Here is a 111,501-nt window from a genome sequence, read left to right on the forward strand (position 1 = left end):
CAGTTCCATGATGTGGAAGGCCTGGGGCGCGGAGGCGCGCAGGTCCATCCGGCAGGATTCGCCGGAGTTCCGCATAGCCAACACCATGGATGCCAGCACTCGCACGAGGAATGAACAAGCATGCAGCTTGAAGTATTCAACAGCGTGGACCGTGCGGACGCCATCGACGTCCTCCGCCCATGCCTCGATATCCAGCGTTGGGTGGAGCAGGTCGCAGATGCGCGCCCCTTCAGCGGCTTGGACTCCTTGCTAGATTTCGCCCGGGAAACCGCAGAGCCCTTCACCTCGGACGAAGTGGCCGCTGCAATGGCCCATCACCCCCGGATCGGCGAACGGCCCAATGCCCAGACCACGGAAGCCGCGATGTCCCGCTCCGAACAGGCGGGCGTCGACCCCGGCGATGACGGCGTCGTCACCGCTTTGGCCGAAGGCAACCGTGAGTACGAGTCCAAGTTTGGCCGCGTCTTCCTGATTCGCGCCGCGGGCCGGACAGCCAAGGAAATCCTGGCCTCCCTCCAAGAGCGCCTGAACCACACCGCTGAAGAAGAAGACGTCATCGTGGCGGGCCAGTTGCGCGAAATCGCGTTGCTGCGCCTTGCCGGCGTGATCAGCGAAGCCAGCGCAAGCACCGAAGGAGTGTCCAGCAAATGAGCGTTTCCCAGATAACCACCCACATCCTGGACACCGGTTCCGGGCGGCCGGCGGCCGGCGTCGCCGTCGTTCTCTCCGTGCGCGACGGAGACAACTGGAGGCACGTCGCTACCGGCACCACCGACGAGGACGGCCGGATCAAGGACCTGGGTCCTGAAAGGGTCGACGGCGGCAGCTACCGCCTGAACTTCGCAACAGGTCCGTATTACAAGGCACAGGGCGTGGACACCTTTTTCCCGGAAGTGGACTTGAGCTTCACCGTGTCCGACGCCGGCGAGCACTACCACGTACCGCTCCTGCTCAGCCCCTTCGCGTTCTCGACGTATCGGGGAAGCTAACGCGTCGATTGCTCCCCACCGGCTCCCAACCTTCGCAAGTCCCCACCGGCTCCCAACCTTCGCAAGCTCAGGCCGGGGCCCTCGCCGGCGTGGGCCCACAGGTCGGGGCCCTCGCCGGCGTGGGCCCACCCAAGGTCAGGAACCGGCGGGGCAATCGACACGGAGCAATCGATGGATACTAGTCGATCGGGGTGACGTAGGCTCCCGAGATGCCGCCGTCAACCATGAAGGTCGACGCGGTAATGAACGAGGCGTCGTCGCTTGCCAGGAAGGCCACCGCAGCGGCCAGTTCTTCGGGCTCGGCGAAACGCCCCAAGGGCACGTGGACCAGGCGGCGCGCTGCCCGCTCCGGATCGGAGGCGAAGAGTTCCTTCAGCAGCGGAGTGTTGACCGGTCCGGGGCACAATGCGTTGATCCGCACACCCTTGCGCGCGAATTCGACGCCCAGCTCGCGGGTCATTGCCAGCACGCCGCCCTTGGAAGCGCTGTAGGAGATCTGCGAAGTTGCCGCGCCCATCACGGCCACGAAGGACGCGGTGTTGATGATCGAGCCCTTGCCCTGTTCCAACATGTACGGCAGCGCGTATTTGCAGCAGTAATAGACGCTCGTCAGGTTTACCTCCTGGACCCGGCGCCAGGCATCGATTCCGGTGTCCAGGATGGATGCGTCGTCCGGCGGCGAGATGCCGGCGTTGTTGAAGGCGATATCCACGCTGCCGTAGTGGCTCTTGGCGGCGGCGAAGAGGTCGATGACTTCCTGCTCATCCGTGACGTTGACCTTCACGAAGATGCCATCGACGGCGGCCGCGGCCGCTTCTCCAGCTGCCGGATCGATATCGGCGATGACCACGTTGGCACCCTCCGAGGCGAAACGCTTTGCCGTGGCCAGGCCGATCCCGCTGGCGCCTCCGGTGATGACGGCTGTGCGGTCCTTGAGTCGGTTTGAAATGAATTCGGTCATGGTGATCTCTCCTTGAATGATGGGGTCCGAAGTTTGGTGGGTTCAGTGCGCGATGAAGACGTTCTTTACTTCGCTGAAGGAATCGAGCGCGTCAGGACCCAGCTCGCGGCCCAGGCCCGATTGCTTGAAGCCGCCGAACGGCGTCGAATACCGGACTGAGGAGTGCGAGTTCACCGAGAGGTTTCCGGCATCCACTCCGCGGGCCACGCGCAGGGCCCGGCCAATGTCCTGGGTCCAAATGGATCCGGAGAGGCCGTATTCGGTGTCGTTGGCAATCCGGACGGCGTCCGCCTCGTCGTTGAAGGGAACGACGACGACGACTGGTCCGAAGATCTCCTCACGCACCGCCGGGTCGTCAAAGGAGTCGGGGGCCAGGACAGTGGGCGGGAACCAGAAACCCGGCCCTTCGGGCACCTCGCCCTGGAAGGCTATGGGCGCTCCCGAGGGCACAAAGCCCGCGACGGTTTCCCTTTGCCGGGCGGAAATCAACGGCCCCATGACGGTACTTTCGTCAGCCGGGTCGCCGACTTTGACAGCCCGAACAGCGGGCTCCAAAAGCTCAAGAAAAGCATCGTAGGCGGACTTTTCCACCAGGATCCGGGACCTTGCACAGCAGTCCTGGCCGGCATTGTCGAACGCACCACCGGGCGCTGCGGCGGCGGCGGCCTGAAGGTCGGCGTCGGCGAACACAATGTTCGCGCTCTTGCCACCCAACTCGAGCGTCACCCGCTTCACTTGATCGGCACAACCGGCCATGATCTGCTTGCCAACCCCGGTAGACCCGGTAAAGACGACCTTCCGCACCGCGGGGTGGGTCACGAAGCGCGCCCCCACCACGGAGCCCTTCCCCGGGATGATGGTCAGCACGCCGTCGGGCAGGCCGGCCTCGCGCGCGAGCTCACCCAGCCTCATCGCCGTCAGGGGCGTAAGTTCCGCAGGCTTGAGTACCACCGTGTTGCCTGCCGCGAGCGCCGGAGCGAAGCCCCACGCCGCAATCGGCATGGGAAAGTTCCACGGCACAATAATGCCGACGACGCCCAACGGCTCGTGGAAGGTCACATCGAGGCCTCCGGCAACGGGGATCTGCCGCCCGAAGTGCCGTTCAGGAGCCGCCGAGTAGTAACTGATGACGTCGCGCGCATTGCCCGCTTCCCAGCGGGCGTTGCCGACCGTGTGTCCCGAATTGCGGACTTCCAGTCGTGCGAGGTTTTCCAGATCGGCGTCGACGGCGGCCGCGAACCGGCGCAAGAGCAGTGCCCGGTCCGACGGCGACACCTTCCGCCAGGTCTCAAAGGCGCCAGCCGCGCGGGCAATCAGTGCGTCGGTCTCGGCCAGGGATGCCAGTTCAACGGTTTGAAGGAATTCCTCGGTGGCCGGATTGATGATGTCAAAAGTTGTGGCGCTCACGCCCAGCTCGTTTCTGTCGGTTTGAATTCCGTGGATGGGTCGAGGCGCTCAGCGTAAAGTTCGCCGTCCCGGTACCTTCTGGCGGCCTCGATGAATCCTTGAAAGAGGCGCACGTCGGAACGATTTTGTTCAGGGTGGAATTGAACGCCCAACGCCCAGCTTCCTTGGGTCGACTCGACGGCCTCGATCGTGCCGTCCGCCGCGTACGCCGTGACGCACAGGCCTTCGGCAACCCGGTCGAGAATCTGGTGGTGATAAACAGGCGCCGATGCCCGCTCGCCCAGGTGTTCGGCGATAATGCTCCCCGGCCGGGTACCGAACTGGACTTCGCCATAAACCCCAGAAGCGGGTTGGTAGTTGGCGTCGGGAAGCACATCCGGCACGTGCTGGATAAGGTTTCCGCCCAAGGCCACGTTCAGGATTTGCGCGCCGCGGCAGATGGCAAACAGAGGAACCCCCTTCTCCAGTGCGGCCAGCGTCAAGGCGATGTCGTGCTCGTCCCGTGCGGGCTGGCTGCGGGTGCTTGGGTGAGGCTCGGCGTCGTAATTTCCGGGGTCGACGTCGGATCCGCCCACCACAATCAGGCCATCGACGAGGTCAAGCACCGAGGTATCCGTGCCGATAGGCGGCAGAAGAAGAGGGGTGCCGCCGGCCGCCACGACGGCTTCCAAATATGCCGCCGGCAGCACCGCTGCCCGCGCATCCCAAACCCCCCATTTCGCGTCTTGCAGATAGGTGGTCAGGGCGATCCGAGGCCGTGGGCTCGAACCTGGATCTGGGGCAGGCGTCTGATTCCGAGTCATTTCCGCTACAGCCTTTCAAACCCGCGGCGTAGCTCCCAGTCCGTGATGGCGGACTCAAAAGCTGCCAGTTCGACGTCGGCGTAGTTGACGTAGTGCCGCACTACTTCCTCACCGAAGACTTCCTTGGCGATCACGGAGTTGGCGAACAGATCCCGCGCTTCCCGCATCGTCGTCGGCACGGTGGGAGCTCCAGAGGTGTAGGCGTTGCCCATCGTTGCGGCCTCGAGTTCGAGTTCGTTTTCGATTCCGTAGAGCCCGCCGGCCAGCATGGCCGACAATGCCAAGTACGGGTTGACGTCGCCACCCGGCAGCCTGTTTTCCAGCCGCGCGCTTTGACCATGCCCCACGAGGCGCACCGAGCAGGTGCGGTTGTCGAGGCCCCAGGCGACCGCGGTCGGGGCGAAAGAGCCTTTGACGAACCGCTTGTAGGAGTTGATGTTGGGAGCGTAAAAGAGCGTGAATTCCCGCATCGTGGCCAGCACACCGGCGATGAAATGATCGTAGGTTTTGGTGCGGGCGCCTGTGGCCTTGTCCCAGAAGACCAGCTCATCGTCGAGTCCGCGCAGGGACAGGTGGATGTGGCAGGAATTGCCCTCGCGCTCGTTGGGCTTGGCCATGAAGGTAATGGATTGGCCCATGTCATGGGCGATGTCCTTGGCCGCGGTCTTGTAGACGGAATGGTTGTCCGCCGTGGTGACCACTTCGTCGTACTTGAACGCGATCTCGTGTTGGCCGAAGTTGCACTCACCCTTGGCGGATTCCACGGTCATGCCCGCTGAGTACATCTCGTTCCGGATCCTCCGAAGCAGGGGCTCCACGCGGCCGGATCCCAGGAGCGAGTAGTCCACGTTGTATTGGTTGGCAGGAGTGAGGTGCTTATAGTCCAGGTCCCATGCCTGCTCGTATGAGTCGTTGTAGACCACAAACTCAAGCTCGGTTCCGGCAAGTGCCTTCCAACCGCGCTCGGCCGCCTTGGCCGTCTGGCGCTTGAGCATGGCGCGGGGTGAAACGGAGACCGGAGTGCCGTCGGTCATGGACAGATCGCACTGGATCAGCGCACTCCCCTCGCGGTAGGGAAGGACCCGGATGGTGTCCAGATCCAAGTCGAAGAGCATGTCTCCATAACCCTTTTCCCACGAGGAAATGTCATAGCCATCCACGGTGTTCATTTCCGTGTCAACGGCGAGGAGGTAGTTGCAGCCTTCCGTGCCGTGCTCGAGGACGGAATCAAGGAAGAATTGCGCGTGAAGGAGCTTGCCCTGCAACCTGCCCTGCATGTCGGTGAAGCCGAGAATCACGGTGTCGATGGCGCCCTCGCCAATCTGTGCCTTGAGTTGCTCAACGGTGAGCATACGGTCATTGCGAGGGTGAACTGTGTTATCCACGGAGTTCGAAATGTCGTTCATGGTGCTGCTCATTTCAGTAGTCCCTTGAGTAGTGCGGCAGTGGACTCGCAGTGCAATTCCATGACGCTTCGGGCCGCTGCAGGCTCGCCGTCGAGGATGGCCTGCACTATCAATCGATGTTCTTGGTTTGAATGTTCGATATTCCGCTGCAGAAAGGGGATTTCCGCCAGGAATTCGTGGATCTTTGTCTGGATGGTGGTACTGGCTTTGTTGAGTTCGGACGAGCCCGCAACAGCGGAGAACGCCAAGTGAAGGCGGGCGTCCGCTTGCCTGTATTCCACCGGTGAACCCGCGTTTTCGACCTCGGCCAACGAGTCAGTCAGAAGCCGGCGCTGATCCTCGCTCAGTCGCATCGAGGCCGCCCGCTGGCAGGCCCCGGGTTCAATCACCGAGCGGAAGATGAGGATGTCGCTGATTTCCTCCTGCCGGTCCTTGTTGCCGAGCCGCTCAGGCGGCCGCGCGTTGCCGACCGGTTCCACGATGGTTCCGCCGCCCCTCCCCCGGACGGTCGTGACGAAACCGGCCGCGCGCAGTGCGCTGATCGCTTCCCGCAACGTCGCCCGGGAGACCTGCATACGCTCGGCCAAGTCGCGCTCGGGCGGGAGTCGCTCGCCGGTTTTGAAGATCCCCAACTGAATTGCCGATCCCAAGTGCTCGACGCACGACTCGAAGGCCATGTGTCCACGCGCGGGGAGCAAGACCGTCTCCAGTAGGGGGGATTCAATCGGTTCAACGAGGAACATGGCGACCTTCCTGGCTGGGAGGCCGCCGGCGAAGAACCGCCGGCGGCCCATGGTTGTGCTAGTTGAGCAGCTTATCCGCGTCGATCGTCAGATGCTCCTGTTCGGCACTCGTCATGAACGTCCGGCGCCCCGTGGTGTACCAAAGCACGGTGGCGAGAAGGAAGACGACCACGACGGCGATAGGCGCGTAGTTGAAGGTGTCGATGGTGATGTCTGCGACGGGAGGAAGGACGAAGAGGATCACGATGACGGCGACCCACACAATCGCTATCCAGTTGATGACGGGACTCCATTTCCCGAGGTGCCACGGGCCCGGCACGAAGTTCTTGTTGAGCCTGCGGAGCAACACCGGGGTGATATACGCGATGTAGAGGCCAATGACGGCGACGCTCGTCACGGCAAAATACGCGGTTGTGTTGAACAGGGCGGGTGAGGCGAGCACAATCGCGCAGCCAACGCAGAGCCAGATGGAATTTGTGGGGGTGCCGCTCCGGGCGTTGACTTTGGCCCAGATGCGGGAGCCCGGCAGTGCATTGTCGCGGGAGAAAGCGTACGTCATGCGCGAGTTGGCGGTCACGGACGCCATACCGCAGAAGAACTGTGCGCCCACCACGATAGCGAGCAGGAATTTCGCTACGCCAGGATTACCGAGGGCATCCAGGAAAATCTGTGCCGGGGGCAACCCGGTTGCCGTGGCGCCAAGTGTGGTCAGGCCCTCCTCTGAGCCGTCCGGGATCGCCGCGACGAGTGAGTAGAGCAGAATCCAGCCACCAATGATGGAGATGACCACGCTCATGACAATCCCCTTCGGGGCCGCGATGGCTGCGTTCTTGGTCTCTTCGGCAACGTGGGCCGAAGCATCGTAGCCGGTGTAGGTGTACTGCGACATGAGCAGGCCCATAAGGAAGACGTACGGTCCGAAGGTGAAGCCGGTTTCGTTGTGCCACGCCGTCATCGTCCAGTCGAAGGACTGGTGGCTCGTGGGCATGATCCACAGGGCCGCCACGATGATCGCGACGCCCACAATGTGCCACCAGGCGGAGACATTGGACAGGAAACTGACAATCTTGACGCCGAAACTGTTGAGCAGGGCGTGGATGATCATCAGGACGACGAACAGTGCGAACGTACCGCCCGCGGTGGGCTCGACGCCGAAAGTCAGCGCCGCGAAAGCCATCATTGTCGTCGCGCAGCCAAAGTCGATTGCCGCGGTGACGGCCACCTCACCAAGGAAGTTGAACCAGCCGACATACCAGGCCCAGGCCCGCTTATTGCGTTTGGCGAGCCTGCCGGCCCAGAAATAGAGCCCACCGGCTGTCGGGTAGCGCGAACAAACCTCGGCCATTGAAAGAGCCACGCACAGGACCAAGAGGCCAACGATCGGCCAACCCACGTTGATGGCAGCCGGGCCGCCGGACTTGAGCGCAATGCTGAAGGAGGTAATGCAGCCAGCCAAGATCGAAATGATGGAAAACGAGACTGCGAAGTTGGAGAAGCCGGACATGCCGCGATGTAGCTCTTGCTTGTAGCCAAGCTCGGCGAGGGCCGCAGCATCTGCGTCTTGCACAGCCTGCACCTTCGCTGCCGTAGAACGATCACTCATGATTATTCTCTTTCTAAACGGAAGGGGGGAACGGGCCGACACCGCTCGCATCGATAGTGACCCACTTCACATCAATCTGTCAATGGTCTGACTTCAGACCACAAACCAACCTCCTCGAAACGGTAGGCTGGAAGGCATGGTTTCTGAGGACTCGAACGCCGACGGCACGTCACAAAGCGGCACGTCAAACAACAGCACGGCACACAACGCCGCGGCCCACAACGGAGCACCCGAACGCCGCGGGATCACGGTCCGCCGTGCGCCGAAGTTCGTTCCCTTCATGGGACTGGGCGCGGTGCTCGGCATCGTCGTTGCCGCGTTCGTTGCCTACGGGATCCCAGGCGACGAGAGTTTCGACACCGGGGCGGTCTTCGGGTTCTTCCTGGTGTCCTTTGCCGCTGGCGGCGTGCTCCTGGGTGCCATCGCGGCCCTCGTCCTCGACCAGGTCAGCGTGCGGCGCTCCCGGCGTGCCGTCGTCGAGTCCGTACCCGGCCCCACAGAGGACGACGCCGAGGCATAGGATCCCGGTCACAATGTCGCGTGAGGGAAAGTACCACGCCAACATCATGCGACAATTGACCAGTGGCACGTGGCGACGGAAAACTTTCTCATGATCTTCTCCCCGACGAAAAAGGACCTCAGGACGCTTGTGGCGTCTTCGGGGTCTGGGCGCCGGGCGAAGAAGTAGCAAAACTCACCTATTACGGGCTGTATGCGTTGCAGCACCGCGGACAAGAATCGGCTGGTATTGCTACCAGTGACGGCAAGCGCATCAATGTCTACAAGGACATGGGCCTCGTGTCCCAGGTCTTCGACGAGACAACCCTGAACACCCTCACCGGGCACCTTGCCGTCGGCCACTGCCGCTACTCCACCACCGGAGCAAGCCACTGGGCAAACGCACAGCCCACCCTGGGCGCAACAGCCACCGGCACCGTTGCCCTCGCGCACAACGGCAACCTGACCAACACTGCTGAGCTCCGGGAAATGATCCTCGAGCTCAACGGTGGCCAGTTGACCGGAGAAATGAAGCAGGGCAACACCTCGGACACCGCACTGGTCACCGCGCTCCTTGAGGGCGAAGAGGGCAAGACCCTCGAACAGACCGCTCTTGAGCTGCTTCCCAAGATCCGAGGCGGCTTTTGCTTCGTGTTCATGGACGAAGGCACCCTGTACGCGGCCCGCGATACCTTCGGCATCCGTCCCCTGTGCCTTGGCCGCCTCGAGCGCGGCTGGGTTGTCGCCTCGGAGCAGTCCGCCCTGGCAACCGTCGGTGCGAGCTTCATCCGCGAGATCGAGCCCGGCGAGTTCATCGCCATTGACGAGAACGGCGTCCGTTCCCAGCGTTTCGCGGAAGCGACGCCGGCCGGTTGCGTTTTCGAATACGTCTACCTTGCGCGCCCCGACGCTTCGATTGCCGGACGCTCGGTGTACGAATCCCGCGTGGAAATGGGCCGCCAGTTGGCCCGCGAAAACACCCAGGTAGCGGACATCGTCATCCCCGTTCCGGAATCCGGAACTCCGGCCGCGGTGGGCTACGCCGAGGAATCCGGCATCCCGTTCGCGCACGGCTTCGTCAAGAACTCCTACGTGGGACGCACGTTCATCCAGCCCTCGCAGACCCTGCGCCAGCTCGGCATCCGGCTCAAGCTCAACGCCCTCGAATCCGTGATCCGCGGCAAGCGGGTGGTGGTGGTCGATGACTCGATCGTCCGCGGCAACACCCAGCGCGCCATCGTCCGGATGCTCCGCGAGGCCGGTGCCGCAGCCGTCCACATCAAGATCTCCTCCCCGCCCGTCCAGTGGCCCTGCTTCTACGGCATCGACTTCGCGTCCCGCGCTGAACTGATCGCCAACGGTGCCACCATCGAAGAAATCTCCCAGGCCATCGGAGCGGATTCGCTGGCCTACATTTCCGAAGACGGCATGATCGGCGCCACCCAGCAGCCGCGCGAACGCCTCTGCACCGCCTGCTTCACCGGCCAGTACCCCATCGCGCTTCCGGGTTCGGACAAACTGGGCAAGAACCTCCTGGAGCGCACCGACCTCGGCGGGCTGCCGACGTCGGGCATCTCCGCCGAAGCCGCGACCGCGGACTCGGACGACCCGGCCAACAAGCCCGGCGCCACGGGCTGCGATCCCGGACCCGACGCCGAGTTTGAGAACCTGCTGACCGACGCCGATAAGAAAGAGTCTGTATGACCTCCGCATCCTCCGCCGCTGAGAACACAACCGGAATCACCTACGCGTCTGCCGGCGTCGACGTCGAAGCGGGCGACCGCGCCGTCGAACTCATGAAGGACGCCGTCAAGGCGACCCACAACAGCTCCGTGCTCGGCGGCGTCGGCGGTTTCGCCGGCCTGTACGACGTCTCCAAGCTGCTCACGTACAAGAGGCCCCTGCTGGCCACGTCCACGGACGGCGTCGGCACCAAGGTCGCCATTGCCCAGGCCATGGACATCCACGACACGATCGGCTTCGACCTGGTCGGCATGGTGGTGGACGACATCGTCGTAGTCGGCGCCGAGCCGCTCTTCATGACCGACTACATCGCGTGCGGCAAGGTTGTCCCCGAGCGCATCGCGGACATCGTCCGCGGCATCGCGGCCGCTTGTTCCGTTGCCGGCACTGCCTTGGTGGGTGGCGAAACCGCTGAGCACCCGGGCCTGCTGGGTGAGCACGAGTATGACGTCGCCGGTGCAGCTACCGGTGTTGTCGAAGCCGACGCCCTGCTTGGCCCGGACCGCGTCCGCGCCGGCGACGTCGTGATCGGCATGGCCTCTTCCGGCCTGCACTCCAACGGCTACTCCCTGGTTCGCCGCGTGATCAACCACGCCGGCTGGGCCCTGGACCGTCAGGTCTCCGAACTCGGCCGCACCCTGGGCGAAGAACTGCTGGAGCCCACCCGGGTCTACGCCGCCGACTGCCTGGACCTCGCCCGCGCGTTCCCGGTCAGCGGCCTGGGTACTGCGCCCGGCGCCGTCCACGGCTTCAGCCACGTCACCGGCGGCGGCCTCGCGGCCAACCTGGCCCGCGTCCTGCCGCAGGGCCTCGTGGCCACGGTTGACCGCGCCACATGGGAACTGCCGGCCATCTTCAAGCTTGTCTCCGAGCTCGGCAATGTTCCGCTGGCCGACCTCGAGCGCACGCTCAACCTCGGCGTCGGCATGGTGGCCATCGTGTCCCCCGAAATCGCCGATGCCGCCGTGGCCCGCCTCAACGAGCGCGGCCTCCCGTCGTGGGTCATGGGTACTGTGGCTGCGGACTCCGACTCGATCATCAAGAGCGGCCCGGACTACGTCCAGGGTGCCAAGGGTGTCGACGGCGGCGCCGTCCGCCTCGTGAACGCTTACGCCTAAGAGTCCTTAACGCAAAAGAGTGCCCACCCGCTTGCCGATCCGGCAGTTGGGTGGGCACTCGATTTGTTTAGGCGCTTTCGCCCGCCATCACGCTGAAGGCTGCTCCGGCGGGATCGCCGAGGACTGCCATGCGGCCGACGCCGGGGACGTCGAAGGCAGGCGCGAACACCTGGGCTCCGAGTTCCACGGCCTTCGCCACGGATTCATTGACGTCGGCGACATTGAAGTAGGTCATCCAGAACGGCGGCATACCCTCCATGGGCTGCTTCATGGCGCCGGCCACGGACTTCCCGTCCACCACGAACTGGGTGTATTCCTGCAGATCGCCGGCCGCGGCCGTCTCGCTGGAGCATCCCGTTACGGACTCGTAGAAGGCCACGGCCTTGGAGACGTCGTTTGTCTGCAGCTCGCTCCAGACCACGGTGCCCGGCTCATTGACCAGCCCGGCGCCGTGGTGGCTCCCGGCTTCCCAGAAACCAATCTGCGCACCCGTCGGATCGGCGGCGAAGAACATCCGGCCGCTCCCGTTGGGGACGCTGTCCGGCGGGAAGAGGATGTTGCCGCCGGCCGCCGTCGCGCGCTCAGCGGCTTCGTCGACCGAATCGACGGCGAGGTAGTTGGCCCAGTAGGACGGTGCACCGGCCGCAGCCATGTCCGGCATCTGCTGCATCATGCCCGCTACGTAGCGGTCCTGCAGCTTGGCCATGTAGTAAGTGCCGCCGTTGCCGGCATCCATCGCGTCCAATTCCCAGCCGAACAGTTCGCCATAGAAGGCCTTGGAAGCCTCGATGTCCGACGACGACAGGTCCACCCAACACGGAGTTCCCTGCTTGTAGCTATCAACCTGCGGCATTGCTATCCCTTCGTTGAGTAGCCGGCTTACGCCAGCGGATACCACGTTCAAAGTAGTACGGGGGTCCGACACTGACAACAGCCGGCGCGGACGGACCCCGTCAGGGACGCTCTATGCGTGAACAGTCCGGCCCGTGAAAGCGACCAGGCGCTCCAGGCTGGATGACGTCTCGGCGACTTCCTGGGCCGGGGCGAAGCTGCCGCTTGCGCGGACCTGCTCGCTGATGGTGTTCTGCGCGAGGACCTCGACGTAGTCAGTGAGCTCATCCGCAACCGACACCTCGAGGCCCAGGGCTTTGGAGAAGTCCCAAGCGTGGACCAGGAACTCGAGGTTGAGGATGGAGGCGACCATCGTGGCCGGTAGCTCCGCGAAGCCCATGTCGATGGTGCCTTCGAGGCCGCGGCGGTAGAAAGCTTCCAGCGTGGGCTGGGCGAGGTCGGCGATGCGCACCTCAGGCGACTTTCCGGCGTCGTCGGCCACTTCGGCGCCCAAGGCCTTGGCGATGCCGCCAATGGATCCGGCAAGGTGGTCAAGCAACTGCGAGACGTTGAAGTCGGCGCACGGAGTCTGGGTCTGCGTGTCGGCTTCGGTGACGTGCGCCAGAACGCGCTGCACGATGGCAAGCGTGGCGTCCGCAGAGGTGAGTTCGTTGAGATCGGCGGGGGCAGCGGCCCATTCGTCGGCACCGGCGTCGCCCGTGGAGGCCTCGGCGAGGAGACGGTCGAGGTAGTGGTTCCAGCCCTCGGAGTGGGCGGCGACGGCTTCCGGCGTCGGAAGGCCTTCGTGCACGAAGCGCACTGTGGTCCCGCCGTCGGCCGGCTCAAGGGTGATGGCGACGGTGGAGACGTTGTCCGCCGGGGCCTCCGGCTGCTCCCAGGCCCACGTGAAGACCACGCGCTTGCCCGGTTCGATTTCGGTGAAGGTTCCGGCCGCGTGGTGGCCCGGAGTGACGGTCCAGCGGTACTCGCCCCCGACCTTCAGGTCGACGCGTGCGGCAACGGTCTGCCAGCGGCGGAGGCGTGCAGGCTGCGTGATGAGTTCGAACGCCTGGTCCACGTTGAGGGGAAGAAGAACGGTCTTGTCGTAAATCATGGTGATTCCTCTGTTGTTTGAAGTCGGTCGGTGGTGAAGTTTTGTGCGTCAGCGAGGAGCATGTCCAGCTCAGCGGTCCAGAACTGCTCAAAAAGCATCCGCAGTTCCCTCATGCCGGCATTGTCCAAGCGGTAGAAGCGGTTGCGTCCTTCTTTGCGGGCAGCAACGAGGCCTACCTGCTCCAGCAACAACAAGTGCTGCGAGATGGCGGATCTGCTCACCGTGAATTCGGCTGCCAACTCCGTCACGGTGCGCTCACCCGCCGCAAGCATGTGCAACAGACGCCGCCTGTTCGGCTCCGCGGCAACTTCCAGTGGGTCGAGCATGGTTAATACGTTAGCCGTCACTAACGCATTCTGTCAACAACTTTCGAGAGCGCACTATCAACACCTACAGAACTGCCGACAAAAACGCCTTGGTCCGCTCATGCCGCGGGTTGCCAATCTCTCGACCCTCATCGATTGCTCCGTAACTGTCGTTTTCGAGCCTCAAAACGCCTGTTATGGAGCAATCGATCGTAAAAAGGAAACGAAAAAGGCCCGTAGCGCGCGCCAATCATGGCGCGCCCTACGGGCTCGATCGTTTTAGGAGGCATCTGGGGATGCCAAATCGCTTCGTGTACGACGGCGGTACGCAACTCGATGCCGAAAGGCACCTGTTTGTTGCTACAGCTATCCGATACGGCGGGTGTCTACCTCGTCGTCATCGTCTTCCAAGTCCTGTGCGTACTTGTCCTCGTAAGCCGAGTAATCCGGCTCCGGCGGATCGTCCGCGAATCGGCTCGTCGCACGACTTGATGGCCCAGTCAGCTCGCGCTGAAGGGCCGAATAGTCAGTGTTCGGGGAATAGTACTTGATGTCCCGAGCCTGCTTGGTAGCTTTTGCCTTTTGACGGCCGCGCCCCATGGCGTGACCCCCTTTTGTACTTGGACCGGAGGTGGTCACCTTGGCGATCGGTGAGGCCCCGGAATGTTTGGTCAATTTGTCGTATGTCTAGATTACATGCTTTCCGGAGCAACTGCTTGCCACGACCCCGCGAAAGCGGCGTCACACTTCCACAAGGCAGCATCACCGTCCGTCGGCATGAAAAACTTGGGTAGAGTCGCCCTATTATCGGGCCGCACGCAGGAAAGGCAGCAAACTCAGACATGGGCCAGGACAACACGATCCCGGGCAACAACGGTACAGGCGACAACGAGTCGCCGGTAGACCCTGGTTCAGGGACCCTGCGGACTGCCTTGGACGCCATAACGCGGTATCGGCTCATCATTGGCGGCATTGTGCTGGCTGTATTGATCCTCATCGGGGTAGTGATCTGGATCCTCGTTGGGGCCTTGGCCAACCGTCCGGTGGCCGCTTCCACCCCGGTCCCGGCCACGTCCACCAGCCGCGGCCCCCTTCCGGCCGACGTCGAGGCAAAGGACTACCAGCTGGGCGATTGCTTCGCCGATTTCGACTCCAACGCCACCAAGTCCAAAGTGGTGGACTGCACCACCGACCACTCTGCCCAGCTGGGCGCCATCTTCCGGTACAAGGCTGATGACACCTTCCCTGGTGCCACTGCCTTGCGCGACAAAGGCCGCGAAATCTGCCGTGATCTGATGCTCAACGAGGCCTCCACGAAGTACGCGCTCCTGCAGCAGAACGTGTACCCGAGCGCCACGAGCTGGGACAACGGCGACCGCCGCGTGGACTGCTTCATCGTGGTGAACTCGGGAAACACGCTCAAGGAATCGGTGCTGCAAAAGTAGCTACTCCTTCCGCCTCACCGTCAGGCCACTACCCGCCGGAGCCCCGCCGTCGGGACCCGTCAAAGCTTCGAGCCCCTCGATCGTGAGTTCGTCGACGTCGGCCGCCGTATCCACCAGCACCGTGTCGCCGTCCGCGATCTCTCCGGCGAGGATCTCCTTGGCCAAGCGGTCGCCGATCTCGCGTTGGACCAGCCGTCGCAACGGACGGGCGCCGTACGCCGGATCGTAACCGGACATCGCGAGCCAGGCACGGGCGCCGTCGCTGACCTCAAGGGTGAGTCGGCGGTCGTGCAGCCGCTTGGTCAGCTCGTCCACATGCAGCTCGACGATCCTGGCAAGTTCGTCCACGCTAAGCGGATCGAACAGGACAATCTCGTCGAGTCGGTTGAGGAACTCCGGCTTGAAGGACGCGTTGACCACTGCCATGACCGCATTTCGCTTCGCCGTGGCGTCCAGGGTCGGATCCACCAGGAACTGGCTGCCCGAGTTGGAGGTCAGCACCAGGATGGTGTTCCGGAAGTCCACGGTGCGGCCCTGCCCGTCGGTGAGGCGACCGTCGTCGAGCACTTGCAGGAGGATGTCGAACACTTCCGGGTGGGCCTTCTCCACCTCGTCGAGCAGGATCACGGAGTACGGGCGGCGGCGGACCGCTTCAGTCAGCTGACCGCCTTCCTCGTAGCCCACATATCCGGGAGGGGCACCGACCAGCCGGGCCACGGAGTGCTTCTCCCCGTACTCGGACATGTCGATCCGCACCATGGCGCGTTCGTCGTCGAAGAGGAAGTCAGCGAGCGCCTTGGCGAGCTCGGTTTTGCCGACGCCGGTGGGGCCCAGGAAGAGGAACGAGCCCGTGGGGCGGTTCGGGTCGCTGATGCCCGCGCGGGCCCGGCGGACGGCATCGGATACCGCGGCCACGGCCTTGATCTGGCCGATCAGCCGCTTTCCGAGCTCCTCTTCCATGTGCAACAGCTTCTGGGATTCTCCCTGCAGCATGCGGCCGGCGGGGATTCCGGTCCAGGCAGAAATGACCTCGGCGATATCGTCCGCCGTGACTTCCTCTGCGACCATCAGGGCGGGCTTCGCTTCACCGCGCGCTTCCCGGGCGGACTCTTCCTCGGCTGCCGCACTGAGCTCACGCTCCAATGCGGGCAGTTCGCCGTAGAGAATGCGCGAGGCAGCTTCAAGGTCGCCTTCGCGCTGGTTCTTTTCGGCGGCCGAACGCAGTTCGTCGATTTTCGCCTTGAGGTCGCCGACACGGTTGAGCCCGGCCTTCTCGGCTTCCCAACGGGCGTTCAGCGCCGACAGGGCTTCTTGCTTGTCCGCCTTGTCCGCGCGGAGGGCTGCGAGGCGTTCCACCGAGGCGGCGTCAGTCTCCCGTTCGAGGGCCAACTCCTCCATGGTGAGGCGGTCCACGGCCCGGCGGAGCTGGTCGATTTCCTCGGGAGCCGAGTCGATTTCCATACGCAGACGGGACGCGGCCTCGTCCACGAGGTCGATCGCCTTGTCCGGCAACTGACGGCCCGAGATGTAGCGGTTGGAGAGCGTGGCCGCGGCCACGAGGGCGGAGTCTGCGATCGCCACCTTGTGGTGGGCCTCGTAACGCTCTTTGAGGCCGCGCAGGATGCCGATGGTGTCCTCCACGCTTGGCTCGCCCACGTAGACCTGCTGGAAGCGGCGTTCCAGTGCAGGGTCCTTCTCGACATTCTCGCGGTACTCGTCCAGTGTGGTGGCGCCGATGAGACGCAACTCGCCGCGGGCCAGCATGGGCTTGAGCATATTGCCTGCGTCCATGGCGCTATCACCGCTGGCGCCGGCGCCCACCACAGTGTGGATTTCGTCGATGAACGTGACGATCTGCCCGTTGGAGTTCTTGATCTCTTCCAGCACGGCCTTGAGCCGTTCCTCGAATTCACCGCGGTACTTCGCGCCGGCCACCATGGATGCGAGGTCCAGGGCGATGAGGGTCTTGCCCCGCAGGCTTTCCGGGACGTCGCCAGCCACCATGCGTTGGGCGAGGCCTTCGACGACGGCGGTCTTGCCGACGCCGGGTTCCCCGATGAGCACTGGGTTGTTCTTGGTGCGGCGACTGAGGACCTGGACGACCCGCCGGATTTCACTGTCCCGACCGATCACGGGATCCAGCTTGCCGGAGCGCGCGACCGCCGTGAGGTCCGTGCCGTACTTCTCGAGCGCCTGGAAGGTGTTTTCCGGGTCCTGCGAGGTGACTTTCCGATCGCCGCGGACACCCGGCAGGGCGGCGAGGAGCGCTTCGTGGGAGGCGCCGGCGTCGCGCAGTAGCTTCCCTACGGCGTCGCTTCCGGCGGAGAGCCCCAAAAGGAGGTGCTCAGTGGACACGAAGGAGTCACCGAGTTTTTCCGCCTCGTTCTGGGCGGCCTGGATGGCCTGCATCGAAGGACGGGAAAGCTGCGCTTGCTGTACGGAACTGCCCGACGACGACGGCAGGGCCTTGATGGCCGAACTCGCCTGCACGCTCACGGCATCCGGGTCCGCTCCAGTGGCGCGCAAAAGCGCCACGGCGACGCCCTCGCGCTGGTCCATGAGTGCCTTGAGCAGATGGGCCGGCTCAAGTTGCGGGTTTCCGGCGGTGGAGGCGTTCATGGCCGCCGCGGAAAGAGCCTCCTGGCTCTTGGTGGTGAATTTGACGTCCATGGAAGAGCTCCTCTCGGGAAGACGACTGTTTCTCAAAGTTGAGTCTACTATGCTCAACTTTGACGAATCATCCCTGCGCTCCATGTTTGCCGACGGCGAAACTGCTGTCCATAGCCTTTCGGCACCCACTCCCGGCAAAGCGCCGTACGATATGCACATGGCACCCTTCACAGTCACTCGCAATGCGCTGATCCCCGCCGCGCCCGCCGACATCTTCCCCTTCGTCAACAACTTCCACGAGTGGACCAAATGGTCTCCGTGGGAAGCCGTTGACCCCAAGCTGAGCCGCAGCTACTCGGGCAACGAATCCGGCGTCGGAGCCAAGTATGCCTGGAGCGGCAACAACAAGGCCGGCAGCGGCACCATGGAAATCGTGGGCTCGGACGAGCCCGGCAAGATCGACATCCGCCTCGAATTCACCAAGCCCATGAAGGCAGTCAACCCCACGGAATTCACGTTCGTGCCCGAAGGGGACGGCACCCGCGTCACCTGGACAATGTCCGGTGAGAACAAGGGCCTCGGCAAAATCTTCGCTTTGTTCATGAACATGGACAAGATGGTGGGCGGCGACTTCGAAAAGGGCCTGACCGCACTTTCAGCGGTAGCCACCCGGAAAAACCCGTAGTTTCCTGGCTCGGGCCATGGCCGTCTACGTCGATCCGCCGCTGTGGCCCGCGCACGGGACTGTGTTTTCCCACCTCGTCTCGGACACGTCGCTCGACGAACTGCACGCCTTCGCCGAGGCCGCGGGGATTCCCGATCGCGCCTTCGACGGCGACCACTACGACGTCCCGGAACGCCGCTACCAGGATCTCCTGTCCGCAGGTGCCATCCCCGTGGAGGCCCGTATTTTGGTGCGCAAACTCATCGCGAGCGGCTTGCGCATCCCCGCCCGCCAACGCAGCAAAGCCCTCACCGTGCCCTTGCTGGAGCGCTGGAATTCGACGCTTCCGGGACATGAGGAGCTGGGTTTCGAGCTGCTCGAACGCTGGGGCGAGGACCATCGGAAGTACCACAGCCGTACGCATTTGCTGGCGGTCCTGGAAGCCTTGGATCTCCTCAGCGAACCCGCGCAGCCGGCACAATCAGTATCGTTGGCCGCTTGGTTCCACGATGCCGTTTACGAAGGAATCGCCGGGCAGGATGAAGAGCAATCGGCCCGGCTTGCGGAGGATCGACTGGCCCTTGCCGGACTTCCCGCGCCCGTGATCGACGACGTTGCCCGGCTGGTCAGGCTGACCTCCACCCACAGCCCCGGACCGGGAGACCATTTCGGCGCCCTCTTGTGCGACGCCGATCTGTCCATCCTCGGCGCGGAACCCACGGCTTACGCCCGCTACCTGGCTGCTGTCCGCGAGGACTACGCCCACGTCGGCGATGCAGACTTCGCGGCGGGCCGCACCGCCGTCGTCCGCCAATTACTCGCTTTGGATCCGCTCTTCCACAGCGAACGCGCGAAGACCCTGTGGCTTGATGCCGCACGCCGCAACCTGGAGGCCGAACTGTCATGACCATGGCGGGGACGGTGCCCCGGCAGCTTCCGTTCACGGTGAGGTTTGAATGGGGGCTCGACGGCGCCCGTGCGGTAGCGTCCGGAGCGGACCTTGCCGTCGTGGTTGACGTCCTCTCCTTCACCACCTGCGTCAGCGTCGCCGTCGACCGGGGTGCCATCGTGTTCCCCTACCCGTGGAAGGACATCGGGGCCGAGGATTTCGCAGCCCATCACGAGGCCCAACTGGCTGGTCCGCGGGGTGGAGGCGGACTGAGCCTCTCGCCGTCGAGCTTGCGGGACGCACGGACGCTAAACCGCGTGGTACTGCCTTCGCCCAACGGCTCCTCCATCGCGCACGAGCTCGCCCGGGAAGTCCCGCTTATCGCGGCCGTGTCATTGCGTAATGCAGCCGCCACCGCGGATTGGGTGGCGGCCGAACTCCCCGCGGATGCAGTGGTGGCGGTGATCGCAGCCGGCGAGCTATGGCCCGGCGGTTCACTCAGGCCCGCAGTGGAGGATCAGATCGGGGCCGGCGCCTTCATTGCCGGGCTCGCTGCCGCAGGGTGGGGCGGCTTCACCCCGGAAGACGGCAAGGAAGGTTTCGCGCCGGAGGCTGATGCCGCGATGGCCGTGTTCAACGCTGCCGAACCCCGGCTCCATGACGTTCTGCGAGACTGCTCCAGCGGCCGTGAGTTGATCGGTGCAGGGTACGCAGACGACGTCGAGATCGCCGCCGAACTTGACGCGGGGACCACCGTGGCCCTCTTGACGGACGGCGCGTTCCAGCGTCCCTGAGTGCGCTTCGGTTCGGTTTCCTTTGAGGGCTTGCACTTCCACTACTTAGCGCTACTATGTACTGGTAGCTAGTAACACTGAGTAGTGAAGGGAGGTGTCCAGTGGGCAAGCAGATGACGGAGATGCTCAAAGGGACCCTGGAAGGCATCGTTCTCGCCCTCCTGACCGGGAATCCCGCGTACGGGTACGAAATCACGACGCTGCTCCGGGGGCTGGGCTTCACCGAGATCGCCGAGGGCACCGTGTATGCACTGCTCGTCAGGATCGAGCAAAAGGGCCTTGTCGATGTCGAGAAGCGGCCGTCCGAGAAGGGGCCGCCGCGCAAGGTCTATTCGCTCAACGAGCAGGGCGAGAAGGAACTGGACGAATTCTGGAATACGTGGAGTTTCCTGTCCGAGCGACTGGAACAGCTCCGAAAGGGAGGAAAGTGAACATGGCCACAGGGTGGATCGAGCAGCTCACGGGATCGCTCGAACAGAAGAAGCAATACCGGCAAAACAAGGCACGCGTGGAGCAGCTTCCCGCGGACTATCGCACGGCGGCGACCGCGCTGGAACGGTACCTGATGTACTTCGGGGCCATCACCAAGGGCGAGATCCTGCTGCGGATGCTCGGCGATCTCACCGAGCTGTTCGAGCAGAGCGCCGCGGACGGAACGCCGATCCGCTCGATCGTCGGTGACGACCCAGTGGAATTCGCCGAAACGTTCATGCGCAACTACACGGTAGGTCAGTGGATCAACAAGGAGCGCGAACGCCTGGTCAGGGCAATCGACGCCGCTGCCGGAGACGATGGGAAGGAGAGGCAACCATGACCGGTGCATCCGCTATCCGTGAACCCGCGATCCGCGTGCAGGGCATGGAAAAGTCCTACAAGGAGTTGCACGTGCTGCGCGGTGTGGACTTCGACGTGGCACCGGGCACCATCTTCGCCCTTCTCGGCTCCAACGGAGCAGGAAAGACCACGATGGTGAAAATCATGTCCACGCTGCTGCGTCCGGACGCCGGCACGGCCACCGTGAATGGTTTCGACGTCGCGACCCAAGCACTGCGGGTTCGGGAATCCATCAGCCTCACCGGACAATTCGCGGCAGTCGATGAAATACTCTCCGGCCGGGAGAACCTGGTGCTGGTTGCCAAGTTGCGCCACCTCAAGGACCCCGGCCAGGCGGCGGATGATCTCCTCGCGCGCTTCAACCTGTCCGATGCGGCATCCCGGAAGGTGTCCGCGTATTCAGGAGGCATGCGCCGTCGCCTTGACATCGCCATGAGCCTCATCGGGCAGCCCGAGGTGATCTTCCTCGATGAGCCCACCGCCGGCCTCGACCCCGAAGCACGCATCGAGGTGTGGCAGGTAGTCCAGGAGCTCGCCAATCAGGGCACTACCGTTCTGCTCACAACGCAGTACCTCGACGAGGCCGAACAACTCGCGGACCGGATCGCCATCCTTCATCAGGGGCGCATCATCGCGAACGGCACTCTCGCCGAACTCAAGCAACTCCTCCCGCCGGCGAAGGTCGAATACGTCGAAAAGCAGCCCACCCTGGAGGATATCTTCCTCGCACTTGTGGGCAACGAGGGCAAGGTCGCGTCAAGTAAGGACCAGTCATGACCACACACTTCTTCGGAGACACGGCCGTCTTGCTGGGCCGGTCCATGCGTCACATCTTCCGCAGCGCGGACACCATCATCACCACCGCGATCACCCCGATCGCCCTCATGCTGCTGTTCGTCTACGTGTTCGGCGGCGCCATCAACACAGGCACGGAGAATTACGTCAACTACCTGCTGCCGGGAATCATGCTGATCGCGATAGGGTCGGGAATCGCATACACCGCCGTTCGCTTGTTCTACGACATGCAGAGCGGGATTTTCGAGCGGTTCCACTCCATGCCGATCGCACGATCGTCCGTGCTGTGGGCGCATGTGCTGACTTCCCTCGTCGCCAACGGGCTCTCGCTCGTGATCATCGTGGTGGTGGCCCTCCTCATGGGATTCCGCACATCGGCAAGCCTGCTGGCATGGCTCGCCATCATCGGGATCCTGGGGCTGTTCACCCTGGCACTCACCTGGCTCGCAATCATCGCGGGCCTGACGGCGAAGTCGGTGGACGGTGCCGGCGGGTTCTCCTACCCGCTGATCTTCCTGCCGTTCATCAGCTCGGCTTTCGTCCCCACGGCCACCATGCCGGGTCCCGTGCGCGCCTTCGCAGAGAACCAGCCGGTCACTTCGATCGTCAACACGATCCAGGACCTGTTTGAACAACGGCCGATCGGCAGCGACATATGGGTCGCTCTCGCATGGTGCCTCGGGATCCTCGTTCTCGCCTACTTCTACGCCGCGGCGGCCTACCGGCGCAGGACCAGCTAAGCACCCAAGGCGCCATCTCGTATCATGGAGGTGTGACCTCCTACCTCCAGAGCAATGGTGCCGCACTCCCCCAAGCCCGTCCCGACGTCGAGCACGTCCTGGCGGTGCGTGGCGCGGGAGGCTACCGGCAGTACCGCATCCCCGCGCTGGCTGTCTCCACGGCGGGAACAGTGCTCGCCGCCTATGACGGCCGGCCGAACCTCGACGACCTGCCCAATCCGATCGATCTCCTGCTCCGGCGTAGCGCGGACAATGGCCGCAGCTGGGAGGAACAGCGGGTGGTCCGCACCGGCCCGGGGCTCAATGGCTACGGCGATCCGAGCCTCCTGGTGGACGCCGTGACCGGGCGGATTTTCATGTTCCACGCTGCGGGGACGCATGCCGGTTTCTTCGAGGCGGTAGGCGGCCTGGAACCGGATGACGACGTGCAGCACTGCGACGTCAGCTTTTCCGACGACGACGGTGTCACCTGGCGGCATCGGCGGCTCACCGATCAGCTCAAACTGGGCAGCGTTGCGGGCGCTCGCGACCGCGGCATCACCGGCATCTTCGCCGCTGCCGGGCAGGGAATCCAGATGCACACCGGTCCGTTCGCAGGACGCCTGGTACAGCAATTCGTCGTGCTCGTGGACGGTGAAATCAAGGCGGCTTCCGCGTACAGCGATGACCACGGCGAGAAGTGGACGCTCGGTTCGCTGATCGGAAAGGGCCCTGACGGGGTTGGCCCCAACGAGAACAAGGTGGCGTGCCTCGACGACGGCCGCCTCCTCCTGCACTCGCGCGCCACTCCCCGGCGGGTGGCAGCAGTCTCCAATGACGGCGGAGAGACGTGGAGCCAACTGGAACCCGTGGAAGACCTCCCCGACCCAAGCGACAACGGCTCCCTGGTCCGCTTCGACGGCCTGCCAAGCGTGATTTCCTTGGCCACCCCGGCCACGAACAGCTGGCTGATCGCGAGCAATAACCAGGACACGTCCCTGCGGCGCAACACGGTTCTCAGCCTGTCCACGGACAACGGGGCCAGCTGGCCCGCCAAGCTGGTCTTATGCGCGGGCAGCTCGGGATACTCGACGGCGGCGCGACTTCCGGATGGCAACATCGGCGTCCTCTACGAGCGGCAGGGATACCGCGAAATCGTCTTCGTTTCCGTGCCGGTGGAGCAACTGACGAACCAGCTTTTGGCCTCGGCCGGATCGGGTAAGCCTGAAACCCGGCCCGACCACGTCGAGTTTCAGATGGAACTGCGCTCCATCACGCCCGGCCGGCCCGCTGTGTGGCAGAACGCCGGCGAATTCCATGTCATCTCCCCGGACCACGACGGCGAGTGGGACGTGCAGACCTGGAAGGAAGTGGGCCAAGGCTACTCCGCGGAGCAGGCACAGATCCTCGGCACCCGCGAGGCCCAGGACCTCAACTACGGGCCCGTCATTCCTGGCTACAAAGCCGGGGACATCCTCGCCTTCACCGGACGCGCGCGCAACCAGGGCACCCGGCTTGCGACCGGCGTCGTACTCCTGGGACCGCACGCCAATCCGGAGGACTTCCCGCCCGTGGATCTCGCACCGGGCGCGGAAGCGCTGTACTTCACGCCGGTGTATACCGTCACCCAGGAGGACCTGGCGCGGGACTCGCTTGAGCTGGCTTTCGCGGTGGCGTACGACGGCGGCGCACGGGCCGTGGAGCGCAGCTTCAGTTTCGATCTGCGCACGGGAGCCGTGACGGCTGGCCCCGTCCGGTAACCGTTCCGGCTAGAAGATTTGGCGGATGTTGGTCTTCGCGAGGTCGATGAGCTGGTCGCCGCGGCCCGAGAGAACCGTCCGGATTGCGTAAAGCGTGAAGCCCTTGACCTGTTCGGCGCTGATTGCCGGCGGAATGGACAGTTCCTGCCGGGCCGTGCGGACGTCGATGAGGGCCGGGCCGTCGTGGGCGAAGGCTTCAGCCAGTCCCGCCTTCAACCCGGAGGAGTTGTCCACCCGGACACCGCGGATGCCCAGCGATTCTGCCAGTTTGGCGAAGTCCGGATTCTCGAGCTCCGTGCCGAAATTGACGAATCCCGCGGCCTTCATTTCAAGCTCCACGAAGTTCAGCGAGGAGTTGTTGAAGACCACCACTTTGACCGGGAGTTTGTTCTGCACCAAGGTGATCAGCTCGCCGAGCAGCATGGTCAGGCCACCGTCGCCGGCCAGTGCCACCACTTGGCGACCGGGGTACGCGGCGGCCGCGCCGATCCCGTGCGACAGCGCATTGGCCATGGTTCCGTGGTTGAACGAGCCGAGCAGCCGCCGTCGGCCGTTCATGCCCAGGTACCGGGCCGCCCACACGGTGGGAGACCCGACGTCGCACGTGAAAACCGCATCCGGTGCCGCCAACTCGTCCACTAGCCTTCCCACGAACTGCGGATGGATGGGCTGGCCGTCCTTTGCAGGAGAGGCGAGGTCGTCGAGTTTGGCGCGGGACTTGGCGTAGTGCTTGAGCGAAGTACTCAAGTGTGTTCGTTTCCCCTTGCGCTCGATCAACGGCAGCAGCGAAGCCGCGGTGTCCTTGACCGTGCCCACAAGGCCAAGATCGATCTTGGCCCGCCTGCCAAGCTGTTCACCCCGGATATCCACCTGGACGATCTTGGCGTTCTCCGGGTAGAACTGCTGGTACGGGAAATCGGTGCCCAGCATGAGCAAGGCCTCGCAGCTCTCCATCGCGCGATAGCCGGAACTGAACCCCAAAAGGCCCGTCATGCCGACGTCGAACGGGTTGTCGTATTCGATGTGCTCCTTGCCGCGCATTGCGTGGACGATCGGCGCGCCCAGCGCGTCCGCCAAGGCCATGACCTCGGGGTGCGCACCCGCAGTGCCAGCGCCGGCCAGGATGGTGACTTTGCCGGCAGCGTTGAGAATGTCCGCTGCCTCGGCGAGTTCCCGCGGGTTGGGCCGGATTTCCGGCCGGGCGGCGCGAATCACCGCTGTGCGGTCGCTTTGCGACTCCGCGAGGGCGACGTCGCCGGGAATCACGACGACGGCGACGCCTCGCTTCTCGACCGCCGTCCGCATGGCGATCTCCAGGACCCTGGGCATCTGGGAAGGATGGGCGACGTGCTCGACGTAAACGCTGCACTCCCGGAACAACTCCTGCGGATGAGTCTCCTGGAAGTACTGGCTGCCGATCTCTTCGCTGGGAATGTGGGCGGCGATGGCCAACACGGGAACCCTGGACTTGTTGGCGTCGTAGAGACCGTTGATCAGGTGCAGGTTGCCAGGGCCACAGGATCCGGCGCACACCGCGAGTTCATCAGTGAGAGCGGCCTCGGCTGCGGCCGCCAACGCCGCGGCTTCCTCGTGCCGGACATGGACCCAGCGGATGCTTTCTTCCTCCCTCAGGGCGTCCGTGAATCCGTTCAGCGAATCTCCCGGAATCCCGTAGACGCGCTGGACGTTGTTGGCTTTGAGGGTGGCGACGATGTTCTTGGCGACGGTGTTCCTGGCGGCGGACATGGACTGTTCCTTTCGAGGGGAGGCAGTGCAGACACGGCCTACGCTACTCCGGAACAGTCCATGGCGCCTGATGCCGGCGTCGGGAGGGCTAGTGGTAGGTGCTGACGAACGGGCGGTTGCTAGGCACGATCTGCTTGCCCAGCGGCATGAGCGATACCGGTATGAGCTTCAGGTTGGCGATGGCCAGCGGGATCCCGACGATGGTGATGGCCATGGCGAAGGCCGTGACCACGTGGCCGATCGCGATCCAAATGCCCGCAACCAGCAACCAAATGACGTTGCCGATGAGCGGGAAGACTCCCCCGCCTCCGGGCTTGTCCACCACCATGCGACCAAACGGCCACAGGGTGTACGAGGCAATCCGGAACGACGCGATGCCCCACGGGATGGTGACGATCAACAAGCAGCAGACAATTCCGGCCATGAAATAACCCAAGGCCAGGACGAAGCCGCCGAAGACGAGCCAGATGATGTTGAGCAGCGTTTTCATATCTCCCATTGTCCCCTGCGGAACGCGGCCTGGGCCTAGGGGTTCGCCCTGAAATCTCCCTGATTTACGGTTTTCCTGTATCCAGGACCGCTGACAAATCGAACTTCACGGGTTCCTCAAGCTGCTCATAGGTGCACGACTCCGGATCCCTGTCCGGCCGCCACCGCACGAACTGCGTGGTATGCCTGAACCGCTCCCCTTCCATATGGTCGTAAGCCACTTCAACAACGAGTTCGGGCCGCAGGGGCGTGAACGACAGATCCTTCCCCGCGCTCCAGCGGCTGCCTTCGGCGTTCCGGGGTGTCCGGCTGCCTTCCTCCTGCTCGGCCCGCGCCCAGGGATGCCCATCGAACCCAGTCACGAGGGGCTGGAGTTCGTCGAACAGTTCCTTGCGTCTGTTCATCGAGAAGGATCCCACAACGCCCACGTTGGAAAGCCGGCCGCCGTCGTCATAGAGCCCCAACAATAGCGAACCAATAAGGCCGTCACCGGTCTTATGAACCCGGTAGCCGGCCACAACGCAGTCGGCGGTCCGCTGGTGTTTGACCTTGAACATCACGCGCTTGTCCGGTTGGTAGGTACCATCCAGCGGCTTGGCGAGCAGGCCGTCCAGGCCTGCGCCCTCGAACTGGTTGAACCACTGCTCTGCCGTTCCCTTGTCCCGGGTTGCCGCGGTGAGATGGATGGGAGCGGCGGCGCCTGCAAGTGCTTGTTCAAGCGCTGCCCGCCGTTCGACGAAGGGCCGTCCCGTGAAGTCCTCATCGCCAAGGGCGAGCAGGTCGAAAGCCACGAATTTCGCCGGCGTCTGCTCGGACAACAGCTTGACCCTGCTGGCCGCCGGATGGATGCGTTGCTGGAGGGCTTCAAAGTCCAAGCGGTCACCGGAGCTGCCGACCAGGATGATTTCGCCGTCGAGGACGCAGCGTTCCGGCAGGTTTGCCTTAAACGCCTCGATGAGCTCCGGGAAGTACCGGTTCATGGGCTTCTCGTTGCGACTACCGATTTCGACGTCGTCGCCGTCACGAAACACGACGGAGCGGAAACCATCCCATTTAGGCTCGTAGCTCATGGCGCCGTCCGGGATGGTGCCAACCGCCTTGGCAAGCATGGGTGCGACAGGGGGCATGACTGGCAGCTGCATGAAGCCATTCTTGCCGCGGTACCGGAACCGCGCTACCTGTTCATTCGCTTAAGTGGATAAAGGACTACTTGCAGTTGGCGCTCAGCCAAGTGGTTACGGGAGCCATCGCCTTTTCGAACTTGCCGCTCGAGTAGACGGTCTGGTCTTTCAAGCCTGCAATCGCAGTGTCCTTCAGATTGGTGAAATCAGCCTTGAGCGCGTCCGGGACGCGATCCGCCGTGGCGGCGAGCTCTGCCTTGTATTGCTCCAGCTCGGCGGTCTTTCCCTGCGCCGCAGACATTGGCAGCAACGAAGCTCCCGTCGCTTCTTTAGAGATGGTGGAGCACATTTCGGCTGCCGAGGCGAAGCCCCCGAATGGCCCCGATGAAGGAGTTGGGCTTGCGCTTGCGGAAGCGGAGTCGCCAGCAGAAGAGGGCGACGGCGTGCCCGCCGCGGAGCCCCCTCCCTGCGTGGCGCAGCCGGTCAGCGCCAATGCGGCGAAGAGGGCGACTGTCAGGTATCGGTAAGGGCTGTTGAGACGTTTCGGAAGGATTTTCAAAGGTCGCATTCTGCTTGATCGTCTGTGTCCGGAACCGTTCGGTCTCCAGAGCAATGGCATTCTGTCCCCGCCGTGGAGTGTAGCCCGAACGGGCCCGGACCTTCCAAGTTGACTTCGGGCCCCTTTTAGACCACTCCCTCTTCGCGCACCAGCAAGGTGTCCAGTTTGGTGAACGAGGTGCCCCATCCTTCGCGGGTCATGTCCACCCATTCGTCCGAGTCGAAGGGACCCTGTGTGAGATGGAGCCGCGTGCGGCCGCCGTCCAGTACCTCGAACTCAAGGCGCATTTCCAGCAAAAGTGGGATCCCGGCGTCGGGCTCTGCTTTCTGGGTGGCGACCAGCAGGGCGGGCGGATCGTAGGCGGTGATGACGGCGTCGATGGGTGATTCCTTGGCGACGCCGTCCTCCTCCCATGTCATGACGAGCTGCCAGACTCCGCCCACCCGGGGGTCGACGACAATCCGGTCACGCGGCGAGTCCACGCCCACCGGCCCGAACCAGGCGGCGAGCTGCTCGGGGTCCACGAAGGCCTGGAAGACGAGCTCGCGTGGAGCATCGAATTCGCGGGTCATGGTGAGGATGTGCTGTTCCGTGTTCATTGCTTAGCTCCTGGATCCTTTGAATCGTGCTGAATCTTGCGTAGGTGGGCGTCGAGGCGGATAAAGCTGGCATCCCAGAAACGCCTGTATTTGTCCATCCATTCGGTGGCTTCGCGCAGTGGTTCCGCTTCCAGCTTGGAAGACCTCCATTGCGCATTCCGGCTCCGGCTGATCAGCCCTGCGTTTTCCAGGACCTTGAGATGCCGCGAGACGGCGGGAAGGCTGATGTCGAACGGTTCGGCAAGCTCGTTCACGGTGGCCTCACCCTCCGAAAGCCGGGCCAGAATGGCCCTACGGGTGGGGTCGGCAAGAGCCGAGAAGATGAGACTGAGCCGGTCTGCTGACATCGCTGGCGCCTCCGTATTTTACTGCTCGGCTAATTAACCGATACGTTAAATATGCGATGCCAGACGGCGCCTGTCAAGGGGTTTCTCCTGCGACGCTCGCTCACTTTTGAGGGCAAAACCGCGGGCGCTCGCTCACATCATCTGAGCGAGCGTTCGGGGAAAGGGCGTTATAGGTGAGCGAGCGTCTGAGTCGGGACGTCAGGCTTTTGCGGCTTGGACGAAGGCGCGCACGAGGTCGAGGTCCTTCACCCCACGCGAGGACTCCACGCCGCTGGACACGTCGACACCCCAGGCCTCGGCTTCGAGCGCAGCGGCTCCAACATTGGACGGGGTCAATCCGCCGGCCAACAACCAGTGGCGCCCACCTAGGCCCAGTTTCCGGACCGATGAATAGTCCCATGCCTCACCCGAACCCGGCACGGCAGCGTCGATCAGGAGAAGTTCTTCGCCCCACTCCTCGAACTCGTCCGGAGCGGCACCCATGGTGACGGCCCGGATAAGCCGCATGCCGGCGTCGTGCACGGTCTTGACGTCTTCCAGGGAGCGGTTTCCGTGTAGCTGGACCCATTCGAGACCGGCTTCACGGGCGATTGCGACGGCGTCGGCGGCTGCCTCGTGACGGAAGACGCCGACGGCGGCAATACCTTCCGGGACATGGGCCAGCAAGTCTTTGGCACGGTCGGGCGATACCTCGCGCGGACTCTTCGTCAGCACGAAACCGACGGCGTCTGCGCCGGACTCGACGGCGGCCTGCACGGATTCGGGCGTGCTCAAACCGCACACTTTGACGAACATTCCGCGCCTCCAACCGTTTCCCTCTCTACGACGTTAGCAAGGGCCTCCCGGATTGTTGAACCGTGCCAAGATTGCACCGATGTTACGCGGGCGTTCAATTGGCCAAAGGCCGGCTCGGGCTAGGCTGGAGCGCATGGAGATCATCCGCTTTGCCGAGCTCAAACCCGAACCATGGCGCAACGGAGGCGGGGTGACCCGCGAACTCGCCAGCCATCCGAAGGCGGCGTCGGCGCAAGACGGAGCGTGGGACTGGCGGGTCAGCATCGCCGACGTCGGATCGGCCGGCGATTTCTCGACGTTTCCGGGCATGGAGCGAGTGATCACCGTGATCGACGGCGAACTGCTGCTGCTCACCGTGGATGGCGAAGAACACCCGCTGGAAAAGTACCGGCCGTTCCGGTTTTCCGGCGAGGCGGCTTCGGCCAGCGCACTCCCCACCGGCGACATCCGTGACCTCAACGTGATCGCCCGGGCCGGCGAGTTCAAAGGCTACACGTCCATCATCGAGCTCTCCAAGAAGCGCGCACACCCCGTGTTCGAAGGCCAGTTGGCAGTCCTTTTGGAGGGCAAGGCTTCGGTCAGTCCCGGCGCGGAAACGGCGGGAGCGGCGGAGCTGGCGGAAACGGTACCCGCGGACGGCCCGGACAGCTCGAACAGCTCGGATGGGGAGGCTGGGGAGGCTGCCGCGCCAACCGCCGAACCCGTCGAACTCGCCCGCTACGACGCGGTAGTGGGTTCCGACACCCGCAGCCCGGAAATCCTGGGCCGTGGCTTCATCGCCGTCATCTCCATCGACCGCGTGGAGCATGCGCACTCCTAGGTCCCAGCACTGAACATAATGCCAACATGCGCATTCGCTGAGCCACACGTTGGACATGTCCCTCGTGGTGTCCGCACTCTGCCCACCCGCTGACCCCAGCACTGGACATGTCCCTTGGTTAAGCCCGCGGCAGCGCATGTCCCTGGTGAGGTCCGCCACCAAAGCTGGCCACCCGCCGTCGGGATTTGCTAGCCTCGAAGGAAGGCCCGCAGAGGACCTCCGGACGACGGTTCAGTACCCGGCACGCGACAAGACTGGCCAAAGGATCTGTCATGTCGTGGTTAATCCTCATTCTGTCCGGCGCGCTCGAGGCCGTCTGGGCCGCAGCCCTCTATCGTTCCCAAGGCTTCCGCAAACCGGCCCCCTCCGCCATCTTCCTGGTGACCGTCATCGCGAGCACCGCAGGGCTGGCCTTCGCGATGCAATCCATTCCCACCGGGACCGCGTATGCGGTGTGGGTCGGAGTCGGCGTCGTCCTCACGGCCGCTTACGCGATGATCACCAAAGTCGAGCGCCCGACGGCGGCCCGGCTGCTGCTGCTCGCCGGCATCGGTGCGTGCGTGGTCGGCTTGAAGGTGGTGGCGTAGCCATGAACGCCAAGTTGGCATGGGCCGTTCTGCTGGCCTCCGCCGTGCTCGAAGCTGTGTGGGCGACGGCCCTTGGACTGTCCGACGGCTTCAGCCAAGCCCTCCCCACCGTGGTCTTCGCCGTCACTGCAAGCCTCAGCATGATCGGGCTCGGCGTCGCTGTGAAACGGATTCCCTTGGGCACGGCCTACGCCGTCTGGGTCGGGATCGGCGCTGCGCTGACGGTCGGCTGGGCGATGGCAACCGGCGTCGAACCGGCCAGCCCGCTCAAGCTGCTGTTCATCGCGGGAATCGTCGGTTGCGCGGCCGGGTTGAAGGCCCTTCCCCCGGAGAGGCGTGAAGAAGTGACGGAGCCGGCCCAATCGTAAGCGCGGAATACTCCCCAACTCCACGGAGTTGCCAGCAATGAGACAAACCCTCGGCGAAGGAGAACTACCATGAGCCCGGAAACCACGAACGTACAGCTCGGCGATGGCTTGACCGTGAGCCCCCTCGGCTTCGGCGGGATGGCGCTGACCCCCGTGTATGGCGAGGTGGATCCCGCCGAATCCCTCCGGACGCTGCATCACGCCGTGGATGCCGGCATCAGCTTCATTGACACCGCGGATATTTACGGCGCGGGCGACAACGAGGAACTGATCGCGAAGCTCCTGAAGGATCGCCGCGACGAGGTCCGGTTGGCCACCAAGTTCGGAATCGTCGGCAACCCGCGCGATGGTTACACCGATGTCCGGGGAGATACCGCGTACGTGGCCCAGGCGGCGGAAGCTAGCCTCCGCCGCCTGGGCACCGACGTCATCGACCTCTACTACATGCACCGCCGCGACCTCCGCGTTCCGATTGTGGAAACCGTGGAGGCCATGGCAGAGCTTGTCCGGGCAGGCAAAGTCCGGCACCTTGGGCTGTCTGAAGTGACAGCCGAGGAGCTGAGGGAAGCCAACGCCGTGCACCCGATAGCCGCCGTGCAGAGCGAGTGGTCCATCTGGAGCCGGGACGTTGAACGCAACGTCGTCCCGACTGCGGCAGAGCTGGGTGTGGGCTTCGTGCCCTATTCGCCGCTTGGCCGGGGCTTCCTCACGGGAACCGTCAGCGCCGATCAACTCGGCGAGAGCGATTTCCGGCACCGCATCCCCCGATTTGCCGACGGCGCACTCGACGCCAACCAAGAGGTTGTTGCCGCCGTGCGTGCCGTGGCCGCCGAGCTGTCCGAAACCACCGGCCGGGATGCAACCCCCGCCCAGGTGGCCTTGGCCTGGCTTTTCGCCCAGGGCCGCCGCCTCCAGCTCAGTGTGGTCCCCATCCCCGGAACGCGCAAAGCGCACCGGATCGATGAGAACCTGGGCGCCCTGTCGCTCGAGTTGAGCGCCGCCCAACTCGACGTGCTCGACGGCGCCGCGGACGCCGTCGTCGGCTCACGGTCCGCGGATCCCACCTGGGTTTCGCAGGGCCGCGAATAAGCGGTGAGCCGCAGGCGGCTTCCGTAGAGTGGACGAATGGACTCACTCATTCATTCACTGCGTGACATCACCATCCGGCGAATCTCGGTCAGCGAGATGAACAACAACGTGTACCTGCTCACCGCCAAGGCAAGCGGAGCACAACTCCTGATCGACGCCGCGGACGACCTTCCGGCCATCCAGGCAATGCTGGCCGAGTCCGCCGGGGACACCACCGCCACGCCGAAACTGGCCCTGATCGCCACGACGCACCAGCATTGGGACCACGTCCGCGCGCTTCCCGGGTTGGTGGAAGCTACGGGCGCGAAGACCTCGGCCGGAGTGGACGACGCCGACGCGCTGCCCGTGCCCGTTGACGTGCCGTTGCACCATGGCGATGTGGGAAACTTCGACGGTTTCGACATCACCGCGGTGCACTTGCGCGGCCACACTCCCGGTTCGATCGCCTACGTATACCTGGACCCGGAAGGGCCCGCGCACATTTTCAGCGGCGACTCGTTGTTCCCCGGAGGCGTCGGCAACACCCAGAACGACGCCGCCCGCTTCACGTCGCTGTTAAACGACGTGACGGAACGGCTGTTCGAGGCCTACCCGGACGACACCGTGGTGCATCCGGGCCATGGAGATCCGACCACGCTCGGCGCGGAGCGGCCACACCTTGCGGAATGGCGTGAGCGCGGCTGGTAATCCCTAGGGACATGCTCATTCTTCGAGCCTAGGAGTGGACATATCAGGAATATGTCCACTCCTTGCTGCCAAGGTTGAGCATGTCCGGTGGAGTAACTAGGCCACAAGTGGCTTAGCGGCCGCGGCGCTCGTTCGACGCCGGAGCCGAGGCACGGCGCGGGCCGCTGCGGGCCGGACGGCCCGAACCCGAGTTGCCTGAGCCCGAGCCGTAGGAGCCACCGGAGTTGCCGCCCGTGTTCGAGGACCATACGGACTTGTTGCCGCTGGTACGCGTGGAAGTAGCGGATTCCGTGCGCGGAGCCGACGCCGAGCGGTTGCCGCCAGCTGCACGCTGACCGGTTGCCGGACGTCCGCTGCGACCACCCTGGCCCTGTGCGCCTGGAACGTCATTGCGGTGAGTGGAAGCAGCGTTGCCGCGTCCACGCGAGCTGCGGGCGACGTCGTCGTTCGCTGCCGCGCGGCGATCGGCGCGGTTGATGTCGGTGCGCACGGGCTCGGCCGCAACCTTGCCACGGCCACCGCGACCACCACGGCCACCCGCAGTGGGTGCAGCCTGGGTGGTGCGGCGGTTGCGCTTGCGCTGGGCGTTGGCACCGGTGGAGGTACCGCCGCCCGACTGCTGGGTCTTCGCCGCAAGCAATGCCGCACGGGTGCGCGGGTCAACCTTGTCGGCAACCTGGCCCACCAGCTCGGCAATCAACGGGGAGTTGGCCGTCACACGCTCGAACGAGACGTCGACGCCGGCAGCCTTCATGAGCTTCTTGACGTCGGACTGCTGCTCGGGAAGCGTCAGCGTGACCACGGTGCCGTCGGAACCTGCGCGGGCCGTACGGCCTGAGCGGTGCAAGTAAGCCTTGTGCTCTGTGGGCGGGTCGACGTGGATGACGAGTTCGACGTCGTCGACGTGCACGCCGCGGGCAGCGACGTCGGTTGCCACCAGGACCCGGACCTCGCCGCTGGCAAACTCGGCGAGGTTGCGGTCACGGGCATTCTGCGACAGGTTGCCGTGGAGATCGACGGCGGGGATGCCGCAATCGGTCAGGGTCTTGGCCAGCTTGCGTGCGTGGTGCTTGGTCCGCATGAAGAGGAGGCGGCGTCCGGCACCGGAGGCCAACTCCACGATCAGCTGCTTCTTGACGGTCTGGTCGTTGACCACCAGGACGTGGTGCTCCATGGTGGTGACGGCGGCCTGGGGGTCGTCCACCGAGTGGGTCAGCGGGTTGGACAGGTAACGGTTGACCAGTTTGTCAACACCGTTATCCAACGTCGCGGAGAAGAGCAGTCGCTGACCCTGGGTAGGAGTCATGTCCATGAGCTTCTTGACCACGGGGAGGAAGCCGAGGTCGGCCATGTGGTCGGCTTCGTCCAGGACGGTGATCTCGACAGCTTCGAGAGTCAGGATGCGCTGGCGGATGAGGTCCTCGAGGCGGCCCGGGCAGGCGATGACAATGTCGACGCCGGCGCGCAGCGCCTTTTCCTGGCGGGCCTGGGAGATGCCGCCATAGATGACCGTGGTGTTCAGGCCCATGGCCTTGGCCAGCGGCTCGATGGTGGCGTTGATCTGGGTGGCCAGTTCGCGGGTCGGTGCGAGGACCAGACCCATCGGGCGGCCGGGCTTGCGGAAGTGCTTGGCTTCGCGCTCGGCGAGACGTGCCACAAGCGGGATAGCGAAAGCGATGGTCTTACCGGAGCCGGTGCGGCCGCGGCCCAGGACGTCGCGGCCTGCGAGCGTATCCGGGAGGGTCTTGACCTGGATGGGGAAAGCTTCTTCGATGCCATCCGCAGCGAGGGACTCGGCGATGGCCTTGGGCGTGCCAAGGGCAGCAAAAGTAGTCATGTGTTTCAAGGGTCTTTCTGGCGGTGTCCAACGGACATCGTCCCCCGACGCCGGTTGGGCCAAGGGTTCGCCGAGGAAAAAGTCAGTGATCGACCGGTAGGCAATAAGCCGTGGCCGGGACCAGAGAAAACGCGTTCATCGACGCAGGATGTGCCTCTCACATGAAAAAAGCCCACTTCCCAAGTTTGGAACCAAGCCAAATTCGGGGACTAAGCGGGCATCACTGCACATCAAGTAAACCCATTCTAGCATCCGCGGGCCGCTGGCCTTTCCACAGGGCGGGTTCACGCGGGCGCTTTCCCCCAACTGACTCGCAGTTGTTGTCGTTTTGACGGTTCATAACGACAACAACTGCGAGCTAGTTGGGCGCTGGACAGGCGTTGCCTCGCGGGGGCACCTCGGGGCAGGCTTGAGCCATGACGCACCAGCACGACGGCGGAGCCCACCTTCACGACGAACCTGACCACGACGGCGGAGCCCACCTTCACGACGAACCTGACCACGACGCCGGAGCCCACCTTCACGACGAACCTGACCACGACGCCGACCCGGCGCAGTTCTGGGACGAGGTGTATCGGGAAAAGCCAAAGAGGTGGAGCGGGAATCCCAATCCGCAGCTGATCGCCGAAGCCAAGGAACTGGTTCCCGGCACCGCCCTGGATCTTGGCTGCGGGGAAGGCGCGGACGCCATCTGGCTCGCCCAGCACGGCTGGAGGGTGACCGCGGTGGACGTTTCCGCCGTCGCGCTTGAACGGGCAGAAGCCCATGCCACCGACGTCGGGCTACAGGACCGGATCGCGTGGCTGCAAAGGGAGTTCGGCCCGTGGCACCCCGACGAAGGCTTCGACCTCGTCTCCTCCCAATTCCTTCATTCTCCGCTTGTTCCGTGGCGCGATTCGCTCGCCTCGGCCGCGGCCGCCGTGGCTCCCGGCGGCGCTTTGCTCGTGGTCGGGCATCACCCGGATGGCTTGACTCCTTGGAGCGGACACAAGGATATGAAGGACAAGTTCTTCACTCCCGAGGACTTGGTCGAGGCACTCACGAGCGGCCCCGGATCGTGGCGGATCAATGTTGCCGATTCCCGGGAACGCGCCGTGACGAGTCCCGAGGGCCAACACGCCACCACGATCGACAGCGTGCTCCGGGCCACCCGGACCTCCTAGGCCGGCACGTCCTAGGCCCGCACGTCCTGGGCCCGCACGTCGTCCGCCTCGGCGGCGCGGTGCGGCTCGGCGTCGCCCGCACGTCCCGCACCAGAAGGCCGCCGGGCCGCAACCCGCGGCGCAATGATGAGTCCGACGACGGCGATCACCGACGTCAGCGCGAACACCCCCGCGAAGGAGGCCGCCGTCGTCGTCAGCGCACTGAAGACGAGACCCGTCACGGCGAGCGAGAGAGCTCCGCCAAGGGAATCGGAGATGGACATTGCCGAACTGTTGAAGCCTTGGTCCTCCGGTTTGGAAAGGGCCAGGGTCATGACGCTCAGCCGCGGGTACATCAGGCCCATCCCGGCGCCCGCGAACAGCCAGCCCGCAATCGCCACCGCGGCGGGCCACGAAAACACCGTGGTCACGAGGACAATGACCACCGAACCGAGCACTAGCGCCGACCCAATCCTGACCGCTGGGGCATTGCCAAGCCGGGAACCCATCCGCCCCTGTACGGCGGACGCCGCCGCCCAGGCAATCGCCGATCCCGTCAACGCAAGTCCGGCGAATGCCGGGGTGAACGAGTACCGCTCCGTGAGGAGGTAGGGCACGTAAACCTCGGTACCGAAGAACGCGGCAGAAGCGACTCCGCGCATGAGGATGACGCTCGGCAGTCCGCGGTGCGCGCCGAGCGTGCCGCGCGGAACCAGCGGCCGTACTGCCAGCATTGCGACGACCAGCGCGACGCCGGCAATCACCCAACCGACGCCAGGCACCTGGCCGGAGAGGTTCAGGCCGAGAACCGCAAGGGCTGCGAGCGCGGCCCACCCCATGCGGCCGAAGGCCCAGGGAACGCCGGCGCCTTGGGGCTTTGCCTCGCCGGCGCCCGCCTTCGGGGAGCCTGTGTCCCGCGCGTCCGGTGAGGAACGCATGCCCCGCATCGCGGGGAGGATCATTGCCAAGGCCGGAATCACGAGGCCCACGACGCCGAGGAAAACCCAGTGCCAGCTGCTCAACTGGGCAACCACGCCGGCGGCGAAGGGACCGATCATCGACGGAACGACCCATGCCGCCGAGAACGCGGCAAAGACTTGGGCATGTAATCTCGCGGGGTACACCCGGGCGATCACCACATACAGCGCCACGGTCATTGCGCCGCCGCCGAGGCCTTGGACCAGCCTGCCGGCCACGAGAATCGGCATGGAAACCGCAGTACCGGCGATGAGGAGCCCCGCCGCGAACAGCGCCACGGAGGCGTACAGGGGGGCGGATGGACCACGCCTGTCGGCCCAGTTCCCTGCGGCCACCATCCCGATCACGCCAGTGGCGAGCGGCCCGGCGAACGCCAAAGCATAGAGTCCGGCACCGTCGAGCTCGCGGCTCACCAACGGCATGATGGTGGTGACGGCCATGGACTCGAAAGCTGCAAGGAAGACCAACGCGCAGGCACCCGCGGTCGCCAGGAGATAGGGGCGTTGCAGTATGCCTGCTGTTGCGTCGTGGCTTGTCATCCTCCCAGCCTAGAAGGCCAAACGAGCTTGGGGCCACCCGTAAAATCCATTCAAGTGATTAACGTTCACCTGAAATTAACTCTCGGCAAACACTGAACTAAATAGCCAACTATCGGTTGTTCCCGTAATCATTCCGTGATGCACTGCTTGGCGTGAACTTCACAAGACGCAACTTCCTGTCAGTTGCCGGATCTGCCACGGCCGCGACGCTTATCAGCGGCGCCTCCGCGGGGACCGCGCCTGCCGTAACCGCCCTCCCCCAACCCGGCACCTCGGGCATAGACCACATCATTGTGGTGATGATGGAAAACCGCTCCTTCGACCACTTCCTTGGGTGGATGCCTGGCGCGGACGGAAAGCAGGCCGGGCTGACGTTCGTTGACCGCTACGGGATCCCCCACACAACACACCACCTGACGGACTACCAGGGCTGCGGGCATCCCGACCCTGATCATTCCTATGAGGGCGGCCGGATCCAGTACAACAACGGCAAGAACGATGGCTGGCTGCGGGCAGGCGAGAATGATGAATTCGCCGTCGGATACTACGATTCAAGCGACCTCGACTTTTGGCGCCAAGCTGGTCCCGACTGGACTGTCTGCGACCGTTATTTCGCAGCCACCCTGGCCGAAACGTATCCGAACCGCTTCTATCAGCACTCGGCGGCGACCGACAGGCTCCATAACTCGACCGTCACCAGCACCATGCCCACGATTTGGGACCGCTTGGCAGCGGCCGGGGTGCAGGGAAAGTACTACTACGGCGACATTCCCTTCACCGCCCTATGGGGAACCAAGTACCTCGGAATCTCCAGGCCCTACGCTGAGTTCCTCAGCGATTGCAGTTCCGGCAAACTCCCCTCGGTGTCCTTCGTGGATCCCCGCTTCACGGATGAGTCCAGCGGAACCTCCGGCGATGACCACCCGCACGCCGACATCCGCTCGGGCGAGCTGTTCTTAGCGGAGGTCTACAACGCCGTGACCAAGAGCCCGAACTGGGCGAACACCATGCTGGTGGTCAACTACGACGAGTGGGGCGGGTTCTACGACCACGTGCCACCCGAAACAGCACCGGACAGCAATCCAGACACCGCCCGGCGCGGTTTCCGCGTACCGTCCATGGTCATTTCTCCGCGCGCCCGAAGGCAATACGTGGCACACAATACCTACGACCACACCTCAATCTTGAAGGCCATCGAGTGGCGCTGGGGGCTTCAACCGCTGACGCCGCGGGACAACGCCGCCCGCAACATCGCCGAAGTGCTCGATTTCCAATCAGCGCCCAATCTGGCCGCACCGACGTACCTCGTGCCGCCCTATGTCGCCGGACCGGCATGCTCCCCGGTCGGACCGCCGGCGGAAGAAGAGTGGGCCGGCTTGAAACAGAAAGCACTCGCGGACGGATGGATCCTGCCATGACCTTCAAAACCTTCGCCATTTCCAGGATGCGGCTCGGATTAGCAGCGCTGATGGTCGTCCTGCTCGGCGCCTCCTGCATCGCCTTCGGATTGCAGCAGACGGAAGCACAAGCCAGCGAACCCCAGACCGTCCAGAGCACCGGATATCTTCCGGGAGCCAAGCATGTGTTCGTGATCAATCTCGAAAACAAGGGCTACGACGCCACATGGGGACCGGGTTCGGCGGCACCGTATCTTTCCACGACGCTGCGCAACCAGGGCGTCCTGCTGAACCAGTACTTCGGCACGGCACACAACTCGCAGCCGAACTACGTCGCCCAGATCTCCGGTCAAGGCCCCAACCCTCAGATGCAGGCCGATTGCCAGACGTACTCTCCGTTCGCCAAGACGGGAACGGCAGCTCCGGGCCAGGCCGTTGGGGACGGCTGTGTCTTCCCCGCCGATGTGCCCACGGTGGCCGGCCAATTGACCGCAGCAGGGAAGACCTGGAAGGGCTACATGGAGGACATGGGCACGCCGTGCCGCCACCCGGCCCTCGGCGCACCGGATGACACCCAGAAGGCAAAGGTCGGGGACCAGTATGCAGCCCGCCACAACCCCTTTGTCTACTTCGCGGGGATCACGGGATCACCGGACTGTGCGAAGAACGATGTGGACCTCGGAGCCCTGAAGACCGATCTTGCTTCGGTCTCCACCACGCCCAACCTGTCCATGATCACGCCGAACCTTTGCCACGACGGGCACGATTCCCCTTGCGTTGACGGACAGCCCGGCGGTCTGAGCAGCGCGGATGCATGGCTGAAGCAGTACGTTCCGCTGATCACCTCGTCGCCCGCGTTCCGCCAGGACGGTGTTTTGGTGATCACCTTCGACGAATCCGACAGCCCCCAGTCGGATGCCTCGGCGTGCTGCGGCGAAGGTCCTGGACCCAATTCCCCGCTTCCCGGGATCGTTGGACAGGGCGGCGGCCGGGTCGGCGCTTTGGTCATCTCCCCCTTCACCAAGGGCGGCACGTGGTCTACCACGCCCTACAACCACTACAGCCTGCTTGCCAGCATTGAAGACACCTTCGGCCTCCCGTACCTCGGATACGCAGGCGCTCCGGGACTGAACCGCTTCGGACTCGACGTCTACAACGCCGGCCTCTAGGCCGGGCCCGCTGCCGCGGTCGGCACGACGGCGGCGGTCGGTACGACGGCGGCGGTCGGTACGACGGCGCCGGTCGCCGTCGAGTCGGGGTTCAGCATCCAGCCGACCCGCTTCGCCGTGCTGAGCATGACGACACTTTCGACGAGTTCGATCCCGGGAATGCGCTGCTGGATGGCGAGTTCCATCTCCATGACCTCGGCCAGCGAGCGCAGCCACATGATGATCACAAAGTTGGTGCTCCCTGTGGTGGAGGCCGTGAACCTGACGTTCCTGACGGCCCGCAGTTCGGCGGCCGCGGCCTCGTGCTGGCCTGCTGGGACATTCGCGAACCACTGGCACGTCATGGGGTAGCCGGAGAATTGTTGGGCGATTTCGCAGCGGAAGGACAGCATCCGGCTCGCGAGCACGCGTCCGAGCTGCCGCTGCACCGTAGCAGGGTGCCGGCCCAGGGCGCGTGCGATTTCCGCTGCGGACGCCCGCCCGTCCCGGGCCAGGAAGGGAAAGAGTGCCATATGGCTCTCCGGCAATGGGGTGACCTGCGCGTAAGCGGCGGACGGATTGAGCGCTTCCGGCCCGGCGAGGGCGCGCAGCGCCTGCTGCTCCGCCCGGCTGAGGACGTTGAGCCGCCACGCGTAGCCGCTTGTGTGGATGCGGGTGCAGAGCGAGGTCCGGTACTTGGTGAGTCCCCGGATTTCCTTGAGCTGGGGCAATAGCCGGCTGCTGAACTCACTCAGGTCTTGGGTGATCACGGTGAGCATGAGGTCACGATTGCTGGCCGCCTCCTCAACCGTGATGATCTCCGGAATCGCTGCGAGCGCGGCCGTGACCTCGGGCCTGAGGTGCATTTCGCAGTCCACGTCCAACAGGGCGAGGCAGGCATGTTTGGGGTCGCCCATGAGGTGCGCAGTGGTCCAGGCGGCTCCGGACTCGCGCAGGCGGTCCCAGCGAGAGGCCAACGTGGTGGCGTGAACGTCCAGGACCTGGGCGGCGTCGGACCAACTGATCCGTGGCGAGATCTGGAGGGCGTTGATCAGCCGAAGATCCTCTTCGCTGAGTTCCATCAGCGATCCTCTCCTAGGTGATGCATGATTCCTGTTAATTCTGGCATGGTCCTGAATTTTTTCATGGCTTTTGAAGATTGTGAGGCGAGTCACTTCACAATGGCTATGGATACCTACCAATCGTTCAGGAAACAGGAGAACAAATGTCGATCGCTTCGGACGCCAAAGAGATGCAAGGAGAAATCGCCCGGTTCCGTCACGAGCTCCACCAGGAACCGGAAATCGGCCTGGACCTCCCGCGCACCCAGGAAAAGGTGCTCAAGGCCCTCGACGGACTCCCGTACGAAATCACCCTTGGCGAGAGCACGACGTCGGTCACCGCGGTCTTGCGCGGCGGCGCGCCCGGTGCGCTTGGCGCGGAACCAGCCCGGAAGCCGGCTGTGTTGCTCCGCGCCGACATGGACGGCCTTCCCGTCCAGGAGCGCACCGGCGTCGAGTTCTCCTCGAAGATCGACGGCGCCATGCACGCCTGCGGCCACGACCTCCACACCTCCATGCTCGCCGGAGCTGCAACCCTGCTGGCCGAGCGACGCGATCAGCTAGCAGGCGACGTGGTGCTGATGTTCCAGCCGGGCGAAGAAGGCTTCGACGGCGCGGGCCACATGATCCGCGAAGGCGTCCTGGACGCCGCAGGCCGCCGTGTTGACGCGGCGTACGGCATGCATGTCTTCTCCTCCCTGGAGCCGTATGGCCAGTTCTGCACCAAGCCGGGCGTGATGATGAGCGCCTCCGACGGGCTCTTCGTCACGGTCCTCGGTGCCGGCGGTCACGGCTCGGCGCCGCATGCGGCCAAGGACCCCGTCACTGCGGCCGCGGAAATGGTGACAGCGCTGCAGGTCATGATCACGCGGCAGTTCAACATGTTCGATCCCGTAGTCCTGACCGTGGGCGTACTGCAGGCAGGTACCAAGCGCAACGTCATCCCCGAATCCGCGCGTTTCGAAGCCACCATCCGCACGTTCTCCGAAGCCTCCCGCGACCGGATGATGACCGCGATTCCCCAGCTCCTCAAGGGCATTGCCTTGGCGCACGGCCTGGAGGTGGACGTCGACTACCGCGGCGAATACCCCATGACCGTCACTGACGAGGACGAAACCCACACCGCCGAGAACGTCATCTCGGACATGTTCGGCGATTCCCGGCTCTCACGCTGGGCCACCCCGATCAGTGGCTCGGAAGATTTCTCCAGGGTCCTGGCCGAAGTTCCGGGAACCTTCGTGGGCCTCAGCGCCGTACCGCGGGGCGTGGACCACACCACCTCACCGTTCAACCACTCCCCGTACGCCACCTTCGACGACGGCGTACTGTCCGACGGCGCGGCGCTCTACGCAGAGCTCGCGGTTTCCCGCATCGCCATCCTTGCCGCCGGCAACTAACCACCACCCCAAACCTTGGAGCACGACATGACCGCTACCGTAGGCTCTTCAGCCACAGTCCAGGTCCACAAGTCCCATCTGCGAACCCTCATCGGCACCGGCATCGGCAACGCCGTCGAATGGTACGACTGGGCCATCTACGCCACGTTCTCGCCTTTCATTGCCAGCGCGCTCTTCAGCAGTGCCGACCCCACCTCCGCGGTCCTCTCCACACTGGCGATCTTCGCCGTCGGATTCGTGGCCCGGCCGTTCGGCGGCTTCGTCTTCGGCTGGATCGGCGACAGGATCGGCCGCAAGACGTCCATGACGTTCGCCGTCGGCCTCGCAGCCCTCGGCAGCCTGCTGATCGGTATCGCCCCGACATTCCAGGCTGTCGGGGCTTTTGCCTCCGTCATGCTCCTGGTGGCCCGCCTCATCCAGGGCCTCGCCCACGGTGGCGAGCTGCCGTCGTCGCAGACGTACCTGTCCGAAATGGCCCCCAAGGAAAAGCGCGGCTTCTGGGCAACCCTCATCTACACCTCCGGCACCGCCGGCATCCTCGCCGGAACTTTGCTGGGCGCCATCCTGACCGGGGTGCTGAGCAAGGCCGACATGAACGCCTGGGGCTGGCGCGTCCCCTTCCTGGTGGGCGGCGCCCTAGGCATCTACGCCCTGGTCATGCGGGCCAAGATGAAGGAGACCGAGGCGTTCGAAGCCGAAGCTCCGAAAGAAAAGCGTGAGCCGATGTGGCCGCAGATCGTCAAGTACCGCAAGCAGGCCCTACAGGTGATCGGGCTGACCGTCGGCCTCACCGTTGTCTACTACATCTGGGGCGTCGTGGCGCCGAGCTACGCGGCCAGCAGCCTCAAGATGGACCGCGGCGCGGCCCTGTGGGCCGGGGTCATCGGCAACATCGCTTTCATTGCGTCGCTGCCGTTCTGGGGCAAGCTGTCCGACCGGATCGGCCGCAAGCCGGTGCTGATCGTGAGTTCCGCCGGCGCGGCGTTGCTGCACTTCCCCATGACGTGGCTCCTGAAGGATTCCCCGTGGCAGCTGGCCGTTTCGATGTCCGTGATGCTGTTCTTCATTGCCGGCAGCGCCTCGATTGTCCCTGCCGTGTACGCCGAGCTCTTCCCGACCAAGATCCGCACCGTGGGCGTCGGCGTCCCGTATTCGATCTGCGTTGCGGTCTTCGGCGGCACGGCTCCGTACCTGCAGACCTGGCTCGGCAGCATCGGCCAGGCCAACATGTTCAACGTCTACGCCGTGATCCTGCTGGCCATCGGAATCGGGTTCGCCTTCATGATCCCGGAAACCAAGGGCAAGGACCTGACACACTAACTCCCCCGTTCGGACCCAACTGGCTCGCATTTGTTGTCGTTTTGAGCCCTCATAACGACAACAACTGCGAGTCAGTTGGGCTAGCCGACGTAACGGTTCCGGCCGGCGCGGAAGCCGAAGAGCGCCGCCAAGGATCCCACCACGAGGAACAGGATGCCGGCGGCCGTGAAGCCACCAGTCACCTGGTGCAGCTGGCCCACCATGAGGGTTCCCGTGGAACCCAAGCCATAGCCGACGCCCTGCATCATGCCGGAAAGGTGCGCAGCGGTGTGGGAATCGCGGGTACGCAGCATGATCATGGTCAACGCGACGGCCGTGAGGCTCCCCTGGCCCAGGCCCAACAGCCCGGTCCACACCCAAATCAAACTCGTGGGGCCGAAAATACTCAAGGCGAAGCCGCCGCCGGTCATGAGCGCCACTACGGTGTTGATGACGCGCTGGTCTTTGAAACGTGCCGCGAGCCCGGGAGCGATGAACGAACCAAGCATCTGCAGCACAATCGACACGGACACGATCAAACCGGCCGTCCCGCCGTCGATCCCGCGATCGCGCAGAATCGGCGCCAACCAGGCGAACACGCTGAAGGACATCATCGCCTGCAACGCCATGAAGGTGGTGACCTGCCAGGCGACGGCGGAACGCCAGACCTTCGCGCCGCCGTCGGCCGCGTTGTGCCGGACGGGATGCTGGCGGATCGCGAGGGGCAGGAACAGCAAGAGTACGACGGCGGCGGGCAGCGCCCAGAACCACAGCGCCGAGGTCCAGTGCCCGGCCGCGACAAAGACGGGATAGGTGAATCCGGCGCCAAGCGCGGCAGACGCGCAAATCGCCGTCGTATACAGCCCGCCCATGAGCCCGAGCCGATGCGGGAAGTCGCGCTTGACCACGCCAGGCAGCAGCACGTTGCACAGCGCGATCGCGGCGCCGCACGCCGCGGTGCCGGCGAGGAGGGCCGGTAAGTGCCCGGCGCCGGCGAGGTCCACAGGACGGAGCAGCAGCCCGGCTGTCAGCACTGCCATCGCGCCGAGCAATACTCTCTCGGCACCGAACCGGCGGGCCAGGATCGGCGCCATCGGGGCGAAGACACCCAGCAACGTCACGGGCACAGTGGTGAGGACAACCACTGCCCAGCCCGGCAGCCCGGCGTCGGCGGTGACTTCCGGAAGGACTGCCGAAAAACTCGAAAAAACCGTCCGCAGATTCAGGCCTATCAGCACCAGGCAGATCCCCAGGAAGACGAGTCCGCCGCGTGTCTTGATCTGCGTGGGCTCGGCGGCGGGAAGCTCGTCGATCTCGGCGTCGACGAGGATCTCGGGGACGCCGGGGTGCGGCTCGGTGTTCTTTGGGGCGCTTGAAGCGGGGGTCACCAACCCATTCTGGCAGTCACGCTCATACGCGGCGTCCATGACGGGAGCGTATGCAGGTTCCGCGGCGGGGCTTTGACCGTGCAACGGTATTCTGGAGGAGATGAGTGAAACCCCAGAATCCCCCGAAACACCGCAGTCTTCGCGCCCCGTGACCCCAGGCAGCCAGGCCTCCTTCGGCACGTATGGCGGCCGGCCGGTGAGTTTCGTGCGCCGCGGGACGCGCCTTCAGGGTCGGCGCCAGGCCGCCTGGGAAGAGCACTCGGACCGCTGGGCCATCCAGGTTCCGCGGCATGTCGCCAACACTTCCGTACACCCGGACTACGTGTTCGACGCCGAAGCAGAGTTTGGGCGCAAGGCACCGCTGATCGTCGAAATCGGTTCGGGACTCGGCGACGCCGTATGCCACGCGGCGGAGGAGAACCCGGACAAGGACTTCCTCGCCGTGGAGGTCTACACCCCGGGCCTGGCCAACACGATGATCAAGATCAACAGCCGCGGACTCCGCAACGTCCGTGTCGTGGAAGCCAACGCCCCCGAGGTCCTGGCCACCATGCTCCCCGCGGGTTCTGTCAGCGAGCTCTGGGTCTTCTTCCCGGACCCGTGGCACAAATCCCGGCACCATAAACGCCGCCTTATCCAGCCCGCGTTCGCCGAACTCGCTGCGCGGTCCCTCGAGAAGGGTGGCCTGTGGCGCATCGCCACCGACTGGTCCAACTACGCCATCCACGTCCGCGAGGTCCTCGCCGGCTCCACCGAGTTTGAGAACGTGCACGACGGCGAGCGGACCGGCGCTGACAGCCCCCTCACCCAAGTGTGGGAATCGGGAGTCGAATCGATGGTGGGCGGGGCGCCCGTCAAGGAAGGCCGCGCCCCGGTCAGCACCGAGCACACCGGCCCCAACGAGGGAGTGGACCACGTGGGCGGATGGGCTCCGCGCTTCGATGGCCGCATCCGCACCAGCTTCGAAAACAAGGCCCACGAGGCCGGACGCATGATCTTCGACCTTAGCTATCGCAGGATCTAGCTTCACGATCGCGCCTAGGTTCTTTGCGCACCGCACAGGCACCGGATACCATGTGAGACGTGTCACCGAAAGGCGGCATGTGCTTATGATCTGCGGCGGGAGAGCCCTGCCGGTACATTTTCAGCAGGCGCCGTAGGAGCAAATCCTCCCCAGGAATCTCTCAGGCCCATGTACCGCCGCGGCAAGGCAACTCTGGAAAGCAGTCCGGGCTACCGGGCTCACCGACGGTGCAAGCGTCCAGCCACGAGGCGGGACGCGGAAACTCTCAGGTCCAATACAGAGCGGGGAGGAACCGAATCATCGTGGTGCGTCCGCGCCACCTGAATTATGGAGTTCCTCATGACCCTGGCACCTGAAGGCCGTAAGCTGCTGCGCGTTGAACAGCGCAACAAAGCCGTCCCGGTCGAACGCAAGCCCGAGTGGATCAAGGCCAAGGTCCAGATGGGCCCGGAATTCGTGGGCCTGAAGAACCTCGTGAAAAAAGAAGGCCTGCACACCGTCTGCGAGGAAGCCGGCTGCCCGAACATCTTCGAGTGCTGGGAAGACAAGGAAGCGACCTTCCTGATCGGCGGCTCCGAATGCACCCGCCGCTGCGACTTCTGCCAGATCGACACCGGCAAGCCCTCCCCCGTGGACATGTTCGAACCCACCAAGGTCGCCCGCTCCGTCCAAGCCATGCAGCTCCGCTACGCCACCGTCACCGGCGTCGCCCGCGACGACCTCGAAGACGAAGGCGTCTGGCTCTACGCCGAAACCGTCCGCAAGATCCACGAACTGAACCCCGGCACCGGCGTCGAACTGCTCATCCCCGACTTCTCCGGCAAACCCGAACACATCCAAGCGATCTGCGACTCGAACCCGGAGGTCTTCGCTCACAACGTCGAAACCGTGCCCCGGATCTTCAAGCGCATCCGCCCCGCGTTCCGCTACGACCGCTCCCTGGACGTCATCACCCAGGGCCGGGCCGCCGGCATGGTCACCAAATCCAACCTGATCCTGGGCATGGGCGAAACCCGGGAAGAGATCTCCGAAGCCCTGACCGACCTGCACGCCGCCGGCTGTGACCTGATCACCATCACCCAGTACCTGCGCCCCTCCGAACGGCACCTGCCCGTGGACCGCTGGGTCAAACCCCAGGAATTCGTCGAGCTCGCCACCGAAGCCGAGGAAATCGGCTTCCTCGGCGTCATGTCCGGGCCCCTGGTCCGCTCCTCCTACCGCGCCGGACGCCTCTGGGCCACCGCGATGCGCAAGAAAGGCCGCGAAATCCCGGCCCACCTGGCCCACATCGCCGAAGGCATCCAGGACTCCGGCACCACCCGCCAGGAAGCCCGCACCCTCCTCGCACACCACGCCACGGCCTGATCCGCAAGGAGCCAGCATGTTTCCCACCCGGATTGAAATCATTCCCTCAGACGGAATCGTTGAGAAAGTCCAGGCCGCAGTGCCGCTTTCCACAACGCTCACCGTCACCTGCCTGCCCCATCACGGCATCGTGCGGACCATGGAGGCTTCCGTCAAGCTCAGCCTGCTCGGCTACAACGTGATTCCGCACATCTCAGCACGCGGGCTGGAGCACCGGTCGCAGCTTTCCGGCATCCTCCGGGACTGCGAGACCGCCGGGATCACGGAGGTCTTCGCCATTGGCGGAGACGGTGCGCAAGCTGCCGGCCCCTATCGATCGAGCCTTCCCCTCTTGGCGGACATCGCCGAGTACTCCGGCGGCAGCATCACCGCGGGCATCGCCGGTTACCCCGAGGGGCATCCTTCCGTGAGCGGGCTGGACTTGCTGGATGCCCTGTTGGCCAAACAACACCTGGCGACGCATGTTGTCACGCAGATGTGCTTCTCCACCCCGGCGATCCTCGACTATGCAGCACTCCTGCGGCGGGAAGGCGTCGAGCTTCCGGTGTGGGCTGGAATTGCAGGGGCAGTTCCCCGAATCAAGCTGCTGGCCCTGGCAACCCAAATCGGCGTCGGGACATCCCTGAAGTTCCTCAGCAACAAAGGAACCCTTGCCCGCAAGCTTCTCGGCGGGGACAAGTACTCACCGGACGGCCTGGTTTCCGAACTCATGACGCACCCGGATGGTATCTCCGGAATCCATCTGTACAGTTTCAACCGACTGGACATGCCCAGCTGGGAGCGAAGCGATCTGCCCGATCCCGAGGCCAGCGAAGCAGCATCCGCGTAGCCGCGCACCGCTATAACCGCGTAGGTCCCGGGGACCCCTAGCTCCCCGGGACCGAAATCACCGCGACCGTCTTCTGGGCGTCATCGCGCAGTTCCACGCCCGAAATCCCGGCGAGCTGGACCGGCGTCGCGCCCGTGACCTTGATGTGGCCGCTGGGCGTCGCCGTCCAACCGCAAGCCATTTCCTCCGTGCCGTCGCGGCCCTTGACCCACAGGTACATCGTGCCTTGCGCCGGCATGCTGCGGCCTTCGAGTTGCAGCTCGGTCCCCCACGCCTTCCTGACGAACCCCACAGTCAGCTGCAGGCCGTTGTCTGTCTGCAGCGAGTAGCTGGCGTCAGGCTTGGGTGGCTGGTTCAGCACCGGCCCCGCCAGTATGCCCAACCCCAGGCAAGCGGCGGCAACGGCACCCATCAAGGCCGCCCACCGGCGTCGGGACTTCCGCCGCCGTGCCGTCATCTTCACAAGAATCGGCTGCGGGAGCGTTTCTGGAAAAGCCCCCCAAAGTGAGCGGGCGTCGGATGGAGCTGCGGCGGAGGGCTCGACGGCGGGCCGCCCGGCGGCGAGCGCGACGGCGTCGGGCACGGGGACGGCGTCGAGGAGGGCAGGGAGGCTTTCCAACTCGCCCAGCTCGAGCCGGCAATCAGCGCAGCTTGCCAAGTGCCCTTCGAAAGCCCGGGCCTCGGCAGGCTCCAGGCCGCCGAGCAAGTAGGCGCCCAGCAATTGGTGAAGTCCGGTTTCGTTCACCGCTGCACCCCCATTTCGTCGAGAATCGTGCGAAGCGCCCTGACGGCGTAGAAGGCCCGGGATTTCACCGTGCCGCTGGGGATGTTGAGCCTCAGCGCGGCCTCGTTCACCGTGAAACGTTCGTAATGCAGGGCTACCAGGACCTCCCGGTGTTCGGTGCTGAGCCGCAGGAGCGCCTCCTCCATAAGGACCCGATTGAGGAGCTCGTCCACCCGCTCGGTGGCCTCCTCCGGGTCCGCCATGTCGCGTTCGGCAGCCTCTGCCGGGCGCCGCTGGGCCTTGCGGTAGTTGTCGATGATGACATTGCGGGCAGTGCGGAACAAATAGCTGCGCAGGCTGCCGGTGATCTGAGGGGCGTGCTGCCACACCCGGAGGATGGTTTCCTGCACCACGTCTTCCGCCAAGTGCGCGTCCGGCGTGCAGCTCAGCACGAAGCGGCGCAGGGCTGTGCCGTGGTCGCGGTAGATCGCGGCCACCACATCCTCGTCGAGCGGCATCGGCGCCTCCTTGGTGCTCGGCTTCCCCTTCTCCTGCGATACGACGTGCCCGCCACGAAAAAGGTTCACGCCCTGTGAACCATTCTTCACCCGGCGGCGTCGTACGGGTTAGCTTCCGGCACGTCCACGGCCGGTGCGAGCGAAGGAGCAAACCATGAAGAAGCAACTCGGCACCGGGCTCGGCATTCTTGCGCTGGCCATCGCGCTCACTGCCTGCGGAGGAAGCCCCGGCGCGTCCTCCTCATCCTCGAGCGCCACCAGTCCCAGTCCTACGGCATCCAGCCCCGCGGCGTCGAGTACGCCTGCTGGCGCTGCGGAACTGAAGACGGCGTCGTCGAGCGTTGGCGAGCGAGTGGTTGCGGCGAACGGCAAGAGCGTCTACATCTTCGCGAAGGACGTCAAGGACTCCGGCAAGAGCGCCTGCACCGGCGGCTGCGCTACCAACTGGCCTGCCGTGACGACGACGTCGACCAAGCCGGCGGTTGACGGGGTGAGCGGAACCATCGGCACCATCCCCACAGCAGACGGCAAGATGCAGATCACCATCAACGGCATGCCCCTCTACTTCTACTCCAAAGACGAAGACTCCAGTGACACCTACGGCCAAGGCGTGGGCGGCGTCTGGTCCTTGGTCAGCCCGTCCGGTTCCATGCTGACCCCGAGCAGCAGCAGCCCGAGCGGGAGCAGCACCCCAAGCGGGAGCAGCACCCCAAGCGGGAGCAGCATGGGCTACTGAAACCCTCGCTCACTTTTGCAGCCCAAAACACAAACGCTCGCTCAGATCTCTCCGGGCCTGCCGGAAGATCTGAGCGAGCGTTTGTCCTGGAGGCCTCAAAGGTGAGCGGGCGTCCGCCTTGGAAGCCCTATAGGTGAGCGGGCGTTTTAGGCGTCTTCGAACTCTTCAGCGTCCTCGAACTCGACGGCGGCGATGATTTCCTTCGTCTCCGGGTGGATCATGAAGGCTTCGTCGTCCTCTTCGATCATGATGTAGTTGCCGTGGTCCGTGGTGAAGTGCCAGGCGAGGATCGTCTCGCCGTCGTGCTCGTAGTTGGGATCGCCCATGGTGATCTTCTCCAGCTGGTAGCCGGCAACGTCGCACAGTTCACGGATGATGAGCTCGAATTCAGGGGCGTTCTCAAGTTCAGCTTCCGCCGCCTCGGCCTGGCGCTCTTCGAGGTTCGGGATGAGGGCTACGCGCTCGGCGATGTGGGCCTTCAGCTGCTCCTCGTCCAGGTAGAGCACTCCGTCCTGGCTGCGGAGCCACGCCGCGTTGAGTTCGATGATGTCTTCGGTCTCCAGGAGGGATTCGAATTCGCCGTCGAGGGCCTCGAGTTCGGCAACGGCTTCCGGTGCCACTTCGGACTCGTCAAGGTCGCCGTCCAGGTAGGCCTCGGCGTCTTCCTCGGACAGGGCGTCGAAAGCTGCGGCGGTGCGGTTGAACAGCTCAAGGTGGCCTTTGGCGCCCATTCCTTCGAGGCCTTCGCGGACAAACGCATCCACCTCTTCGCGTTCCGGGACCGTGAACACGTACTGGGCGAAACCGCCCGCGAGTGCTTGCGTCAGGTAGTAGTCCACAAAGTAGCTGCGCAGAGCATTGGTAGCGATTTCCTCATGGTTGAGGAGCTCCTCGTACATCTCGTTGACCACGGTGACGTTCGCGTCCACAACGTCGGCGCTGTCGGCCTCGATGCTGTCCTTCGTCAGAACGACGGGGTTCTCATTGCTGGTCATGGGATTTCCTCACTGCTTGGAAGCTTGTGCTGCTCCGGACCCTTTCAACGTACGCGGGGGGGGTTGTCGGGCAAGCTAGGCAGAGGTGAACGTCCGGCAAAGTTTCAGGGCTGCTTCATGGGCCCTAGGATTCATAGATAGCCTCCTGCCGAAAGTAGCCCTAACGAATGCCTTCCCACTCAGACGACTCCTGGGAACTGGCGATTCAGACACCCGCCATCAACGACCGCTCCCTGGCGGCCGGCCTCGCCTACGCCATGGGAAGTCGGGTCAGCAGCATCACTTTCGACTCCGCCACGGGATTGATGATGGGCAAGGTCAGGGGCAGTGGCCCGTCAGCGTATTCGACGTCGGCCAAGCTGGTCCGCAAGCCCGGCGGCTGGAGCTGCACCGTCGGCGTGTGCAGCTGCCCGGTCCGCAAGGACTGCAAACACGTGGCCGCCCTTCTCTTCGCCGCCGAAGACCATCCCGCCGTGCGGGCGCAACTGCTGAGCGCGCCCGCGTTTGGGCAGACGGCCCAGCCTGGGGCAACCGTGCAGCGTCCGGCCTGGGAGCAGGCACTCAGCAAGCTCATCGCTACTCCGGGAACCGCAACGCAAGGCCAGGGTCTCCCCCTGGCGCTGGCGTTCGAGGTGGAAGAACCCGCCCCGCACTTCTCCTACACGGGCCGGCGCGATCCGCTCCGCAGCGTTCGCCAGCTCAAGGCCCGCCCGGTGATGATGGGCGCCAAGGGCAAGTGGATCCGGGGCGATGTTTCCTGGACCAACCTGAACTACCTCGGCTACAAGCGCGAGTTCAACGAAGCGCATATCGACTGGATGCAGAACTTCCTGGCCGCGCATTCCACTGCGGACTACAGACAGCTCACTTCGAGCATGTGGATGCTCCTCAACGAGTTCGCCGGGAAAAACCTCTGGAGCCTCCTTGTCGAGGCCGAGAAGATAGGGGTTTCCCTTATCCACTCCGGCGGGACCGAGCCGGTCCGCATTGCTGCGGAGCCCGCCGTCGTCGGGCTGGACCTTAGCCGGCCCGACGACGGACTGCAGCTCGCGCCGTCGGTGACCTTGGGCGGGGACGCCCTTGATCCGGCCACTTTGGGCCTGATCGGCCGCCCGGCGCATGGCTTGTTCTTCACGGGTCCCGGCGAGGGGCACTTGCCCGGCGTATCGGCACCCGAGAACCTCATCACGCTGGCTCCGTTGGAGGGCGGCGAGTCGCAGGAACTCCTCGATTTCGTCATGGGCGCATCCCGGCTCCAGATCCCGGCGAAGGACGAAGAGCGGTTCCTCACGGCGTTCTATCCGAAGCTCAAGCAGTCCACCCGGGTCACAGCAGCGGACCAATCGGTGGAGTTGCCGGTGCTCGCCGTGCCCACGCTGTCGCTGCTGGCAAACTACGGCGCTGACCACCGGGTGCGGCTGCACTGGGAGTGGCACTACAAGGCCGGCAAGCTCGTGACCGCCCAGCCCCTCTGGCGGCACCCGGACGACCACGGCTACCGCGACGACGCCGAGGAGGCCCGGATCCTTGAGTCCCTGGGCCGGCCTTGGGAAGTGGTTGCCGCGCTGGGCGAATCCTCGAGCGGAGGATGGGGGGCTCCACGGCTGGCCGCATCAGTAGCGCTGGACGGCCTGGACACCCTGGCCTTCACCGAGGAGGTACTGCCCCGGCTCAGCGAACTGCCCGACGTCGTCGTGGACACCTCGGGCGAGATCGCCGACTACCGCGAGGCCACCGAGGCCCCCGTCGTCTCCATCTCGACCAAGGCCACCGACAGCCGCGACTGGTTCGATCTCGGCATCGTCATCACGCTAGAGGGTGAACCTGTGTCCTTCGCCGCAGTGTTTTCCGCCCTCGCGGCCGGCCAGAGCCGAATGTTGCTGCCCAGCGGCGCCTACTTCTCGCTGGATCTGCCCGAACTGCACCAGCTCCGCGCGCTGATCGACGAGGCCAGATCCTTGCAGGACAACCCGGACCGCCACGGCACCCTGCAGATCAGCCGCTTCCAGGCCGGCCTCTGGGATGAGCTCGCGCAATTGGGGATTGTGGACGAGCAAGCGGCCGCATGGCGCGAGGCCGTGGGCGGATTGCTCGACGACGGCGTGACCGGGCTCCCGCTGCCGGGCTCGCTCGACGCCGAGCTCCGTCCCTATCAGCTGGAGGGCTTCAACTGGCTTAGTTTCCTGTACCGTCACAGCCTGGGCGGCGTCCTGGCCGACGACATGGGCCTCGGAAAGACAGTGCAGGCGATTGCCTTGATGTGCGCGGCGAAGGAGCAGGCTGAATCCGACGCCGGCGGCGCGGGCGGCACCGCGGGCGCGGGGGGCACCGCGGGCGCGGGGGGCACCGCCCCCTTTTTGGTGGTCGCGCCTACCAGCGTCGTGGGCAACTGGGCCGCCGAGGTCCAACGCTTCGCGCCCGGCCTGAGCATAAAGACCGTCGGGGAGACCTTCGCCAAGAGCGGCACGGATCCGCAGGAAGCCATGGCCGGAACCGACGTCGTCATCACTTCCTACGCGCTATTCCGGATCGACTACGAGGCGTACGCAGCCAAGGAATGGGCCGGGCTCATACTCGACGAAGCCCAGTTCGTCAAGAACCACCAGTCGAAGGCGTACCAGTGCGCCCGGAAACTCCCGGCATCCTTCAAGCTGGCCATCACCGGCACGCCGCTCGAGAACAACCTCATGGAGTTCTGGGCGCTGACCTCGATCGTCGCCCCCGGGTTGTTCTCCAGCCCGCGCCGCTTCGCGGAGTACTACCAAAAGCCGGTCGAAAAGAACGGCGACAAGGCCCAGCTCGCCAAGCTCCGCCGTCGGGTCCGTCCCCTCATGATGCGCCGCACCAAGGAGCAAGTCATCAAGGACCTGCCACCGAAGCAGGAACAGGTGCTGGAAGTGGTGCTGAACCCGCGGCACCAGAAGGTGTACCAGACGCATCTGCAGCGTGAGCGTCAGAAAATCCTGGGTCTCATCGACGACGTCAATAAGAACCGCTTCACCATTTTCCAGTCGCTCACCCTGCTGCGGCAGTTGAGCCTGGATGTCTCCCTGGTGGACGAGTCCCTGTCCGCAGTGCGCTCGTCCAAGCTGGATGTGCTGTTCGAACAGTTGGAGGACATCGTTGCGGAGGGGCACAGGGCGCTCATCTTCAGCCAGTTCACGGGGTTCCTGGGCAAGGTCCGGGAGCGGCTCGACGCGGAGGACATCGAGTATTGCTACCTCGACGGCAGCACCCGGAACCGGGCCGACGTCGTGAGCGAATTCAAGAACGGCGCAGCGCCCGTGTTCCTCATTTCCTTGAAGGCCGGCGGCTTCGGCCTGAACCTGACCGAAGCCGATTATGTCTTCCTGCTGGACCCATGGTGGAACCCGGCGTCCGAAGCGCAGGCAGTAGACCGCACCCACAGAATCGGGCAGGCGAGGAACGTGATGGTCTACCGGCTGGTGGCCAAGGACACCATCGAGGAAAAGGTCATGGCGCTCAAGACCAGGAAGTCGCAGCTGTTCGCGGACGTCATGGAAGGCGATGCCCTGACCGGTGGCGCCCTGACAGCGGAGGACCTGGCCGGCCTGTTCGCGGAGTAGGGATGCGCGCCTGAGGAACGACCAGGACCGCCGCTATTCACTTTTGATCCCACAAATGTGAATAGGGAGCGACTAACTCACCGTTCCAGGAGGCTATGTGGATGCCTCCGTGATTGGTTCCGTCCTGAGCCAACCCCTTTCGGCATATCGAGTTCCGAACGGCCGTCACTTGATGTATACAATTGAACGCGGCCTGAGCACTACAAACGTCGCCGAAGGGGGAACCGTGGAGGGCACCGAACCGCCATCAGGGATGCAGGCAAGCATCGACAGAACCGTGGAATGGGTGGACACCGATGCGTCGGGCCATCAGCACAATTCGGCGATCATGCGCTGGGTGGAGGCTGCCGAGGCAGAGCTCTTCCGCAATCTGGTGCTTCCGGAGTATTTTCCGAGCGCTCCACGAGTGCAGCAAGTGGTCAATTACACCGCCAAGCTGTGGTTTGGCCAGCGGGTGACAGCGACCGTGCGGATCCAAAAAGTCGGCCGCTCATCCATGACCCTTGCCTTTGAGGTCTACGGCCACGCCCATCCAAACTCGCCGGGCGGCCTCGCTGCCCATGGCACACTGACCACAGCCCACGTGCCCTCGGGCTCGGTTTCAGCCCAGCCGTGGCCGGAACGGATCCGGCAGGCGGCTGGCGTAGCGGTCCCGAACAGTCCGGGGCTCTGAACCGTGATGGACATGCCCGCACCGCCGGTACGCCACCAGCAGCTGATCGTCACCATCTATGGGCTCTACGGCCGGAGTTCGGGCGATGCCCTCCCTGTCTCAGTGCTGATTTCCATGCTGGGCGACCTCGGCTACGACGCGCCCGGAGTCCGTTCCTCTGTCTCGCGGCTGAAGGCCAAGGGTGTCCTCAAAAGTGTCCGCCAGGACGGCGTCGCCAAATACGAACTATCCGACACTGTTCTGGATGTTTTCCGCGAGGGCGACCGGAGGATCTTCGCCGCCGATCGCTCCACCGAGCTGGAATCCTGGGTGCTCGCCGTGTTTTCCGTCCCTGAATCAATGCGGAACCGTCGGCACCAACTACGCTCCGAGCTCTCCGGGCTCGGTTTTGGATCCGTGGCCTCAGGGGTATGGATCGCACCGGCCCAAGTCCTTGACCAAGCCCGTGAGCGGCTTGCCTCGCGCGGGCTTGTTCAGTTTGTGGACTTCTTCCGCGGCGACTACTTGTTTGAGGGCCCCATGCGGCCGAAGGTGGCCGAATGGTGGGACCTGAAGGCCATCGACGAGCAATTCGCCGAATTCCTGGACCTCTATGAAGGGGCCGGAGATCTTTGGACCGGACTGGTCGGGGATGATCCCGGGGCCGCCTTGGCCAACTCGACTGCGGAGTTGCGCCGGGATGCTTTTCGCTACTACATCCCCATGCTGACCCTGTGGCGCCGCTTCCCGTACCGGGACCCGAACCTGCCGCTGGAATACCTCCCGAAGGGATGGCGCGGTCCGGCCGTTCGCGAGACGTTCCAGGCGGTTCATCGCCTTGCCGCGCCCCTCGCGGCCGCGCACGCGCACGAACTCATCCACGGCAGCATCGACCTGGTGGCACCCTAGCGCGATCCAGCGGGGCAACATGGACGTTGACATACCGCCGAGTCGACTGTTAAGTTCGCGCACAGGTCTCGCGGCCAACGCCACGCGGGGTCGTCTCGTCCCGCCTCATCGGGAAGCAACCTTCAAATAGTCGGGGAATTGTGTACGAATCCATCGCTCCGGACGAGCTTGACTTGGCGTTGTTGGAGTCACTGCAGCGCGCGCCGCGCGCGCCATGGGCTCTGATCTCCCAGGCGCTGGACGTCGCGCCAATCACTTTAGCTCGCCGGTGGGACCGCTTGCGCGAAGCCGGGCTCGCTTGGGTCAGCGCTACGCCCGGTCCGGCTTTTCACACTGTTGGCGTGACCGCGTTCGTCTTGATGTGGTGCCGTCCACGGCTTAGGGAAAAATTGGTCGTAAGGCTGCAGAACGACCCTTCGGTGGCGACCTTGGAAATCACGGGGGGCGCGCCCGATCTTTCCATGACGGTGTTCTCGAGCAGCCTCTACTCGCTTCACGAAAGTGTATTGAGCCGGCTGGGGAGCTATCCCGGAGTTGACCGTGTCGAAGTATCGATTGTAACCACACTGTACGGAGAGGGTAGCCGCTGGCGGCTCCGCGCGATGGACGCCGGTCAGGTGGGCAGGCTCGCATCAGTAACTTCACGGGATACGCTCGAGCGCCGGGAGATGCCGCAGCTGGATCCAGTGGATCGTTCTCTGCTGGACGCGTTGGTGATTGACGGCCGAATGGCATTCCAGGATTTGGGGGCACAGGCGGGCGTGACCCCGGCGACCGCCCGGCGTCGCGTGGGCCGGCTTGTTGACAGTGGGGTTGTGCGAGTCAGGTGCGATCTTGCCGCGCCAGTGTTTGGCTGGCCCATCTCGGCAACAATCTGGGGCAAGGTTCCGGCGAACAGGCTTCAGGAGGTTTGTCGGAGCTTGGCAGGATCCTCTCAAGTTCGCGTCGCGGCGGCAACGACAGGATCCAACAACCTCATGGCGACCTGTTGGCTCCACTCGCTGGGAGAGATCGAGGCGGTAGAGGCAACCCTGCTTGAGCGGTTTCCCTTTGTGGTTGTGTCTAACCGGGTTATCGATCTGCGGTCCGTCAAGCGAATGGGCAGGCTTCTCGGAGAAAATGGTCGGTCCGCGGGCGTCGTCCCGCTCCGACCGTGGACGGACTGAGCCCAACCAGACGGAGCGAGGATCGTTTTCCTACAATTTTGGCCGCGTTGTTGCTGAATTCAAACAAATTTCTGCCTCTTATGATCGTTGACCTCAGACTCTTCTTAAAGCGCGACGACGCGCAAGCACTGAGTGAGATCCCTAGGAGTGACAAAATGGCGCAAACGCGAACCGGACAAGACCCTGCGGCCTCCCCCGCGACGTCTCGCGGCGGCCTGGTTAAGGACGGACCATCCCGTCCCGCAAACGCGGCTGACATCCCCGTGGCCGAGCCGAGGTTGCGGGCTCACGATTGGATCGCTCTGATCGGTTCGCGCTTCGGGCTGATTATCACCTGGGCCTTGATGATCGTGGCCTTTGGCGTGCTCCTGCCCGGAGTTTTCCTCTCGGGCTCGAACTTGGGTTACCTTCTCAGTTCGCAAGCCACGGTCCTGATCGTGGCAATCGCCGTGACGATTCCCATGGCCGCCGGGGAGTTCGATCTGTCGTCGAGCGGTGTAGTGGTGATCACTGTGGTCACGATGGGATATCTAAACGTCATCCAACGGTGGCCGCTGATGCCGACAGTGCTCGTGGCGCTGGCAATTGGGTTGGTGGTCGGATGCGTGAACGCCTTTTTCGTCGTCCGAATCGGGATCAGTTCACTCATTGTCACGCTCGCGATGACCTCGGTGCTCATCGGCTTCGCTCTGGGGCTGAATAACCTCACCGTCACCGGCATCTCTGTGGACCTGGTCGATGCCGCCCGAAGCACTGTGGGCGGGATCCAGCTCGTCTTTTTCTACGCCCTGGGTGTGGTGGTTGTGGCGTGGTACTTCTTCCAACACACGCCCGTCGGCCGCAGCCTGTACTTCACAGGTGCCGGGCGGGAGGTAGCTCGACTGTCCGGAGTTCGAGTGGACGCGATCCGTGCCGGGTCCCTTATCGTATCCAGCCTTCTTGGCGCGGTGGCCGCAGTTCTGCTTACCGGCGTGCTCGGCTCGGCTGACCCAAACGTTGGTACCAGCTACGCGCTCGCACCGTTCGCGGCCGCGATGCTCGGATCCACCAGTTTCACGCCCGGCCGTTTCAACATCTTAGGAACGGCGGTCGCGACATACTTCCTCGCAACCGGCATCACCGGGCTCCAACTCTTGGGACTGGCCGGCTGGGTGACGCAGGTGTTCTACGGCATGGCCCTGATCCTGGGAGTCGCCCTTTCAACGTTTGCGGCCCGCCGCAACGGCCGAACAATTCGCGCATAAGCATCCAAGAACAATGTCGTTCTCGACCCAAACAAATTTAGGTGATTTCAAATGATGAGACAGAAACGTGCAGCCATCCTGCCCATCGTGATTTCCGTTGCGCTCCTGGGCATGACGGGCTGTCAACGAGCGAGCGAGAGCACAAATGCCGCGGGGACCTCAAACCCCGAAAGCGCCGCCACCAAGGCGCTAGCCCTCGACATCGCGCCGGTGACCGCTAGCCCCAAGATCCAGTCGGTCAAGAACGGGACTTCCTTACGTGGCAAAAACATCAGGTTCATCGCGAGCGGCCTCAGTTTCCCGTTCAGCCAGGACGTTCTTGCCGGCGTCAAGGAGGGCGCCGCGGCTGCGGGTGCCACCGTCACTGTTTCGGACAGCGAGGGCGATCCTCCGAAGGCCGCTTCCCTCGTAGATCAGGCAGTCGCCCAATCCGTCGACGTCATCCTGCTTCAGGGCACGCCCCCGAAGAGCGTTGCATCGAGCATCACCGGGGCCAAAAGCCACGGGATCCCCGTGATCAGTGTCGGCAGTAACGCGCCGGGCAAGGTCTCCAAGGAACTTGCCGATATCGGTGTATTTGCCTACGCGTCGGCAACGAACGACGTGGGTACCCGGCAGGCCAACTTCGTGGCTGCGGACTCGTCGTGCCACGCAGGTGTGCTCTACCTGGGCTCTTCGAGCTTCGGAACCTCGAGTTCCGATGTGGTCGACCAGTTCACGAAACAGTTCGCCCAGTTGTGCCCCGATGCCAAGGTCGCCGTGCAGGATGCGCCTTTGGAAGCTTGGTCGTCTCTCCTGCAACCGCAGGTCAACGCGTTTCTGCAGCGCAATCCAGAAACCCGCTACGTTGTGAGCCTTGTCGACGACATGAATCTGGCGATCAAGCCGTCGATCACCGGGCTCGCCGGCCGAAACATCCGCTTGGTGGGCTCGAACGCCATTGTCGGGGCAATGAGCGGGCTCCAGGACAAGGCGGACCCGGAGGCGGCGACAGTAGGGACCAACCTCTACCAAATGGGGTGGGCGGCGGTTGACCAGGCGATGCGCGCGATCGCAGGCGAGGATGCGGTTGCAGACGAGCAGGTCCCGAACCGGACATTTACGCGGGCCAACATCGACACGATCGACCTCGCGAAGAAGTCCGGCGACTGGTACGGCTCGTTCGATTTCCGAACCTTCTACACCCGGCTCTGGCAAGGGTGATCAGTACCATGAACTCAACGAACCGGGAGCCCCTGCTTCGGGCCGAGCACCTCACTAAGTCCTACGGGGCCCGTCCCGTCCTCAAGGAGGCATACCTCAACATCGTGTCCGGTGAGATCCATGCCCTCCTGGGCGAGAATGGCTCAGGCAAGTCCACACTGATCAAACTCCTCGCCGGCCAGATCTCCCCGGATGGGGGCTACACGGCAGACAATGCTCCCTGCGTCACGGTGTCCGGCCGGTCGGAGGGCCTCCCGATCGACCCCAAGACGGCAGAACGCCTGAAGCTTGGATTCGTGCACCAGGATCTCGGCCTGGTCCTTTCATCCACCGTCATTGAGACGCTCGGGTTAGGCCGTTACCGAACACAGTGGGGAAGGATCAGCTGGCGCGCCCAACGGTCCTATACCGAGGAGACCCTCCGACGGTATGGACTCGGGCTCTCGCCCGACGCGGTGGTCGGACGCCTGTCCGCAGTAGAGCGGGCCATGCTGTCGATCATCAGGGGCATCGAGTCCATAAGCGGCGAAGAAAGGGGTGTGCTCGTCCTGGACGAACCCACAGCCTACCTCCCGGCGGACGCGGTGCACCAGCTATTCGAGGTCCTCCGCAGGATCAAGGCCACGGGTAGCTCGGTGTTGTTTGTGACCCACCGACTCGACGAAGTAAAGGACGTTTGCGATCGGGCAACCATCCTGAGGTCAGGAGAAGTCGTGGCAACGATGGACGTCGCGTCAGCGACTACCGACGACCTCATAACGGCCATCCTTGGGACGAAGCTCACCGACCTCTATCCGTCCGAACATACGACCGTGACTGAGCCCGTCCTACGGGCTACAAATCTCAGCGGAGCAGAAACGCGTGATGTCTCATTCGTGGCGTCCCGCGGAGAGATCGTCGGACTGACGGGCCTCGTGGGAGATGGTTTCGAGGAGATCATCGGTCTGTGCTTCGGTGCCAGCCACGGAGAAGGGAAAGTCGAAGTCAAAGGCACGGAAGTCGAGCAGAAGTGGCTTCGACCGCGCCGTGCCATGAGCATGGGGATGGCGTATATCCCCGCAGATCGGGCGACCTCCAGCGGTCTCATGGCGGCTTCGGCGGCCGAGAACCTCACGATGGCCACCATGAGGCGTTACTGGCGCTCGGGTCGCATGGCCTACTCAGAGGAGCACAAGGATGCAATCGAGGCGATGCGCCGTGTTGGGTTGCGGCCGCTGGCGCCCGATCTGCCCCTGAGTTCGTTCAGCGGCGGCAACCAGCAGAAACTCATCCTTGCCAAGTGGCTGCTCACCCGTCCCCACGTTCTCTTCCTCCACGAACCGACCAACGGCGTGGACGTGGGAGCAAAGAAGACTCTCTTTGACCTGATCAACCGCGCAGCCCAAGATGGCTGCTGCGTCGTGATCGCGAGCAGTGAATACGAGGATCTCGCCCATCTTTGTCATCGAGTCATCGTCATCAAGAACGGGGCCGTCTCCGGAGAGCTGACCGGGGATCAGCTAACCACCGATGCCATCACCCACCGCTGCCTCGCCTCCACCGCGACGCCTGCCACATCGTGAAACCAACATTAAGGAATCCCGCAATGAGCGTATTCGAGGTCGGGTCCCTCCACGTACCCGCAGGGGAACTGCGACACGGTCGCCTGACCGCCACCACATCCGCCTCCGGACAAATAGTCAGTGTGCCGGTGAGCATCATGCACGGGGCGGAGCCTGGTCCTGTCCTTCTTGTCACTGGAGCCACGCATGGCACTGAAATCACGGGAACACGAACACTTCTCAAGCTCATCGCGCGCATTGACCCGGCGAGGCTGCGAGGAACATTGATCTCAGTTCCGGTGACCAATCCCCTTGCTTTCGACCGTGCGACCTACGCCTCTCCCGAGGACGGCATCCACCTGGGAATGCCGTGCTACTGGCCCAGCGACCCAGCCGGATCACCAACGCTGCGGATAGGGGCGCAAGTCCGGAGTCTCTTCGATGTCGCGACTCACTACATCGACTTGCACAACAACGCGGAGCCGGCGGTGCCCATGTCGATGGAGTTCGCGGCGCAGTGCTCCTCACCCGAGGTCCGCCAAGTCCAGCGCGCAATGGCGGAAGCTTTCGGAGTCACCCCGGTGCTGATGACCGACCCAGAGGACGGCACCGCGGAGAAGGTGGGGTCCGTGGACGGCCAACCCGCTGCTGCCGCGTCAGCACATGGTATTCCGGGGCTGATGGTCGAGTTGCTCGACGAGCATGGACACCAAGGATACGAAGCGGGTGTCCGAGGTGTCCTCAACATCATGTCCAAGCTAGGAATGTTGGAGGAACCAGTTGCACCCCAGTTGGTGGAAAGGCTCCACGGAAGTTTCACCTACCATGGGGTACTCACCTCCCGCGAGTCAGGTGTTCTATTCCCGGTTTGCGATCCAGGAACAGTTATGGAGCAAGGCAGCGTTGTTGCGCACATCGTGGGCATGGATGGGTCGATGTTGGAAGAGGTCAAGATGCCCGTCACGGGATTCGTGTGGGCTTTCCTGACGACGGCGCCAGGGGGCGGGTCCTTTGCCGTGCCCGAAGGCCATGCCGTCGGATTCGTTGCGGCGGCCGACGTATGAGCGCCAACGCAGCCATCCCCGAGACCATGGGGGCATCTGCCACCAGGAATACCCAACTCCGAAACGCCATTAAAGGGGCAGTGCAGGCGGAGATAGAGGCTTTTCGCGACCAGGCGATCGATCTCAGCCATCGCATCCACGGCATGCCCGAACTCGGTTTTGCCGAGTTTAAGTCCAGCAGGGAAGTCGCGAACGAGCTGCGCGCAGCCGGATTCACAGTGACAGAACGCGCCTTCGGGCTGGACACCGCGATCTCCGCAGTTGCCGGAGCAGGCTCCTTCAAAGCGATCGTGGTAGCGGAGTACGACGCATTGCCAGAGCTCGGCCACGCCTGCGGCCACAACCTGATCGCAGCATGCGCAGTCGCTGCGGCTGTGGGACTGAAGGGCGTGGCTGAGCAGCTCGATCTCACGGTCGAAGTGTTGGGCACCCCGGCAGAGGAGACCGGCGGCGGCAAGATCCTCATGCTGGAACAAGGTGCATTCATCGGCGCCGACATGGCCATGATGATCCATCCTGCGCCATTCGAAGACGCCTCGCCAGGCTTCCTCGCCAGCACCGGTTTCTCCTTCGAGTTCTCAGGTAAGAGCTCGCACGCCGCCGCGTCGCCATGGGAGGCCGCGAACGCCGCCGACGCATCGACCATCGCGCAGGTCGCCGTCGGTTTGCTTCGGCAGCAGCTCCCCAACGACACCCGAGTCCATGGTGTTGTCACGAATGCCGGTTCTGCTGCCAACGTGATCCCAGGAAGTTCCGCGGGTGTGTACGGGATCAGAGCCCAGACCCTTGCGGACCTTGAGGATATGGTCCCACGTGTCGAGGCCTGCTTCACGGGGGCAGCCCTCGCGGCCGGCTGCACAGTGGAATTGGAATGGGAACTGACATACCCGAATGTCGTGCAGTCGCCGCGGCTGGCCTCGCTGTATCAGCAGAATGCGGAGGCCCTAGGCCGAAGCTTTCCGAAGGATCCGGAAGCCCGCGCATTCCGTGCCTCCACCGACTTCGGCGCCGTCTCCCAAGTCGTCCCAAGCCTCCATCCGCACGTCAAGATTTGCGACTCGCCCGTGTCCAACCATCAGTCCGCGTTCACAGAAGCTGCAGCCTCGGAGCGAGCTGATCAGGCGCTCATCGAAGGCGCGATCGCGATGGCTTGGACGGTTGTGGACGCCGCGCTATCACGAATTCGCCGGTGACTCACTGGAATTCTGCGGCAACACAGTTCTCGCGGGCAAGTCCAGGCAGCACGCAGGTGGGCCGGCCGCAATGCGGTCGGCCCACCCAACACCCTAAGAGTTCGCGGCCCCCTCCAGTTTCCGGTCGCCGTCGAAATCGGAGCCGACGACGGCGGATCCGCCGGCGGTGCCGGTTGCAGAACCGTCGGCGTCGGACTCCGCGGTTCCCGAAGCGGAGCCTCTGCGGCCCTTCTTCAGGACAAAGTAGAGGATGACGATGCCGAGGGCGAACGGAACCCCGAAGATCAGTGTCATCCGGAAGGCCTCGACGAAGAGGGTCGTGACCATGATGGCAACCATGAGGATGGCCCCGGCCCATGACGCCGCCGGGTAGAGACGCAGCTTGTATGACAGAGCCGTTCCGTCTCGCTTCGCCGCGCGTCGGAACGCCAGGTGGGTCACGAAGATCATGAGCCAGGTGGCCATGGCCCCGAACATGGACAGCGCCATCATGAAGGTGAAGCCCGACTCCGGGTTCAAGGCGTATACGCAGGCCGCGACCGCGATCCCGCCTGTGCAAAGAATCAGGGCGTTGACCGGGGATCCGTTCTTGTGGAGCCTTCCGAACACGGCGGGCGCCTGCCCTGCACGGGACAGGCTGAACATCATGCGTGTGGAGATGTAGAGCTGCGAATTCATGGCTGAAAGAGCAGCCACAATCACCACGACGTTGATGACGGAGTCTGCGAACGGGATGCCGATGACCTGCATGACGGTGACGAAGGGGCTGTTTCCGGCAAGGATCTGGCTGACGGGTGCAATGGCCAGGATCAGCGCCAGGGTCAGGATGTAGAAGAGGAAGAGCCGGAATACCGTGACCTTGAAAGCCTTCTTGACGGCCGTTCCCGGATCCTTCGCTTCGCCCGCAGCGATGGCGATCATCTCCACCGAGAGGTAGCTGAAGATCGCCACAATCACGGCCACCCACATGCCGGACACGCCGTTGGGGAAGAACCCGCCCTCGGCAGTGTAGTTGTGGATTCCGTATCCAGCCTCTCGCTTTCCAAAGACCAGGATGGCGGCGAGCAGGATGAATCCGAGGATGGCGAACACCTTGATGCTGGAGAACCAGTATTCCAGGGTGCCGAAGGCCTTGACGTTGAACATGTTGACCGCGATGAGGACACCGGCAAACAACAGGATCCAGACCAGCGGAGGAACTCCGGGGAACCACAGCTTCATGTAGTCCCCGATCGCAAGCACTTCGGTGCCCACGGCCAGCACAACGCAGGACCAGTAGAGGTACTTCACCAGGAATCCGGCGAGGGGCGAAATGTAGTACTCGGCGAAGGCCCCGAAGGACCCGGTGGTCGAATGGGCCACGGTCATCTCAGCCAGCGCGCCCATCAGCATCACGGCGATCAGGCCACCGATCGCATAACTCAGCAGGACGCTGGGTCCGGCGAAAGATATGGCGAACTTGCTTCCGAGGAAAAGCCCAGTGCCGATCGCGCCGCCCAGCGCGATCATGGTCAACTGTGGGCTGGTGAGTTCGCGCTTGAGTCCGCGTTCGCGGTTTTTAATCAGGTCGAAGCTGTGTGACATCGTTGTCTCCTTGCTCGAAAGTTCTTGGGGAGTTGTGCCGCAGGGGCTAGCGCTCCGGAATGACGGCGATGCCTTGGATCTCGATGAGGGCTTCCTTCTGCCACAGCCGGGTGACACCGATTCCGGCCATCGCGGGATACTCAGAACCGGCCATTTCGCGCCAGATCCGACCAATCTCGCGGCCGTTGGCCATGTAGTCGTCCACGTCGGTGAGGTAAATGGTCACGCTGACCAGGTCCTCAGGTAGTCCGCCGGCTTCGCGCAGGGTGGTCAGCACATTGGAAAACGCCTGCGTGAACTGTTCCACGATCCCGCCGGGAACGATGTTCATGTCCTTGTCCAGGGCCGTCTGGCCACCCAAGAACAGCGTGTTTCCGGCAAGCATTCCGTGCGCAAAGCCCGACGGCTTCGGGAGCGAACCTGGATTGACGGTCTTGTGGCTCATGTTGTTCCTCCTCTTGGTGGCGGCTGCGACATGTTCGAAAAATCCCTGTGCAGATCATTCCCCGCCGTGCTACGTTGAGCATATGTGACGATCGTAAAAAAGTCGACACATCAGAAGACGCATCGGAATGAATGTAGGAATCGACAGCATACGAAGGGACAACACGCATGAAGCTGGCCACCTTACGGACAGCCGACGGGGGCACGACGGCGGCGCTCGCTTTGGGCGGGAACAGTTACGTACCGCTGCCGGCCAACGACGTCGGAGCACTTCTCGCCGTCCCGGACTGGCGCGCCCTGGCGGAAGCAGCGTTTGTTGCAGCGTCTGGACCGGGAGTCGTTTTCGCACCTGCCGGCGAGCTGGCACCTCTGCTTCCACGGGCCGGAAAAGTCATCTGCTGCGGGTTGAACTACGGCGACCACATTCAGGAGATGGGCCGCGAACTGCCGGAATACCCCACGCTCTTCGCGAAGTACGCGGACACCCTAATCGGGCCGGCTGAGACGATCCATGTCCACGGCAGCGCGAAGGTCGACTGGGAAGCCGAGCTGGCCGTCGTGGTCGGCTCCGTGCTGTTCCGCGCGGACGAGGACCAAGCCCGCGCGGCAATTGCCGGGTACACAATCGCCAACGACGTTTCCATGCGCGACTGGCAGAACCGCACGCTGCAGTGGTTTCAGGGCAAGGCGTTCGACGGAACCACCCCGGTAGGCCCAGTCATGGTGACCGCGGACGAGGTCGACGGCGACTTCGAGGTCCGCGGTTATGTCAACGGCGAGCTGGTGCAGCACGGGAACACCAGCACCTTGGTGTTCGAACCGGCGAAACTCCTTTCCTACATCTCCCAGTTCACTATCCTGCGCCCCGGAGACCTTGTCCTGACCGGTACGCCCGGCGGAGTCGGCATGGGTATGACACCGCCGCGCTTCCTGAACGACGGCGATGTCCTCACCACCGAAATCGACGGGATCGGAAGGCTGGAAAACCAATTCAGAATCCACGCACCCGTCCCCGCCAACGCCTAGACCAATACCAACCACTTCAAAGGAGTGAGCATCATGAGCGAAACCGCCACCGAATACCGAACCGAAGGCGACAACTCCACCTACGCCCAGCCCGACGGCAAAGTGATTCCGGTCGTCACGCGCGCCGGCGAAGAGGATACCAACACGGCCCAGTCCGGCGATTGCGTTCGCGTCTCGGGCGTCAGCATCCAGCACACGCCGGCCACCAAGATCTGGTTCGGGCAGGTCTCCAACGTTCCCGGCTATCGTTCCTTGCCGCACCACCATGGCGAAGCGGAAACCGGCGGCTACGTGCTCCGCGGCCACGGACGCATCTATTTCGGCGAGAACTACTCCGAATTCCTGGACATGAAGACCGGCGACTGGGTATTCGTCCCGCCGTTCATGCCACACGTCGAGGCCAACATGTCCGTCACCGAAGAACTCGTGTGGCTGACCGCGCGCACCCCGGAGAACCTCGTGGTCAACCTCGAAGACGTTGCCGACGAGACCCTAGCAGACTTCCGCAGGGCCTGATGGACATGTCCACTGGAATCCTGACCTCGGAGACGTTCCTCAAGGCCATCGAACTGACGGCCGTCCCCGCCCAGATCCACGACGAAGCCTACGAAGCCACGTCGCAGTACGTTCCGTGGCCCAAGGCTTACGGCGGAGACATGGTGGCCCAGGCCGCCGCAGCGATGATGCGCTCGGTGGACGCCGACCGCTCGCTGCATTCCATGCACAGCTACTTCATGCGCCCAGTGGAGATCGGGGCAACGGTCCGCTACGAGGTTGAACGCCTCCGCGACGGCCGCGGATACTCGACCCGAAGCGTGCGGGGCCACCAGAACGGCAAGACCGTGTACGCCGCGATGGGCTCCTTCCAAGTGCCCGAAGACGGCCCGGACTTCCAGCCGGAGGCGCCTACCGCCGTCGAACCCGAATCCCTGCGCAGCGCCGCCGAGGTGCTACAGGGGGTCGAGGGGCCGGCTGCCGAGTACTGGTCCTCGAAGCGCAGCTTCGACATGCGACATATTCCCGGACCGGTATATCTGCAGGTCGAAGGCGATTCTGTGCCGCATCAGGCAATCTGGGTGAAAGCCTTCGAGCAATTGCCCGACGCCGGTGACGATCACGCGACGGCAGATCTGCACCGGGCCGCGCTGGCATACGTCTGCGACTACACCATCCTTGAGCCTCTGCTCCGGGTGAACGGGCTCCACTGGTCCAGCCCCGGACTTGCCACGGCCAGCCTGGACCACTCCATGTGGTTCCACCGGGACGGCCGCGCGGATGACTGGGTCCTGTACGCCCAGGAGGCCGTGTCCGGACAAAGCAACAGGGGGCTGGCCACGGGCCGTTTCTTTGACAGGCAAGGACGCCTGCTGGCAACGGTTGCCCAGGAAGGCATGATCCGCGCCGGCTCCTGAACACCTTCGACTTATCCGCCGTATTACTGAAAGGAGTGGCCATGACAATGTTGAGATCAGCCCACGTGGACACCTTCACCCGCGACCATTTGCCACCGGCCGGCACGTGGCCGACCCTCGAATTCACCCTGCCGGAACTCCAGTACCCGGCGACGCTCAACGCAGCAGCGGCGCTCATTGACGACGCCGTCGCAAACCATGGTGCCGGACGCCCCGCGCTGCGAACCCCCGACGGCGCGGTCTGGACTTACGGTGAACTGCAGCAGCGGGCCAACCAAGTCGCCCAGGTCCTCACCGAAGACCTCGCAGTGGTACCCGGCAACCGCGTCATGCTGCGCGGACCGAACAATCCCTGGATTGTCGCGGCCTGGCTTGGCGTGCTCAAAGCCGGAGCCGTCGTTGTCACCACCATGCCGATGCTGCGTTCCAGCGAAGTCGGCACGCTTATCAGCCTCACACGTCCCACCGTAGCCATCTCCGACCACCGGTTCATGGACGAACTGCTCACGGCCGTAGGAGAGGACACCATTGTCCTCTCCTACGGATCCGACGACGCCGGCGACCTCGCGTCCCGCTGTGCCGCCAAGAGCGGCGAGTTCGCTGCCGTGCCGACCTCCGCCGACGACGTCGCGCTGCTCGGCCCGACGTCGGGCACCACGGGCACGCCCAAGATCACCATGCATTTCCACCGGGACATCCTCGCGAACGCCGACACTTTTGCCCGCCATATTCTGCAGCCAACCGCCGACGACGTGTTTGCCGGTTCACCACCCCTCGCCTTCACGTTCGGTCTCGGTGGGCTGGTGGTCTTCCCCCTGCGCTTCGGCGCATCCTCGCTGCTGACAGAACGGGCCACCCCCGTGGAACTTGCCGAGAGTGCTGCAGCTGCCGGGGCCACCATCCTGTTCACCGCGCCCACTGCGTACCGGGCCATCCTCAAGGAAGGCCGCGGATCGTTGCTCCGCAAGCTCCGGGTAGCGGTCTCGGCGGGCGAACACTTGCCCAAGGAAACGTGGGAGGCAGTTCAAGCAGCCACAGGGCTCCGGCTCGTCAATGGCATCGGAGCCACCGAATTGTTGCATGTGTTCATTTCCGCGTCCGGGGACGACATCCGGCCCGGCACCACCGGACGGGCCGTGCCCGGGTACAGGGCAGCCATCCTCGACGACGAGGGCCTGGAACTAGGACCCGGGCAGCTTGGGCGGCTCGCCGTCATCGGCCCTACCGGATGCCGCTACCTGGACGACCCGCGGCAAGCGAATTATGTGGTCAACGGCTGGAACGTCACCGGCGATACCTTCACGAAAGACGAGGACGGGTACTTCACGTATCAGGCCCGGTCGGACAACATGATCGTTTCCTCCGGCTACAACATCGGCGCCCCCGAGGTGGAAACCGCCATCGACCTGCACCCGGACGTGGTGGAGAATGCCGTCATCGGCCGGCCCGACGAGGCACGCGGCAGTGTCGTCTGCGCGTTCATCGTCCTGAGCGAAGGCGTCAGGGGCGATGACGCGAAGCGCAAGGAAATCCAGGACTTCGTCAAACGGACGATCGCCCCCTACAAGTACCCGCGGGACATCCGGTTCGTCGATGAACTTCCCCGCAATCCCAGCGGCAAGCTGCAGCATTTCAAGCTGCGCGACCGTATCAACAACGACCCCGAACAGCTTGCCGGCGCAGGCCTGGGCCAGGCCTGAGAAGGAGCAAAAGCATGAAAATCGCAATCGTAGGAGGCGGCCCCGGCGGCCTGTACTTCGCGGCATTGATGAAGCAACTCGACCCGTCACACAAGATCACCCTCTGGGAACGCAACGCCGCCAGCGACACTTTCGGTTTCGGCGTCGTATTCTCCGATGAGACGCTCGGCGGCATAGGCAACGCCGACGCGGTGGTGGCCGAGTACATGGGCCGGCGCTTCGCCCGCTGGTCCGACATCGACATCCATTTCGGCGGGGAAACGGTGACGGTGGGCGGCCAGGGCTTTGCGGCCATGAGTCGCAAGGAACTGTTGGAACTGCTTCAGCGCCGGTGCGCCGAGCTCGGCGTCGACCTGCGTTTCCAGACCGTTGCGCCGCCGGTTGAGGAGCTTGAGGCCAACTATGACCTGGTCCTCGCAGCGGATGGCATCAACTCCCAGATCCGCGCGAAGTACGCGGACTCCTTCACTCCAAGCCTGGATCTGCGGCCCAACAAGTTCATGTGGCTGGGTACGGACCAGGTGTTCGAGGCGTTCAAGTTCTTCGTCAAGGAAACCGAATGGGGAGTCATGCAGATCCATGGCTACCCGTATTCCGACGAAGGATCCACGTTCATTGTCGAGATGCACGAGGACGTGTGGCGGGCTGCCGGCTTCGACGAGACCGCTTCCGACGTGTTACCTCCCGGGGTCTCGGATGAAAAGGCGATTGCCAAGATCCGCACGATCTTTGAGGAGGAACTCGACGGCTACGAGGTCCTGTCCAACAACTCCAAATGGATCAACTTCACCACCGTGCGTAACGAGAGCTGGCGCCACAACAATGTCGTGTTGCTCGGCGACGCGGCTCATACCGCACACTTCTCCATCGGTTCCGGAACCAAACTGGCCATGGAGGACTCCCTGGCACTCGCCGCGTGCCTGCACGAGCACCCGGACGTGGAGTCGGCGTTGTCTGCCTATGAAGCGGAGCGTCGTCCGGTTGTCGCATCCACCCAGCGCGCCGCCCAGGCTTCGCTTGAATGGTTCGAACGGATCGCCCAATACAAGGAGCAGGATCCGACGCAGTTCGCCTTCAACCTCCTCACGCGGAGCCGCCGCATCACACAGGAAAACCTGCGGCTGCGCGACCCGGAATTCGCCGACGCCGTGGACCGCAACTTCGCCGAGTCCCAAGGACTGACGGAGACTGCCCCGGCCATGTTCCAACCGTTCCGGATCGGTGGACTGGAGCTCAAGAACCGCATTGTGGTCTCCCCCATGGACATGTACTCCGCGGTGGATGGTGTCCCGGGCGACTTCCACAAAGTGCACCTCGGTTCCAAGGCACTTGGCGGCGCCGGATTGGTCATGACCGAAATGGTGTGTGTTTCCAAGAGCGGGCGGATCACCCCAGGATGCACCGGCCTGTACACGGACACACAGCGAGACAGCTGGAAGGAAATCGTGGACTTCGTCCACGCCAACTCGACGGCCAAGATCGGTGCGCAGCTGGGTCATTCCGGCCGCAAGGGCTCCACCAAGCTCATGTGGGAAGGCATCGACGAACCGCTCGCATCCGGCAACTGGCAGGCCGTTGGACCGACGGCCCTGCCATACGGTCCCGGCAACAAGACGCCGGTGGAACTCGACCACGCAGGAATGGCCGCCATCAAGGCTGAGTTCGTCGCCGCGACCCTCCGTGCCGAAGAGGCAGGCTTCGACCTCCTTGAGGTCCATGCCGCCCACGGCTACCTGCTTTCCTCGTTCCTCTCGCCGGTGTCCAACCGCCGGACGGACGCGTACGGTGGCAGCATGGAGAACCGCCTGCGGTTCCCCCTGGAAGTGTTCGACGCCGTCCGTGCGGCGTGGCCTGCCAGCAAGCCTGTGACAGTACGCATCTCGGCGACGGACTGGATCGAAGGCGGCAACACCTCAGACGACTCGCTCGACATCGCGCGGGCATTCGTGGCTCATGGCGCCGCGGGCATCGACGTCTCCACCGGCCAGGTCGCCAAGGAAGAACAACCGGCTTTCGGCCGAAGCTACCAGACGCCGTTCGCCGACCGAATCCGCCAGGAGGTCGCCGCACCCGCCGGAGCAGCCGTCATCGCCGTCGGTGCCATCTCCAGCTACGACGACGTCAACTCCATCCTCCTCGCAGGACGGGCCGACCTCGTGGCCCTGGGCCGGACGCACCTGTACGACGCTCAGTGGACCCTCCACGCCGCAGCCGAGCAGGAATACCAAGGCCCCGGGGCGCAGTGGGTGCCGCAGTTCCGGGCGGGCCGACGCAAACCGCCAAGTTCCCGCACGGATGCCGTTAGGCCCAGGCTTTCACTCTTGAAAGAGCGCGAGTCCGACGCCGACAACACGCACCTGCGATGGACCCCGAGAGCAGTCTCCGCGCCCGCACTGGCCAACTAGGCTGGACCGCATGGCTATCATCCATCGAGCAACCCTGAGTCCCAGCAAACTTGAACTCATCGAAAAGTTCTTGCCCGTCCAGCAGTGGTTCACCAAGGATGGCTCCGCGCCGCCCGAGCTGCTCGGCGCGTACCGCTTCGATGATCCGGACGGCGAAGTCGGCCTCGAGACCCACCTGGTCTCCCACGGCGGCAAGGTCTACCAGGTTGCCCTGAGCTACCGGGGTTCGGAATTGCACGGCGGGAGGGACTCGCTGCTCGGCACCATGGAACACTCGGTGCTGGGCACGAGGTGGGTGTACGACGCCTGCGCCGATCCCGTCTACGTCGCTGCCCTGGCCACCGCCATCCTCACGGGACAGCAGGAAGCAGAAGAGTTCGTGGACGTGGACGGTGCCATGGTGCCGCGCAAGAGTTCGGTCAACGTCAAAGGCAGCGGAACGCCCGGTGGCGAAGTCCCGGAGCTGAGCCCGGCAGCCCCGATCACCGGAGACGGCGTCACCAGCATCGAAGCCGGCGAGCTCACACTGCTGGTGAACCGTGTCCTCGATCTGGGCACACAGGGTTCGGAAGATTCGGCTTCCCTGAGGGGTACGTGGGCCGGTCAGGAAGCGCCCGTGCTGCTGGCGTCCCTCTTGCGACCCTAGAGAATTACTCCCCCGGACGCGGCCGCCAGACAACAACTGCCTGGGACCGCGCCCGGGGGCGCTGCCCGCGGGCCAGACTGACGACGTCGCCCGCTGCTCCCGCAGCAAAAATACGGGCCTCCATCGGGCTCCGCCGGCGCTGCAGTTCCTCGCTCAACTCGGCCACGCGGAACTGCAGCGCGGCCACCTGGTTTTCGAGATCGAGGATGCGCTTGATGCCCTCGAGGGACACGCCCTCCTGGGAGAGCCGCTGGACCTCGCGCAAGCGGTCGATGTCCCGTTGGGAGTAACGCCGGGACTTGCCCGGGGCACGGCTCGGCGACACGATGCCGAGGCGGTCGTACTGGCGCAGGGTCTGCGGGTGCATGTCAGCCAGTTCGGCCGCGACGGAGATGACGAAGATCGGCTGGTTGATGTCGATGCCCATGCCTACGTCCCCTCCCATGTGTTCTGCCGCTACAAGCGGGCCTTGGCGGCCAGGTCGTGGCGAGGATCGGCGTCGGCGGTGGCCGCGGCGAATGCCTTGACGGCCTCCTCGGCCTCTTTGTTGAGGTTCTGCGGGACGGAGACGTCGATCGTCACCAGCAGGTCCCCAGTGCCCTTCGATGTCTTGACGCCGCGGCCCTTGACCCGGAGCGTTCGCCCGGAAGGCGTGCCGGCCGGGACGCGGACGGTGACAGTGTCGCCGTCGAGCGTTGGCACGTGGATGTTCGAACCCAAGGCTGCCTCCGCGAAGGTGACCGGCACGTGGATGCGGATGTTGTCGCCGTCGCGGTTGAAGAAATCATGGGGCTTGACGTTCACCGTGATGATGAGGTCCCCGTTGCCAGCTGCGCCGGGGTTGCCCTTGCCGCGCTGGCGGACCTTCTGGCCGTCCCTGATCCCCGCGGGAATCTTCACGTCGATGACGTTGCCGTTGCTTTCGCGCAGGCTCACCGTGGTGCCGTGAATGGAGCCGGCAAAGGAAATTGAGGTCGACGCCGTGCGGTCGCTGCCCTTTTGGGGGGCGCGCTGGAAACCGGTCTGTCCGCCGCCGAAGCCGCCGCCGAACAGGTCAGCGAACTCGGGAGGGATGCCGCCGGCACCGGCAGGCTGGCGTCCGCCGCCGAAAAGCCCGCCGAACAGGTCCTCGAAGCCGCCATTGGCCGGCCCGCCGCGAGCTGCGCCCGGAGCGAAGCGTGCCCCGCCCATGGCGCGAATGGCATCGTATTGCTGGCGCTCCTCGGCATCCGAGAGCACCGAATAGGCCTCCGAGATGTCCTTGAACTTCTTCTCCGCAGTAGCATCCCCGGAATTGGTATCCGGATGGTACTTCCGCGCAAGCTTGCGGTACGCCTTCTTAATATCAGCGTCAGAGGCGTCCTTGGCGACACCAAGGATGGCGTAAAAATCCTTCTCAACCCAGTCCTGGCTGGCCACTCGGCTTCTCTCTTTCGTTTCTGGTTCAGTTTGCGCTCCGCTCATCCCACCTTAGGCGAGACGACCGCCTGAGCGGAGCGAGGCAAGGGGCCCGGGAGTGGCATCGGGCCTGCCGAAGCCGGGTGGCCAAGGATCGCAGATCCTGGGCCACCCGGCGAAGGGGCGGGGCCCCTTGTCTCGTTTCGCGATGCTGCCCCCCTCATCCGCGAAGGCACGGTGAGGCGGTAACTCCGTCTAAGCCGGCACAGCCACAATCACCTGTGCCGCGCGCAGCACGCGGTCGCCGGAGCGGTAGCCGGAGCGCAGCACCTGGCTGACGGTGTCTACTTCGATGTCCTCGCCCGGTTGCTGGATGAGGGCCTCGTGGATCGTGGGGTCGAAGTCGACTCCGGTTTCCGCGATGCGCTCCAAGCCGTACGTCTTCAGCGCGTTCTCCAGCTTGGCGGCGATCGCGGCGAACGGGCCGTCCACGAGGTCGCCGTGCTGGCGGGCGGCATCGACGTCGTCCAGCACCGGCAGCAGGGAGTTCAGGACGCCAATGACGGCCATTTCCCCTGCGACGGCGCGGTCGCGTTCGACGCGCTTGCGGTAGTTGACGTACTCGGCCTGCAGGCGCAGGAGGTCGTTGCGGAGTTCCGCGGCCTCTGCTTCTGCAGCGGCACCGGGGGCCACCGACTCTTCAGCCGGAACCTCCATGCCGTTGAGGATTTCCTCAGCCTGGGACAGCGCGTCGCCCTCGGTGGCAGCGGCGTTGGAATCAGCTGCCGATCCTTGGGGGTGGCGGGCGGCCCCGGTCTCCGGGTCAACCTTGCGGTTGTCCCGGATGACCGGCTTCTGCTGGCCGGCTCCTTCACGCTCGTCGTGCTTGCCCTCGTTGCTGGAAGGTGAGTGCTCTGCGTCGTTGCCGTGGTGAGGCATGCTTACTTCTTCTTTTCGTCTTCGTCGATGATCTCGGCGTCGACAATGTCCTCATCGGCAGCCTTGGCACCGGGCTGAGCGCCCTCAGCACCGGCGGCGCTGCTTGCGCCATCCGGGGAACCTGCTTGCGAGTAGATCGCTTCGCCGAGCTTCGACTGCGAGTGCTGCAGCTTCTCGAAAGCGGTCTTCACCGCTGCGTCATCGGTGCCTTCGAGGGCCTTCTTGAGGGCGTCGACGTCGGCCTTGACCTCGGTCTTGACCTCTTCCGGCAGCTTCTCGTCGTTTTCGGCGATGAGCTTGTCCACGGAGTAGGCGAGCTGCTCGGCAGTGTTGCGGGTGTCGGTAGCCTCGCGGCGGGCCTTGTCCTCGGCTGCGTGTTCCTCGGCTTCACGGACCATGCGGTCGATGTCTTCCTTGGACAGCGCGGTGCCGCCGGTGATGGTCATCGACTGCTCCTTGCCGGTGCCCTTGTCCTTTGCGGAGACGTGGACAATGCCGTTGGCGTCGATGTCGAAGGTGACCTCGACCTGGGGGACGCCACGCGGTGCCGGAGCGATGCCGGTCAGTTCGAACGTGCCCAGCGGCTTGTTGTCGCGGGTGAATTCACGCTCGCCCTGGAAGACCTGGATGGCCACGGACGGCTGGTTGTCGTCAGCGGTGGTGAATGTCTCGGAACGCTTGGTGGGGATGGCCGTGTTGCGCTCGATCAGGTGCGTCATGACGCCGCCCTTGGTTTCGATACCGAGGGACAGCGGGGTGACGTCGATCAGCAGGACGTCCTTGCGCTCGCCCTTCAGCACACCGGCCTGCAGGGCTGCGCCAACGGCGACGACTTCATCCGGGTTGACGCCTTTGTTGGGCTCCTTGCCACCGGCGAGTTCCTTGACGAGGTCGTAGACGGCGGGCATGCGGGTGGAACCGCCCACGAGTACGATGTGGTCGATTTCGGAGAGCTTGATGCCGGTCTCGGCGATGACGTCGTGGAACGGCTTCTTGGTGCGCTCAAGCAGGTCCTTGGTGAGGTCCTGGAACTTGGCGCGGGTCAGCTGCTCGTCCAGGTGGACCGGGCCGTCGGGGGTGACGGAGAGGTACTGGAGGGAGACGTTGGTGCTGGTAGAGGAAGAGAGTTCCTTCTTGGCCTGCTCCGAAGCCTCGCGCAGACGCTGGAGGGCGATCTTGTCCTTGGAAAGGTCGATGCCCTTGATCTTGAGCTGGTTCAGCAGGTAGTCAACAACGCGCTGGTCCCAGTCGTCGCCGCCGAGGCGGTTGTCGCCGGCGGTGGCGCGGACCTGGATGGTGGAGAAGCCGTCTTCGTCCTTGCCGACTTCCAGCAGGGAGACGTCGAACGTTCCGCCACCAAGGTCGAAGACCAGGATGAGTTCGTCTTCCTTGCCCTTGTCCAAGCCGTAGGCAAGTGCAGCCGCGGTGGGCTCGTTGACAATGCGGAGAACGTTCATGCCGGCGATTTCGCCGGCTTCCTTGGTGGCCTGGCGCTCGGCGTCGTTGAAGTAGGCCGGGACGGTGATGACAGCGTCGGTGACCTTTTCGCCGAGGTAGCTCTCGGCGTCGTTCTTCAGCTTCATGAGGATACGCGCGGAGATTTCCTGCGGCGTGTACTTCTTGTCGTCAATGGCGACCGACCAGTCGGTGCCCATGTGGCGCTTCACCGAAGCGATGGTGCGGTCGATGTTGTTGACGGCCTGGCGCTTGGCAATTTCGCCGACCAGGACTTCACCGGACTTGGAGAATGCAACGACCGACGGCGTGGTGCGGCCACCCTCGGCGTTGGCAATGACGGTGGGCTCGCCACCTTCGAGAACAGAGACGACGGAGTTAGTGGTTCCGAGGTCGATACCTACAGCGCGTGACATATGTTGCTTCCTTTCAATGGCCGACGATGGAGATTTCACCCGATTCCGATACCCACGGAGGGCTTGGAGGGCGGGGAGCACTCAACCTTCGGCTAGTTGAGCGTTCTGCACTCAACTGTACTCAGCCCTCATTCAATGTCAATCCAAAGTTGAGTCTAGTACGCTCAACTATGCTCCCTGAGCGTCAAGAAACGCCGGAACCACGGGGATTTATTGCCGATTTCGCCGTGGGAGAACGCCCGGGCCCGACGTCGAACTCGCGGGAACAGTGCCGGCTCGCCGGTACACCCCGGCGACTCCGCAGCATTCCGGCGATGTCGACGGCGGGTGTTCAGTCAGGCGGCATCGGCTTGTACACCCATGCCACCAGCACCACGGAGATGATCATCAGGAGGAACCACGAGACAAGTTTGTCCGGGGACACCAAATGCCAGCCATCCAGTTGGCTCGGATACAGCCAGGCGTGCGACCAGGTGGCGATGTTCTCGGCAATCCAGATGAAGAGCGCCACGAGCAGGAATGCCAGGACCAGCGGCATCCGGAGTCGACGCCGAAACACCCGGAAGTACATGACGCACCGGCCATAGATCACGACGACGGCGGCCAGCAGGACCCAGCGGGCGTCAACGACGTAGTGGTGGGAAAAGAAATTCACATAGATGGCCGCAGCCAGGACCGCAGTGATCCAACGCCGTGGATACCTGCCGAAGCGCAGGTCGAAAACCCGGTAAACCCGCACCATGTACGAGCCCACCGCTGCGTACATGAAGCCACTGAAGAGCGGAACGGCGCCGACGCGGAGCACACCCTCGGCTTCATAGGACCACGAGCCGACGTCGGTCTTGAACAACTCCATGACCGTTCCCACCAGGTGGAAGAGCACGATGACCCTGAGCTCGCGCAAGGTTTCCAGCCTCGTGGCCACCATCAGGATTTGGATCACGACGGCGGCGATCGTCAGGAAATCGTTCCTCGCGAGGCCAGCGTTGGCCGGATACCAGAGGTGGGCACCGAAAATAACGGCAAGGAGCGAAGCGCCGAAGATGCACGCCCACGCCTGCTTGAGGCCGAAGACGGTGAACTCCGTGAGCCTGGATCGAAGCCCTTGGACCGGGGCACTCCCCAGGAAGCGGCTCGCGCTCCCGTCGATAAGTTCCTCTACCGCGGTGAGCTCACGCATCGGAGCCCTACTCGCCTGGCCCGAGCTCGCCCGGTCCAAGCCGGCCAAGGTAATAGTTCTTCGGCCAATGCCTGGCTTTTTCCGGCAGCCTTGGATAAGCCGCTGCCAGGAGTCGCATGGTGCGGTCGAAGCTGCGCCGATCCCGGGCGTTCCAAGGAAGTCCGAAACCCGCACGAAGCCGCTCCGGCAGCAGGCCCGCGGTAAGCAACCGGACCAACGGCATGCTCAAGCGCATCAAGAACGGCCCACTCGCGGGGTACAAGAGTTCGTGAGCCACTCGCAATGCAGCCGCGTCCGGGTCGAGGTTCCGCATGGACTCCTCCCAATAGCTGGCGAAGGCCGCGCGGTCGGCGGGCCAGAGTTCGGCCGGCAGCTGCAAGGCTGTCCCGATCCGGGCATACTCACGGTAGACCCGATCGGCCGTGTCGTCGTCGAGGGCTCCATGGACCTTTTCGTAAACGGTGACGGCGGTGTCATAGAGGGTTGCCACGACCCAGAGCTGGGATTGCGCGTCGAAGGCGTTGTATCCCGGGGCGGAATCGTCCGCCGACCGGCGAACCGGGGCGTGCGCACGATTCACGGCCCGGCGCACCGCGGCCAACTGCTCGTCCGAGCCATAGACCACGGCGTAGACGTACGTCATGGTCGCGCGCAGCCGGTCCAGTGGCCGCTCGGCGAAATTGCTGTGTTCGGCGACGCCGTGACCGACCGCGGGATTGGCGATCTGCATCAGGATGGCGCGGCCTGCTCCGGCGAGCAAAACGCCCTCCGCGCCGATGTCAACAAGTCCGCGAGCCATGCAGTTACTGTACCTTCGCGGCTACAGCCCCACGACCCCCCGCAGCACCTCGAGCTGGTGGTCAAACAACTCGTCGCGCGAGGCGAAGGTATCAGCCCCGTACTGGCCGAATACCTCGAAGCTGACCGCACCGAAAACCGACGTCCAGACCAACACGCCCCTGGCCAACGCAGGCTCGGGAACGGCCACGCCCAGTTCGGCCCGGATGGCCGCCAGGTCCGCGGCAAGGGCTGGAGGAACGACGACGGCGGGCGCAACGTCGGCGGCCAAGGCACCTGCGCGGTAGGCGGCGTCGAAGATCCCCACCATCCGGTAGATCACCCGCGTTCCGGGTTCGGTGGTGCGCTCGGCGGGTGCTTGGTATCCGGGCACAGGGCTGCCGAACAGGAGCGCGTACCTCGCCGGCTCGCGCAGGGCCCACTGACGAACGGCCCGCCCAAGCGCCAGGAACCTGCCGCGGTAGTCGTCCTCCGGGAGGGCGTCGACGGCGGCATCCACCTCGTCGCCCAGCTCGCCGTAAGCGTCAATCAGCAAGAGGGTCAGCAGTTCGTCGCGGCTTTCCACATAGCGGTACACAGCAGAGGACACCACGCCGAGATCGCGCGCGACCGCCCTCAGGGACAAACCTGCGGCGCCATGCAAGGCAAGATGCTGGCGGCCCAGCCGGATGATGTCCGCCACGGTCTGGGCCCGGGCCCGCTCGCGGGGCGTCGATTGTTTGGCCGCTGCGGCTAAGGGATGTTCCATCCATCCAGCATGCCACAAAAGAGAGCAGTGGAAACAAATGTGAGCAGTGCTCTTGACATGGAATTCGAAAGGGATCATCCTGATTTCAGAGAGCACTGCTCTCGAACTAGGTCTCCAACCCAAGAACAAGATCCCCCAGCCAGAAAGTGAGCAACACCATGTACGTCGTCACAGGAGCAGGCCCCGTCGGATGGACCATTGCCGAGCAACTCGCGGACCGCGGAGAACACGTGCGCGTCCTGACGCGCTCAGGCAGCGGACCGGACCACCCGCTGGTCGAAAAGCTTCGCGTCGACGTTTCGGACCCGGCCAAGTTGGCGCAAGCCTTCGACGGCGCCGCAGCCGTCTTCCACTGCATCCACGGTTCCGCCTACCGCGCCAAAGCCTGGGCGGCCGAACTTCCCCGGGCAGAGCAAGCGGTGATGGATGCCGCTGCCGCGGCGGGCGCCGTCGTCGTCTTCCCTGAGAGCCTCTACGCCTACAGCGAGCCGGACAAGACGATCACTGAAATCAGCCCGCGTGAAGCTGCCGGTGGCAAGCGCGGGATCCGCTCCGCCTTGCTGAAGGCCCGGCAAGCCCACCCGGCGAATACCGTCAGCGTCGTTGCGGGCGATTTCTTCGGGCCACGGGCCCGCATGGCGCACGCCGGCGAGCGCATGGTCCCCCTCGTCCTCAAAGGCAAGACGGTCCAGGTTCTCGGAAGCGCCGAGCAACCGCACTCTTTCACGTACGTCCCGGATCTTGCCGCAGCCATGATCGCCGCGGCTCGGAAGCCTGAACTCTGGAACTCGGTACTGCACGCCCCCACGGGTCCGGCAATGACGATGCGGGAAATTGCGGGAAACTTCGCACGTTCGGCCGGCGTTCCCGAACCGAAGCTGAGTGTCGTCCCAGGCTGGCTGCTCCGGACCCTCGGCCTGTTTTCAACCGACATGCGGGAGCTGGCCGAAATGTTGTACCAGTTCGAGCGGCCATTCGTCATGGACTCCACAACGAGCCAGGCCAAGCTCGGGCTGGAACCGACGCCGCTTGCGGACGCGATGGCTGCGACCGTGGCCTGGTGGCGGAATCAGGAAGCCGTGGCTGCCCGTTGAATCTCCTTCGGCGCCGGATTGCGTGCCAGGCGTCCCGGCCACCAGATGCGCCGGCCAATGTCGTAAGCCAAGGCAGGCACCAACAGCGAGCGCACGATCGTGGTGTCGAGCAGCACTCCGAACGCGACAATAAAGGAGATCTGTGCAAGGAAGAGGATCGGGATGACCCCCAAGGCGGCAAAAGTGGCGGCAAGAACGACGCCCGCCGAGGTAATCACCCCGCCAGTTGCACCCAGGCCTTTCAAGATACCGGCGCGGGTTCCGTCGAGCTTCGACTCTTCCCGGACACGGGTCATGAGGAAGATGTTGTAGTCGACGCCGAGGGCCACGAGGAAGACAAAACCGAAAAGCGGAACCGAGGCATCCGCTCCGGGGAATCCAAACACATGGTTGAACGCCCAGGCCGACACGCCCAACGCTGCCGCAAAGGACAGCACCACGGTGCCGATCAGCAATAGTGACGCCAAAACGGACCGCAGCAATGCCATGAGCACCAACAGGATGACCGCCAAGACGATCGGGATGATGCGCCACAAATCAGACTGCGCGCTGGCGTTGGTGTCCACCGCGGTGGCGGTGATTCCTCCCACCAGGGTCCCGGGGGCCTTGTCATGAAGCTTCAGCCGGAGCGTGGCGATGGTCTGCTCGGCCTTCGCCGAATCGGCCTCGGAGGACAGGGGGGCGTTGATCAGCACCCGGCCGTCCCGCACCAAAGGGGCAGTGTCCATCGCGGCTTCCGCCGGCGGGCGGACGCTTGGGCCGCCTTGGGCGCCAACCACGGATGCGTCCGAGATGCCTTCCTGCGCTTTGACTTCGGCAAGTACCGCGGCCGCCGCCTTTTCCTCGGCCACAACCACCACCGGGCTTCCCGCACCAGCGGGATAGTGCCGGCCCAATGCCGCCTGGCCGGCCACTGCCTCGGATTTGCTCAATATGAGTGCCGACTGTGGAACGCCGCTGGCCTGGAGTTGCAACAGGCCCGTGGCACAGACCACCAAAACGGCAGCTGCGCCCAGCCATACGGCCCTGGGCCGCCTGGCAATAATGCTTGCCAGAAGCCCCCATCCGCCGGAAATGCCGGAGTTGGCCGGCCCTTTCCTCGGGGTACGCGGCCAAAATGCGGACCTGCCGAGCAAGCCAAGCGCAGCAGGAAGCAGTGTCAGGCTGGCCAACATTGAAAAGCCGATTCCAATTGCGCCGATGGGGCCGAGTCCACGGTTTGAATTCAGTTCCGAGAAGAGCAGGCAAAGCAGCGCCAAGGCGACAGTTGTCCCCGATGCCAGGATCGCCTCAAAGCTGCCCTTGTATGCGCGGCCCACAGCCGACCATTTGTTCGTCATGTGACCCAAGGCCTCACGGTATCGGGCCACGAAGAGGAGGGCATAGTCAGTGGCTGAGCCGACCACCAGGATGGACAGGATGCCTTGGCTTTGTCCCGTCAGTTGGATTGCGCCCGCCTTCGCCAAGGCAAAGACCACCAGAATGGACCCGCAAAGGGCGAAAACGGCAGTAAGGAGCACCACAAAGGGCAGCACCACGGATCGGTAGACGGCTAGCAGGATCACCAAGACGGCTCCGAGTGCCGCGAAAAGCAGTATCCCGTCAATGCCCCCAAAAGCGCTGACCAGATCGGCGAGGAAGCCCGCCGGTCCCGTCACGTAGGTGGTTGTTCCAGCGGGAAGTGCCGCCCCGGCCGCAAAATCCGCCGCCTTCGCACGAAGCGATTGGATGCTCCCTTTGACTCCGCTTCCTTCCTCCACCGGGACGATGAACTGCGCCGCCTTGCCATCCGCGGACGGAATCGGCCCAATCGGCGACGTCGAGTGGCTGACCCCGTTGGCGGCAGACAGTCGGGTGCCAAGCGATGCCAATCCGGCCAGTTGAACGGGTGAAAGCTTCTCAGGAGACTCGATCAGCACCACCGCGGGAACACTGCCGCTGGAAGTGAACCTGCTTTGCCATGCACGGGCTTCGGTGGATTCGGCGCTCGCTGGCAGGAAGGACGATTGGTCGTTACTGGACACCTCGCTGAGCCTTCCAAAGGTTGGGCCGCCGATTCCGCCGACCACCATCCACGCCACCAGCGATAGCACCGCAGCCGCCAGCCACCACCGCGAACCGCTGCGTCGGCCGGTTCCAGCCCACTTGTCCGTCATGCCCGCACCTTTCCTAACTACTTCCATGACGAAATATATCCATCATGGAGATAATTGGTCAATGACATCCCGGTGGGATAATTTGGGGCTGAAGGAGGCCTCATGGATGACAAACAGCACGTCCGGTCCGCGGCCGTACTCCTCGGGCTACTCCAGCAGTTCACGGTCGAAACGGAGCGGTATGTGGAGGCCATCAGCAACCGCCACCACCTCCATCGAACGGACCTGAATGCCTTGGCTGCCATGGTGGCTGCCGCGCGGGAGGGCAAAACCATGACTCCCGGAGCGCTCAGGGCTGCACTCAACCTGAGTTCGCCGGCAACAACGGCGCTTGTGGACCGGCTCGACCGGGCAGGCCACTTGGAGCGACGCCGCAGCGAAAAGGACCGTCGGCAGGTTCATCTGGAGATGACTGATACCGCACGCGCTACCGGCAGCGAATTGTTTTCTCCCCTGGCAGGCGCCATCGCCCCGGTCATTGACGCACTTTCGCCGGAAGAACTCCACATAGTCATGACTTTCATGCAGGGCGTCATCGAGGCAACCATGACGGCCCGCAAGGATGTAGAGCCTACGAGCCAGCCATCGAATGGAGTTATCCCTGAACCCCGGTGACTCGTGGACCAGTGCGGGAGTAACGTAGAGCACAACGGCTAGCTGGACCACTTTGTGGACTGGAGTGTCACCGTGGGTGTTGTGCGATCATCCCTGACCGAGCTCCTCGGGATACTTTCCGACGCCGTCTCGCCCGTACGGGTCCGCTTCGACGATGGTTCCGAACCACCCACAGGTCAATCCGCCGATGCTCCTGTCACGGTCCATGCCGTCGCCATGAACAGGGTAGGCCGTTCCCGGCGGGAAGGGCCGCTGCTGGACCTTGAGCTCAAGGTGGCCGTGGAATGCCATGGCCCCACGCAACTGGACAACATGGAGAAGCTCCTCGTTGCAATCGAACAAAACACCCAATACTCAGTGGTCTCCAGCGGTGAATTCCAGCCGGACGAATACGACGCCGGCATCCGCCAAGGCCTCGGTTTCCTCGTTCGCGTCCCCATCGGCATAAGCCTCGAGGAACCTTCCGGGCCTCCTGTCGCTGAACCTTTGCTTGCCGCCACCCGGCTAGTCCGCCTCATCCACGGCAGGTTGGTCGACGTCCACAACAAAGGCATCCCTGAGGCGTATATCCGCCCACATTCGTCCGGAACCGCCGTCGTGAGCGATCCCACCGGCCATTTCGAGGTCCCGGCCTCGGCGGACGATCTCCAGCATTTTGTCGTGGCAGTCCGCGGCACTGAACGTGAAGTATCGGCCAATACGAGCAGCCTGCCCGTCATTATCCGGTGGGAATGAGCGAGAACGGGCACCAGGACATGAAATGATCAACCATGCGTCCGATGCAGCACTCCAGCAAACTTCAGAACGTCCGTTATGAACTCCGCGGGCCCATCCTCCAAGCGGCCAAGACCATGGAGGCCGAAGGGCACCGCATCCTCAAGATGAATCTTGGGGACACCGCACCGTTCGGACTGGAAGCTCCGGAGTCGGTCGTGGTGGACATGATCCACCACCTCCGCGGAGCCCAAGGGTACAGCGATTCCAAAGGCATCTTCACGGCGCGGACAGCGATTTCGCAGTACTACCAGACCAAGAACCTGATGAATATCGGCGTCGAGGATATCTTCATCGGGAACGGCGTCAGTGAACTGATTTCCATGACGCTGCAGGCCTTCCTGGAAAACGGCGACGAGGTCCTTATCCCCGCGCCGGACTATCCACTGTGGACGGCCACAGTGACCCTCACGGGCGGCAACCCGGTGCACTATCTCTGCGACGAGAGCCAGAATTGGTGGCCGGACATGTCCGACGTCGAAGCCAAAATCACCAAGCGCACCAAGGCCATTGTCATCATCAACCCGAACAACCCCACGGGTGCGGTATATCCCCGCCACATCCTGGAGCAGTTCGCGGCGCTGGCCCGCAAGCATGATCTTGTCCTCTTCTCGGACGAGATCTACGAGAAGATCCGGTACGAGGACGCCCAGCACATCCACATGGCTTCCGTGGCAGACGACATCTGCGTCCTGACCTTCAGTGGCCTCTCCAAGGCTTACCGCATGCCCGGTTACCGTGCCGGCTGGGTTGCCCTGACCGGCCCGCATGCGGCAACCGCCGAATACCGCGAAGCATTGGAGCTTTTGGCGTCCCTCCGGTTGTGCTCCAACGTTCCGGCGCAGCACGCCATCCAGACCTGCCTGGGCGGCTACCAGAGCATCGAAGAACTCATCAGGCCAGGTGGCCGGCTCCGCGAACAACGGGATCTGGCCTTGAAGCTCCTGACTGCGATTCCCGGCGTGAGCTGTGTTCCCGCCGCCGGGGCAATGTACTTGTTCCCGCGGCTGGATCCTGACGTCTACCCGTTCGAGAGCGACGAGAAGTTTGTCCTCGATCTCCTACAGGACCAGAAAATCCTTGTCTCCCACGGCTCGGCCTTCAACTGGCCCGCCCCAGACCATTTCCGCTTCGTCATCCTGCCATCCGTCCGCGAGATCGAAGAGGCGGTGCGCAGGATCGCCACGTTCCTGGCGGCCTATCGGAACCGACCCCAGGAGTAAGCGTCTTTTTTCCACACGCTCGCTCACCTATCGCCGGATTTCCCCCAACGCTCGCTCACGAATCGCCGGGTTTCCCCCAACGCCCGCTCACGAAGCAATGCCCAGGGGTCAATAAGGCACCGGGGTCGTTGCTTCTTCCTCGCGGCCGAGTTTTTGATCGCTGCTTAGCTGTGCGGCCTGTTCGGCAGCCACGTTGAGTGAGCGGCTGAGCAGGATGTAGGCGATGGAAGTGACAAGCAGCCCGACGAGCCAAGCGATGTCGACGCCGCCCAGTGCCTGGGCAAGGGGTCCCGTGTAGCTCCAGGAACCGATCTGGGGCAGCACCATGAAGGGAATTTCAGCGACGAGGCCGATAGCGAAGGAGAGCAAGCCCCGCGACCCCCAAGCACCGTAGATACCCTTGGGAGTGAACAGGTCCGTGATGGCGTAGTGGCCCTTCCGGACCAGGAAGTAATCGACCAGGTTCGTCGCCGTCCAGGGAACCAGAAGGTACAGCATGAGGGTCAGTGAGGAGAACACCGTGCTGACAGCCCCGGAGGTAATAGTGCTGGCGATGAGGTACCACACCGCTGTCAGCACGAGGATGGTGATGACCCGGGCTTTGCGGGTCGGCTTGATCGGCCGGATGGAATCGACCGTAGTCAACACGGTAAGCATCCCGCCGTAGGCGTTCATTCCCATGGTGGCGGCCAGAGCCATGGCTGAAAGCAGCGCGGTCGCATCACCGAGGTGCACGAAAACAGTGTTTCCTGCCAGCTGGAGTCCGGCGAGGCCGTCGGTGGCGCCAAGCCGGATCGCCAGCCACGCCCCAAGGACGATCAGCCAGATCGCAGACGACGATGCGCCGAAGAACACAGCAGCGATGACGGACCGGCTTTTGGTTCTGGACGGCAGGTACCGCGAATAGTCGGAGACGTAGGGGGCATACGTGATGTTGTATGCCGCTGCCGCGGCGAACTGTGCCATGAACGCGCCCCAGTTGAAGCCGTACTGCGTGGCGCTTTCGGCTCCGCCGGCGTTTCCGGTGATGACTCCGATGGTCAGAATCAGCATCAGCGGCAGGGAAACGTAGAGCAGCACGCGGAAGGCCTTGTGCAGCCAGTCATGGCCGAAGATCGCAAGGGCCGCCGCGCCCGCCGCAGCGACAACGGCAATGAGTGCCGGGTTCCAGCCGAAAGCGCTGCCGAGGCCGTCACCGAGGAGCACGGTATCAACGACATTGAAGGCCACATAGGTGAAAAGGGTGGCGATCAAGGGAACGACCACGCCCCGGTACCCGAATTGGGCCCGCGACTGGATCATCTGCGGTAGGCCCATGGTTGGACCCTGGGAGGCGTGGAAGGCCATGAAAATGGTTCCCACTCCGATGCCCAGAACGCTGGCCACCACCGTCCACCCGAGGGACAGGCCCATCGATGGGCCGATGAAGCCGATCGGGATGGAGAAGTATTGGAAATTGCCCAGGAACCAAAGCGGCGCTTGGTGCCACAGGCGGCCGTGCCGTTCGTTATCGGGAACCCAGTCGATTGAACGGACCTCGATCAGTGGTGCGCCGGGCCGCGCCCTGGGCCGGTCGGATGCTTCTGTCGTCATTGCTGGACTCCGTGATCAGAAAGTGTTGAGTGATAGGTGCTCGTGCACGGCCTTGATGCCGCCGGAGCCGGCGCGGGTAAACACGATGGTTTCCCGTTCCTCGGTGATTGCCCGCTGCCCCTGCTCTTCCGTGGTGGTAGCCACGCTGTGGGAAAAAACCGCGGTTGTGCCGTAGATCTGGATGAATGGATCGCTGCTGTGGCAGCCGATCACTTTCCAGCCTTCGGACACCCAGGTGCGCCACTGCTCTTCGTAGTCGTCCCGGCTGTTGAGCCGTTCGGGGGTCCCGTGGAACAAGAAGGTCGCCTGCGGATCGAATGAGCCGAAATATGCTTCCTCGTCCATGGCCGAATAGGCCGCAACGATCCGTTCCGCTGCCGACGTGACTTCTTCCGGCGTTAGCTGCGGGCTCATCTAGTCTCCATTTCTGGCTTGGAATGCCCTGCTTGCGGGCTTATGTCGCCGCCGGACGGGCGCGTGCTCTGAGTGATGTGGATCACTTTTCCATCATGCAACGACTGATGCCTTTTAGGCAACACGTTTCGTCGAAGAGTCGTCGAAGAGTCATTGGGCAGTTCCGCCCGCTTTCCACTCCCTCGGGGTAGCGTTTCCCTATGAACGAGCAGAAGCCTGAAGACGTCTACACACACGGCCACCACGAGTCCGTCGTACGCGCCCACGCCTCCCGCACAGCCGAGAACTCTGCCGCGTTTGTCATCCCGCACCTCACCGCCGGGACATCAGTGCTCGACGTCGGATGCGGACCTGGGAGCATCACCTGCGACTTCGCGGAGCTGGTGGCTCCCGCGAAGGTTGTCGGGCTCGACCGTTCCGCCGACATCGTGGCCCAGGCTGCCTCGCTCGCGGCCGAACGTGGCATGGAAAACGTGGAATTCGTGACCGGTAACATCTACGATCTGGACTTCGAGGACGAGACCTTCGACCTCGTCCACGCCCACCAGGTCCTGCAGCACTTGACCGACCCCGTTGCTGCGCTGCGCGAGATGCGGCGCGTGGCCAAGCCCGGCGCCATCGTGGCAGTGCGCGACGCCGATTTCCACGGCATGAGCTGGTACCCGGAGGTCCGCGAGCTCGACGACTGGATGGAGCTCTACCAGAAGATCGCCCGACGGAACGGGGCGGAGCCCGACGCCGGGCGGCGGCTTGTGTCGTGGGCACAGCAGGCGGGCTTCACCGACGTCGCGCCCTCCAGCAGCAACTGGCTTTACGCCACCGCGCAGCAGCGCCGTTGGCAGTCGCGGGTGTGGAGCGAGCGCGTCCTGCACTCCGCCTTTGCGGAGCAGGCCCTGGAATACGGGCTGGCCAACGAGGCTGACCTGGCCCGGATCGCCGCCGGTTGGCACCGTTGGGGCTCCACGGATGATGGCTACTTCCTGATCCCGAACGGGGAAGTCATCGCACGGGCGTAGCCGGCCGCCAAAAGTTTCTTGGGATTTTCCATCAACCCATGTCGAAAACCGTCCCGTAGTTCCGACCTATGAACGAAAGCGCCCACACGGAGCGCCCCTGATAAGGAGTTCGAGATGAAGTACATGATCATGATGTTTGGTTCCGCCGAGGGCATGATGGAAACCGCCGATCCCGAGTGGATCAGGGAAATGATCGGGTTCATGATCCAGATCGACAAGGATCTCAGCGATTCAGGCGAAATGGTTTTCAACGCGGGACTGGCTGACCCCGGGACTGCCAAGCTGGTCAAGCAGACGGACAGCGGGGTCATCACCACCGATGGACCTTTCGCCGAAGCCAAGGAATCCCTCATCGGCTACTGGGTGGTGGACGTCGCCAGCGAGGAACGGGCAGTGGAAATCTGCTCCAGCATCGTGAAATACGCACCGGTTGTGGAGCTGCGCCGCGTCCAGGACGCACCGCCGGAGGTCTAACGCTTGGCCGAGCCTTCCGGGGAATCCACGGTGGAGGACCTGCTGCGCACGCTTGCGCCGCAGGTCCTTGGCGCGCTCGTCCGCAGGCACGGCCAATTTGCCGAGTGCGAGGATGCCGTCCAGGAAGCGCTGCTCGAGGCAGCATTGCAATGGCCGGTCTCCGGCGTCCCGGACAACCCCAGATCCTGGCTACTCACGGTCGCCACACGGCGGTTGGTGGACTACTGGCGCAGCGAAAGTGCCAGACAGGCACGCGAACAACGTGCGGCATCCATGGAACCGCCGGCCCCCGAGGAGCCTTCTTCGCTCAGTGAAACGGACGGGTTTGCGGAAGATACCCTCACCCTCCTTTTCCTGTGCTGCCACCCTGCCCTCTCAGCACCCTCGCAGCTGGCACTGACATTGCGGGCAGTCGGAGGGCTCACGACGGCGGAAATCGCCAGCGCGTTCTTTGTCCCGGAAGCCACCATGGGCCAGAGGATCAGCCGGGCCAAGCAGAGCATCAAGAAGGCCGGAGCCCATTTCGAGCTCCCGGAAACGGGCGAGCGAAAGGCGCGGCTCGGCGTCGTACTCCACGTCCTGTACCTGATCTTCAATGAGGGTTACGCGGCGAGTTCCGGGCCGTCCATGCAGCGCGAAGACCTCACAGCGGAGGCCATCCGCCTTACGCGGCTCCTGCGCGGCCTGCTCCCGGGCGAGCTTGAGGTGGGCGGACTGCTGGCCCTCATGCTCCTTACAGATGCACGACGCCGGGCGAGGTCCCTTCCGGACGGGATGCTGGTGCCGCTAGCCGAGCAGGATCGCCGGCAGTGGGACACGACGCAGATCGCCGAGGGCCTTGGACTCTTGTCGGCCGTGCTGGGGGTTGGGCGTCCGGGACCCTACCAACTGCAGGCCGCGATCGCGGCGGTCCATGCCGAGGCGGCCTCCGCGGAGCAGACCGACTGGCCACAGATCCTGGCGTTGTACACGGTCCTCGAAGCCATGGCCCCAAGCCCGGTGGTGGCATTGAACCGGGCAGTTGCCGTGGCAATGGTTGAAGGGCCGCAGGTGGCCCTTGAGCTGCTGGACGGGATTGATGTCGAGTTGAAAAGGTGGCACAGGCTCGACGCCGTTCGCGGGCACTTGCTCGAAATGTCCGGTGACCTTGCGGGCGCCCGGGAGTGCTTTCTCGCCGCGGCAAGGAAAACGGGGAGCCTGCAGGAACGGCAGTATCTCCTGGTGAAGGCGGCCAAGCTGGGGCAGTTGTCCACATAGGCAAAGTGGTCTCTGTCGGCGGCCCGCGGTGGTGAATAGCCTCAAACCATGATCATTCAAGCAGGCTTTGACCTACAGATTCTCGCCCGTCCTCTCATCGACCAGGAAGAAAAGCTTTACCCAAGACTCGTCGTGATCGGCCTCGACGCCGAGATGCAGCTGGAAAGCATCCGGGTAGTCACGGAGTCCTTTGAAGGCAGCCTGAATCCATTCCAGGACGCCATCCTGGAAGATCTGGATCTCGAGGGCTCAACGTATTTTGCGATCGCGCACGCCGGAATCTGGGCCGAGGACGATTATTACGATGAGCAGCCAATCCTCCAGGAAGCGAAGAAACTCAAGGGTATTGCCGAAGAGCGCGGGTTTCACATGATCGGTCATTTTGGCATCGACGAAACCGGATACATGTCCAATGGCCCGCACTCCTACTTCGACCAATATCCATCCGGGGACGATCTCCCGGACACGATGCTTCACTGGGTGCATTCGAGGTTTGGCCATTGTGAGTAGGCGTCGGAGCACAACGGCTAAAAGCGTCCACGGCCGTTCTGAGTCTTACGCCACAAGGATTGACCAAGTACGCTTGGTCAACATGGGCCAGTACAACATCCAGGAAGCGAAAACGCGGCTCTCTGAACTTCTCCATATGGTTGAACGAGGCGAAGAGGTGATTATTGCCAAGGCCGGCAAGCCCGTCGCACGAATAGTTCGTATTGAGCACCCTCGAAAGCGCGAGTTGGGCTTCCTGGGTCAGATCAATCTTCCTGACAACCTGTTCGACCCTCTGACGGAGCAAGAACTGGCGGAGTGGGAATGACTGCGTTTCTCTTGGATTCCAACGCGTTGGTGCTCGCGATGACCAGGCCAGAACAATTGTCCAGCACGGCCCGGTCGATCATCGAAGATCTCGAAAATCGAACTTTTGCCTCAGCTGCCTCGGCCTATGAACTGGCTTACAAGTACTCACGCGGTCGCCTCGCTGCATTGGATCCGATCATGACCGGGTACCGTCAGCACGTAAGACGTGTAGTCACCGAGGAACTGAGCCTTACCGCGGAGCATGCCCTGGCTGCGGCATCGTTTGACTGGCCGCACAGGGACCCTTTCGATCGGATGATTGCTGCGCAGGCCGCCGTCGAGGGCTTGACGCTTGTGACGTCCGATCGGGCGCTCCAGGAATTCCGACTCGTCAGCACGATCTGGTAGCGATTCGTCCCGTCCTGCGGGCATAAGCTGGATTGGTGCAAATTTCGCTTTGGCTGGCCCTGGTAGGCGCCGGCACCCTGATCAGTTTCACTCCCGGCGCAGGCGCCATCTCCACTATGAGCAACTCGCTCAACTCCGGATTCCGCCGCTCCATCTGGGGAGTGCTGGGCCAACAGGCGGCACTGATCATCCATATCCTGATCGTGGCTCTCGGGGTAGGTGTTCTGGTCTCGAGCTCACCCGTGGTTTTCAACGTCATCCGCTACACGGGGGCCGCATACCTGGTGTACATGGGCATCCGGCAGTTCCTTCACCGGCCGGATCTGGACAAGGAAAAAGTGGAGGCCCGGCGCAACGAGCCAGCGTGGTCCATGTTCCAGCGAGGCGTTTGGGTCAACTTGCTCAATCCCAAGGCGATCGTCTTCTTCCTGGCCTTCATGCCGCAGTTCATCCGCCCCGAGCAGCCCCTGATTCCGCAGTATCTGGTCCTCAGCAGCACGATCGTCTTCATCGACATCTGCGTCATGTGGTTCTTCTTCGCTTTGGCCGCCCGGTCATTCCAACGGTTCACCCACAACGAGCACGGGCAAAAGGTCTTGAACCGCACTTTCGGCGTGCTGTTCGTGTCCGTGGGCGTTCTACTCGCCGCCATCCACTAAAACAAATCGATTGCTCCCCACCGGCGTGGGCCCAAACTGCCGTTTTGAACCTTCAGAACGGCGGTTACGTGGGGCCACGCCGGCGAGGGCCCCGGCCTGAGCTTGCGAAGGCTGGGAGCCGGTGGGGAGCACTCGTTTGTTGTCGGGCGGGCCGCCAGCCGGCCTGGACCAGCGCGCTTCGGACCTTGGCTACGGCAGCTTTCGCATCGTTGAACATGTGGCGCTTTGAGATCCGGACCTCCGTCCAGCCCAGCGCCTCATACCGCTCCGAGGGGCTAATGTCCCGCACCACTTGTGCTTCGTTGCCGTGGCCCTCGCCCTCGTACTCGATGCCGATCCTGTACTTCTTGTATGACAAGTCAGGCTGCAGGAACCTCCCGCCGTCCCTGGCCTCAACCGGCACGTTGAGTTCGGGTTCCGGTAATCCTGCTCTCGCGATGGCCAACCGGAGCAAGGATTCCTGCGGGGAATCGGAGCCCACACGAATCAGCCGGATGGCCTCCTTGGCTTTGCGCAGGCCGCGCTTGCCCTTGTGGCGATCGATCATCCGCTGAAGATCCGCGAGAGTGCACAACGGCGTGTCTCGCCCTTCGAATTCAACCCGCGGCCTCCGCACACAGCTGTCCCCCATGACCACCAATTCGTCCACGGTCAGCATCTCGGCCATGTCCAGCCAAGTGCGCTCCACGGTGGTGACAGCGACGCCGTCAACCGTCGTGACCTCGTCCTCATAGAGCTTCATGCGGTGGACGACGACATGTGGACGGTTGAGATGGGCTGCACCCTCCGGTCTAATCACGTGGAACATCTGTGTTGGCTCCTTCTGGCGACGCCGCGGCAGATCAAGAAGCTCTGCCGCGGTGAGGTGGGATGCCGCGCATCGCTCATTGACCTCGACGAAAGGGCGCACACGGACGCACAAGGGGAGCTCCGCCGTCGGGCGCTCCGAACGGATCCCCTTACCGAGTCTCTTCAGAGAGCCGTGCCGCAGACGCCTGGCACTGACACCCTCCCGGGCCGCCTCGGCGATAGTGAACGGCCGCGTCTCGAGGCTCACGGGGAGGCGACGCGGGGTTTTCATGACCCCATCAGAGCAGAAAACGACCAACCTCGCAGAAGTTATCCACAGCCTCCATCGATTGCTCCAGAACGGTCGTTTTGAGCCCTCAAAACGACAATTACTCAGCAATCGATGTGGAGCCGCGCACCACCAACGAGCTCTCGAGGGTCAGTTGCGGTTGGTCCAGCTCACGGCCTTCCATCAGCCCCCGGAGTTGTTCGCCGGCCTTGAGTCCCAGGGACGTGGCCGGCAGATGCACACTGGTCAGGCTCGGGTTGCTCGTGGCCGAATATGGCAGGTCATCGAAGCCGGCGACCGCGAGCTCCTCAGGAATCCGGACACCGGCCACGCGGGCCTCCTGCAACACACCGTAGGCGTGGGTGTCCGTTCCGCAAACGACGGCGGTGACCCCGGCGCGCTGCCAGTCCGGCCACGCGGCAGCGAAGGCAGCCGCGGCAGCGCCGACGTCGATGGTGGTGCTGATGATGTGCGCGTCCGCAATGGAAATACCGGAGGAATTTGCCTCATCCAGGAACGCCGCCCGGCGCACCTCGAACGTGGCTGTGCCCGTCACACTGTCCACGTAGGCAACCCGCTTGTGCCCGGAGGCCGCAAGATGCGCGGCCAATTGACGGGCGCCGTGGGCAACATCGAGGTTCACGGATGGGGCATAGGCTTCGAGGCCGGGGGCATCGAGAAGGACCAGCGGCCCGCCCACGGACAGCTCCTCCAGGAAGCTTGCGTTGGGCGCATCCACCAGCAGGCCGGCGGGACGAAGGGCCAGTAGCTTTCGGACGTCCTCCGCACGGGGAAACTCACCGGCGTCGGTCACGGAGAGCAGCAGCTGGTACTCCGAGCCGAGCGATTCCCGGACTCCCGCGATGACCTTGGCGAAAAAGGGGTTGGAAATGTCCGGTGCCACAAGGATCACAATCGAGCTCACGCCCTTGGCCAACGAACTGCCGATGCCATCCACCACGTAGCCGAGTTCGGCGATAGCCTGGCGGACTCGTGAAATGTTGTCTTCGGAGACCCTGCCCTGGGTTTTGCCGTTGGCAACCAGGGACACCGTCGCAGTCGAGACCCCTGCCAGGGAGGCCACCATCGCCGCGGTGACGCGCTGCGTACGGCCTAGGGCCCGATGCACTGGTTCCGCGGATTCCATACAACGATCGTAGCGGGGAATCAGCCATCTCCCATTCCGCAAGGCATCAAGCGCTTGACGCAATGGGCGTTAAGCGCTTGACGTAAGACGTAACCCAGTGCCAGAATTCCCCTGAATGCTTTAGCGCCCTGCCTCGGCAGGCCCCAATGACGTGGAGATGAACATGGATCCCAACACCATGACCCGTGAACGCAAGAAGATCATCCTGGATTGTGATCCCGGGCACGACGACGCCGTAGCCCTGCTGCTGGCCCACGGCAACCCGGACATCGAACTGCTCGCCGTTACCACGGTGGTGGGGAACCAAACCCTGGAAAAGGTCACCCGAAACGCCCTGTCCGTGGGCACCATCGCCGGCATCACCGGCGTTCCCTTTGCCGCCGGCTGCGACCGCCCACTCGTCCGCTCCATAGAAACCGCGCCGGACATCCACGGCGAAACCGGCATGGACGGGCCCGAACAGCCCCAGTCCGCCATCGAGCTGGACCCGCGCCACGCCGTCGACCTCATCATCGAAACGATCATGGCGCTCGAGCCGGGCACCGTTACCCTCGTCCCCACAGCGGGACTCACAAACATCGCCATGGCCGCCCGCAAGGAGCCGCGCATCGTTGAACGCGTCAAGGAAGTTGTCCTCATGGGCGGCGGCTACCACGTTGGCAATTGGAGCGCCGTGGCGGAATTCAACATCATCATTGACCCCGAGGCCGCACACATCGTCTTCAACGAAAAGTGGCCCGTGGTGATGGTCGGTCTGGACCTCACGCACCAAGCGCTGGCCACTCCCGAGGTCGTCGAGAAGATCGCCGCCGTGGGCACCAAGCCGGCCAAGTTCGTCATGGAACTGATGGAGTTCTTCACCAAGACCTACAAGGATGCACAGGGCTTCGACTATCCCCCGGTGCACGATCCTTGCGCCGTGGCCTACGTCATCGACCCCACTGTGATGACTACCCGCAAAGTCCCCGTTGACATCGAACTGCAGGGCAAGCTCACCCTTGGCATGACCGTAGCCGATTTCCGCGCCCCCGCACCGGCCGACTGCCACACCTCCGTCGCCGTCGACCTTGACCACGAGAAGTTCTGGAACCTCGTCACCGACGCGATCATCCGCATCGGCGAGCCCGACGCCGGCGAACCCGCCGTCGCCAGCAGCATCGCAGGAGAGGCCAAGTAAATGACCACCCTCATCAACGAAACCAAGACCAGCCGCGGCAATGTCGCGGCCCTCATGGTCGCCCTGTTGGCCGCCTGCGTAGCCTTCCAGCTCAACGCGTCGATGCTCAGCCCGGCCCTGGTCACCATGGGCAACGAGCTCCACACGGACCAGGCGGTCATCGGCCTCTCCCAGACCTGGTTCTTCACGGCAGCAGCTTTGTTCTCGCTCTTCCTGCCGCGCCTGAGCGACATCGTCGGCCGCAAGAAGATCCTCCTCGGCATGATGCTGCTGATGGCCGTAGGCTCGGTCATCGCAGCCATGGCACCCGACGTTACATGGCTCTTCGTGGGCCGCATCGTCCAAGGCGTCAGCGGCCCCACCGTGCCGCTGTGCCTCATCATGCTGCGCTCCGCGGTCAACAACCCGCGCAAGTATGGAGCCTTGATGGGCCTCATCACGGCAGTCAACGGCGGCGTTGCCGGCGTCGACTCCTTCGTGGGCGGTTACTTCGCCGAGCACTTCGGATTCCGCAGCATTTTCTGGCTCATGGTTGGCCTCGCCATCGTGGCCACGGCCCTGGTCGCCATCCTTGCCGGTGAGAGCAAGCCCGCCGCCGGCACCACCATGGATTGGCTCGGCGTGTTCTTCATTGTCATCGCGGCGGGCGCACTCCTGACGGCCCTTAACGAGGGATCCAAGCTGGTTGGCGCCTTCTCTTCCGGAACTCTGATGCTGGCCATCGGGCTGATTGTGGTCGCTGCTGCCGCGTTCGCCGCGTTCTGGACAGTCGAGAAGCGATCCAAGGAACCGATGGTGGAAACCGTCCACCTGCGCCAGCGATCCACCTGGGCGCCGCTGCTGACCACCACCCTCGCCATGACCGGCATCTTCGCAGTCATCAACGGCATCGTCCCGGCCTACGTCCAGGCCGCGGCACCGGGATTCGGGGTTGGCCCCACCGAGATGTCCCTCATGATCCTCACCCCGTACGCCCTGCTCGGCTGGGTATTCGGACCCATCAGCGGCCGGCTCGCCCCGGTGCTCGGCTACACCAAAGTCCTCCGCATCGGCATGCTGGGAAGCATCGCGGCCCTGGCCGTCATCGCGTTCTTCGGACTCAGCAGCCTACCCCTCATGATCGTGGGAACGGCCTTACTCGGCATCATGTACGCCGGTACGGTCAACATCATGCTCAACGGACTCGGAGTTGTCCTCTCCCCCGCCGGCAACCCCGGCTTCCTGCCCGGCATGAACGCCGGAGCATTCAACCTCGGCGCAGGCCTGAGCTTCCTGGTGTTGCCGGCCGTCCTTGTGGCGACCTCGGCCCTCGGCGACGCCAGGGCCTCGTACTTGACGGTCGTCGTCGTCGGCCTCGCCATCACGGTCGCCGCCTTCGCTGCCTCGCTGCTCATCCCGAAGCCGCTCGAAGCCGAGGTTGAAAAGTGAACCGCCGGATCGTCGTCGTCGGGTCCCTGAATGCGGACCTGACCATCTATTGCGAGCGGCTCCCGCTCCCGGGAGAAACCGTCCACGGCAACGGTTTCGCGGTCAATCCCGGCGGCAAGAGCGCCAACCAGGCCGTCGCGGCGAGCAGGCTGGGTGGAACGGTGAGCCTGATCGGCGCGGTCGGAAACGACTCCAACGGTGACATGCTCCTTGCCTCCACGCAAGGGGCCGGCGTGGACGTTTCGCGCGTCCGGCGTTCCGCGGATGTCGCCACCGGCGTCGCGGTCATCGCGGTAGACGCGAACGGTGAGAACAACATCATCATTTCGGCAGGCGCCAACGGAACGCTCGCCCCGGCGGATGTGTCGGCGGACGCCTTCGACGACGCCGCGGTGCTCTGCCTCTGCCTGGAGGTCAGCCTCGAGACGGTGGAGGCTGCCGCCAAAACAGCGCACGACGCCGGCGCAACCGTTCTGTTGAACCTCTCGCCGTACGCCGAGATCCCGCAAAGCCTGGCCGCCTTGAGCGATGTACTGCTGGTGAACGCCCATGAAGCGTCAATGTTCCTGGGCGACGCCGAAATGCCGCACCCGGGGGCCCATGCAAGCGCCTGGGAGTCGGTCCGAAGCCAGTTCGCCGAGCGCGGATTGCAACGGGTATTGGTTACCCTCGGCTCCCACGGCTCGGTGGTGTTGGATTCACTCGCCGCATCCGGGGAACAGATCTCCCGGATCGCACCCACCAAGGTCAATGCCGTGGATACGACCGGCGCAGGGGACGCCTTCACCGGTGCCGTCGCTGCCCGCCTCGCCGCGGGCGAAACCCTGGCCGAAGCCGCGGCGTTCGCATCGGTGGCCGCAGCGCTCGCCACCACCAAGAAGGGCACCCAGGCCGCCTACCCCGGGGCCGAGGAAGTCCTGGAGCACTTGCGGATTTCCTGACTCGGCCTGCCCTTTTACGCCCCCACCAGCGACTTTACAAATCCTGTAATCTCTCTTTCCTTTTGACTAGCCAAGACAGGGTGGCATCCCCCATGCTTGCTCCATGTACTCAGCGTTGAGCCCATACCGCATCATCACCGTCTGCACGGGAAACATCTGCCGCTCACCCATGGCGCAACTGATGCTGACTGAAGCGTTCGACGCCGGAGGGATGGGTGAAGCGGTTGTTGTGGACTCCGCGGGAACTACGTCCTACGAGGCCGGGCACCCCATCGATCCACGCGCAGCCCGGGTCCTTTCGTCCCATCGGATCCGCTCCGAGGGTCACATTGCCAGGATCTGGCGCCCGGAGTGGTTCCGGGAGCGGGACCTGATTTTGGCCCTCGACGTGGATCACTATGGCTGGCTGCACGAGGCCGCCCCGGATTCGGAAACACTCGCCAAGATCCGGATGCTGCGCAGTTTCGACCCAGCCGTTGTTGGCCGGAGCACCCTGGACCTGGGCATCGAGGATCCTTGGTATGGGGGCCACCATGACTTCGACGTGACCTGGGACCTCATTCGCGCGGCCGTCCCTGGCATCGTCGCGCACACGCGGGAAACCCTTGCCGCGAGGCAGCACGCACAGCAGCACGACCCGCAGCAGGTACGCTCTATTTCATGACCCCAGCACCCGTGATCATCGCCATCGATGGCCGGTCCGGCGCGGGAAAGACTACTCTCGCCGTCGAACTTGCCGCCCGCCTACGCATGCATCACAAGGTGTCGTTGTTCCATCTTGAGGACATCTATCCGGGCTGGAACGGCCTTGCGGCGGGCGTCGAGCGGTACGTCACCACGGTCCTGGCCCCGCTGCGGCACGGCGACGCCGCCGCGTGGGTCAGTTGGGATTGGGAGAAACACTACGACGGCCGCAGCCACGTGACGCTGCCTGCCGAAATCGTCATCGTTGAGGGCGTCGGCGCCGCCGCGAGTGCGGCCCGCCCCATGCTGGACGCCGTGGTCTGGGTAGACGCTCCCGACGACGACCGCCGGCACCGTGCAATGGCCCGGGACGGCAGCAGCTACGAACCGTTCTGGGACAGCTGGGCCGCGCAGGAGGACGAGTGGCTGGAGACGGACGACGTCCTCGACCACATCGATGTCCGGGTGCTGAACCGGGCGGACGGCAAGGCCCCGGATGACGCCCTGCAGGCGCTGAACTATCTCCCGTCGCTCTCCCCTATGCTGGCCCCCGAGCTCTCGGCACGCCGCGGCTTGCAGCTCAAGGCCGAACGGATCGACGCCACGCCGGACGCCGCGGCGCTATTCCACTCGCTCTACGCCGAGTCCGCCAACGCCGTCTGGCTCGATTCCTCCAACACGTCCTCCAACAGGGACACAGTCGTCGCCGCCGGATCCTCGAATGCGGCGACCGAGCGCAGCCGCTTCAGTATCCTCGCGGACGACGGCGGCTCCTTCGGTCAAGCTGTAATGCATAGTTCCGGAGCCACCCGGCTAAGCGCCGGATGCGCCACCGTGGAGACCACGGGTCCCTTTTTCCGCTGGCTGGACACCGTGTGGGGCCGCAAGGCCTTGAGGGCGCCGGAAGGCTACGACTGCGAATTCACGCTCGGCTGGTTGGGCTACCTCGGCTATGAATTGAAGCGGGAGACCGGTGGCAGCGATGTCCACGCCGGCACGCCGGATGCGGCGTTGCTTTTCGCCGGCCGCGCCGTCGTGATCGACCACCGTGACGCCGCGGTGTGGCTACTTGCCATCGATGCTCCCGACGCCGGCGAATGGCTTCGGCTAGCACGGGAGGCCGTGCTGTCCGCGTCGGCACCCCAAGAGGCCGGCACGCCGAGGCACTCGGCCGGGGATCCCGCCGTCGGGAGCCGCACCGTGGCGCTCGAGTTCTCCAGCCGCGACACCGAGGATGACTACAAAAGCAAAATCGCTGAAGCCCAGCACCAGATCGCCGAGGGCAACACGTACGAGGTCTGCCTGACCACCACAGTGACCGCCCCGGATCCCGGGCTGGACCCGTGGGCGAGCTACCTCGCGCTCCGCAAGCGCAACCCGGCGCCGTTCGCGAGCTACTTGCGGTTCGGCGATCTGACGGTCGCGAGTACCTCGCCGGAGCGCTTCCTGCGGATAACCTCCGACGGCGGGATGCGGGCCGAGCCGATCAAGGGCACCAGGGGCCGGGCCAACGATCCTGTCATCGACGAGGCCCTGCGGCGCGGCCTTGAATCCTCGCTCAAGGACCGTGCCGAGAACATCATGATCGTGGACCTGCTCCGCAACGACCTCAGCCATTTCGCGCTGCCCGGGTCAGTGACCGTCAGCCGGTTGTGCGAGGTGGAAAGCTATGCCACGGTGCACCAGATGGTCAGCACTATCGACGCCCGGCTGCGCCCCGGAGCACCCCGGGCCGAGGCCGTGGCGGCCGCGTTCCCCGCCGGGTCCATGACAGGCGCCCCGAAGATCAGCACCATGGACATCCTTGACGATTTGGAGTCCGGACCGCGCGGGGTCTACTCCGGCGCGATCGGGTACTTTTCGCTCAACGCGGCGACGGACCTCGCCGTCGTGATCCGGACCCTGGTGATGGGTCCCGACGGCGACGGTGGACGCACGCTCAGTCTCGGCGTCGGAGGGGCCATTACCGCGGATTCGACGCCCCAGGACGAATACGACGAAATCCGGACGAAGGCGTTCGGCGTGCTCTCGGCCCTCGGCGCGGAGTTTCCCACTACCTGAGAATCAGTCGTGCTCCTCCGTGCGGGCGCGGACTGTCCGGGGATCGTTGCGGGTGATCGTGTAGTAGATCAGGCTGGCCAGGATTGCCCCGACGAACCATGAATACGGGCCCAGGCCCGAGCCTCCCGGGAGGAAGTTCTGCAGGGCCGGGACCAGCGCCAAAACACCTGCGACGACGGCGGCTGGGACCAGCGCGGCGACGGCCTTGAGGTTCCAGCCTTTGGTGTAGAAGTAGAGTCCTTTCTCGTCCTCGTGGTACAGGTCCGAAACCTTGCACCGCTGGTGCCGGATGCGGAAGAAGTCCGTGAAGATGACCCCGAACAACGGACCAAGCAGCGCGCCCAGGCCGCCGAGGAAGTACACGATCACCACGGGACTGCTGAAGAGGTTCCAGGGCAGGATCACGATTGCGAGCACCGCACTGATGAGGCCGCCGCGGCGGAAGTCAATGCGGTGCGGGGCCACGTTGGCGAGGTCGTAGGAGGCCGAAACGAAGTTCGCTACGACGTTGATGCCGATCGTGGCCACCACGAACGTGACGGCGGCGATGATGGTGATCCACGGATTCTTGATCGCCTGGACGATCGCCACCGGATCGGTGATCACCTTGAACATGTCCTGGCCGGCATACTGGTCTGCGGTGAAGTAGGACGCCGCCCCGGCTGTGACCACCACGGTGACCAGGGCGAACGCGATGAAGTTCACCGGGAGGCCCCAGAAGTTACCGCGGAGGATGGTCTTGCGGTCCGGCGAGAACCGGGAGAAATCGCAGAAGTTCAGGAGAAGCGCCGCGAAGTAAGTGACTGTCAGGGCGATTGCCGAGAAGAACTGGGTCAAGGCCGCGGGACCGTCCAAAGGCGCGATGCCCGGGATCGAGAGGCTGAACTTGTTGCCCGCTTGCGTCAGGATGTAGATCGCGAGCGCGAACATGGCCACCCAGATGGCGGGCCCGGCCCAGTCCTGGAACTTCCGGACCGTCTCCATGCCGCGCCGGATGACCAGCAGCTGGACCGCCCAGAGGACCAGGAAGGCCGCCCAGCCCAGCGGCGTCAGGCCAAGGATGCGTGGCACGTCCGGACCGTCGAGCGAGGTCAACTGGGGCCACACCGAAAACAGCAGCACCAACACGGCTTCCGAAGCGAGCCAGGTCTGGATGCCGTACCAGGCGATGGCGATGAGTGCCCGGATCAGGGCGGCCAGGTTGGCGCCAAAGAGGCCGAAGGACATCCGCGCCAGGACCGGATACGGGACGCCGGTTTTCTGTCCGGCCGTCCCGGCAAAGTTCATGAGGAAGTAGACCAGGGTAATGCCGAGGACCAGGGCCAGGAAGACTTGCCAGCCCACCAGGCCGGTGATGAAGAGACCGGCCGCGAAAGTGTAACCGGCGATGCTGTGGACGTCGCACATCCACAGGGCGAAGAGGCTGCGGACTCTCCAGTTTCGTTGCCGGGCCGGTGCGAGGTCCGCATTCCACAGCCTGTCGCTGACCAATCGGCCCTCGGCCAGGATTCGGACTTTCTCGGGGTATTCGTCTCCTGGCTCGGGTGGTGCCTGCACAGCCGGGGACTCGTTTTTCCGCGCCATGATGCCTCCGAAGAACGCTTCCAAACATGCTTGGAACTCCAGAATCGCCCCATTGCTCCTGGATGGAAAGCCCCTTGGCAGCGCTGGAACGCCGTCACGCTAGCATTGGTCCAACCATGTCTTACTAGGAGGATGCATGCCGTACATCGTTGACTTCGAGAACGTTTCTACCGTCGGCCTGGAATCGTCTCCGGTCGCCGAGGCGCTTGCCGGGTTGCGTGCCAACGAGGGCCGCTACTACCGGAACAAATACGACCACGTCTTCACCGTGAGCCCAGCCAGCGAGGTTCCGGAGGTCGTCGATCGAGTAAGCCGCATCCTGAAGGAGGAGCGCGACATCGTCATCAGCTCCCGCCCGCTGGAAGCAACTTCCTTCGACGTCGACGGTTTGCGGATGGCGTACGTCTTCTACGAGTCGGGACTGTCGATCAACGTCATGTACAGCATCGAGGCCGACGGGAAGCGAGCGGTCGGATTCAAACTCGCCGACGGCATGGAGGTTCCGGAAGAACTAGCATCACGCTTCAAATTCGCTCGCCAGAAGTCGAAGCTTGCAGGCGTCATCCGCGGCTCCTTCTTCGTGATCAAGGGCGAGTACTGACCGTGCCGACGGCATCCAAGTAGACAACACTCTATTTAGGAAGCCTACTGATTATGTACCGTGGCAACCATCCTATTCATGACTGCTTGGGATCGGTGCGGGGAAAGACCGGCCCGGCGGTTGAGGCAAGGCTGTGCCGGTTACCCCCGGGAAAGGCCATGCCGCCACGAAAATTGGGGTTTACACATGAAAAAAATGCCCGCACCGCTCGGGATTCTCTTTGCTGCCGTACTGGCGTTGACGGGCTGCGGAGGTCCCTCGAATCCGGGAACCGCGGCCGCTTCTTCCTCGACGCCGACGCCTACACCGACGCCCACTCCGAAGACGTACACGAATGAAGAACTCGCTTCGATCGTCGCGCAGTTGAAGGACGACCAGGGCAAGCCGTTGACCGTCATACCCGCTGCGCAGATCGACCAGGGCATCATCGCCGCGAAGCAGATGCTCAAGTCCGCCGTCATCACACCCCCGGCGTGCGCGGCCTTGGCGAACAACAACGCTCAGGTTCCGGAGGGGGCGACGTATGCGGCGGGGCAGAGCATCTCGGCGGCGGACAAGTCCGTCACCGTGATCACCGCCCTGGCGGTGAAGGATCCCACGGTATTGGGCGGCCAGACGAAGAGGTCCAGTGATGCGCTGGCCCAGTGTTCTACCTTCACGATCGAGGCGGGAGGGCAGAAGGTCACTACCCAGACACAGTCGTTGCCGGGAAAGACCAGCGGGGACCAGTCGGTCGGGATGTTGATGACCCAGGTCCTGCCGTCGGGCCAGAAGGCCACCACACTGACCGTGACCGGAGTGAAAGGCAACCTCGGGGCCACGGCGATCAAGACGGGCGCCACCGTCACCCCTGACTCGGCGGCGGAACTGGTCAAACTCGTCGACGCGGTCCTCGGCCAGTAATCAGGCGGCGGCAGCCAGCTTAGGCGCCGAGGTTCAACATTTCGACATAGCGGTCGATCATCATGTGTTGGCCCTTGATCTGCGAGATCAGCTCCGGGCTGGCGATCTCGCCGTCGGGCAGTTGGCCCGAACCGCCGGACGGCCCCAAGGGAAGGATGATGACCGGCTTCGACGGCGCGTAAGCGGACAGCTCCGCCGAGCCCTCAATCTGGGCTTGGATGTTCTTGGCAACCACCACGGCCTCGCGTCCCGCGACGCCGGCTTTGTTCACGTCGATCGCCGAAATGTCACCCAAGGCGTAGACGTTCTCGAAGCCCGCGACGCGGAGTTCGGGGGTGACGTCCAGGTAGCCCTCGGCAGTCCGTGAGGCCAGGAGGTCTCCCGCCACATAGTCCGTCTGGGGGGCTATTCCGTAGCAGCGGAACCAAATGTCCGCCTGGATGTCAGTACCGTCCGCGGTGTTCACGGTAAAGGTGGCGAATTCGCCCGCGGGAACCGGCGGCAACTGGACCAACGGATTCCCCAGGATCCGCCGTACGCCGAGTTCATCCAGCTGCCGGTTGACCTCAATCCGCAGCCGTGGATCGTACGGCCCCGGAAGGATGTCCGGCGCCACATCCACCATCACGATGTCCTTCTCCGGCCATGCCGCCGCGATCTCCCCGGCAAATTCAAGGCCGACAGCCCCGGCGCCCAGCAGCATCACCCTGTCGGCGCGTTTGAGGTCATCATGTGCGGCCTGGTAGCGGGCGATGGCGTCGGAAGTGACCATTCGATCGCTCTTGGCCGGGAACGGGTAGCTGGAACCGCTTGCGAGGACAATATAGTCCGGTGCCAGGCTGGCCCCCGAGGCCAACTCGACCGCGTGCCCGTCCACCCGGACTGCGCGGTCCCGGAGAACCGTGCCGTGCACCAGCAGGCGGTCGTAGGGAAGGAACATCCGCGGCAGGAAATCGGGTTGGACCACCGATCGGAGGGCCGCAATGTTGTGTACGAAAGCATCCTTGGGCTCCACCAAGGTAACCGTCGCGTGCTCGTCCAGCGCCTTGGCTACGGAGATCCCACCGTAGCCGCCACCAATAACCACCACAGTGGGGTGCGGAGCCTGATCATTCATGGCAACTCCTTAGGTAGAAAGCTCACGCCGCTCGGCTCGTGCCGCTCAGATCGTTTATGAATGACAACGATTGCTGGTGATCAATAATTTCCTCAGTGATAAGATTTTGCTGATGAGTCCTTCGACAGCGGGAAAGCAACTGGGGTTTCTCTTAGCGCGCCACGGGCGCATCATGAATACGCGACTCCGCCAAGCGTTGGACTCCTCCGGGCTCAGCCCAAGGCATGCCGTGCTGTTGTGCCGGCTTGACGAGTCCGGGCCGCTCAGTCAGCAAGGCCTGATCGATGTTCTCTCCATCGATGCGAGCGGACTTGTAGCGGTCCTGAACGACCTAGAACGCGAAGGACTGGCGGAACGGCGCCGCGATCCCGCGGACCGTCGTCGTCATATCGTAGAAATCACCGCGGAAGGCAAGCGCGCGGTGGCGTCGATTGAAGTTGCGGTGGCCGACGTCGAGCAGGAGGCCTTTGCGGGGTTCTCCGCCGATGAGCTCCAGCAACTCCATGGGCTGTTGTCGAGGATCCACGGCGAACCCGCGGACGAGGCCTGCGCCGAGGATTGAGTCCCTACTGCAGGGTCGCCGTCAGCCGCGCCACGTTGTCCACATATTTGGCAAGCATCGGCCGGTGCAACCAGCCCTCCAGTGTCAGCTCGCGGCACATTTCCCGGTAACTCGATTCAACGGAGCGCATGCTGTCCACGGCTTCGGCGCCCAGGAGCATCACGGACACCTCCATGTTGAGCGAGAAGGAGCGCATGTCCATATTGCTGGAGCCTAGGACGGCCACCTCTTCGTCGATGGTGAAGTGCTTGGCGTGCAGGACGTACGGCGCGCGGTACAGGTAGATGCGCACCCCGGCTTCCAGCAGCGCCTCGTAGTAGGAGCGCTGGGCGTGGTGGACGAGGAACTGGTCGCCCTTCTCGGAGACGAAAAGTTCCACGTCGACGCCACGCTGGGCCGCCGTCGTAATGGCGTACAGCAGCGAATCATCGGGCACGAAGTACGGGCTGCAGATCGAGATGCGGTGCTGGGCCGAGTAAATCAGCGTATTGAACAGGCGCAGGTTGTTTTCCGTGACGAACCCCGGGCCGCTGGGAACCACCTGGGCCGTCATTCGCCCGGGTGTTGCCTGGACCGCGACCTGCAATTGGTTTTCCAGGGATTCATCGGTTTCGCTGAGCCAGTCGGTTGCGAAGACGACGTTGAGGGTAGCGACGATCGGCCCCTCCATCCGCGCCATGAGTTCCACCCATTTACGCCCGGCGCGCCGGTGCTTGGGGTTGTTGTAGGAGGGCTCGATCAGGTTCTGGGAGCCCGTGAAGGCGATTTCGCCGTCGATCACCAGGATTTTCCGGTGGTTCCGCAAATCCGGACGGCGCCACTGTCCGTGGATGGGCAGCAACGGCAACATGCGGCGCCACTGGATCTGGCCGCTGCTGAGCCTACGGACCAGCCTTCGGTAGCCGGGGATACGCAGCGTGCCGATGTGGTCGAACAGAAGGCGGACGTTGACACCGCGCGCTGCCGCGTTTTCCAACTCGGTGAGGAGTTCGTCCGTGACTGAGTCACTGCTCATGATGTAGAACTCCGCATTGACGAACTTCTTGGCCCCCCGGACCGCTTCCGCCATCGCCTTGATCGACTCCTCGTAGCCGGGGAAGAGCTCCACGGAGTTACCGTCCACCATCGGCAAGGAACCCAGGCGCCGGTTCAGTTCACCGGCCGACGTCACCCATTCGGGTCCCGAGTACGTGCTTACGACGTCGGCGAGCGCCGAAGTGCCTGCACGCACCCGATCGTTGACTTGCTCCTGCTGCTCCCGACGACGGCGGGACAAGCGGAAATTGCCGAACAACAGGAACAGGACGAAACCGACGGACGGAACGAGGAAGACGGCCAGGAGCCAGGCCATGGCCGTCGTGGGGCGGCGGTTTCCGGGGATGACGCCCAGCAGCACGACGCGTAAGGCGATCTCAACGATGGCCCACGCGCCGAGGAGCCAAGTCCACTCTGTCCCGAACTGAAAAGGAAACAGCACCCCACGCCCCCACGATCGAATAGCCAATCAAAGAACCAACACTCAGCACAGCCTATCTGGCGCACCGCCTCCGGCTGCTCGTCCTGTGGGCCAGCACTAAGCTGGAAGCATGACTTTACCTGCCTCGACGGTCCTCGTTTTCCTGGATCCAGCGTTCGAAAACGGCCGCGTCGCCGATTCCAACCAGCCGCAGCTCATGGCAACCGACCTGGGCGCCACCCGGGGTGACGGCGTCTTCGAGTCGCTGCTCGCCGTCGAGGGCCGTGCGCGCAAGGTGCAAGCGCACCTGAACAGGCTTGAGAGCTCAGCCCGCGCACTGGACCTCAACATTCCCGAACAGGACGTCTGGCGCCGAGCGATCGACACCGCGATCACCGAATTCCGGGACGCCTTCCCCGCGCCAAGCCCGGCCGAGGACGAAGTCGTCGTCAAGCTCTTGGTCACGCGCGGAGTGGAAGGCGCCTCGACTCCCACGTGCTGGATCCAGGCTTCGCCGTCGCCCGCGGGCAGTCGCCGGCAGCGCGAGACGGGCATCGACGTCGTACTTCTTGACCGCGGCTTCGACACGGAGGCGGGCGACCGCGCCCCTTGGCTGCTGCTCGGCGCGAAGACGCTCTCCTATGCCGTGAACATGGCCGCGCTGCGCTACGCGCACAAGCAAGGCGCTGACGACGCGATCTTCACCTCAACAGACGGCCGTGTTCTGGAGGGTCCGACGTCCACGGTGTTGCTTGCCCACGTTGAAATGGTCGACGACGGCGCCGGCTCGGTACGCACGGTCAAGCGCCTCATCACTCCGCAACTGGACAGCGGCATCCTGCCGGGCACGTCCCAGGACGCGCTCTTCTCCAAGGCAAAGGCAGCGGGCTGGGAACTCGGATACGGTCCGCTGGTTCCGGAAGACCTGTTCGACGCCGATGCGGTGTGGCTGATTTCGAGCATCAGGCTCATCGCGCCCGTCAACCACGTGGATGGCAGGGAGATCGGCACCCCGGCAATGCGCAAGCAGCTGACGGCCGAGCTCAACGAGCTGTTCGCGGGGATCGAGTAGGGCTTCGGGGCTGCCGCTCGGCCTGCCCAACTAGCTAGCAGTAGATGTCGTTTAGAGCGCCCTAAACGACATCTACTGCGAGTCACTTGGGTGCGGTGATCTGCTCGCGCAGGATGTCTGCGTGCCCGCAGTGTTGCGCAAGCTCGCGGAGCATGTGGAGGTACACCCAGCGCAGCGGGAGCGGACCGCGTCGGTTGCCGTTGAGCATGTCGTCGAGCCCTAAGGACGACGTCGCCTGGCGCGATGCTTCGCATGCCTCGCGGTGTGCTTGCTGGATCGTGGCGATCGTGTCGCCGTCATCGAGGACAAAGGACTCATCCGGCGTCGCAGGGATCCCGATCTCGGCGCGCGAACGGCACGTGATCGCTTCGTCGAACCACACCTTTTCGACGAAGGTCGCGTGTTTCACGAGACCAAGCAAGGTGGTCCGGGACGGGACCAATGACCGCCTGGCCTGTTCTTCCGTCAACCCGTTCAAGCAGTCATGGATCCCGCGACGGTGCTCATCGATGAATGCCTCGAATTGGATCCGAATTGGCTGGTTGAGGTTGTCCTCGGCAAGCGTCACGGTTTCACCTATGTTTTCCGTCAGGCAGGGATTCAGTCAGTATCGACGTGATCCGAGCTTAGCTTGGCGACGATTGCCGTTCTTGGTCCGAGGGTCGCATGCCGGGGAATAGACTCCGTTCATGCGTTTGGCGATCATTGGAGCGGTCCTGCTCGTGGCGGGTGCCGTCGCGGTCGCCACAGGCGCCCTGCCTTTCACCGATCTGATGGCACTCGTGGATCGGGTGGCTCCGATTCTGCTGTTCGTCGTTGCGATGACGGTGGTGACTGAGCTGTGCAGCGAGGCCGGAGTCTTCCTTTGGACTGCCCGCCGGCTCCGGTACTGGGGCCGCGGATACAGCATTCTCTTGTGGCTGTTCCTCGCGGTCTTTGCGACGCTGAGCACGGTCTTCCTTTCCCTGGACACAACGGCGGTGTTGCTGACCCCGGTGGTCGTCAGCGTGGCGCGGCAAGCCGGACTGCCGGCCCTGCCCTTCGCACTGACGACGGTCTGGCTCGCCAACACGGCAAGCCTCCTGCTGCCCATTTCCAACCTGACCAACCTTCTGGCCCAGCACAGCCTTGGCGGTATTACTCCGGGCGGGTTTGCAGGCCTGATGTGGGCACCCTCCCTTGCGGCCGTCGTCGTGCCGCTGCTGTTCATCGCCGTCGTCTTCCGACGGGATCTGCGCAACCGCTATTCACGGATCCCGGTCGGGCGGATCAGGCCGGACCAGCCAGCGGGCACCGAATCCAGGCCTGCCGCGGACCGGGTTCTGCTCGGGTGCAGCGCCGTGGTTCTGGCGCTGCTGCTGCCCGCGTTGGTGTCAGGGGTCCCGGTATGGATCCCTGCACTGGCCGGGGCCGTAGTGCTGGGCCTGGTGTTCGCGTTCAGGCGCCCACGGGTTCTCAAGGTGTCCCTGATTCCTTGGTCCTTGTTGCTGTTCGCTTCCGGCCTCTTTCTGGTGATGGAAGCCGCCAGGCATTTGGGAGCTGCTGTGTTGCTGAGTCAGGTGGCCGGACAAGGCCCGGGCTACCTGGATCTGCTTCGGCTCGCCGCGACCGGCGCCGCTGGTTCCAACGTGCTCAACAATTTGCCTGCGTACCTGCTCGCAGAACCGCTGGCGGGGACGCCTGTGCGGATGGCTGCGTTGCTGATCGGAGTCAATGCGGGCCCGCTCATCACCCCGTGGGCGTCCCTTGCAACTTTGCTGTGGCACGACCGGCTGATGCGGATGAATGTCCTGATTACGTGGAAGGGCTACGCGGTCTTCGGGCTGATGGTTGCTCCCCTGACCGTGTTCGCGGCAGTAGCGGCGCTGGCAGCCACGGGACAATGAGTGCGTTCGGCGCGTGCCGGACCTGTCGCCGGGCGCGAAGAACCAAGACAGAATGTAGAACAGCTTGGCCGGCACCGCTGGAACCCCGATAAGAGAAGGATCTGCATCATGCTCAGCTTGCAGGACATCGACAATATCGTCCTCAACGGAGGGATTGTCGTGGACGTCGCCGGGGAGAAGATCGGCTCAGTGGAACAGATCTTCACCGGCGGTGATTCCGGGGATCCTGTCTTTGTCACGGTACGGACCGGATTATTCGGCATGTCCGAGTCTTTCGCCCCGCTTTCCGGAGCCAGCCTTGAGAATTCAGTGATCAGGGTGGCTTTCGCCAAGGACAAAGTGAAGAACGGCCCGCGCATCGAGAGCGACCGCGGCTCGATTACGGAGACGCAGGAGCAGGAACTCTACAACTATTACGGGCTCGTGACCGAGGCCTCCGACGAAGGCGCCGCGGAGGAAACCAGTGCCGACGATGAACGGACGGCGCCTGGGGCCGCGGCTGGGGCGACCGAGTCGGAACCGGGCCCGCCACCCCCGCCCCGGCATCCGCCCCGTCCGCCGCACGGCGGCGCGCATCCGCCGCACCTGCACAAACATGTACCCCATCCCCCGCATCCCGGGCCGCCCCCGCCGCATCGGCCACCTGGGCCCTCGGCTGAACCGGAAGACATTCCGTAACCGGCGCCCGCGTGCCGGAGGATTTCAGCCGCCCGCCGTGATCCTCACCGCAGCGACGCCCCCGCCTGTTGAAGTGGCGGAAGCACCTGAATAAGCCCGCATTACTAGAATCTGGACATTGACCGACCCAGGCTGCAGCTGAACAACTCGCGAGTAGGAAGTAGCGCAATCGATCGTCTGATCCTGCAGGGCAAGGCCGATCCGGGGATCCTGGGCGATGACAAGGTGGACATCCGAGGCGCCAACACAGGCTGCGGTCAGAGTATACGAGCCCGCGTCCTGGACCCTTGCACTCTTTCCAACCCCGCTAACGGCGCCAC

General features: G+C 63.9%; 109 protein-coding genes, 1 pseudogene and 3 riboswitches (1 of these 113 cut by a window edge). Of the genes and pseudogenes, 66 read left to right on the forward strand and 44 right to left on the reverse strand.

What is annotated here, in order from left to right; genetic code table 11:
* Positions 1-120 precede the first annotated feature (120 nt).
* Together uraD and uraH are read left to right on the forward strand one after the other, a co-directional pair.
* Positions 121-651, forward strand: a complete 531-nt coding sequence (uraD, locus tag LFT47_RS18875; RefSeq protein WP_236813092.1) for a 2-oxo-4-hydroxy-4-carboxy-5-ureidoimidazoline decarboxylase — start codon at positions 121-123, stop codon at positions 649-651.
* Positions 648-989: a hydroxyisourate hydrolase gene (uraH, locus tag LFT47_RS18880; RefSeq protein WP_236813094.1), complete on the forward strand. Its 342-nt coding sequence runs from the start codon at positions 648-650 to the stop codon at positions 987-989. The genes uraD and uraH overlap by 4 nt, the downstream gene beginning before the upstream one ends.
* A 178-nt stretch (positions 990-1,167) precedes the next feature.
* On the opposite strand, the gene LFT47_RS18885 is transcribed toward uraH, so the two are convergent.
* From LFT47_RS18885 to LFT47_RS18910, 6 genes are read right to left on the reverse strand one after another with little or no spacing between them, the layout of a single operon-like run.
* Positions 1,168-1,950: a 3-oxoacyl-ACP reductase gene (locus LFT47_RS18885; RefSeq protein ID WP_236813096.1), complete on the reverse strand. Its 783-nt coding sequence runs from the start codon at positions 1,948-1,950 to the stop codon at positions 1,168-1,170.
* 42 nt (positions 1,951-1,992) lie between these two features.
* Entirely contained in the window at positions 1,993-3,357 is a 1,365-nt protein-coding gene (locus LFT47_RS18890) for an aldehyde dehydrogenase family protein (protein WP_236813098.1), read from the reverse strand.
* Entirely contained in the window at positions 3,354-4,160 is an 807-nt protein-coding gene (locus tag LFT47_RS18895; RefSeq protein WP_236813100.1) for a gamma-glutamyl-gamma-aminobutyrate hydrolase family protein, read from the reverse strand. Before LFT47_RS18895 ends, LFT47_RS18890 begins: the two co-directional genes overlap by 4 nt.
* A gap of 5 nt (positions 4,161-4,165) precedes the next feature.
* On the reverse strand, positions 4,166-5,578 hold the full coding sequence (locus LFT47_RS18900; RefSeq protein WP_272909596.1) for a glutamine synthetase family protein: 1,413 nt from the start codon (positions 5,576-5,578) through the stop codon (positions 4,166-4,168).
* Positions 5,575-6,309: a FadR/GntR family transcriptional regulator gene (locus LFT47_RS18905; protein ID WP_236813102.1), complete on the reverse strand. Its 735-nt coding sequence runs from the start codon at positions 6,307-6,309 to the stop codon at positions 5,575-5,577. Before LFT47_RS18905 ends, LFT47_RS18900 begins: the two co-directional genes overlap by 4 nt.
* Before the next feature lie 58 nt (positions 6,310-6,367).
* Complete coding sequence (locus tag LFT47_RS18910) at positions 6,368-7,912, reverse strand: amino acid permease (RefSeq protein ID WP_236813104.1); 1,545 nt, start codon at positions 7,910-7,912, stop codon at positions 6,368-6,370.
* A 136-nt stretch (positions 7,913-8,048) separates the two neighbouring features.
* Between LFT47_RS18910 and LFT47_RS18915 the strand changes: the two genes are divergently transcribed.
* The 3 genes from LFT47_RS18915 (at position 8,049) to purM (ending at position 11,271) form a co-directional block, all read left to right on the forward strand.
* A complete protein-coding gene (locus tag LFT47_RS18915; protein ID WP_236813106.1) occupies positions 8,049-8,432 on the forward strand; it encodes a hypothetical protein in 384 nt (127 codons plus the stop codon).
* A gap of 62 nt (positions 8,433-8,494) precedes the next feature.
* Positions 8,495-10,114: an amidophosphoribosyltransferase gene (gene purF / locus LFT47_RS18920; protein WP_078107476.1), complete on the forward strand. Its 1,620-nt coding sequence runs from the start codon at positions 8,495-8,497 to the stop codon at positions 10,112-10,114.
* Entirely contained in the window at positions 10,111-11,271 is a 1,161-nt protein-coding gene (gene purM, locus LFT47_RS18925) for a phosphoribosylformylglycinamidine cyclo-ligase (RefSeq protein WP_236813108.1), read from the forward strand. The genes purF and purM overlap by 4 nt, the downstream gene beginning before the upstream one ends.
* A gap of 67 nt (positions 11,272-11,338) precedes the next feature.
* Here the strand turns inward: purM and LFT47_RS18930 are convergent, their stop codons facing one another.
* From LFT47_RS18930 to LFT47_RS18945, 4 genes are all read right to left on the reverse strand, one after another.
* Positions 11,339-12,124, reverse strand: a complete 786-nt coding sequence (locus LFT47_RS18930) for a VOC family protein (protein ID WP_236813110.1) — start codon at positions 12,122-12,124, stop codon at positions 11,339-11,341.
* A 111-nt stretch (positions 12,125-12,235) separates the two neighbouring features.
* Positions 12,236-13,216 carry a TIGR03086 family metal-binding protein gene (locus LFT47_RS18935; protein WP_236813112.1) on the reverse strand — a complete coding sequence of 327 codons (981 nt, stop codon included), beginning with the start codon at positions 13,214-13,216 and terminating at the stop codon, positions 12,236-12,238.
* Positions 13,213-13,542, reverse strand: coding sequence for an ArsR/SmtB family transcription factor (locus tag LFT47_RS18940; protein ID WP_236813114.1), 330 nt, complete (start codon positions 13,540-13,542; stop codon positions 13,213-13,215). The genes LFT47_RS18935 and LFT47_RS18940 overlap by 4 nt, the downstream gene beginning before the upstream one ends.
* Positions 13,543-13,887: 345 nt before the next feature.
* Complete coding sequence (locus LFT47_RS18945; RefSeq protein WP_028265518.1) at positions 13,888-14,121, reverse strand: DUF3073 domain-containing protein; 234 nt, start codon at positions 14,119-14,121, stop codon at positions 13,888-13,890.
* Positions 14,122-14,363: 242 nt separating this feature from the next.
* Between LFT47_RS18945 and LFT47_RS18950 the strand changes: the two genes are divergently transcribed.
* Positions 14,364-14,966: a septum formation family protein gene (locus tag LFT47_RS18950; protein ID WP_236813115.1), complete on the forward strand. Its 603-nt coding sequence runs from the start codon at positions 14,364-14,366 to the stop codon at positions 14,964-14,966.
* On the opposite strand, the gene clpB is transcribed toward LFT47_RS18950, so the two are convergent.
* Complete coding sequence (clpB, locus tag LFT47_RS18955) at positions 14,967-17,636, reverse strand: ATP-dependent chaperone ClpB (protein ID WP_236813117.1); 2,670 nt, start codon at positions 17,634-17,636, stop codon at positions 14,967-14,969.
* Positions 17,637-17,793: 157 nt separating this feature from the next.
* On the opposite strand from clpB, the gene LFT47_RS18960 reads away from it, so the two are divergent.
* The 8 genes from LFT47_RS18960 (at position 17,794) to LFT47_RS18995 (ending at position 24,031) form a co-directional block, all read left to right on the forward strand.
* Positions 17,794-18,261: an SRPBCC family protein gene (locus tag LFT47_RS18960; RefSeq protein WP_236813119.1), complete on the forward strand. Its 468-nt coding sequence runs from the start codon at positions 17,794-17,796 to the stop codon at positions 18,259-18,261.
* Between the two features lie 16 nt (positions 18,262-18,277).
* Positions 18,278-19,147, forward strand: a complete 870-nt coding sequence (locus LFT47_RS18965) for a DUF4031 domain-containing protein (RefSeq protein WP_236813121.1) — start codon at positions 18,278-18,280, stop codon at positions 19,145-19,147.
* The gene (locus LFT47_RS18970) at positions 19,144-19,923 is read left to right on the forward strand and encodes a 2-phosphosulfolactate phosphatase (protein WP_236813123.1); all 780 of its coding nucleotides are present in this window, start codon (positions 19,144-19,146) and stop codon (positions 19,921-19,923) included. Before LFT47_RS18965 ends, LFT47_RS18970 begins: the two co-directional genes overlap by 4 nt.
* Before the next feature lie 101 nt (positions 19,924-20,024).
* Entirely contained in the window at positions 20,025-20,354 is a 330-nt protein-coding gene (locus tag LFT47_RS18975; protein WP_272909597.1) for a PadR family transcriptional regulator, read from the forward strand.
* 2 nt (positions 20,355-20,356) lie between these two features.
* A complete protein-coding gene (locus tag LFT47_RS18980) occupies positions 20,357-20,737 on the forward strand; it encodes a DUF1048 domain-containing protein (RefSeq protein ID WP_236813125.1) in 381 nt (126 codons plus the stop codon).
* Positions 20,734-21,534, forward strand: coding sequence for an ABC transporter ATP-binding protein (locus tag LFT47_RS18985; RefSeq protein ID WP_272909598.1), 801 nt, complete (start codon positions 20,734-20,736; stop codon positions 21,532-21,534). Before LFT47_RS18980 ends, LFT47_RS18985 begins: the two co-directional genes overlap by 4 nt.
* Entirely contained in the window at positions 21,531-22,292 is a 762-nt protein-coding gene (locus LFT47_RS18990; RefSeq protein ID WP_236813127.1) for an ABC transporter permease, read from the forward strand. The genes LFT47_RS18985 and LFT47_RS18990 overlap by 4 nt, the downstream gene beginning before the upstream one ends.
* 32 nt (positions 22,293-22,324) lie before the next feature.
* The gene (locus LFT47_RS18995) at positions 22,325-24,031 is read left to right on the forward strand and encodes a sialidase family protein (RefSeq protein ID WP_236813128.1); all 1,707 of its coding nucleotides are present in this window, start codon (positions 22,325-22,327) and stop codon (positions 24,029-24,031) included.
* Between the two features lie 9 nt (positions 24,032-24,040).
* On the opposite strand, the gene poxB is transcribed toward LFT47_RS18995, so the two are convergent.
* The 7 genes from poxB to LFT47_RS19030 form a co-directional block, all read right to left on the reverse strand.
* Entirely contained in the window at positions 24,041-25,777 is a 1,737-nt protein-coding gene (gene poxB / locus LFT47_RS19000) for a ubiquinone-dependent pyruvate dehydrogenase (RefSeq protein WP_236813130.1), read from the reverse strand.
* A gap of 88 nt (positions 25,778-25,865) precedes the next feature.
* Positions 25,866-26,267: a YccF domain-containing protein gene (locus LFT47_RS19005; protein WP_236813133.1), complete on the reverse strand. Its 402-nt coding sequence runs from the start codon at positions 26,265-26,267 to the stop codon at positions 25,866-25,868.
* 64 nt (positions 26,268-26,331) lie between these two features.
* Entirely contained in the window at positions 26,332-27,408 is a 1,077-nt protein-coding gene (locus LFT47_RS19010) for an ATP-dependent DNA ligase (RefSeq protein WP_236813135.1), read from the reverse strand.
* Positions 27,409-27,472: 64 nt separating this feature from the next.
* Positions 27,473-27,946 carry a hypothetical protein gene (locus tag LFT47_RS19015; RefSeq protein ID WP_236813137.1) on the reverse strand — a complete coding sequence of 158 codons (474 nt, stop codon included), beginning with the start codon at positions 27,944-27,946 and terminating at the stop codon, positions 27,473-27,475.
* A 125-nt stretch (positions 27,947-28,071) separates the two neighbouring features.
* A complete protein-coding gene (locus tag LFT47_RS19020) occupies positions 28,072-28,545 on the reverse strand; it encodes an SRPBCC family protein (protein ID WP_236813139.1) in 474 nt (157 codons plus the stop codon).
* The gene (locus tag LFT47_RS19025; RefSeq protein WP_236813141.1) at positions 28,542-28,892 is read right to left on the reverse strand and encodes an ArsR/SmtB family transcription factor; all 351 of its coding nucleotides are present in this window, start codon (positions 28,890-28,892) and stop codon (positions 28,542-28,544) included. The genes LFT47_RS19020 and LFT47_RS19025 overlap by 4 nt, the downstream gene beginning before the upstream one ends.
* A gap of 198 nt (positions 28,893-29,090) precedes the next feature.
* Positions 29,091-29,687 carry a phosphoribosylanthranilate isomerase gene (locus LFT47_RS19030; protein ID WP_236813143.1) on the reverse strand — a complete coding sequence of 199 codons (597 nt, stop codon included), beginning with the start codon at positions 29,685-29,687 and terminating at the stop codon, positions 29,091-29,093.
* Between the two features lie 133 nt (positions 29,688-29,820).
* On the opposite strand from LFT47_RS19030, the gene LFT47_RS19035 reads away from it, so the two are divergent.
* The 5 genes from LFT47_RS19035 to LFT47_RS19055 all read left to right on the forward strand — a co-directional run bounded on the left by LFT47_RS19035 (position 29,821) and on the right by LFT47_RS19055 (position 33,238).
* The gene (locus LFT47_RS19035; protein WP_236813145.1) at positions 29,821-30,507 is read left to right on the forward strand and encodes a HutD/Ves family protein; all 687 of its coding nucleotides are present in this window, start codon (positions 29,821-29,823) and stop codon (positions 30,505-30,507) included.
* 199 nt (positions 30,508-30,706) lie between these two features.
* Positions 30,707-30,770, forward strand: a riboswitch (guanidine-III (ykkC-III) riboswitch).
* A gap of 9 nt (positions 30,771-30,779) precedes the next feature.
* Positions 30,780-31,094, forward strand: a complete 315-nt coding sequence (locus LFT47_RS19040) for a DMT family transporter (protein ID WP_236813147.1) — start codon at positions 30,780-30,782, stop codon at positions 31,092-31,094.
* Between the two features lie 2 nt (positions 31,095-31,096).
* The gene (locus LFT47_RS19045) at positions 31,097-31,462 is read left to right on the forward strand and encodes a DMT family transporter (RefSeq protein WP_236813149.1); all 366 of its coding nucleotides are present in this window, start codon (positions 31,097-31,099) and stop codon (positions 31,460-31,462) included.
* 69 nt (positions 31,463-31,531) lie between these two features.
* On the forward strand, positions 31,532-32,551 hold the full coding sequence (locus LFT47_RS19050) for an aldo/keto reductase (protein WP_236813151.1): 1,020 nt from the start codon (positions 31,532-31,534) through the stop codon (positions 32,549-32,551).
* A 36-nt stretch (positions 32,552-32,587) separates the two neighbouring features.
* Positions 32,588-33,238: an MBL fold metallo-hydrolase gene (locus tag LFT47_RS19055; RefSeq protein ID WP_236813153.1), complete on the forward strand. Its 651-nt coding sequence runs from the start codon at positions 32,588-32,590 to the stop codon at positions 33,236-33,238.
* Between the two features lie 112 nt (positions 33,239-33,350).
* Here the strand turns inward: LFT47_RS19055 and LFT47_RS19060 are convergent, their stop codons facing one another.
* Positions 33,351-35,075 (reverse strand): DEAD/DEAH box helicase, encoded by a 1,725-nt coding sequence (locus tag LFT47_RS19060; protein WP_236813155.1) that lies wholly within the window; start codon positions 35,073-35,075, stop codon positions 33,351-33,353.
* Between the two features lie 416 nt (positions 35,076-35,491).
* Between LFT47_RS19060 and LFT47_RS19065 the strand changes: the two genes are divergently transcribed.
* Positions 35,492-36,238, forward strand: a complete 747-nt coding sequence (locus tag LFT47_RS19065; RefSeq protein ID WP_236813157.1) for an SAM-dependent methyltransferase — start codon at positions 35,492-35,494, stop codon at positions 36,236-36,238.
* A gap of 11 nt (positions 36,239-36,249) precedes the next feature.
* On the opposite strand, the gene LFT47_RS19070 is transcribed toward LFT47_RS19065, so the two are convergent.
* Positions 36,250-37,734 (reverse strand): MFS transporter, encoded by a 1,485-nt coding sequence (locus LFT47_RS19070; protein WP_236813159.1) that lies wholly within the window; start codon positions 37,732-37,734, stop codon positions 36,250-36,252.
* Between the two features lie 152 nt (positions 37,735-37,886).
* On the opposite strand from LFT47_RS19070, the gene LFT47_RS19075 reads away from it, so the two are divergent.
* Both LFT47_RS19075 and LFT47_RS19080 read left to right on the forward strand, forming a co-directional pair.
* Entirely contained in the window at positions 37,887-39,152 is a 1,266-nt protein-coding gene (locus LFT47_RS19075) for an alkaline phosphatase family protein (RefSeq protein WP_236813160.1), read from the forward strand.
* On the forward strand, positions 39,149-40,300 hold the full coding sequence (locus LFT47_RS19080) for an alkaline phosphatase family protein (protein ID WP_236813162.1): 1,152 nt from the start codon (positions 39,149-39,151) through the stop codon (positions 40,298-40,300). Before LFT47_RS19075 ends, LFT47_RS19080 begins: the two co-directional genes overlap by 4 nt.
* On the opposite strand, the gene LFT47_RS19085 is transcribed toward LFT47_RS19080, so the two are convergent.
* Positions 40,297-41,361 carry an Lrp/AsnC family transcriptional regulator gene (locus LFT47_RS19085; protein WP_236813164.1) on the reverse strand — a complete coding sequence of 355 codons (1,065 nt, stop codon included), beginning with the start codon at positions 41,359-41,361 and terminating at the stop codon, positions 40,297-40,299. The genes LFT47_RS19080 and LFT47_RS19085 overlap by 4 nt on opposite strands.
* Before the next feature lie 143 nt (positions 41,362-41,504).
* Between LFT47_RS19085 and LFT47_RS19090 the strand changes: the two genes are divergently transcribed.
* Together LFT47_RS19090 and LFT47_RS19095 are read left to right on the forward strand one after the other, a co-directional pair.
* On the forward strand, positions 41,505-42,737 hold the full coding sequence (locus tag LFT47_RS19090) for a M20 metallopeptidase family protein (RefSeq protein WP_236813166.1): 1,233 nt from the start codon (positions 41,505-41,507) through the stop codon (positions 42,735-42,737).
* Positions 42,738-42,764: 27 nt separating this feature from the next.
* On the forward strand, positions 42,765-44,057 hold the full coding sequence (locus LFT47_RS19095) for an MFS transporter (protein WP_236813168.1): 1,293 nt from the start codon (positions 42,765-42,767) through the stop codon (positions 44,055-44,057).
* A gap of 80 nt (positions 44,058-44,137) precedes the next feature.
* Here the strand turns inward: LFT47_RS19095 and LFT47_RS19100 are convergent, their stop codons facing one another.
* Complete coding sequence (locus LFT47_RS19100) at positions 44,138-45,424, reverse strand: MFS transporter (protein ID WP_236813170.1); 1,287 nt, start codon at positions 45,422-45,424, stop codon at positions 44,138-44,140.
* A 100-nt stretch (positions 45,425-45,524) separates the two neighbouring features.
* Here LFT47_RS19100 and trmB point away from each other — a divergent pair, with 100 nt between their 5' ends.
* The 3 genes from trmB to LFT47_RS19115 all read left to right on the forward strand — a co-directional run bounded on the left by trmB (position 45,525) and on the right by LFT47_RS19115 (position 48,642).
* Complete coding sequence (gene trmB, locus LFT47_RS19105) at positions 45,525-46,448, forward strand: tRNA (guanosine(46)-N7)-methyltransferase TrmB (protein WP_236813172.1); 924 nt, start codon at positions 45,525-45,527, stop codon at positions 46,446-46,448.
* Between the two features lie 86 nt (positions 46,449-46,534).
* Positions 46,535-46,634: riboswitch (glycine riboswitch) on the forward strand.
* A gap of 1 nt (position 46,635) precedes the next feature.
* Positions 46,636-46,738: riboswitch (glycine riboswitch) on the forward strand.
* A 49-nt stretch (positions 46,739-46,787) separates the two neighbouring features.
* On the forward strand, positions 46,788-47,813 hold the full coding sequence (gene lipA / locus LFT47_RS19110) for a lipoyl synthase (protein WP_236813174.1): 1,026 nt from the start codon (positions 46,788-46,790) through the stop codon (positions 47,811-47,813).
* 16 nt (positions 47,814-47,829) lie between these two features.
* Complete coding sequence (locus LFT47_RS19115) at positions 47,830-48,642, forward strand: methylenetetrahydrofolate reductase (protein ID WP_236813176.1); 813 nt, start codon at positions 47,830-47,832, stop codon at positions 48,640-48,642.
* A gap of 37 nt (positions 48,643-48,679) precedes the next feature.
* Here the strand turns inward: LFT47_RS19115 and LFT47_RS19120 are convergent, their stop codons facing one another.
* On the reverse strand, positions 48,680-49,387 hold the full coding sequence (locus LFT47_RS19120; protein ID WP_236813178.1) for an anti-sigma factor family protein: 708 nt from the start codon (positions 49,385-49,387) through the stop codon (positions 48,680-48,682).
* A complete protein-coding gene (locus LFT47_RS19125; RefSeq protein ID WP_059389901.1) occupies positions 49,384-49,884 on the reverse strand; it encodes a sigma-70 family RNA polymerase sigma factor in 501 nt (166 codons plus the stop codon). Before LFT47_RS19125 ends, LFT47_RS19120 begins: the two co-directional genes overlap by 4 nt.
* Before the next feature lie 154 nt (positions 49,885-50,038).
* Between LFT47_RS19125 and LFT47_RS19130 the strand changes: the two genes are divergently transcribed.
* Positions 50,039-50,620, forward strand: coding sequence for a COG4315 family predicted lipoprotein (locus LFT47_RS19130; protein WP_236813180.1), 582 nt, complete (start codon positions 50,039-50,041; stop codon positions 50,618-50,620).
* A gap of 146 nt (positions 50,621-50,766) precedes the next feature.
* On the opposite strand, the gene LFT47_RS19135 is transcribed toward LFT47_RS19130, so the two are convergent.
* A complete protein-coding gene (locus tag LFT47_RS19135) occupies positions 50,767-51,615 on the reverse strand; it encodes a DMP19 family protein (RefSeq protein WP_236813182.1) in 849 nt (282 codons plus the stop codon).
* Between the two features lie 167 nt (positions 51,616-51,782).
* Here LFT47_RS19135 and LFT47_RS19140 point away from each other — a divergent pair, with 167 nt between their 5' ends.
* From LFT47_RS19140 to LFT47_RS19180, 10 genes and pseudogenes are all read left to right on the forward strand, one after another.
* Entirely contained in the window at positions 51,783-55,202 is a 3,420-nt protein-coding gene (locus tag LFT47_RS19140) for a DEAD/DEAH box helicase (RefSeq protein WP_236813184.1), read from the forward strand.
* Between the two features lie 226 nt (positions 55,203-55,428).
* Entirely contained in the window at positions 55,429-55,875 is a 447-nt protein-coding gene (locus LFT47_RS19145; protein WP_236813186.1) for an acyl-CoA thioesterase, read from the forward strand.
* 12 nt (positions 55,876-55,887) lie between these two features.
* Positions 55,888-56,763 (forward strand): PaaX family transcriptional regulator, encoded by an 876-nt coding sequence (locus LFT47_RS19150; RefSeq protein ID WP_236813187.1) that lies wholly within the window; start codon positions 55,888-55,890, stop codon positions 56,761-56,763.
* 140 nt (positions 56,764-56,903) lie between these two features.
* Positions 56,904-56,999, forward strand: a pseudogene (locus LFT47_RS21565) (hypothetical protein); the annotation flags it as partial.
* A 105-nt stretch (positions 57,000-57,104) separates the two neighbouring features.
* On the forward strand, positions 57,105-57,929 hold the full coding sequence (locus tag LFT47_RS19155; protein WP_236813190.1) for an Lrp/AsnC family transcriptional regulator: 825 nt from the start codon (positions 57,105-57,107) through the stop codon (positions 57,927-57,929).
* A 155-nt stretch (positions 57,930-58,084) separates the two neighbouring features.
* Positions 58,085-59,173: an ABC transporter permease gene (locus LFT47_RS19160; protein ID WP_236813192.1), complete on the forward strand. Its 1,089-nt coding sequence runs from the start codon at positions 58,085-58,087 to the stop codon at positions 59,171-59,173.
* A gap of 51 nt (positions 59,174-59,224) precedes the next feature.
* The gene (locus LFT47_RS19165; RefSeq protein WP_236813194.1) at positions 59,225-60,376 is read left to right on the forward strand and encodes a sugar ABC transporter substrate-binding protein; all 1,152 of its coding nucleotides are present in this window, start codon (positions 59,225-59,227) and stop codon (positions 60,374-60,376) included.
* An 8-nt stretch (positions 60,377-60,384) separates the two neighbouring features.
* Complete coding sequence (locus tag LFT47_RS19170; protein ID WP_236813196.1) at positions 60,385-61,938, forward strand: sugar ABC transporter ATP-binding protein; 1,554 nt, start codon at positions 60,385-60,387, stop codon at positions 61,936-61,938.
* A gap of 23 nt (positions 61,939-61,961) precedes the next feature.
* On the forward strand, positions 61,962-62,981 hold the full coding sequence (locus LFT47_RS19175; RefSeq protein ID WP_236813198.1) for a succinylglutamate desuccinylase/aspartoacylase family protein: 1,020 nt from the start codon (positions 61,962-61,964) through the stop codon (positions 62,979-62,981).
* Positions 62,978-64,174 (forward strand): M20 family metallopeptidase, encoded by a 1,197-nt coding sequence (locus LFT47_RS19180; protein WP_236813200.1) that lies wholly within the window; start codon positions 62,978-62,980, stop codon positions 64,172-64,174. The genes LFT47_RS19175 and LFT47_RS19180 overlap by 4 nt, the downstream gene beginning before the upstream one ends.
* 93 nt (positions 64,175-64,267) lie before the next feature.
* Here the strand turns inward: LFT47_RS19180 and LFT47_RS19185 are convergent, their stop codons facing one another.
* Both LFT47_RS19185 and LFT47_RS19190 read right to left on the reverse strand, forming a co-directional pair.
* On the reverse strand, positions 64,268-65,758 hold the full coding sequence (locus tag LFT47_RS19185; protein WP_236813202.1) for an amino acid permease: 1,491 nt from the start codon (positions 65,756-65,758) through the stop codon (positions 64,268-64,270).
* Positions 65,759-65,804: 46 nt separating this feature from the next.
* Positions 65,805-66,203 (reverse strand): RidA family protein, encoded by a 399-nt coding sequence (locus tag LFT47_RS19190; protein WP_236813204.1) that lies wholly within the window; start codon positions 66,201-66,203, stop codon positions 65,805-65,807.
* Between the two features lie 167 nt (positions 66,204-66,370).
* Here LFT47_RS19190 and LFT47_RS19195 point away from each other — a divergent pair, with 167 nt between their 5' ends.
* The 6 genes from LFT47_RS19195 to LFT47_RS19220 are packed head-to-tail and all read left to right on the forward strand — an operon-like array spanning position 66,371 to position 73,391.
* Positions 66,371-67,228 carry a fumarylacetoacetate hydrolase family protein gene (locus LFT47_RS19195; protein WP_236813206.1) on the forward strand — a complete coding sequence of 286 codons (858 nt, stop codon included), beginning with the start codon at positions 66,371-66,373 and terminating at the stop codon, positions 67,226-67,228.
* Positions 67,229-67,261: 33 nt separating this feature from the next.
* Positions 67,262-67,744: a cupin domain-containing protein gene (locus tag LFT47_RS19200; protein ID WP_236813208.1), complete on the forward strand. Its 483-nt coding sequence runs from the start codon at positions 67,262-67,264 to the stop codon at positions 67,742-67,744.
* A 5-nt stretch (positions 67,745-67,749) separates the two neighbouring features.
* Positions 67,750-68,640 carry an acyl-CoA thioesterase gene (locus tag LFT47_RS19205; protein WP_236818711.1) on the forward strand — a complete coding sequence of 297 codons (891 nt, stop codon included), beginning with the start codon at positions 67,750-67,752 and terminating at the stop codon, positions 68,638-68,640.
* A gap of 41 nt (positions 68,641-68,681) precedes the next feature.
* A complete protein-coding gene (locus tag LFT47_RS19210; protein ID WP_236813210.1) occupies positions 68,682-70,340 on the forward strand; it encodes an AMP-binding protein in 1,659 nt (552 codons plus the stop codon).
* A gap of 14 nt (positions 70,341-70,354) precedes the next feature.
* Positions 70,355-72,745 carry a bifunctional salicylyl-CoA 5-hydroxylase/oxidoreductase gene (locus LFT47_RS19215; protein ID WP_236813212.1) on the forward strand — a complete coding sequence of 797 codons (2,391 nt, stop codon included), beginning with the start codon at positions 70,355-70,357 and terminating at the stop codon, positions 72,743-72,745.
* A 10-nt stretch (positions 72,746-72,755) separates the two neighbouring features.
* Positions 72,756-73,391, forward strand: coding sequence for a CG0192-related protein (locus LFT47_RS19220; protein ID WP_236813214.1), 636 nt, complete (start codon positions 72,756-72,758; stop codon positions 73,389-73,391).
* A gap of 4 nt (positions 73,392-73,395) precedes the next feature.
* Here the strand turns inward: LFT47_RS19220 and LFT47_RS19225 are convergent, their stop codons facing one another.
* The 7 genes from LFT47_RS19225 to LFT47_RS19255 all read right to left on the reverse strand — a co-directional run bounded on the left by LFT47_RS19225 (position 73,396) and on the right by LFT47_RS19255 (position 80,325).
* Positions 73,396-73,818, reverse strand: coding sequence for a heat shock protein transcriptional repressor HspR (locus LFT47_RS19225; protein ID WP_236813216.1), 423 nt, complete (start codon positions 73,816-73,818; stop codon positions 73,396-73,398).
* A gap of 29 nt (positions 73,819-73,847) precedes the next feature.
* Entirely contained in the window at positions 73,848-74,810 is a 963-nt protein-coding gene (locus LFT47_RS19230; protein ID WP_236813218.1) for a DnaJ C-terminal domain-containing protein, read from the reverse strand.
* Between the two features lie 234 nt (positions 74,811-75,044).
* A complete protein-coding gene (locus tag LFT47_RS19235; RefSeq protein ID WP_236813220.1) occupies positions 75,045-75,728 on the reverse strand; it encodes a nucleotide exchange factor GrpE in 684 nt (227 codons plus the stop codon).
* A gap of 2 nt (positions 75,729-75,730) precedes the next feature.
* On the reverse strand, positions 75,731-77,599 hold the full coding sequence (dnaK, locus tag LFT47_RS19240) for a molecular chaperone DnaK (protein WP_236813222.1): 1,869 nt from the start codon (positions 77,597-77,599) through the stop codon (positions 75,731-75,733).
* A gap of 331 nt (positions 77,600-77,930) precedes the next feature.
* A complete protein-coding gene (locus LFT47_RS19245; RefSeq protein WP_236813224.1) occupies positions 77,931-78,779 on the reverse strand; it encodes a DUF817 domain-containing protein in 849 nt (282 codons plus the stop codon).
* Positions 78,780-78,786: 7 nt separating this feature from the next.
* The gene (locus LFT47_RS19250) at positions 78,787-79,578 is read right to left on the reverse strand and encodes an oxygenase MpaB family protein (RefSeq protein WP_236813226.1); all 792 of its coding nucleotides are present in this window, start codon (positions 79,576-79,578) and stop codon (positions 78,787-78,789) included.
* A 21-nt stretch (positions 79,579-79,599) separates the two neighbouring features.
* On the reverse strand, positions 79,600-80,325 hold the full coding sequence (locus LFT47_RS19255) for a TetR/AcrR family transcriptional regulator (protein WP_236813228.1): 726 nt from the start codon (positions 80,323-80,325) through the stop codon (positions 79,600-79,602).
* A 158-nt stretch (positions 80,326-80,483) separates the two neighbouring features.
* Here LFT47_RS19255 and LFT47_RS19260 point away from each other — a divergent pair, with 158 nt between their 5' ends.
* On the forward strand, positions 80,484-81,419 hold the full coding sequence (locus LFT47_RS19260) for an NAD-dependent epimerase/dehydratase family protein (protein ID WP_236818713.1): 936 nt from the start codon (positions 80,484-80,486) through the stop codon (positions 81,417-81,419).
* On the opposite strand, the gene LFT47_RS19265 is transcribed toward LFT47_RS19260, so the two are convergent.
* Positions 81,395-83,575, reverse strand: coding sequence for an MMPL family transporter (locus LFT47_RS19265; protein WP_236813230.1), 2,181 nt, complete (start codon positions 83,573-83,575; stop codon positions 81,395-81,397). The genes LFT47_RS19260 and LFT47_RS19265 overlap by 25 nt on opposite strands.
* 102 nt (positions 83,576-83,677) lie before the next feature.
* Between LFT47_RS19265 and LFT47_RS19270 the strand changes: the two genes are divergently transcribed.
* The 3 genes from LFT47_RS19270 (at position 83,678) to LFT47_RS19280 (ending at position 86,187) form a co-directional block, all read left to right on the forward strand.
* Entirely contained in the window at positions 83,678-84,190 is a 513-nt protein-coding gene (locus LFT47_RS19270; protein WP_236813233.1) for a MarR family winged helix-turn-helix transcriptional regulator, read from the forward strand.
* Positions 84,191-84,262: 72 nt separating this feature from the next.
* On the forward strand, positions 84,263-84,925 hold the full coding sequence (locus tag LFT47_RS19275; protein ID WP_236813235.1) for a hypothetical protein: 663 nt from the start codon (positions 84,263-84,265) through the stop codon (positions 84,923-84,925).
* A 35-nt stretch (positions 84,926-84,960) separates the two neighbouring features.
* Positions 84,961-86,187 (forward strand): pyridoxal phosphate-dependent aminotransferase, encoded by a 1,227-nt coding sequence (locus tag LFT47_RS19280; protein WP_236813236.1) that lies wholly within the window; start codon positions 84,961-84,963, stop codon positions 86,185-86,187.
* Between the two features lie 108 nt (positions 86,188-86,295).
* On the opposite strand, the gene LFT47_RS19285 is transcribed toward LFT47_RS19280, so the two are convergent.
* A complete protein-coding gene (locus LFT47_RS19285; RefSeq protein ID WP_236813237.1) occupies positions 86,296-87,780 on the reverse strand; it encodes a purine-cytosine permease family protein in 1,485 nt (494 codons plus the stop codon).
* Positions 87,781-87,795: 15 nt separating this feature from the next.
* Positions 87,796-88,194 carry a YybH family protein gene (locus LFT47_RS19290; protein WP_236813239.1) on the reverse strand — a complete coding sequence of 133 codons (399 nt, stop codon included), beginning with the start codon at positions 88,192-88,194 and terminating at the stop codon, positions 87,796-87,798.
* A gap of 200 nt (positions 88,195-88,394) precedes the next feature.
* Between LFT47_RS19290 and LFT47_RS19295 the strand changes: the two genes are divergently transcribed.
* The 7 genes from LFT47_RS19295 to LFT47_RS19325 all read left to right on the forward strand — a co-directional run bounded on the left by LFT47_RS19295 (position 88,395) and on the right by LFT47_RS19325 (position 92,806).
* Positions 88,395-89,210: a methyltransferase domain-containing protein gene (locus LFT47_RS19295; protein WP_236813240.1), complete on the forward strand. Its 816-nt coding sequence runs from the start codon at positions 88,395-88,397 to the stop codon at positions 89,208-89,210.
* A gap of 114 nt (positions 89,211-89,324) precedes the next feature.
* A complete protein-coding gene (locus LFT47_RS19300; protein ID WP_236813242.1) occupies positions 89,325-89,684 on the forward strand; it encodes a YciI family protein in 360 nt (119 codons plus the stop codon).
* Positions 89,685-89,687: 3 nt separating this feature from the next.
* Entirely contained in the window at positions 89,688-90,941 is a 1,254-nt protein-coding gene (locus LFT47_RS19305) for an RNA polymerase sigma factor (protein ID WP_236813244.1), read from the forward strand.
* A 48-nt stretch (positions 90,942-90,989) separates the two neighbouring features.
* A complete protein-coding gene (locus tag LFT47_RS19310) occupies positions 90,990-91,451 on the forward strand; it encodes a hypothetical protein (protein ID WP_236813246.1) in 462 nt (153 codons plus the stop codon).
* An 82-nt stretch (positions 91,452-91,533) separates the two neighbouring features.
* Positions 91,534-91,758 (forward strand): type II toxin-antitoxin system Phd/YefM family antitoxin, encoded by a 225-nt coding sequence (locus LFT47_RS19315; protein WP_236813249.1) that lies wholly within the window; start codon positions 91,534-91,536, stop codon positions 91,756-91,758.
* Positions 91,755-92,147, forward strand: coding sequence for a type II toxin-antitoxin system VapC family toxin (locus tag LFT47_RS19320; protein ID WP_236813251.1), 393 nt, complete (start codon positions 91,755-91,757; stop codon positions 92,145-92,147). The genes LFT47_RS19315 and LFT47_RS19320 overlap by 4 nt, the downstream gene beginning before the upstream one ends.
* A gap of 35 nt (positions 92,148-92,182) precedes the next feature.
* Entirely contained in the window at positions 92,183-92,806 is a 624-nt protein-coding gene (locus LFT47_RS19325) for a LysE family transporter (RefSeq protein ID WP_236813253.1), read from the forward strand.
* A 64-nt stretch (positions 92,807-92,870) separates the two neighbouring features.
* Here the strand turns inward: LFT47_RS19325 and LFT47_RS19330 are convergent, their stop codons facing one another.
* Together LFT47_RS19330 and LFT47_RS19335 are read right to left on the reverse strand one after the other, a co-directional pair.
* Positions 92,871-93,887 (reverse strand): hypothetical protein, encoded by a 1,017-nt coding sequence (locus tag LFT47_RS19330; protein WP_236813255.1) that lies wholly within the window; start codon positions 93,885-93,887, stop codon positions 92,871-92,873.
* 97 nt (positions 93,888-93,984) lie between these two features.
* The gene (locus LFT47_RS19335) at positions 93,985-95,031 is read right to left on the reverse strand and encodes a LacI family DNA-binding transcriptional regulator (RefSeq protein ID WP_442863419.1); all 1,047 of its coding nucleotides are present in this window, start codon (positions 95,029-95,031) and stop codon (positions 93,985-93,987) included.
* A 163-nt stretch (positions 95,032-95,194) separates the two neighbouring features.
* Here LFT47_RS19335 and uriH point away from each other — a divergent pair, with 163 nt between their 5' ends.
* The 5 genes from uriH to pabB all read left to right on the forward strand — a co-directional run bounded on the left by uriH (position 95,195) and on the right by pabB (position 101,322).
* Positions 95,195-96,208 carry a uridine-preferring nucleoside hydrolase UriH gene (gene uriH / locus LFT47_RS19340; RefSeq protein WP_236813257.1) on the forward strand — a complete coding sequence of 338 codons (1,014 nt, stop codon included), beginning with the start codon at positions 95,195-95,197 and terminating at the stop codon, positions 96,206-96,208.
* Positions 96,209-97,636: a uridine transporter UriT gene (gene uriT, locus LFT47_RS19345; RefSeq protein ID WP_236813259.1), complete on the forward strand. Its 1,428-nt coding sequence runs from the start codon at positions 96,209-96,211 to the stop codon at positions 97,634-97,636. It abuts the gene before it with no gap.
* On the forward strand, positions 97,633-98,577 hold the full coding sequence (locus LFT47_RS19350) for a ribokinase (RefSeq protein WP_236813261.1): 945 nt from the start codon (positions 97,633-97,635) through the stop codon (positions 98,575-98,577). Before uriT ends, LFT47_RS19350 begins: the two co-directional genes overlap by 4 nt.
* A gap of 103 nt (positions 98,578-98,680) precedes the next feature.
* Positions 98,681-99,241 (forward strand): low molecular weight protein-tyrosine-phosphatase, encoded by a 561-nt coding sequence (locus LFT47_RS19355; RefSeq protein ID WP_236813263.1) that lies wholly within the window; start codon positions 98,681-98,683, stop codon positions 99,239-99,241.
* Complete coding sequence (gene pabB / locus LFT47_RS19360; RefSeq protein ID WP_236813265.1) at positions 99,238-101,322, forward strand: aminodeoxychorismate synthase component I; 2,085 nt, start codon at positions 99,238-99,240, stop codon at positions 101,320-101,322. The genes LFT47_RS19355 and pabB overlap by 4 nt, the downstream gene beginning before the upstream one ends.
* A gap of 3 nt (positions 101,323-101,325) precedes the next feature.
* Here the strand turns inward: pabB and LFT47_RS19365 are convergent, their stop codons facing one another.
* Positions 101,326-102,906, reverse strand: a complete 1,581-nt coding sequence (locus LFT47_RS19365; protein ID WP_236813267.1) for an NCS1 family nucleobase:cation symporter-1 — start codon at positions 102,904-102,906, stop codon at positions 101,326-101,328.
* A gap of 136 nt (positions 102,907-103,042) precedes the next feature.
* Between LFT47_RS19365 and LFT47_RS19370 the strand changes: the two genes are divergently transcribed.
* On the forward strand, positions 103,043-103,507 hold the full coding sequence (locus tag LFT47_RS19370) for a phage tail protein (RefSeq protein ID WP_236813269.1): 465 nt from the start codon (positions 103,043-103,045) through the stop codon (positions 103,505-103,507).
* Between the two features lie 186 nt (positions 103,508-103,693).
* The gene (locus LFT47_RS19375; RefSeq protein ID WP_236813271.1) at positions 103,694-104,410 is read left to right on the forward strand and encodes a hypothetical protein; all 717 of its coding nucleotides are present in this window, start codon (positions 103,694-103,696) and stop codon (positions 104,408-104,410) included.
* Positions 104,411-104,429: 19 nt separating this feature from the next.
* On the opposite strand, the gene LFT47_RS19380 is transcribed toward LFT47_RS19375, so the two are convergent.
* Positions 104,430-105,527 (reverse strand): FAD-dependent oxidoreductase, encoded by a 1,098-nt coding sequence (locus LFT47_RS19380; RefSeq protein WP_236813273.1) that lies wholly within the window; start codon positions 105,525-105,527, stop codon positions 104,430-104,432.
* Between the two features lie 112 nt (positions 105,528-105,639).
* Between LFT47_RS19380 and LFT47_RS19385 the strand changes: the two genes are divergently transcribed.
* Positions 105,640-106,089 carry a MarR family winged helix-turn-helix transcriptional regulator gene (locus LFT47_RS19385; protein WP_236813275.1) on the forward strand — a complete coding sequence of 150 codons (450 nt, stop codon included), beginning with the start codon at positions 105,640-105,642 and terminating at the stop codon, positions 106,087-106,089.
* Between the two features lie 4 nt (positions 106,090-106,093).
* On the opposite strand, the gene cls is transcribed toward LFT47_RS19385, so the two are convergent.
* The gene (gene cls / locus LFT47_RS19390) at positions 106,094-107,566 is read right to left on the reverse strand and encodes a cardiolipin synthase (RefSeq protein WP_236813276.1); all 1,473 of its coding nucleotides are present in this window, start codon (positions 107,564-107,566) and stop codon (positions 106,094-106,096) included.
* Positions 107,567-107,675: 109 nt separating this feature from the next.
* On the opposite strand from cls, the gene LFT47_RS19395 reads away from it, so the two are divergent.
* Positions 107,676-108,617, forward strand: coding sequence for an aminodeoxychorismate lyase (locus LFT47_RS19395; protein ID WP_236813278.1), 942 nt, complete (start codon positions 107,676-107,678; stop codon positions 108,615-108,617).
* Between the two features lie 82 nt (positions 108,618-108,699).
* Here LFT47_RS19395 and LFT47_RS19400 read toward each other — a convergent pair whose 3' ends face one another.
* Positions 108,700-109,185: a DinB family protein gene (locus LFT47_RS19400; protein ID WP_236813280.1), complete on the reverse strand. Its 486-nt coding sequence runs from the start codon at positions 109,183-109,185 to the stop codon at positions 108,700-108,702.
* 121 nt (positions 109,186-109,306) lie between these two features.
* Here LFT47_RS19400 and LFT47_RS19405 point away from each other — a divergent pair, with 121 nt between their 5' ends.
* Both LFT47_RS19405 and LFT47_RS19410 read left to right on the forward strand, forming a co-directional pair.
* Positions 109,307-110,503, forward strand: a complete 1,197-nt coding sequence (locus LFT47_RS19405) for an SLC13 family permease (RefSeq protein WP_236813282.1) — start codon at positions 109,307-109,309, stop codon at positions 110,501-110,503.
* A 108-nt stretch (positions 110,504-110,611) separates the two neighbouring features.
* Positions 110,612-111,181, forward strand: a complete 570-nt coding sequence (locus LFT47_RS19410) for a hypothetical protein (protein ID WP_236813284.1) — start codon at positions 110,612-110,614, stop codon at positions 111,179-111,181.
* A gap of 24 nt (positions 111,182-111,205) precedes the next feature.
* On the opposite strand, the gene LFT47_RS19415 is transcribed toward LFT47_RS19410, so the two are convergent.
* Positions 111,206-111,501: the 3' portion of a hypothetical protein gene (locus LFT47_RS19415; protein ID WP_236813286.1), read on the reverse strand. Its footprint extends 262 nt past the window's final position; 296 of the gene's 558 nt are visible here — the last part of the coding sequence; the start codon falls outside the window, past its right edge; its stop codon occupies positions 111,206-111,208.

This window comes from Arthrobacter sp. FW306-2-2C-D06B, from assembly GCF_021789175.1.
Taxonomy (GTDB): domain Bacteria; phylum Actinomycetota; class Actinomycetes; order Actinomycetales; family Micrococcaceae; genus Arthrobacter.

What these genes read in the sequence shown, in the direction of transcription:
- LFT47_RS18990 (WP_236813127.1), top strand. Translation starts at nt 21,531, where the DNA reads ATGACCACACACTTCTTCGGAGACACGGCCGTCTTGCTGGGCCGGTCC.
- LFT47_RS18910 (WP_236813104.1), bottom strand. Translation starts at nt 7,912, where the DNA reads ATGAGTGATCGTTCTACGGCAGCGAAGGTGCAGGCTGTGCAAGACGCA.
- LFT47_RS19335 (WP_442863419.1), bottom strand. Translation starts at nt 95,031, where the DNA reads ATGGAATCCGCGGAACCAGTGCATCGGGCCCTAGGCCGTACGCAGCGC.
- purM (WP_236813108.1), top strand. Translation starts at nt 10,111, where the DNA reads ATGACCTCCGCATCCTCCGCCGCTGAGAACACAACCGGAATCACCTAC.
- LFT47_RS19355 (WP_236813263.1), top strand. Translation starts at nt 98,681, where the DNA reads ATGTACTCAGCGTTGAGCCCATACCGCATCATCACCGTCTGCACGGGA.
- LFT47_RS19265 (WP_236813230.1), bottom strand. Translation starts at nt 83,575, where the DNA reads ATGACGGACAAGTGGGCTGGAACCGGCCGACGCAGCGGTTCGCGGTGG.
- LFT47_RS19320 (WP_236813251.1), top strand. Translation starts at nt 91,755, where the DNA reads ATGACTGCGTTTCTCTTGGATTCCAACGCGTTGGTGCTCGCGATGACC.
- LFT47_RS19250 (WP_236813226.1), bottom strand. Translation starts at nt 79,578, where the DNA reads ATGGCTCGCGGACTTGTTGACATCGGCGCGGAGGGCGTTTTGCTCGCC.
- LFT47_RS19220 (WP_236813214.1), top strand. Translation starts at nt 72,756, where the DNA reads ATGGCTATCATCCATCGAGCAACCCTGAGTCCCAGCAAACTTGAACTC.
- LFT47_RS19035 (WP_236813145.1), top strand. Translation starts at nt 29,821, where the DNA reads ATGGAGATCATCCGCTTTGCCGAGCTCAAACCCGAACCATGGCGCAAC.
- LFT47_RS18935 (WP_236813112.1), bottom strand. Translation starts at nt 13,216, where the DNA reads ATGATTTACGACAAGACCGTTCTTCTTCCCCTCAACGTGGACCAGGCG.
- LFT47_RS19170 (WP_236813196.1), top strand. Translation starts at nt 60,385, where the DNA reads ATGAACTCAACGAACCGGGAGCCCCTGCTTCGGGCCGAGCACCTCACT.
- LFT47_RS19175 (WP_236813198.1), top strand. Translation starts at nt 61,962, where the DNA reads ATGAGCGTATTCGAGGTCGGGTCCCTCCACGTACCCGCAGGGGAACTG.
- LFT47_RS19180 (WP_236813200.1), top strand. Translation starts at nt 62,978, where the DNA reads ATGAGCGCCAACGCAGCCATCCCCGAGACCATGGGGGCATCTGCCACC.
- LFT47_RS19225 (WP_236813216.1), bottom strand. Translation starts at nt 73,818, where the DNA reads ATGGGCATCGACATCAACCAGCCGATCTTCGTCATCTCCGTCGCGGCC.
- LFT47_RS18985 (WP_272909598.1), top strand. Translation starts at nt 20,734, where the DNA reads ATGACCGGTGCATCCGCTATCCGTGAACCCGCGATCCGCGTGCAGGGC.
- LFT47_RS18940 (WP_236813114.1), bottom strand. Translation starts at nt 13,542, where the DNA reads ATGCTCGACCCACTGGAAGTTGCCGCGGAGCCGAACAGGCGGCGTCTG.
- LFT47_RS19070 (WP_236813159.1), bottom strand. Translation starts at nt 37,734, where the DNA reads ATGACAAGCCACGACGCAACAGCAGGCATACTGCAACGCCCCTATCTC.
- LFT47_RS19010 (WP_236813135.1), bottom strand. Translation starts at nt 27,408, where the DNA reads ATGCAGCTGCCAGTCATGCCCCCTGTCGCACCCATGCTTGCCAAGGCG.
- LFT47_RS19375 (WP_236813271.1), top strand. Translation starts at nt 103,694, where the DNA reads ATGAAAAAAATGCCCGCACCGCTCGGGATTCTCTTTGCTGCCGTACTG.
- LFT47_RS19025 (WP_236813141.1), bottom strand. Translation starts at nt 28,892, where the DNA reads ATGTCAGCAGACCGGCTCAGTCTCATCTTCTCGGCTCTTGCCGACCCC.
- trmB (WP_236813172.1), top strand. Translation starts at nt 45,525, where the DNA reads ATGAGTGAAACCCCAGAATCCCCCGAAACACCGCAGTCTTCGCGCCCC.
- LFT47_RS19045 (WP_236813149.1), top strand. Translation starts at nt 31,097, where the DNA reads ATGAACGCCAAGTTGGCATGGGCCGTTCTGCTGGCCTCCGCCGTGCTC.
- LFT47_RS19065 (WP_236813157.1), top strand. Translation starts at nt 35,492, where the DNA reads ATGACGCACCAGCACGACGGCGGAGCCCACCTTCACGACGAACCTGAC.
- LFT47_RS19055 (WP_236813153.1), top strand. Translation starts at nt 32,588, where the DNA reads ATGGACTCACTCATTCATTCACTGCGTGACATCACCATCCGGCGAATC.
- LFT47_RS19385 (WP_236813275.1), top strand. Translation starts at nt 105,640, where the DNA reads ATGAGTCCTTCGACAGCGGGAAAGCAACTGGGGTTTCTCTTAGCGCGC.
- LFT47_RS19185 (WP_236813202.1), bottom strand. Translation starts at nt 65,758, where the DNA reads ATGTCACACAGCTTCGACCTGATTAAAAACCGCGAACGCGGACTCAAG.
- LFT47_RS18945 (WP_028265518.1), bottom strand. Translation starts at nt 14,121, where the DNA reads ATGGGGCGCGGCCGTCAAAAGGCAAAAGCTACCAAGCAGGCTCGGGAC.
- LFT47_RS19005 (WP_236813133.1), bottom strand. Translation starts at nt 26,267, where the DNA reads ATGAAAACGCTGCTCAACATCATCTGGCTCGTCTTCGGCGGCTTCGTC.
- LFT47_RS19020 (WP_236813139.1), bottom strand. Translation starts at nt 28,545, where the DNA reads ATGAACACGGAACAGCACATCCTCACCATGACCCGCGAATTCGATGCT.
- LFT47_RS18980 (WP_236813125.1), top strand. Translation starts at nt 20,357, where the DNA reads ATGGCCACAGGGTGGATCGAGCAGCTCACGGGATCGCTCGAACAGAAG.
- LFT47_RS18905 (WP_236813102.1), bottom strand. Translation starts at nt 6,309, where the DNA reads ATGTTCCTCGTTGAACCGATTGAATCCCCCCTACTGGAGACGGTCTTG.
- LFT47_RS18960 (WP_236813119.1), top strand. Translation starts at nt 17,794, where the DNA reads ATGGCACCCTTCACAGTCACTCGCAATGCGCTGATCCCCGCCGCGCCC.
- LFT47_RS18965 (WP_236813121.1), top strand. Translation starts at nt 18,278, where the DNA reads ATGGCCGTCTACGTCGATCCGCCGCTGTGGCCCGCGCACGGGACTGTG.
- LFT47_RS19310 (WP_236813246.1), top strand. Translation starts at nt 90,990, where the DNA reads ATGATCATTCAAGCAGGCTTTGACCTACAGATTCTCGCCCGTCCTCTC.
- LFT47_RS19260 (WP_236818713.1), top strand. Translation starts at nt 80,484, where the DNA reads ATGTACGTCGTCACAGGAGCAGGCCCCGTCGGATGGACCATTGCCGAG.
- LFT47_RS19215 (WP_236813212.1), top strand. Translation starts at nt 70,355, where the DNA reads ATGAAAATCGCAATCGTAGGAGGCGGCCCCGGCGGCCTGTACTTCGCG.
- LFT47_RS19300 (WP_236813242.1), top strand. Translation starts at nt 89,325, where the DNA reads ATGAAGTACATGATCATGATGTTTGGTTCCGCCGAGGGCATGATGGAA.
- LFT47_RS19280 (WP_236813236.1), top strand. Translation starts at nt 84,961, where the DNA reads ATGCGTCCGATGCAGCACTCCAGCAAACTTCAGAACGTCCGTTATGAA.
- uriT (WP_236813259.1), top strand. Translation starts at nt 96,209, where the DNA reads ATGACCACCCTCATCAACGAAACCAAGACCAGCCGCGGCAATGTCGCG.
- LFT47_RS19040 (WP_236813147.1), top strand. Translation starts at nt 30,780, where the DNA reads ATGTCGTGGTTAATCCTCATTCTGTCCGGCGCGCTCGAGGCCGTCTGG.
- LFT47_RS19195 (WP_236813206.1), top strand. Translation starts at nt 66,371, where the DNA reads ATGAAGCTGGCCACCTTACGGACAGCCGACGGGGGCACGACGGCGGCG.
- LFT47_RS18885 (WP_236813096.1), bottom strand. Translation starts at nt 1,950, where the DNA reads ATGACCGAATTCATTTCAAACCGACTCAAGGACCGCACAGCCGTCATC.
- LFT47_RS19405 (WP_236813282.1), top strand. Translation starts at nt 109,307, where the DNA reads ATGCGTTTGGCGATCATTGGAGCGGTCCTGCTCGTGGCGGGTGCCGTC.
- LFT47_RS18895 (WP_236813100.1), bottom strand. Translation starts at nt 4,160, where the DNA reads ATGACTCGGAATCAGACGCCTGCCCCAGATCCAGGTTCGAGCCCACGG.
- LFT47_RS19085 (WP_236813164.1), bottom strand. Translation starts at nt 41,361, where the DNA reads ATGGAACTCAGCGAAGAGGATCTTCGGCTGATCAACGCCCTCCAGATC.
- LFT47_RS19060 (WP_236813155.1), bottom strand. Translation starts at nt 35,075, where the DNA reads ATGACTACTTTTGCTGCCCTTGGCACGCCCAAGGCCATCGCCGAGTCC.
- LFT47_RS19200 (WP_236813208.1), top strand. Translation starts at nt 67,262, where the DNA reads ATGAGCGAAACCGCCACCGAATACCGAACCGAAGGCGACAACTCCACC.
- LFT47_RS19125 (WP_059389901.1), bottom strand. Translation starts at nt 49,884, where the DNA reads ATGCCGCTCGACGAGGATGTGGTGGCCGCGATCTACCGCGACCACGGC.
- LFT47_RS19245 (WP_236813224.1), bottom strand. Translation starts at nt 78,779, where the DNA reads ATGCGTGAGCTCACCGCGGTAGAGGAACTTATCGACGGGAGCGCGAGC.
- LFT47_RS19095 (WP_236813168.1), top strand. Translation starts at nt 42,765, where the DNA reads ATGACCGCTACCGTAGGCTCTTCAGCCACAGTCCAGGTCCACAAGTCC.
- poxB (WP_236813130.1), bottom strand. Translation starts at nt 25,777, where the DNA reads ATGTCCGCCGCCAGGAACACCGTCGCCAAGAACATCGTCGCCACCCTC.
- LFT47_RS19410 (WP_236813284.1), top strand. Translation starts at nt 110,612, where the DNA reads ATGCTCAGCTTGCAGGACATCGACAATATCGTCCTCAACGGAGGGATT.
- LFT47_RS18970 (WP_236813123.1), top strand. Translation starts at nt 19,144, where the DNA reads ATGACCATGGCGGGGACGGTGCCCCGGCAGCTTCCGTTCACGGTGAGG.
- LFT47_RS19080 (WP_236813162.1), top strand. Translation starts at nt 39,149, where the DNA reads ATGACCTTCAAAACCTTCGCCATTTCCAGGATGCGGCTCGGATTAGCA.
- lipA (WP_236813174.1), top strand. Translation starts at nt 46,788, where the DNA reads ATGACCCTGGCACCTGAAGGCCGTAAGCTGCTGCGCGTTGAACAGCGC.
- LFT47_RS19395 (WP_236813278.1), top strand. Translation starts at nt 107,676, where the DNA reads ATGACTTTACCTGCCTCGACGGTCCTCGTTTTCCTGGATCCAGCGTTC.
- LFT47_RS18915 (WP_236813106.1), top strand. Translation starts at nt 8,049, where the DNA reads ATGGTTTCTGAGGACTCGAACGCCGACGGCACGTCACAAAGCGGCACG.
- LFT47_RS19285 (WP_236813237.1), bottom strand. Translation starts at nt 87,780, where the DNA reads ATGACGACAGAAGCATCCGACCGGCCCAGGGCGCGGCCCGGCGCACCA.
- LFT47_RS18930 (WP_236813110.1), bottom strand. Translation starts at nt 12,124, where the DNA reads ATGCCGCAGGTTGATAGCTACAAGCAGGGAACTCCGTGTTGGGTGGAC.
- LFT47_RS19210 (WP_236813210.1), top strand. Translation starts at nt 68,682, where the DNA reads ATGACAATGTTGAGATCAGCCCACGTGGACACCTTCACCCGCGACCAT.
- LFT47_RS19165 (WP_236813194.1), top strand. Translation starts at nt 59,225, where the DNA reads ATGATGAGACAGAAACGTGCAGCCATCCTGCCCATCGTGATTTCCGTT.
- pabB (WP_236813265.1), top strand. Translation starts at nt 99,238, where the DNA reads ATGACCCCAGCACCCGTGATCATCGCCATCGATGGCCGGTCCGGCGCG.
- LFT47_RS19030 (WP_236813143.1), bottom strand. Translation starts at nt 29,687, where the DNA reads ATGTTCGTCAAAGTGTGCGGTTTGAGCACGCCCGAATCCGTGCAGGCC.
- uriH (WP_236813257.1), top strand. Translation starts at nt 95,195, where the DNA reads ATGGATCCCAACACCATGACCCGTGAACGCAAGAAGATCATCCTGGAT.
- LFT47_RS19295 (WP_236813240.1), top strand. Translation starts at nt 88,395, where the DNA reads ATGAACGAGCAGAAGCCTGAAGACGTCTACACACACGGCCACCACGAG.
- uraH (WP_236813094.1), top strand. Translation starts at nt 648, where the DNA reads ATGAGCGTTTCCCAGATAACCACCCACATCCTGGACACCGGTTCCGGG.
- LFT47_RS19140 (WP_236813184.1), top strand. Translation starts at nt 51,783, where the DNA reads ATGCCTTCCCACTCAGACGACTCCTGGGAACTGGCGATTCAGACACCC.
- LFT47_RS19235 (WP_236813220.1), bottom strand. Translation starts at nt 75,728, where the DNA reads ATGCCTCACCACGGCAACGACGCAGAGCACTCACCTTCCAGCAACGAG.
- LFT47_RS19365 (WP_236813267.1), bottom strand. Translation starts at nt 102,906, where the DNA reads ATGGCGCGGAAAAACGAGTCCCCGGCTGTGCAGGCACCACCCGAGCCA.
- LFT47_RS19205 (WP_236818711.1), top strand. Translation starts at nt 67,750, where the DNA reads ATGTCCACTGGAATCCTGACCTCGGAGACGTTCCTCAAGGCCATCGAA.
- LFT47_RS19050 (WP_236813151.1), top strand. Translation starts at nt 31,532, where the DNA reads ATGAGCCCGGAAACCACGAACGTACAGCTCGGCGATGGCTTGACCGTG.
- LFT47_RS19270 (WP_236813233.1), top strand. Translation starts at nt 83,678, where the DNA reads ATGGATGACAAACAGCACGTCCGGTCCGCGGCCGTACTCCTCGGGCTA.
- LFT47_RS19090 (WP_236813166.1), top strand. Translation starts at nt 41,505, where the DNA reads ATGTCGATCGCTTCGGACGCCAAAGAGATGCAAGGAGAAATCGCCCGG.
- LFT47_RS18950 (WP_236813115.1), top strand. Translation starts at nt 14,364, where the DNA reads ATGGGCCAGGACAACACGATCCCGGGCAACAACGGTACAGGCGACAAC.
- LFT47_RS19255 (WP_236813228.1), bottom strand. Translation starts at nt 80,325, where the DNA reads ATGGAACATCCCTTAGCCGCAGCGGCCAAACAATCGACGCCCCGCGAG.
- uraD (WP_236813092.1), top strand. Translation starts at nt 121, where the DNA reads ATGCAGCTTGAAGTATTCAACAGCGTGGACCGTGCGGACGCCATCGAC.
- LFT47_RS19370 (WP_236813269.1), top strand. Translation starts at nt 103,043, where the DNA reads ATGCCGTACATCGTTGACTTCGAGAACGTTTCTACCGTCGGCCTGGAA.
- LFT47_RS19160 (WP_236813192.1), top strand. Translation starts at nt 58,085, where the DNA reads ATGGCGCAAACGCGAACCGGACAAGACCCTGCGGCCTCCCCCGCGACG.
- LFT47_RS19130 (WP_236813180.1), top strand. Translation starts at nt 50,039, where the DNA reads ATGAAGAAGCAACTCGGCACCGGGCTCGGCATTCTTGCGCTGGCCATC.
- LFT47_RS19330 (WP_236813255.1), bottom strand. Translation starts at nt 93,887, where the DNA reads ATGAAAACCCCGCGTCGCCTCCCCGTGAGCCTCGAGACGCGGCCGTTC.
- LFT47_RS19190 (WP_236813204.1), bottom strand. Translation starts at nt 66,203, where the DNA reads ATGAGCCACAAGACCGTCAATCCAGGTTCGCTCCCGAAGCCGTCGGGC.
- dnaK (WP_236813222.1), bottom strand. Translation starts at nt 77,599, where the DNA reads ATGTCACGCGCTGTAGGTATCGACCTCGGAACCACTAACTCCGTCGTC.
- LFT47_RS18900 (WP_272909596.1), bottom strand. Translation starts at nt 5,578, where the DNA reads ATGAGCAGCACCATGAACGACATTTCGAACTCCGTGGATAACACAGTT.
- LFT47_RS19135 (WP_236813182.1), bottom strand. Translation starts at nt 51,615, where the DNA reads ATGACCAGCAATGAGAACCCCGTCGTTCTGACGAAGGACAGCATCGAG.
- LFT47_RS19380 (WP_236813273.1), bottom strand. Translation starts at nt 105,527, where the DNA reads ATGAATGATCAGGCTCCGCACCCCACTGTGGTGGTTATTGGTGGCGGC.
- LFT47_RS19290 (WP_236813239.1), bottom strand. Translation starts at nt 88,194, where the DNA reads ATGAGCCCGCAGCTAACGCCGGAAGAAGTCACGTCGGCAGCGGAACGG.
- LFT47_RS19150 (WP_236813187.1), top strand. Translation starts at nt 55,888, where the DNA reads ATGCCCGCACCGCCGGTACGCCACCAGCAGCTGATCGTCACCATCTAT.
- LFT47_RS19315 (WP_236813249.1), top strand. Translation starts at nt 91,534, where the DNA reads ATGGGCCAGTACAACATCCAGGAAGCGAAAACGCGGCTCTCTGAACTT.
- clpB (WP_236813117.1), bottom strand. Translation starts at nt 17,636, where the DNA reads ATGGACGTCAAATTCACCACCAAGAGCCAGGAGGCTCTTTCCGCGGCG.
- LFT47_RS19115 (WP_236813176.1), top strand. Translation starts at nt 47,830, where the DNA reads ATGTTTCCCACCCGGATTGAAATCATTCCCTCAGACGGAATCGTTGAG.